111 protein-coding genes (2 of these 111 only partly in view) are annotated in these 112,021 nt (G+C 63.5%); 49 read left to right on the top strand and 62 right to left on the bottom strand.

The annotated features are described in order from the left end of the window. From B6V72_RS16040 to rplO, 8 genes are all read right to left on the bottom strand, one after another. A protein-coding gene (locus tag B6V72_RS16040) for an autoinducer binding domain-containing protein (protein WP_088725634.1) crosses the window boundary here: on the bottom strand, positions 1 to 292 show its 5' portion. The gene continues 320 nt to the left of window position 1, outside the view; 292 of the gene's 612 nt are visible here — the first part of the coding sequence; it begins with the start codon at positions 290 to 292; its stop codon lies off the left edge, out of view. A gap of 245 nt (positions 293 to 537) precedes the next feature. Then, a complete protein-coding gene (gene rplQ, locus B6V72_RS16035) occupies positions 538 to 957 on the bottom strand; it encodes a 50S ribosomal protein L17 (protein ID WP_075776021.1) in 420 nt (139 codons plus the stop codon). Positions 958 to 1,098: 141 nt separating this feature from the next. Next, positions 1,099 to 2,115: a DNA-directed RNA polymerase subunit alpha gene (locus tag B6V72_RS16030; protein WP_075775948.1), complete on the bottom strand. Its 1,017-nt coding sequence runs from the start codon at positions 2,113 to 2,115 to the stop codon at positions 1,099 to 1,101. A 120-nt stretch (positions 2,116 to 2,235) separates the two neighbouring features. Then, positions 2,236 to 2,625 carry a 30S ribosomal protein S11 gene (gene rpsK / locus B6V72_RS16025; protein ID WP_038076914.1) on the bottom strand — a complete coding sequence of 130 codons (390 nt, stop codon included), beginning with the start codon at positions 2,623 to 2,625 and terminating at the stop codon, positions 2,236 to 2,238. A gap of 15 nt (positions 2,626 to 2,640) precedes the next feature. After that, on the bottom strand, positions 2,641 to 3,009 hold the full coding sequence (gene rpsM, locus B6V72_RS16020; protein ID WP_075775947.1) for a 30S ribosomal protein S13: 369 nt from the start codon (positions 3,007 to 3,009) through the stop codon (positions 2,641 to 2,643). 185 nt (positions 3,010 to 3,194) lie between these two features. After that, positions 3,195 to 3,845 (bottom strand): adenylate kinase, encoded by a 651-nt coding sequence (locus B6V72_RS16015; protein WP_075775946.1) that lies wholly within the window; start codon positions 3,843 to 3,845, stop codon positions 3,195 to 3,197. A 30-nt stretch (positions 3,846 to 3,875) separates the two neighbouring features. Then, positions 3,876 to 5,246 (bottom strand): preprotein translocase subunit SecY, encoded by a 1,371-nt coding sequence (gene secY / locus B6V72_RS16010; protein WP_075775945.1) that lies wholly within the window; start codon positions 5,244 to 5,246, stop codon positions 3,876 to 3,878. 103 nt (positions 5,247 to 5,349) lie between these two features. Beyond that, positions 5,350 to 5,817: a 50S ribosomal protein L15 gene (rplO, locus tag B6V72_RS16005; protein WP_075775944.1), complete on the bottom strand. Its 468-nt coding sequence runs from the start codon at positions 5,815 to 5,817 to the stop codon at positions 5,350 to 5,352. 258 nt (positions 5,818 to 6,075) lie between these two features. Between rplO and B6V72_RS16000 the strand changes: the two genes are divergently transcribed. After that, positions 6,076 to 7,089 carry an NAD-dependent epimerase/dehydratase family protein gene (locus B6V72_RS16000; RefSeq protein ID WP_088735995.1) on the top strand — a complete coding sequence of 338 codons (1,014 nt, stop codon included), beginning with the start codon at positions 6,076 to 6,078 and terminating at the stop codon, positions 7,087 to 7,089. Between the two features lie 84 nt (positions 7,090 to 7,173). Continuing rightward, positions 7,174 to 8,352: an MFS transporter gene (locus B6V72_RS15995; protein WP_088722961.1), complete on the top strand. Its 1,179-nt coding sequence runs from the start codon at positions 7,174 to 7,176 to the stop codon at positions 8,350 to 8,352. Here the strand turns inward: B6V72_RS15995 and B6V72_RS15990 are convergent. From B6V72_RS15990 to ectA, 7 genes are all read right to left on the bottom strand, one after another. Then, on the bottom strand, positions 8,349 to 10,634 hold the full coding sequence (locus tag B6V72_RS15990; protein ID WP_088735994.1) for an FdhF/YdeP family oxidoreductase: 2,286 nt from the start codon (positions 10,632 to 10,634) through the stop codon (positions 8,349 to 8,351). The genes B6V72_RS15995 and B6V72_RS15990 overlap by 4 nt on opposite strands. A 192-nt stretch (positions 10,635 to 10,826) precedes the next feature. Then, positions 10,827 to 11,840, bottom strand: coding sequence for a cytochrome d ubiquinol oxidase subunit II (gene cydB / locus B6V72_RS15985; protein WP_088735993.1), 1,014 nt, complete (start codon positions 11,838 to 11,840; stop codon positions 10,827 to 10,829). Beyond that, positions 11,837 to 13,255: a cytochrome ubiquinol oxidase subunit I gene (locus B6V72_RS15980; protein WP_075775939.1), complete on the bottom strand. Its 1,419-nt coding sequence runs from the start codon at positions 13,253 to 13,255 to the stop codon at positions 11,837 to 11,839. Before B6V72_RS15980 ends, cydB begins: the two co-directional genes overlap by 4 nt. A 170-nt stretch (positions 13,256 to 13,425) precedes the next feature. Then, positions 13,426 to 14,856, bottom strand: coding sequence for an aspartate kinase (locus tag B6V72_RS15975; protein WP_075775938.1), 1,431 nt, complete (start codon positions 14,854 to 14,856; stop codon positions 13,426 to 13,428). A gap of 10 nt (positions 14,857 to 14,866) precedes the next feature. Beyond that, positions 14,867 to 15,268 carry an ectoine synthase gene (locus B6V72_RS15970; RefSeq protein WP_075775937.1) on the bottom strand — a complete coding sequence of 134 codons (402 nt, stop codon included), beginning with the start codon at positions 15,266 to 15,268 and terminating at the stop codon, positions 14,867 to 14,869. A 52-nt stretch (positions 15,269 to 15,320) separates the two neighbouring features. Beyond that, positions 15,321 to 16,607 carry a diaminobutyrate--2-oxoglutarate transaminase gene (gene ectB / locus B6V72_RS15965; protein ID WP_088735992.1) on the bottom strand — a complete coding sequence of 429 codons (1,287 nt, stop codon included), beginning with the start codon at positions 16,605 to 16,607 and terminating at the stop codon, positions 15,321 to 15,323. Between the two features lie 48 nt (positions 16,608 to 16,655). Beyond that, complete coding sequence (gene ectA, locus B6V72_RS15960) at positions 16,656 to 17,186, bottom strand: diaminobutyrate acetyltransferase (RefSeq protein ID WP_240497741.1); 531 nt, start codon at positions 17,184 to 17,186, stop codon at positions 16,656 to 16,658. A 253-nt stretch (positions 17,187 to 17,439) separates the two neighbouring features. On the opposite strand from ectA, the gene B6V72_RS15955 reads away from it, so the two are divergent. Next, positions 17,440 to 17,919, top strand: coding sequence for a MarR family transcriptional regulator (locus B6V72_RS15955; RefSeq protein WP_075775934.1), 480 nt, complete (start codon positions 17,440 to 17,442; stop codon positions 17,917 to 17,919). On the opposite strand, the gene B6V72_RS15950 is transcribed toward B6V72_RS15955, so the two are convergent. After that, positions 17,920 to 18,705 (bottom strand): metallophosphoesterase family protein, encoded by a 786-nt coding sequence (locus tag B6V72_RS15950; RefSeq protein WP_088735990.1) that lies wholly within the window; start codon positions 18,703 to 18,705, stop codon positions 17,920 to 17,922. It abuts the gene before it with no gap. Continuing rightward, the gene (locus B6V72_RS15945; RefSeq protein WP_088735989.1) at positions 18,702 to 19,799 is read right to left on the bottom strand and encodes a diacylglycerol kinase family protein; all 1,098 of its coding nucleotides are present in this window, start codon (positions 19,797 to 19,799) and stop codon (positions 18,702 to 18,704) included. Before B6V72_RS15945 ends, B6V72_RS15950 begins: the two co-directional genes overlap by 4 nt. Before the next feature lie 250 nt (positions 19,800 to 20,049). On the opposite strand from B6V72_RS15945, the gene B6V72_RS15940 reads away from it, so the two are divergent. The 3 genes from B6V72_RS15940 to B6V72_RS15930 all read left to right on the top strand — a co-directional run bounded on the left by B6V72_RS15940 (position 20,050) and on the right by B6V72_RS15930 (position 23,154). Next, on the top strand, positions 20,050 to 21,057 hold the full coding sequence (locus tag B6V72_RS15940; RefSeq protein WP_075775932.1) for an ABC transporter substrate-binding protein: 1,008 nt from the start codon (positions 20,050 to 20,052) through the stop codon (positions 21,055 to 21,057). Between the two features lie 92 nt (positions 21,058 to 21,149). Next, positions 21,150 to 22,061, top strand: a complete 912-nt coding sequence (locus tag B6V72_RS15935) for a proline/glycine betaine ABC transporter permease (RefSeq protein ID WP_075775931.1) — start codon at positions 21,150 to 21,152, stop codon at positions 22,059 to 22,061. Continuing rightward, entirely contained in the window at positions 22,054 to 23,154 is a 1,101-nt protein-coding gene (locus B6V72_RS15930) for a glycine betaine/L-proline ABC transporter ATP-binding protein (protein ID WP_088720348.1), read from the top strand. Before B6V72_RS15935 ends, B6V72_RS15930 begins: the two co-directional genes overlap by 8 nt. A gap of 50 nt (positions 23,155 to 23,204) precedes the next feature. Here B6V72_RS15930 and B6V72_RS15925 read toward each other — a convergent pair whose 3' ends face one another. Continuing rightward, entirely contained in the window at positions 23,205 to 23,507 is a 303-nt protein-coding gene (locus tag B6V72_RS15925) for a hypothetical protein (RefSeq protein WP_075775929.1), read from the bottom strand. A gap of 318 nt (positions 23,508 to 23,825) precedes the next feature. Between B6V72_RS15925 and B6V72_RS15920 the strand changes: the two genes are divergently transcribed. Both B6V72_RS15920 and B6V72_RS15915 read left to right on the top strand, forming a co-directional pair. Further along, positions 23,826 to 25,094 carry an efflux RND transporter periplasmic adaptor subunit gene (locus B6V72_RS15920; protein WP_088725626.1) on the top strand — a complete coding sequence of 423 codons (1,269 nt, stop codon included), beginning with the start codon at positions 23,826 to 23,828 and terminating at the stop codon, positions 25,092 to 25,094. A 10-nt stretch (positions 25,095 to 25,104) separates the two neighbouring features. After that, positions 25,105 to 28,173 (top strand): efflux RND transporter permease subunit, encoded by a 3,069-nt coding sequence (locus tag B6V72_RS15915; RefSeq protein ID WP_075775927.1) that lies wholly within the window; start codon positions 25,105 to 25,107, stop codon positions 28,171 to 28,173. A 170-nt stretch (positions 28,174 to 28,343) separates the two neighbouring features. Here B6V72_RS15915 and ptsP read toward each other — a convergent pair whose 3' ends face one another. The 4 genes from ptsP to B6V72_RS15895 form a co-directional block, all read right to left on the bottom strand. After that, on the bottom strand, positions 28,344 to 30,587 hold the full coding sequence (gene ptsP / locus B6V72_RS15910; protein WP_075775926.1) for a phosphoenolpyruvate--protein phosphotransferase: 2,244 nt from the start codon (positions 30,585 to 30,587) through the stop codon (positions 28,344 to 28,346). A gap of 40 nt (positions 30,588 to 30,627) precedes the next feature. Further along, positions 30,628 to 31,881: an aspartate kinase gene (locus tag B6V72_RS15905; RefSeq protein WP_075775925.1), complete on the bottom strand. Its 1,254-nt coding sequence runs from the start codon at positions 31,879 to 31,881 to the stop codon at positions 30,628 to 30,630. A 156-nt stretch (positions 31,882 to 32,037) separates the two neighbouring features. Then, positions 32,038 to 32,472, bottom strand: coding sequence for a DUF1178 family protein (locus B6V72_RS15900; RefSeq protein ID WP_088722954.1), 435 nt, complete (start codon positions 32,470 to 32,472; stop codon positions 32,038 to 32,040). A gap of 67 nt (positions 32,473 to 32,539) precedes the next feature. After that, positions 32,540 to 33,748, bottom strand: a complete 1,209-nt coding sequence (locus tag B6V72_RS15895; protein WP_088736061.1) for a glycosyltransferase N-terminal domain-containing protein — start codon at positions 33,746 to 33,748, stop codon at positions 32,540 to 32,542. A gap of 168 nt (positions 33,749 to 33,916) precedes the next feature. On the opposite strand from B6V72_RS15895, the gene B6V72_RS15890 reads away from it, so the two are divergent. Beyond that, positions 33,917 to 35,512 carry a GMC family oxidoreductase N-terminal domain-containing protein gene (locus B6V72_RS15890; RefSeq protein ID WP_088722953.1) on the top strand — a complete coding sequence of 532 codons (1,596 nt, stop codon included), beginning with the start codon at positions 33,917 to 33,919 and terminating at the stop codon, positions 35,510 to 35,512. Positions 35,513 to 35,670: 158 nt separating this feature from the next. Here the strand turns inward: B6V72_RS15890 and B6V72_RS15885 are convergent, their stop codons facing one another. Both B6V72_RS15885 and B6V72_RS15880 read right to left on the bottom strand, forming a co-directional pair. After that, positions 35,671 to 36,426 carry an EcsC family protein gene (locus B6V72_RS15885; RefSeq protein ID WP_075775922.1) on the bottom strand — a complete coding sequence of 252 codons (756 nt, stop codon included), beginning with the start codon at positions 36,424 to 36,426 and terminating at the stop codon, positions 35,671 to 35,673. A 48-nt stretch (positions 36,427 to 36,474) separates the two neighbouring features. Then, positions 36,475 to 36,957, bottom strand: coding sequence for an N-acetyltransferase (locus tag B6V72_RS15880; RefSeq protein WP_075775921.1), 483 nt, complete (start codon positions 36,955 to 36,957; stop codon positions 36,475 to 36,477). A gap of 72 nt (positions 36,958 to 37,029) precedes the next feature. Between B6V72_RS15880 and B6V72_RS15875 the strand changes: the two genes are divergently transcribed. Next, a complete protein-coding gene (locus tag B6V72_RS15875; protein ID WP_075775920.1) occupies positions 37,030 to 37,629 on the top strand; it encodes a flavin reductase family protein in 600 nt (199 codons plus the stop codon). Here the strand turns inward: B6V72_RS15875 and B6V72_RS15870 are convergent. Next, positions 37,619 to 38,497, bottom strand: a complete 879-nt coding sequence (locus B6V72_RS15870; RefSeq protein WP_088720353.1) for a DMT family transporter — start codon at positions 38,495 to 38,497, stop codon at positions 37,619 to 37,621. The genes B6V72_RS15875 and B6V72_RS15870 overlap by 11 nt on opposite strands. Before the next feature lie 143 nt (positions 38,498 to 38,640). Between B6V72_RS15870 and B6V72_RS15865 the strand changes: the two genes are divergently transcribed. From B6V72_RS15865 to B6V72_RS15855, 3 genes are read left to right on the top strand one after another with little or no spacing between them, the layout of a single operon-like run. Next, positions 38,641 to 39,513 (top strand): S-methyl-5'-thioadenosine phosphorylase, encoded by an 873-nt coding sequence (locus tag B6V72_RS15865; RefSeq protein ID WP_088735988.1) that lies wholly within the window; start codon positions 38,641 to 38,643, stop codon positions 39,511 to 39,513. 7 nt (positions 39,514 to 39,520) lie between these two features. Continuing rightward, entirely contained in the window at positions 39,521 to 40,048 is a 528-nt protein-coding gene (locus tag B6V72_RS15860) for an adenine phosphoribosyltransferase (protein WP_088720355.1), read from the top strand. Next, positions 40,045 to 40,467, top strand: a complete 423-nt coding sequence (locus B6V72_RS15855; RefSeq protein WP_088735987.1) for an NUDIX hydrolase — start codon at positions 40,045 to 40,047, stop codon at positions 40,465 to 40,467. Before B6V72_RS15860 ends, B6V72_RS15855 begins: the two co-directional genes overlap by 4 nt. A gap of 123 nt (positions 40,468 to 40,590) precedes the next feature. Here the strand turns inward: B6V72_RS15855 and B6V72_RS15850 are convergent, their stop codons facing one another. The 10 genes from B6V72_RS15850 to coxB form a co-directional block, all read right to left on the bottom strand. Then, positions 40,591 to 41,994, bottom strand: a complete 1,404-nt coding sequence (locus B6V72_RS15850; protein WP_088735986.1) for an FAD-binding oxidoreductase — start codon at positions 41,992 to 41,994, stop codon at positions 40,591 to 40,593. Positions 41,995 to 42,104: 110 nt separating this feature from the next. Further along, positions 42,105 to 42,689, bottom strand: coding sequence for a GNAT family protein (locus B6V72_RS15845; RefSeq protein ID WP_075775914.1), 585 nt, complete (start codon positions 42,687 to 42,689; stop codon positions 42,105 to 42,107). After that, on the bottom strand, positions 42,689 to 43,948 hold the full coding sequence (locus B6V72_RS15840) for a pitrilysin family protein (protein WP_075775913.1): 1,260 nt from the start codon (positions 43,946 to 43,948) through the stop codon (positions 42,689 to 42,691). Before B6V72_RS15840 ends, B6V72_RS15845 begins: the two co-directional genes overlap by 1 nt. After that, positions 43,945 to 45,342 (bottom strand): threonine synthase, encoded by a 1,398-nt coding sequence (thrC, locus tag B6V72_RS15835; RefSeq protein ID WP_088722946.1) that lies wholly within the window; start codon positions 45,340 to 45,342, stop codon positions 43,945 to 43,947. Before thrC ends, B6V72_RS15840 begins: the two co-directional genes overlap by 4 nt. 9 nt (positions 45,343 to 45,351) lie before the next feature. Continuing rightward, positions 45,352 to 46,032, bottom strand: a complete 681-nt coding sequence (locus tag B6V72_RS15830; RefSeq protein WP_168173063.1) for an SURF1 family protein — start codon at positions 46,030 to 46,032, stop codon at positions 45,352 to 45,354. A gap of 73 nt (positions 46,033 to 46,105) precedes the next feature. Next, positions 46,106 to 46,909: a cytochrome c oxidase subunit 3 gene (locus B6V72_RS15825; protein WP_088720361.1), complete on the bottom strand. Its 804-nt coding sequence runs from the start codon at positions 46,907 to 46,909 to the stop codon at positions 46,106 to 46,108. A gap of 17 nt (positions 46,910 to 46,926) precedes the next feature. Then, positions 46,927 to 47,520: a cytochrome c oxidase assembly protein gene (locus B6V72_RS15820; RefSeq protein ID WP_075775909.1), complete on the bottom strand. Its 594-nt coding sequence runs from the start codon at positions 47,518 to 47,520 to the stop codon at positions 46,927 to 46,929. Next, positions 47,517 to 47,711 carry a hypothetical protein gene (locus B6V72_RS15815; protein WP_075775908.1) on the bottom strand — a complete coding sequence of 65 codons (195 nt, stop codon included), beginning with the start codon at positions 47,709 to 47,711 and terminating at the stop codon, positions 47,517 to 47,519. Before B6V72_RS15815 ends, B6V72_RS15820 begins: the two co-directional genes overlap by 4 nt. A gap of 3 nt (positions 47,712 to 47,714) precedes the next feature. Further along, positions 47,715 to 48,650, bottom strand: coding sequence for a heme o synthase (gene cyoE, locus B6V72_RS15810; protein ID WP_088720362.1), 936 nt, complete (start codon positions 48,648 to 48,650; stop codon positions 47,715 to 47,717). A 34-nt stretch (positions 48,651 to 48,684) separates the two neighbouring features. After that, positions 48,685 to 49,470, bottom strand: coding sequence for a cytochrome c oxidase subunit II (coxB, locus tag B6V72_RS15805; protein WP_233243109.1), 786 nt, complete (start codon positions 49,468 to 49,470; stop codon positions 48,685 to 48,687). 261 nt (positions 49,471 to 49,731) lie between these two features. Between coxB and tldD the strand changes: the two genes are divergently transcribed. The 5 genes from tldD to B6V72_RS15780 all read left to right on the top strand — a co-directional run bounded on the left by tldD (position 49,732) and on the right by B6V72_RS15780 (position 56,722). Then, positions 49,732 to 51,156, top strand: coding sequence for a metalloprotease TldD (gene tldD / locus B6V72_RS15800; protein WP_075775905.1), 1,425 nt, complete (start codon positions 49,732 to 49,734; stop codon positions 51,154 to 51,156). Between the two features lie 198 nt (positions 51,157 to 51,354). Next, positions 51,355 to 52,494, top strand: coding sequence for a DNA-processing protein DprA (dprA, locus tag B6V72_RS15795; protein ID WP_088735984.1), 1,140 nt, complete (start codon positions 51,355 to 51,357; stop codon positions 52,492 to 52,494). A gap of 101 nt (positions 52,495 to 52,595) precedes the next feature. Then, positions 52,596 to 55,199, top strand: a complete 2,604-nt coding sequence (gene topA, locus B6V72_RS15790; protein WP_088735983.1) for a type I DNA topoisomerase — start codon at positions 52,596 to 52,598, stop codon at positions 55,197 to 55,199. A 185-nt stretch (positions 55,200 to 55,384) separates the two neighbouring features. Further along, positions 55,385 to 56,089 (top strand): CoA transferase subunit A, encoded by a 705-nt coding sequence (locus B6V72_RS15785; protein WP_088720366.1) that lies wholly within the window; start codon positions 55,385 to 55,387, stop codon positions 56,087 to 56,089. A gap of 3 nt (positions 56,090 to 56,092) precedes the next feature. Beyond that, the gene (locus B6V72_RS15780) at positions 56,093 to 56,722 is read left to right on the top strand and encodes a CoA transferase subunit B (protein WP_075775901.1); all 630 of its coding nucleotides are present in this window, start codon (positions 56,093 to 56,095) and stop codon (positions 56,720 to 56,722) included. A gap of 35 nt (positions 56,723 to 56,757) precedes the next feature. Here the strand turns inward: B6V72_RS15780 and B6V72_RS15775 are convergent, their stop codons facing one another. Further along, the gene (locus B6V72_RS15775) at positions 56,758 to 57,648 is read right to left on the bottom strand and encodes a lytic transglycosylase domain-containing protein (RefSeq protein ID WP_240497740.1); all 891 of its coding nucleotides are present in this window, start codon (positions 57,646 to 57,648) and stop codon (positions 56,758 to 56,760) included. A 356-nt stretch (positions 57,649 to 58,004) separates the two neighbouring features. On the opposite strand from B6V72_RS15775, the gene B6V72_RS15770 reads away from it, so the two are divergent. The 13 genes from B6V72_RS15770 (at position 58,005) to B6V72_RS15710 (ending at position 70,305) form a co-directional block, all read left to right on the top strand. Further along, positions 58,005 to 58,238: a hypothetical protein gene (locus B6V72_RS15770; protein ID WP_168173062.1), complete on the top strand. Its 234-nt coding sequence runs from the start codon at positions 58,005 to 58,007 to the stop codon at positions 58,236 to 58,238. Positions 58,239 to 58,413: 175 nt separating this feature from the next. Beyond that, entirely contained in the window at positions 58,414 to 58,626 is a 213-nt protein-coding gene (locus B6V72_RS15765) for a hypothetical protein (protein WP_088722942.1), read from the top strand. Between the two features lie 114 nt (positions 58,627 to 58,740). Then, complete coding sequence (gene cpaB / locus B6V72_RS15760; protein ID WP_088735982.1) at positions 58,741 to 59,610, top strand: Flp pilus assembly protein CpaB; 870 nt, start codon at positions 58,741 to 58,743, stop codon at positions 59,608 to 59,610. A 210-nt stretch (positions 59,611 to 59,820) separates the two neighbouring features. Then, positions 59,821 to 61,212 (top strand): type II and III secretion system protein family protein, encoded by a 1,392-nt coding sequence (locus B6V72_RS15755; RefSeq protein ID WP_088720370.1) that lies wholly within the window; start codon positions 59,821 to 59,823, stop codon positions 61,210 to 61,212. 17 nt (positions 61,213 to 61,229) lie between these two features. Beyond that, positions 61,230 to 61,877, top strand: coding sequence for an OmpA family protein (locus B6V72_RS15750; protein ID WP_088735981.1), 648 nt, complete (start codon positions 61,230 to 61,232; stop codon positions 61,875 to 61,877). A 262-nt stretch (positions 61,878 to 62,139) separates the two neighbouring features. Next, positions 62,140 to 63,408, top strand: coding sequence for an AAA family ATPase (locus tag B6V72_RS15745; protein ID WP_088735980.1), 1,269 nt, complete (start codon positions 62,140 to 62,142; stop codon positions 63,406 to 63,408). Between the two features lie 19 nt (positions 63,409 to 63,427). Beyond that, positions 63,428 to 64,885 carry a CpaF family protein gene (locus B6V72_RS15740; protein WP_088735979.1) on the top strand — a complete coding sequence of 486 codons (1,458 nt, stop codon included), beginning with the start codon at positions 63,428 to 63,430 and terminating at the stop codon, positions 64,883 to 64,885. A 12-nt stretch (positions 64,886 to 64,897) separates the two neighbouring features. Next, positions 64,898 to 65,857, top strand: coding sequence for a type II secretion system F family protein (locus B6V72_RS15735; RefSeq protein WP_075775895.1), 960 nt, complete (start codon positions 64,898 to 64,900; stop codon positions 65,855 to 65,857). A 10-nt stretch (positions 65,858 to 65,867) separates the two neighbouring features. Continuing rightward, a complete protein-coding gene (locus B6V72_RS15730; RefSeq protein ID WP_088735978.1) occupies positions 65,868 to 66,875 on the top strand; it encodes a type II secretion system F family protein in 1,008 nt (335 codons plus the stop codon). A 4-nt stretch (positions 66,876 to 66,879) separates the two neighbouring features. Next, positions 66,880 to 67,449: a tetratricopeptide repeat protein gene (locus tag B6V72_RS15725; RefSeq protein ID WP_088720374.1), complete on the top strand. Its 570-nt coding sequence runs from the start codon at positions 66,880 to 66,882 to the stop codon at positions 67,447 to 67,449. A 27-nt stretch (positions 67,450 to 67,476) separates the two neighbouring features. Beyond that, positions 67,477 to 68,349, top strand: coding sequence for a hypothetical protein (locus tag B6V72_RS15720; RefSeq protein ID WP_088735977.1), 873 nt, complete (start codon positions 67,477 to 67,479; stop codon positions 68,347 to 68,349). Positions 68,350 to 68,353: 4 nt separating this feature from the next. Then, the gene (locus tag B6V72_RS15715; protein WP_088735976.1) at positions 68,354 to 68,854 is read left to right on the top strand and encodes a prepilin peptidase; all 501 of its coding nucleotides are present in this window, start codon (positions 68,354 to 68,356) and stop codon (positions 68,852 to 68,854) included. A gap of 140 nt (positions 68,855 to 68,994) precedes the next feature. Next, complete coding sequence (locus B6V72_RS15710) at positions 68,995 to 70,305, top strand: ATPase (protein ID WP_075775890.1); 1,311 nt, start codon at positions 68,995 to 68,997, stop codon at positions 70,303 to 70,305. 5 nt (positions 70,306 to 70,310) lie between these two features. Here B6V72_RS15710 and B6V72_RS15705 read toward each other — a convergent pair whose 3' ends face one another. From B6V72_RS15705 to B6V72_RS15625, 17 genes are all read right to left on the bottom strand, one after another. Further along, positions 70,311 to 71,165: a LytTR family DNA-binding domain-containing protein gene (locus tag B6V72_RS15705; protein ID WP_088727905.1), complete on the bottom strand. Its 855-nt coding sequence runs from the start codon at positions 71,163 to 71,165 to the stop codon at positions 70,311 to 70,313. Positions 71,166 to 71,272: 107 nt separating this feature from the next. After that, positions 71,273 to 72,175, bottom strand: a complete 903-nt coding sequence (gene folD, locus B6V72_RS15700) for a bifunctional methylenetetrahydrofolate dehydrogenase/methenyltetrahydrofolate cyclohydrolase FolD (protein WP_075775887.1) — start codon at positions 72,173 to 72,175, stop codon at positions 71,273 to 71,275. A 12-nt stretch (positions 72,176 to 72,187) separates the two neighbouring features. Then, positions 72,188 to 73,066 (bottom strand): bifunctional 5,10-methylenetetrahydrofolate dehydrogenase/5,10-methenyltetrahydrofolate cyclohydrolase, encoded by an 879-nt coding sequence (locus tag B6V72_RS15695; protein ID WP_088735975.1) that lies wholly within the window; start codon positions 73,064 to 73,066, stop codon positions 72,188 to 72,190. After that, positions 73,047 to 73,367, bottom strand: a complete 321-nt coding sequence (locus tag B6V72_RS15690; protein ID WP_075775885.1) for a chorismate mutase — start codon at positions 73,365 to 73,367, stop codon at positions 73,047 to 73,049. The genes B6V72_RS15695 and B6V72_RS15690 overlap by 20 nt, the downstream gene beginning before the upstream one ends. Before the next feature lie 67 nt (positions 73,368 to 73,434). Beyond that, complete coding sequence (locus tag B6V72_RS15685; RefSeq protein ID WP_088735974.1) at positions 73,435 to 75,102, bottom strand: formate--tetrahydrofolate ligase; 1,668 nt, start codon at positions 75,100 to 75,102, stop codon at positions 73,435 to 73,437. Between the two features lie 81 nt (positions 75,103 to 75,183). Next, entirely contained in the window at positions 75,184 to 75,774 is a 591-nt protein-coding gene (locus B6V72_RS15680) for a sulfurase (protein ID WP_075775883.1), read from the bottom strand. Then, positions 75,774 to 76,583 carry a methyltransferase domain-containing protein gene (locus B6V72_RS15675; protein WP_088725610.1) on the bottom strand — a complete coding sequence of 270 codons (810 nt, stop codon included), beginning with the start codon at positions 76,581 to 76,583 and terminating at the stop codon, positions 75,774 to 75,776. The genes B6V72_RS15680 and B6V72_RS15675 overlap by 1 nt, the downstream gene beginning before the upstream one ends. Positions 76,584 to 76,601: 18 nt before the next feature. Next, the gene (gene ftsH, locus B6V72_RS15670; RefSeq protein ID WP_075775881.1) at positions 76,602 to 78,515 is read right to left on the bottom strand and encodes an ATP-dependent zinc metalloprotease FtsH; all 1,914 of its coding nucleotides are present in this window, start codon (positions 78,513 to 78,515) and stop codon (positions 76,602 to 76,604) included. A gap of 82 nt (positions 78,516 to 78,597) precedes the next feature. Beyond that, a complete protein-coding gene (tilS, locus tag B6V72_RS15665; protein WP_240497739.1) occupies positions 78,598 to 79,821 on the bottom strand; it encodes a tRNA lysidine(34) synthetase TilS in 1,224 nt (407 codons plus the stop codon). Positions 79,822 to 79,831: 10 nt separating this feature from the next. Then, positions 79,832 to 80,665: a tol-pal system protein YbgF gene (gene ybgF, locus B6V72_RS15660; RefSeq protein WP_341865723.1), complete on the bottom strand. Its 834-nt coding sequence runs from the start codon at positions 80,663 to 80,665 to the stop codon at positions 79,832 to 79,834. 5 nt (positions 80,666 to 80,670) lie between these two features. Further along, a complete protein-coding gene (gene pal, locus B6V72_RS15655) occupies positions 80,671 to 81,204 on the bottom strand; it encodes a peptidoglycan-associated lipoprotein Pal (protein ID WP_075775879.1) in 534 nt (177 codons plus the stop codon). 71 nt (positions 81,205 to 81,275) lie between these two features. Then, positions 81,276 to 82,598: a Tol-Pal system beta propeller repeat protein TolB gene (gene tolB / locus B6V72_RS15650; protein ID WP_075775878.1), complete on the bottom strand. Its 1,323-nt coding sequence runs from the start codon at positions 82,596 to 82,598 to the stop codon at positions 81,276 to 81,278. Between the two features lie 102 nt (positions 82,599 to 82,700). Beyond that, positions 82,701 to 83,960, bottom strand: coding sequence for a hypothetical protein (locus tag B6V72_RS15645; RefSeq protein ID WP_088735973.1), 1,260 nt, complete (start codon positions 83,958 to 83,960; stop codon positions 82,701 to 82,703). 16 nt (positions 83,961 to 83,976) lie between these two features. Next, positions 83,977 to 84,456 (bottom strand): protein TolR, encoded by a 480-nt coding sequence (gene tolR, locus B6V72_RS15640; RefSeq protein ID WP_075775876.1) that lies wholly within the window; start codon positions 84,454 to 84,456, stop codon positions 83,977 to 83,979. A 2-nt stretch (positions 84,457 to 84,458) separates the two neighbouring features. Next, positions 84,459 to 85,154: a protein TolQ gene (tolQ, locus tag B6V72_RS15635; protein ID WP_088720384.1), complete on the bottom strand. Its 696-nt coding sequence runs from the start codon at positions 85,152 to 85,154 to the stop codon at positions 84,459 to 84,461. Positions 85,155 to 85,269: 115 nt separating this feature from the next. Beyond that, on the bottom strand, positions 85,270 to 85,671 hold the full coding sequence (ybgC, locus tag B6V72_RS15630) for a tol-pal system-associated acyl-CoA thioesterase (RefSeq protein WP_088720385.1): 402 nt from the start codon (positions 85,669 to 85,671) through the stop codon (positions 85,270 to 85,272). Beyond that, positions 85,661 to 86,356, bottom strand: a complete 696-nt coding sequence (locus tag B6V72_RS15625; RefSeq protein ID WP_240497749.1) for a hypothetical protein — start codon at positions 86,354 to 86,356, stop codon at positions 85,661 to 85,663. The genes ybgC and B6V72_RS15625 overlap by 11 nt, the downstream gene beginning before the upstream one ends. A gap of 414 nt (positions 86,357 to 86,770) precedes the next feature. Between B6V72_RS15625 and ileS the strand changes: the two genes are divergently transcribed. Continuing rightward, the gene (gene ileS, locus B6V72_RS15620) at positions 86,771 to 89,755 is read left to right on the top strand and encodes an isoleucine--tRNA ligase (RefSeq protein WP_088735972.1); all 2,985 of its coding nucleotides are present in this window, start codon (positions 86,771 to 86,773) and stop codon (positions 89,753 to 89,755) included. A gap of 60 nt (positions 89,756 to 89,815) precedes the next feature. Here ileS and B6V72_RS15615 read toward each other — a convergent pair whose 3' ends face one another. Continuing rightward, complete coding sequence (locus B6V72_RS15615; protein WP_088735971.1) at positions 89,816 to 90,211, bottom strand: DUF805 domain-containing protein; 396 nt, start codon at positions 90,209 to 90,211, stop codon at positions 89,816 to 89,818. 163 nt (positions 90,212 to 90,374) lie between these two features. Here B6V72_RS15615 and B6V72_RS15610 point away from each other — a divergent pair, with 163 nt between their 5' ends. Continuing rightward, on the top strand, positions 90,375 to 90,848 hold the full coding sequence (locus B6V72_RS15610; RefSeq protein WP_088735970.1) for a hypothetical protein: 474 nt from the start codon (positions 90,375 to 90,377) through the stop codon (positions 90,846 to 90,848). On the opposite strand, the gene B6V72_RS15605 is transcribed toward B6V72_RS15610, so the two are convergent. Together B6V72_RS15605 and motA are read right to left on the bottom strand one after the other, a co-directional pair. Continuing rightward, positions 90,838 to 91,275 carry a flagellar FliJ family protein gene (locus B6V72_RS15605; protein WP_075775870.1) on the bottom strand — a complete coding sequence of 146 codons (438 nt, stop codon included), beginning with the start codon at positions 91,273 to 91,275 and terminating at the stop codon, positions 90,838 to 90,840. The two genes, B6V72_RS15610 and B6V72_RS15605, sit on opposite strands and share 11 nt — an antisense overlap. Before the next feature lie 7 nt (positions 91,276 to 91,282). Beyond that, positions 91,283 to 92,152, bottom strand: a complete 870-nt coding sequence (motA, locus tag B6V72_RS15600) for a flagellar motor stator protein MotA (protein WP_075775869.1) — start codon at positions 92,150 to 92,152, stop codon at positions 91,283 to 91,285. A 231-nt stretch (positions 92,153 to 92,383) separates the two neighbouring features. On the opposite strand from motA, the gene B6V72_RS15595 reads away from it, so the two are divergent. Genes B6V72_RS15595 through B6V72_RS15585 form a run of 3 tightly spaced genes read left to right on the top strand, consistent with a single transcriptional unit; the run spans position 92,384 to position 96,729 of the window. Continuing rightward, positions 92,384 to 93,526 (top strand): hypothetical protein, encoded by a 1,143-nt coding sequence (locus B6V72_RS15595; protein WP_088735969.1) that lies wholly within the window; start codon positions 92,384 to 92,386, stop codon positions 93,524 to 93,526. Between the two features lie 3 nt (positions 93,527 to 93,529). Next, on the top strand, positions 93,530 to 94,876 hold the full coding sequence (locus B6V72_RS15590; RefSeq protein ID WP_088735968.1) for an FkbM family methyltransferase: 1,347 nt from the start codon (positions 93,530 to 93,532) through the stop codon (positions 94,874 to 94,876). Beyond that, entirely contained in the window at positions 94,873 to 96,729 is a 1,857-nt protein-coding gene (locus B6V72_RS15585; RefSeq protein ID WP_088735967.1) for a hypothetical protein, read from the top strand. The genes B6V72_RS15590 and B6V72_RS15585 overlap by 4 nt, the downstream gene beginning before the upstream one ends. A gap of 21 nt (positions 96,730 to 96,750) precedes the next feature. Here B6V72_RS15585 and B6V72_RS15580 read toward each other — a convergent pair whose 3' ends face one another. Next, the gene (locus B6V72_RS15580) at positions 96,751 to 98,100 is read right to left on the bottom strand and encodes a FliI/YscN family ATPase (RefSeq protein ID WP_199224671.1); all 1,350 of its coding nucleotides are present in this window, start codon (positions 98,098 to 98,100) and stop codon (positions 96,751 to 96,753) included. A gap of 86 nt (positions 98,101 to 98,186) precedes the next feature. Between B6V72_RS15580 and B6V72_RS15575 the strand changes: the two genes are divergently transcribed. The 8 genes from B6V72_RS15575 to flhB are packed head-to-tail and all read left to right on the top strand — an operon-like array spanning position 98,187 to position 104,420. After that, positions 98,187 to 98,558: a flagellar basal body protein gene (locus B6V72_RS15575; RefSeq protein ID WP_088720394.1), complete on the top strand. Its 372-nt coding sequence runs from the start codon at positions 98,187 to 98,189 to the stop codon at positions 98,556 to 98,558. 21 nt (positions 98,559 to 98,579) lie between these two features. Further along, entirely contained in the window at positions 98,580 to 98,990 is a 411-nt protein-coding gene (flgC, locus tag B6V72_RS15570; protein ID WP_075775863.1) for a flagellar basal body rod protein FlgC, read from the top strand. A 7-nt stretch (positions 98,991 to 98,997) separates the two neighbouring features. Continuing rightward, on the top strand, positions 98,998 to 99,318 hold the full coding sequence (locus tag B6V72_RS15565) for a flagellar hook-basal body complex protein FliE (RefSeq protein ID WP_088720395.1): 321 nt from the start codon (positions 98,998 to 99,000) through the stop codon (positions 99,316 to 99,318). 16 nt (positions 99,319 to 99,334) lie between these two features. After that, positions 99,335 to 99,604, top strand: coding sequence for a flagellar biosynthesis protein FliQ (fliQ, locus tag B6V72_RS15560; protein WP_075775861.1), 270 nt, complete (start codon positions 99,335 to 99,337; stop codon positions 99,602 to 99,604). Continuing rightward, positions 99,604 to 100,413: a lytic transglycosylase domain-containing protein gene (locus tag B6V72_RS15555; RefSeq protein ID WP_088735966.1), complete on the top strand. Its 810-nt coding sequence runs from the start codon at positions 99,604 to 99,606 to the stop codon at positions 100,411 to 100,413. The genes fliQ and B6V72_RS15555 overlap by 1 nt, the downstream gene beginning before the upstream one ends. A gap of 7 nt (positions 100,414 to 100,420) precedes the next feature. Further along, complete coding sequence (gene flhA / locus B6V72_RS15550; protein ID WP_088725601.1) at positions 100,421 to 102,511, top strand: flagellar biosynthesis protein FlhA; 2,091 nt, start codon at positions 100,421 to 100,423, stop codon at positions 102,509 to 102,511. 3 nt (positions 102,512 to 102,514) lie between these two features. Then, entirely contained in the window at positions 102,515 to 103,276 is a 762-nt protein-coding gene (locus B6V72_RS15545; RefSeq protein WP_233243101.1) for a flagellar biosynthetic protein FliR, read from the top strand. A 10-nt stretch (positions 103,277 to 103,286) separates the two neighbouring features. Beyond that, the gene (flhB, locus tag B6V72_RS15540; protein ID WP_240496989.1) at positions 103,287 to 104,420 is read left to right on the top strand and encodes a flagellar biosynthesis protein FlhB; all 1,134 of its coding nucleotides are present in this window, start codon (positions 103,287 to 103,289) and stop codon (positions 104,418 to 104,420) included. A 78-nt stretch (positions 104,421 to 104,498) separates the two neighbouring features. On the opposite strand, the gene B6V72_RS15535 is transcribed toward flhB, so the two are convergent. From B6V72_RS15535 to B6V72_RS15520, 4 genes are read right to left on the bottom strand one after another with little or no spacing between them, the layout of a single operon-like run. Beyond that, positions 104,499 to 105,134: a hypothetical protein gene (locus B6V72_RS15535; RefSeq protein WP_088735965.1), complete on the bottom strand. Its 636-nt coding sequence runs from the start codon at positions 105,132 to 105,134 to the stop codon at positions 104,499 to 104,501. Next, positions 105,128 to 105,505, bottom strand: coding sequence for a flagellar motor switch protein (locus tag B6V72_RS15530; RefSeq protein WP_088736058.1), 378 nt, complete (start codon positions 105,503 to 105,505; stop codon positions 105,128 to 105,130). Before B6V72_RS15530 ends, B6V72_RS15535 begins: the two co-directional genes overlap by 7 nt. Beyond that, on the bottom strand, positions 105,489 to 106,442 hold the full coding sequence (locus B6V72_RS15525) for a FliM/FliN family flagellar motor switch protein (protein ID WP_088735964.1): 954 nt from the start codon (positions 106,440 to 106,442) through the stop codon (positions 105,489 to 105,491). The genes B6V72_RS15530 and B6V72_RS15525 overlap by 17 nt, the downstream gene beginning before the upstream one ends. Positions 106,443 to 106,444: 2 nt before the next feature. After that, entirely contained in the window at positions 106,445 to 106,990 is a 546-nt protein-coding gene (locus tag B6V72_RS15520; RefSeq protein WP_088735963.1) for a flagellar basal body-associated FliL family protein, read from the bottom strand. Between the two features lie 174 nt (positions 106,991 to 107,164). Here B6V72_RS15520 and fliF point away from each other — a divergent pair, with 174 nt between their 5' ends. From fliF to B6V72_RS15495, 5 genes are all read left to right on the top strand, one after another. Next, entirely contained in the window at positions 107,165 to 108,838 is a 1,674-nt protein-coding gene (fliF, locus tag B6V72_RS15515; RefSeq protein ID WP_346394432.1) for a flagellar basal-body MS-ring/collar protein FliF, read from the top strand. A 1-nt stretch (position 108,839) separates the two neighbouring features. Beyond that, positions 108,840 to 109,490, top strand: coding sequence for a FliH/SctL family protein (locus B6V72_RS15510; protein WP_088735962.1), 651 nt, complete (start codon positions 108,840 to 108,842; stop codon positions 109,488 to 109,490). Next, positions 109,491 to 109,892 (top strand): FliM/FliN family flagellar motor switch protein, encoded by a 402-nt coding sequence (locus B6V72_RS15505; protein ID WP_075775852.1) that lies wholly within the window; start codon positions 109,491 to 109,493, stop codon positions 109,890 to 109,892. Beyond that, positions 109,889 to 110,752, top strand: a complete 864-nt coding sequence (fliP, locus tag B6V72_RS15500) for a flagellar type III secretion system pore protein FliP (RefSeq protein WP_088735961.1) — start codon at positions 109,889 to 109,891, stop codon at positions 110,750 to 110,752. The genes B6V72_RS15505 and fliP overlap by 4 nt, the downstream gene beginning before the upstream one ends. A gap of 124 nt (positions 110,753 to 110,876) precedes the next feature. Continuing rightward, on the top strand, positions 110,877 to 111,893 hold the full coding sequence (locus tag B6V72_RS15495) for a flagellar motor switch protein FliG (protein WP_075775850.1): 1,017 nt from the start codon (positions 110,877 to 110,879) through the stop codon (positions 111,891 to 111,893). A 24-nt stretch (positions 111,894 to 111,917) separates the two neighbouring features. Here B6V72_RS15495 and B6V72_RS15490 read toward each other — a convergent pair whose 3' ends face one another. Next, positions 111,918 to 112,021: the final stretch of a DUF1217 domain-containing protein gene (locus B6V72_RS15490; protein WP_075775849.1), read on the bottom strand. 727 nt of this gene lie beyond the right edge of the window; the window shows 104 of its 831 coding nt (coding positions 728-831); its start codon lies off the right edge, out of view — the gene reads right to left on this strand; the stop codon is at positions 111,918 to 111,920.

Below are 112,021 nucleotides of genomic sequence, written 5' to 3'. Positions count from 1 at the left end.
CTGTCGCCCCGTAGATAAGACCGTATTTCTTGGCCTCATCGAAGAGACGGAAAGGATCGGGTAGCCGCGGGTCGCTCCACCGGATTGCGCCGGTCTCGCTAAACCCCCAAGCAGTCATTGGGTCGCGGAGCACATAGCCGTTTGCGGTGTAATGATCGAGCCAAGCCTTGTCGTAAGTCTGGAACGTCATCAGCGGCGCCGTAAAACGAATATGCAGTCCAACAAAATAACCACCTGGAGCTAAACGATCCAAGTCACGGAGTTTCAAATCGATTCTGCTCTGTATCGACATATCTTTTTAGACAGTTTGGAATTAACCCGGTCAACTTAAAAGTGTTCGCGCCCTGCGGAGTTCGCTCCGACAGTGGCTTTACGTCCCCACTCGCCCTCGCGTTTACACTCGCGAAAGCTTCACACCTGCGCAATAACCTTTTGCGCGAGAATTGCGTGAAAATGCAGGCGGAAATAAGAAAATCCCGCCCAAAAGGCGGGATTTCCCAGTACTCGTTGATTTCGAAGGGAAATCATCTGCGAGGATCAATCCTCTGCAGCCTCTTCGGCTTCGACGCGTGCTTTATCTGCAGCACCTTTGGCGTCCAGATCGCGGTCGACGAATTCGATGATCGCCATCGGCGCCATGTCGCCGTAACGGAAACCGGCTTTCAAAATGCGAACGTAGCCGCCCTGACGCTCCTTGTAGCGCGGGCCGAGGATGTCGAACAGCTTCGCGACATACTGGTCCTGCTTGAGCTGCGAGGCCGCCTGACGGCGAGCGTGCAGATCGCCGCGCTTGGCGAGCGTGACCAGCTTCTCGATGACCGGGCGCAGTTCTTTCGCCTTCGGCAGGGTCGTCTTGATCTGCTCGTGCTCGATCAGCGAGCCAGCCATGTTGGCGAAGAGCGCCTTGCGGTGCTCATGAGTACGGTTGAGGCGGCGGTAGCCACGTGCGTGACGCATTGTCATTCTCCAATCTTGCGTTTTGCTTTGTCAGGCCGGCGATGCGTGTCACCGACTCACCTTGGGGTCTTGTGACCCAGATAGTCCCCGGCAGTCCGGGCATTTGGAGGGGCGTTTAGCCAACGCCCCTCAATTCGTCAATCAGAACTGGTCTTCGAAACGCTTGGCCAGATCTTCGATGTTCTCCGGCGGCCAATCTTCGACTTCCATCCCGAGATGCAGACCCATGCCCGAGAGCACTTCCTTGATCTCGTTCAGCGACTTGCGGCCGAAGTTCGGGGTGCGGAGCATCTCGGCTTCGGTTTTCTGGATCAGGTCGCCGATATAGACGATGTTGTCGTTCTTCAGGCAGTTCGCCGAACGCACGGACAGTTCCAGCTCGTCCACTTTCTTCAGCAGAAGCGGGTTGAACTCGAGACCGTCGTCCTGGTCCTGCTTGCCAGCCGATTCCGGCTCTTCGAAGTTGACGAAGATCGAAAGCTGGTCCTGCAGGATGCGGGCAGCGAAGGCCACCGCGTCCTCGGCCGACAGCGAACCGTCGGTCTCGACCTTCATGGTCAGCTTGTCATAGTCCAGAACCTGACCTTCACGGGTCGGCTGCACTTCGTAGGCGACTTTCTTGACCGGCGAATAGATCGCGTCGACGGGGATCAGGCCGATGGGCGCATCCTCGGGACGGTTCTTGTCGGCGGCGACGTAGCCCTTGCCGGTGTTAACGGTCAATTCCATGAACAGGTCGGCGCCATCGTCGAGGTGGCAGATCACGTGATCCTTGTTCAGGACCTCGATGCCCGCGGTCTCGGTAATGTCGCCAGCGGTCACGACGCCCGGGCCCTTGGCCGAGATCGAGAGGCGCTTCGGACCTTCAACGTCCATACGCAGAGCCACGCCCTTGAGGTTCAGGACGATATCGGTCACGTCTTCACGAACGCCCGCGACCGACGAGAACTCGTGCAGCACGTTGTCGATCTGGACGCTGGTGATCGCGGCGCCCTGAAGCGACGAGAGCAGTACGCGGCGCAGCGCGTTGCCGAGCGTCAGGCCAAAGCCACGCTCGAGCGGTTCGGCGACGATCGTCGCCTGACGCAGCGGGTCGTTGCCGGGCTTGATTTCAAGCTGCGTCGGCTTGATGAGTTCAGCCCAATTCTTGTGGATCATGCGTTTGCCTCCATACCTGTCCCAGACCCATGCCCAAAGTCGGGGACGCCCGAGGATAAAACCGAAAAATGCGGTCGGGCCGCACGGGAATCCCGCACGGCCCGACCGTCGTAATCTAGATTAGACGCGGCGACGCTTCGGCGGGCGGCAGCCATTATGGGCGATCGGGGTCACGTCACGGATCGAGGTGACGGTCAGACCGACCGCAGCCAGCGCGCGCAGCGCCGATTCACGACCCGAACCCGGACCCTGAACTTCGACGTCCACGGTGCGCAGACCGTGTTCCTGAGCCTTCTTGGCCGCATCTTCCGCAGCCATCTGAGCGGCGTAGGGGGTCGACTTGCGCGAGCCCTTGAAGCCCATCGTGCCAGCCGACGACCACGAGATCGCGTTGCCCTGCACGTCAGAGATCAGGATTTTGGTGTTGTTGAACGAGGAGTTCACATGAACGACGCCAGCGGCGATGTTCTTGCGTTCCTTGCGCTTAGCGCGAACCTTATCACGAGCCATTTGTCCTGCCTCCCCTTACTTCTTCTTGCCAGCGATGGGTTTCGCCGGGCCTTTGCGCGTGCGCGCATTCGTATGGGTGCGCTGACCGCGCACGGGCAGGTTGCGACGATGACGCAGGCCACGGTAGCAGCCGAGATCCATCAGGCGCTTGACGTTCATCTGAACTTCACGGCGCAGGTCGCCCTCGACGGTGTAGTTGGCGTCGATATGTTCGCGGATCGCGAGCACTTCGGAGTCCGAAAGCTCGTTGACGCGACGGGTCACGTCGATACCCGTGGCTTCGCAAATCTGCTTAGCCGAATGGGGACCGATCCCGGTGATGTAGGTAAGTGCGATCGGGACGCGTTTCCCGGTCGGAATGTTGACGCCAGCAATACGAGCCAAAGCGTGTATCCTTTCGTTGCGAGCCCGTAACCCCAGGCCCTTTTTTCACAACACGAGGCCCGAAACTGGCGCTTCGGACCCCACGATTATTCCCCGAGGGAATCTCTCCCTTTTCGGAAACGATTCTCATCGGAGACGCCGTGACCTAGAGGTAAACGCCCTCCGGGTCAAGGCTTCTTTTACGATTACCCTTGCTGGTCGAGAATCCGCGCGATCGAGGTCGCTACGGTCTCGATTTCGGCCAGCCCGTCGATCGTGAACAGATCGCCCGCGTGGTAGTAGTAGCCGATCAGTGGAGAGGTCTTCTTGTAATACTCCATCAACCGGGTGCGCAGGCTTTCTTCGTTGTCATCCGCACGACGCTTCACGTCGGTGCCGCCGCATTTCTCGCATTTGCCATCCGCGGGCCAGGGCTTGGTCTGATCATGATAGACCTCGCCGCAACCACCGCAGGTCGAGCGGCCGGTGATGCGGGCGACAAGCGCCTCGTCATCGACCTGCATCTCAATCACCGCGTCGAGCTTGGTGCCCATCTTGGCGAGCAGCTTGCCCAGGGCGTCGGCCTGGCCCAGCGTCCGCGGGAAGCCGTCGAAAATGAAGCCTTCGCCACCGGCGGCGAGCTTTTCCTCGATCAGACCGATGACGATCTCGTCGGTCACCAGCTGGCCCTTGGCCATCACTTCGGCGACGACATTGCCCATCTCGGTGCCCGAGTCCTTCGCCTCTCGCAGCATGTCGCCGGTCGAGAGCTGGACCATGCCGCGCTCTTCGACGAGACGGCGGGCCTGGGTGCCCTTGCCCGCGCCAGGCGGGCCGAGAAGAATGATATTTGCCATGTCGGCTCCCCCTGAAAACGCTTGGCGGATTTAGCGGCGCGCGGGCGGCTTGCGCGGCCCCTTCTTCTTCTTGCCCGAACGGCCGCGAAGCTGCGAACGCTCGATCAGACCCTCGTATTGGTGGGCCAGAAGATGCGACTGAATTTGGTTGATGGTGTCCATCGAAACGGTGACCACGATCAGAACCGAGGTGCCGCCGAAGTAGAACGGGATGGACAGCTGCGAACGCAGGATCTCGGGCAGAAGGCAGACCGCAGCGAGATAGGCAGAGCCGATCACCAGAACGCGGCTGACGACGTAGTCGAGATATTCCTCGGTCTTCTTGCCGGGACGGATGCCGGGCACGAAGCCGCCCTGATTTTTCAGGTTATCCGCGACCTCGTCCGATTTGAACGACACGTTCGCGGTGTAGAAATAGGCGAAGAACACGATCATCGCGACGTAGAACAGCAGATACAGCGGCTGACCCGGGCCGAAATAGGCGAGGATCGTCGACATCACGGGACCGGTGTTCTGGCCCGAGAAGGTCGCGATGGTGGTCGGCAGCAGCAGGAGCGACGAGGCGAAGATCGCCGGGATGACGCCCGCCGGGTTCACCTTGATCGGCAGGTGGCTGGAGCCGCCGTCATAGACCTTCATCCCCACCTGACGGCGCGGATACTGGATATGGATCTTGCGCAGCGCGCGTTCCATGAAGACGACGAAGGTGATCACGATCGCGATCATCAGGATCACCCCGAGGATCACCGGAGTGGAGATCGCACCGGCGCGCCCCTGCTCGAGGAAGCGGGCCAGAGCCGCCGGGATTTCCGCGACGATACCGACGAAGATGATGAGCGAGATGCCGTTGCCGATGCCGCGTGCGGTGATCTGCTCACCCAGCCACATCAGGAACATCGTGCCGCCGACGAGCGTGATGACCACGGCTGCGACGAAGAACAGGCCCGGATCGTGTGCCAGATCGCCCTTCTCGAGCGAGACGGCCAGCCCCCATGCCTGGAAGGTCGCCAGGGCCACGGTCGCATAGCGCGTGATCTGGTTGATCTTCTTGCGGCCCTGCTCGCCTTCCTTCTTCATCTGCTCGAGTGCGGGCACCAGAGCGGTCAGAAGCTGGATGATGATCGAGGCCGAGATATAGGGCATGATGCCGAGTGCGAAGACACCCATCCGACCGAGTGCGCCGCCCGTGAACATCGACAACACGCCGCCAAGGCCGGAGCCCGCGCTTTGCATGAATTCGCGCAGTGCCTGCGCGTCGATGCCCGGAACCGGAATATAGGTGCCAAGGCGGTAGATGATCAGCAAACCAATGGTGAAGAAGATGCGCTGGCGCAGCTCGGTGGCTTTGCCCAGGGCGTCCCAGCTGAGGTTCGCCGCCATTTGCTCTGCAGCAGATGCCATATGCTCGTCTCTTTCATGTAAAGCGCCGCCCAACCGGTTCCCGGTCGGCGGCGCCTAGAAAACCTTCGCCTATGTAATCGGGCCGGGGCCCGCTCACAACAGCTTATTCAGCGGCCTGCGCCACCGTGACCGAGCCGCCAGCCTTCTCGACAGCCTCGATGGCCGATTTCGAAGCGCCGGTGACCTTCAGAGCCACTTTCGACTTGATGTCGCCCTTGGCGAGAACACGCACGCCATCGAGCTTGCGGCGCACGACACCGGCCGCGACCAGAGCGTCTTCGGTGATGTCCGATTTCGCGTCGAGCTTGCCGGCTTCGATGAATTTCTCGATCTGGCCGAGGTTCACGACGTTGAACTTCTTCGCGTTCGGCTTGGTGAAGCCACGCTTCGGAAGACGACGATAGAGCGGCATCTGGCCGCCTTCGTAACCGTTCAGGGCCACACCCGAACGCGACTTCTGACCTTTGATACCACGGCCAGCCATCTTGCCCTTGCCCGAGCCGGGACCGCGGGCGACGCGCTTTTTCTTCTGGGCCGCGCCTTCGTTGTCGCGCAGTTCATTGAGTTTCATATCGCTTCTCCTTGCCGGAACACCTTCCCGAAGCGAGTGCGGAAGGGACACGGCTTTTTGCGTTGATTCTGATGCGGCCGTCGGGCCACCGGGGGCGTATAGTGCGTTTGCCCCGCGCACGCAACTCCCGCGTTCGCGCTTCGGGCGGTGGCTTGGGCTGCCGTTCCCCCTCCTCTGCCCGGGGACATTTTCTGCGCCTCGCTTGACCTTCCCACCCCCCTCTCGCTACTGCAGATGCAGTATTTGCGAGGGACATTCATGACGCGCATCCTGATCACCGGCACCGCGGGCTTCATCGGTTACCATCTGGCGAAGCTGCTGCTCGACGAAGGTTACCGGGTGCATGGCTATGACGGGATGACCGACTATTACGATGTCGCCCTGAAACAGCGCCGCCATGCGATGCTGCTGCAGAACCCGAATTTCTCCGCGACCGAGGGGATGCTCGAAGACCTCGAGACCTTCGACGCGATGGCGGATGAGTTCAAACCCGAGATCATCGTCCATCTCGCAGCTCAAGCCGGCGTGCGCTACAGCCTCGAACAGCCCCGCGCCTATATCGAGGCGAATATCGTGGGCACCTTCAACGTGATGGAGGCCGCGCGCCGCCACGAGGTTGAGCACCTGCTGATGGCCTCGACCTCGTCGGTCTACGGCGCGAACGAGGACATGCCCTATGCCGAGACCGACAAGGCAGACACGCAGCTGACGATCTATGCGGCGACGAAGAAGGCGACCGAGTCGATGGGCCATTCCTATGCTCATCTGTGGAACCTGCCGACGACCATGTTCCGCTTCTTCACGGTCTACGGGCCGTGGGGCCGTCCCGACATGGCGCTGTTCAAGTTCACCGATGCGATCCTGAACGACCGCCCGATCGACATCTATAACCATGGCGAGATGTATCGCGACTTCACCTATGTCGAAGACCTCGTGCGCGGCATCCGCCTGCTGATCGACGCGGTGCCCGAGCGCCCCGCCTCGCGCGACGAGATCGCCGAGGGCGACAGCCTCTCGCCCGTGGCCCCCTACCGGATCGTCAATATCGGCAATTCCGACAAGGTGAAGCTTCTGGATTTCGTCGATGCGCTGGAGGCCGAGCTGGGCCGCCCCGCAAAGCGCAATTACTTGGAGATGCAGAAAGGCGACGTGCCCGCGACATGGGCCGATGCCTCGCTTCTGCAAAGCCTTACCGGATACCGTCCGCAGACGAATGTCCGCGAGGGGATCGCGAAATTCGTGGCGTGGTTCCGCGACTATTACGGGAAATAACCGGGGCGCCCCTTGCCGCAGCGCAGCAATCGCCTAAGTCACGGGGCTGATACTCGCGCTACACGCCTATTTTCGGAGACTACCATGACGCTCGAACCCCGCCACGCGCGGGCCGTGATCCTGTCGCTGGCCCTTGGCACTTTCGGTATCGGCGTGATCGAATTCGCGTCCATGGGGCTGCTGCCCTATTACGCGGCCGATTTCGGGATCACCGAGGCGCGGGCCGGTCATGCAATCTCGGCCTATGCGCTTGGCGTCGTGATCGGCGCGCCGCTTCTGGCGGTGATCGGCGCGAAAATCCCGCGCAAGCAGTTCCTGATCGGGCTGATGGGGTTCTATGCGGTGGCGAACCTGCTGGCCGGGTTCGCACCGAATATGGATAGCTTCATGGCGGCGCGCTTCGCCTCGGGCCTGCCGCATGGGGCCTATTTCGGGATGGCGATGCTGTTCGCCGCTGACCTGATGCCAGTAGGCAAACGCGCGCAGGGCATCGCGATGGTGATCTCCGGCCTGACGATCGCGAATATCGTGGGCGTGCCGCTGGCGGGGGCGATCGGCCAGAATTTCGGCTGGCGCTGGGGCTTTGCCATCGTGGCGGTGATCTGCGCGGCTTCGGCCCTGATGATCGCGCGCGTCGCCCCTGCGACACCGCGCGATCCGAACGCCAGCCCGATGCGCGAGCTCGGTGCTCTGGCCAATCGCTCGGTCTGGCTGACGCTTCTTGTAGGCTCGATCGGCTTCGGCGGCATCTTCGCGGTCTATTCCTACTTGTCAGCGGCGATGATCGACACGCAGGCAGGCCCCGCCTGGACGATCCCTGTGGCACTGTCCGCCTTCGGGGTGGGCGGCACGCTGGGCAACTGGATTTCGGGCAAGCTCTCTGATTGGTCGCGCTTCGGCGCGGGGGTGATCCTGCTTTGCGGGATGATGGTGATGTCGATCCTCTACACCTTCACCATTGGCAACTGGGTCGCGATGTCGGTGGCGATGGTCGCGCTCGGCTCGACCGCCGGGATGGTGATCCCGATGCAGATGCGGCTGATGGAAGTCGCGGGCGAGGCTCAGACGCTCGCCGCTGCCCTCAATCACGCGGCCTTCAATCTCGCCAACGCGATCGGGCCGTTTCTTGCCGGGATCGCGCTGGCGGAAGGCTATGGCTGGACCGCCACAGGTTATGTCGGTGCGGGGCTGGCAGCGGCGGGGCTTGTCTTCCTTGCCATCGCGTGGATCGACAGCCGTCGCCCCGCCGCCGTTCCCGCTTAGGCTTTCTCGATACGCACCGGGACGCCCTTGGAGCCGGGCGTCTTCGACAGCTCGTCATTGAGCCCCACCGGCACCAGCACGTTGCACTCGGGGTAATAGCCCCCGACCGTGCCGCGCGGCAGCTCGAACGTGACGACCTTCAGCCCGGTCTTGCTGCGTGCGACCCCATCATCCATGTCGCCATGGACAACCACAGGGTCGCCGTGCTCGAGCCCCAGATCGGCCATGTCGATCTTGTTCATCAAGAGCACGTCACGCGTCCCCTCGATCCCGCGGAAGCGGTCCGAATAGCCGTAGATCGTGGTGTTGAACTGGTCGTTGGAGCGCATCGTGATCATCCGGTAGCGGCCCAGTTTGTCGTCGAACCCCAGCGCGTTGAGCTTGGACGGCGTCGTGAACTCCAGCTTGCCACTCTCGGTCTTCCAGATGCGATCATGCGCCGGATTGCCGCGCCAGAACCCGCCCGGCTCGTTCAGCCGCTCGTTGAAGCCGCGGAAGTCGTCCGGGTAGGTCGCCTCGATCAGGTCGCGGACCTGGGAGTAGTCCTTCACCCACTCGTCCCATTTCAGCTTCGGGTTAGGCTCGCAGATCGCCTTCGCGATGCTACAGGTGATCGCCAGCTCGGATTTCAGCTTGTCCGACGCGGGCGCACCCTTGCCGAGAGAGCCATGGATCATCGAAAAGCTGTCCTCGACCGAGACGTATTGGTTACCCGTTTCCTGCTCGTCCTTTTCCGACCGGCTCAGACAGGGGAGGATATAAGCCACTTCGCCCGGATAGAGATGGGAACGGTTGAGCTTCGTCGAGATCATCACCGTGAGCTTCTGCTTCGGCCACGCTTCTTCGATCCGGTCGCTATCGGGTAGCGCGCGAACCAGGTTGCCGCCGAGCGAGAAGGTAGCCGAGACCTTGCCCTCCAGCATCGCCTGCGCGGCGTCGACGATGTGGAAACCGTCTTCCTGCGGCGGCTCGAAATCGTAGAGCTCGCGCAGCTTGTCCATCGGGATCAGCTTCGCCTTTTCGGCGATGCCCACCGTACGCTGGCCCTGAACGTTGGAGTGGCCGCGCACCGGGCAGCACCCCGCGCCCTTGCGCCCGATATTGCCGCGCAGCGCGAGGAAGTTCACCAGCATCCCGATATTGGTCGCCCCATGCGCGTGCTGAGTAAGCCCCATGCCATAGACGCCGATGACCTTCTGGGCGTGGATGTAGACATCCGCCGCCTGCCGCAGCTCGGCCTCGGACAGCCCGCATTCCTCGGTGATTTGTTCCCACGACGTCGTGCGGCAGAAGGTCAGGAACTCGTCGTAATTGATCGCGTGCTCTTTCAGGAACTCCCAGTCGACGACCGCTGGGCGACCCTGCGCCTGGGCTTTCTCGTCCTCTTCGAGCACCGCCTTGCACAGGCCGGTCAGCGCCGCGATGTCCGAGCCTGCCTTCAACTGGTGATACTGGTCGGAGATCTTCGTCTCGTGACCCCGTGCCATGTCGTAGAGGTTCTGCGGATCGACGAAGCTGACGAGCCCCTGTTCCTTCACCGGATTGAAAGTGACGATCTTCGCCCCGCGATCCTTCGCCGCCTTCAGCGGATGCAGGAAACGCGGCGAGTTGGTGCCGGGGTTCTGACCGAAGAAGAAGAAGCAGTCGGTCTCTTCGAGATCTTCCCAGAGAATGGTGCCGACCGGCGAGCCGATCACCTTCTTGAGGCCGACCGAAGTCGTCTCGTGGCACATATTGGAGCTTTGCGGCAGGTTGTTGTTGCCGTAGGCGCGCGCCATCAGAGCCCAGAGATAGCTCGCTTCCAGCCCGGCATGGCCCGAGGAATAGAATACGACCTCTTTCTTCGGCAGCCCCTTCACGATCGAACCGATCTCGGCGAAGGCCTCGTCCCAGCTGACCTCGACATAGCGGTCGGAGGCGCGATCGTAGCGCATCGGCGCGGTCAGGCGGCCGGTCTTTTCCAGCTCGTGATCGGGCCAGTCCTTGAGTTCCGCAACCGTATGATCATCCCAGAACTCGGGCGTGTGGCGCGATTTCGTCATCTCCCAGAGCGTCGCCTTCGCCCCGTTTTCGCAGAATTCGAACGGGTGGTAATTGGCAGGTTTCGGGAAGGCGCAGGAGGCGCACATGAAGCCGCCCGGCTTGTTCTGCCGCTCGAGTTCGCGCAGCACGTCAGGCGAAGAAGGCCAGGATTCACCGAAGATCCGGGCGATACCCTTCAACGAGCCCCACCCGCCCGACGGGCCGCTTTCTTCGGGAAGTTTATCTAGCTTGTCAGACATGGCGCGCAGCTCCTCCGGTTTTGGTCCGCGCAGATACGAGCACGCGCGCCCCGAGGGACGCGCGTAGGCCGGACTTACCGGCTGAAGGCGACATATGGAAAACGTCGGGCATGAAATCTGTACGCGGGATATGGATCACGCAGACCCAACCAAGCGTTTGCGCCCCCGGTTCCAGCGGTTCTCGCGCCTCACTCAGTAGTGATGTTCATGCTCGGACGTCTTGCCGCGGAACACCCAGTAGGCATAGGCCGTATAAGCAAGGATGATCGGCAGGAAAATCGCCGCGCCGACGAGGATGAAGCCCTGCGACATCGCCGGTGTGGAGGCCTCGCGGATGGTGATCGAGGCGGGCACGATATAGGGGAAGATCGACAGTCCCAGTCCCGCGAAACACAGCACGAAGATAGCGATCCCCGACAGGTAGGCGACGACGCCTCGGTCCGAGCGGATCGCCGTCCAGTAGCCGAAGCCCGCCACGAGCAGCAGAAGCGGCACCACCGCGCTCCAGATCACGCCCGGCCATTGGAACCAGCGGTGATAATATTCCGGATGCAGGAACGGGGTGGCGAGCGAAGCGAGGCCGATGAACCCCAGCGTCGCGATCAGCGCGCGCTCCCCGATCCGGCGCGCCAGATCATAGAGCCGGTGCGAAGTCTTGATGACCAGCCAGGCCGCCCCCAGCATCACGTAGCCCGCCACCAGCGCCAGCGCGGTGCCGAGCGAGAAGAAGCTCACCCAGTCGAACGGGCCGCCGGTGAAGGTCCGGTCGGTCACTTCGGGGCCGCGCAGCAGCCCGCCGAGGATCGCGCCCTGCGCCAGCGTCGCGACGAGCGAGCCGCCGAAGAACGCCCGGTCCCACAGCCGCTGCCAGCGCCGGGTCTTGCCACGAAACTCGAAGGCCACACCCCGGAACGCGAGCGCGAGCAGCATTATGACGATTGGGATATAAAGTGCGTTCAGGATGATCCCGTAGGCCAGCGGAAAGACGGCAAGCAGACCGCCGCCGCCCATCACCAGCCATGTCTCGTTGCCGTCCCATACCGGGGCGACCGAGTTCATCGCGCGGGTGCGGTTCTCCTCGGAGCCGAGGAACGGAAACAGGATGCCGATGCCGAGATCGAACCCGTCGAGCACCACGTAGGTCAGGATCGCGAAGGCGATGATCGCGGCCCAGATGTCGGGCAGGTAATGCGCAAAGCCGGTCATGCGTGGGCCCCCTCTTTCTCGGTCGTCACATCATTGGCGAGCATCGCGCCCGCCACGCCGCCTGCGCGCTGCGGCGTGTTCTCCACCGGCTCGGCACCTTCCGGTCCGCGCCGCATCAGCCGCAGCAGGTAGAAGGTGCCCGAACCGAAGAGGAAGGCATAGACCACGACGAACCCGATCAGCGCGGCCCAGGCCTGCCCCGCCGTCAGCGAGGACACGGACTCCGCCGTCGTGAAGTGACCGTAGATGGTGTAGGGCTGGCGGCCGAATTCGGTGGTAAACCAGCCCATGATGATCGCGAGGAAGCCGCCCGGCGCGAAGACCAGCGCCACCTTATGGAACAGGCCCGGCTCATGCAGGCGCTTGCGCCACATCAGCCAGCCGCCCCAGAGCCCGATCGCGGCGAAGGCGAAGCCGAGCCCCACCATGATCCGGAAGGTGAAGAAGACGATCGTCATCGGCGGGCGCTCATTCGGCGGGAAGTCCCCGAGGCCCGGCACCTCGCCATCGAGCGAGTGGGTCAGGATCAGCGAGGACGCATAGGGCACCTCGATCTTGTAATCGGTGCGCTCCTTGCTCGGGTTCGGGATGCCGAAGAGGATCAGCCCGGCACCCTTGCTGGTCTCCCAATGCCCTTCCATCGCCGCGATCTTGGCAGGCTGATGTTCGAGCGTATTGAGCCCGTGCTGGTCGCCGGCAAAGATCTGGATCGGTGCGGTCACGAGGATCATCCCGATCGCCATGCGGAACATGGTGCGCACGGCATCGTCCGCATTGCCCCGGATGTGATGCCACGCGCCGACACCCGCCACGACGAGCGCGGTCGTGAGATAGGCCGCCAGCACCATGTGCACGAAACGATAGGGCAGCGAGGGATTGAAGATCACCTCGAGCCAGCTGGTCGGAATGAATTGGCCGACATCGTTGATCTTGAAGCCCTGCGGCGTCTGCATCCAGCTGTTCACAGAGAGAATCCAGAAGGCCGAGATCAAGGTGCCGACCGCGACCATCGTGACCGCGAACATGTAGATCCACTTGTTCACCCGGTTGCGGCCAAACAGCATGATCCCGAGGAAACCGGCCTCGAGGAAGAAGGCCGTCATCACCTCGTAGCCCATCAGCGGCCCGATCACCGGGCCCGCCTTGTCGGAAAAATGCGCGAAGTTCAGACCGAACTCGTAGGACATCACGACGCCCGAGACGACACCCATCCCGAAGACCACCGCGAAGATGTGTTTCCAGAACTCGAAAATTCGCTGGTAGACCTGTTTGCCGGTGATCATCCGCAGGGCTTCCAGCACCATCAGGTAGCTCGCCGTGCCGATCGAGAAGGCCGGGAAGACGATGTGTGCCGCGACGACGAAGGCGAATTGCGCCCGCGCCAGATCGAGTGTCGGTATGTCGAATATGCTCATGGTCGTCCGCGTTTCTGCACGTTACGTGATAAGAACTAGACTTACCCGAGGGTACGGCAACCGCCGGGCCATGGTTCAAACGTCGCAGCGTGGCGGGATGTCGCAGGCTCAATGAAAAAAGCCCGCGCGGAGTTCCGCACGGGCTTAATACAAAGTTGGCGTCAGGTCTTTCACGCAACTTGCTTGAGGGCGCTTTCTTCCGGGATGAACTCCTCGTGGAGCGCCTTGATCACGGGCTTAAGATCGTCCCGTTCGAGGACGAATTGCACGTCCACATTCCGCGGGCCCTGCGTGGCGCCGAGGCTTTCCATATCCGCTTTCGCGATCGCCTGCAGTCCACGGGTCAGTACCGAGAGACCGCTCAGGTCACGCCCGATGACCGAGGCCATCGAGAGCATCCGGGCCGAAATTTCCGCCGAAGGATAAATCTCGCAAAGATCCTTCTCGACGCGCTGCAGCACACGGATCGGGGCATCGACGTAATGGGTGATCGTGTTCGCATTCGAGGCCTTGGACACGATACGAACGTCGTGGCGCGTCAGCACCTCGAGGATTTTGGCGTCGTAGCCTTTCACGCCGACCATGTCCTGTTCGAACACTTCGAGCGCGATGATATCGAGGCCGGTCACCATTTCGACCGCCGCTTCCTTGGCGGGCTTGTCGTCGATCAGCGTGCCCGGATCGCCCGGGTCGAACGCGTTGGTGACACGCAGCGGAACGTCCGCCTGGCGCAGGGTCTTGGCGGCCTTCGGGTGGATCGCCTCCATGCCCATGTTCGACATCTGGTCGGCCACGTCGTAGTTCGTGTGACCCAGCTTGCGCACCTTGCCCTCGCCCACCAGCTTCGGGTCGGCGGAAGACAGGTGGAACTCCTTGTGAATGATCGCCTCGCGCGCGCCGGTGAGGGCTGCGAGCTTGGAGAAGGTCACTTCGGAGTAGCCACGGTCGAATTCCCGCATCAAGCCTTCGGCACATTGCGCATAGCCCGTCACGATCGGAAGCTCGGATTTCGGATCGATGTCCTTCATCGCACCCATGATCCGGCCTTCTAGGTCGTGATCGGTCTCGTCGCGCCAACCGGACAGGTCGACGAGACGTGCGTTCACGCCGTTGCGCTGCAACAAGAGCGTAGTGACGAAAGCGGAGTGCGCCTCGCCCAGACCCGACAGCAATTCGCGGATCTGCAGCATATGCTGCGAGAGCCGGAAGTGCCCGTAGGAGCACAGGCGCTGCAGGTCGATCAGGCAGTTGCGCGCGCCTTCGGTGCGCTCGCGGACGAACTCGGTCGCCTGCGCGATGTCGCCGGGATGCTTGAGCACATTCTCATGGGCTTCGATCATCGCGGTGGACACGCGGCTCAGCGCCTCGTGCCAGCCATGTTCGCTGTCGGCCTTTGCGAATTGCGCATAGACGCCCGCCTCGCCCGATTTCTTGTGTTCGAGCAGCAGATCGGTGATGCCACCGAACGCCGAGACGACGAAAATGCGGTTATAGAGATCGGCGCCCTTGCGGTCTCCGATGAACAGCGTGTCGAGCAACTCGTCCACGCGGCTCATGGAGGTGCCGCCAATCTTTTCGACCGTGTGATTCTGGTGGGTCAATTTGGCCCCCTTACGAATTTTCCAGTTCTTCGGCCGGCGCGTACGACCCGTCTTCACGGTGAACCTCGTTACCGGTCACCGGAGGGTTGAAGCAGCAGGCCATGACGAGGTCTTCGTCCCCCGCGACGAGGCGGTGATGGTCATGCAGGTTAAGCGCATACATCACGCCCGGTTTGATTTCGTGGCGCGTGCCGTTGTCGAGCTCGGTGATGTGGCCGTTGCCCGAGATGCAGTACACGCTTTCGAAATGGTGCTTGTAGTGGAACGTGTGATCCGAACCGGCCTTCAGCGTGGTGATGTGAAAGCTGAAGCCCATCTTGTCGTCGGCCAGCAGCATGCGAACGCTGCTCCAGTCGGCATCGGACACGTCGCGGTCTGTGTTCTTGAGCTTGTTGAAATCACGAACGATCATGATCGTTTCTCCGTATTTGAATTCGTTGGATCGCCGGGGAGGGGGCGGCGGATTATTCCGCCGCGATGTCCGTGCGTTCGCCGGTCACCTCGGTGGCGGCTTCACGCAGGATTTCCAGCCCCTTGCGGAATTGTTCTATCGGCGTGGTCAGCGGTGCGAGAACCTTCACGACCTGGTCGTCATTGCCCGAGGTTTCGATCACGAGACCTTTCTCGAAGCAGCGACCGCAGATCGCCGACGCAAGCTCGCCAGTGCCGACATCGACACCCTGCATCAGGCCCCGGCCCTTGAGGAAGGCACCCGGCACGAGATCGGCCACGGCGGCCAGACCTTCACGCAGGACGTCCGATTTCACGGCCAGTTCCTTCTGGAACTTGTCGTCGGCCCAGAACTTCTCGATCGCCACGGTGGCGGTCACGAAGGCATGGGTGTTGCCGCGGAAGGTACCGTTATGCTCGGCCGGGCCGAACACGTCGTAGTCGGGACGCACCAGAACCAGCGCCATCGGCATGCCGAAGCCGGAGATCGACTTCGCTTGGGTCACGACGTCCGGCATCACGTCCATCTCCTCGAAGGAGAAGAAGGTGCCGGTGCGGCCGCAGCCTGCCTGAATGTCGTCGATGATGAACAGCGCACCGTGCTTGCGGGCGACTTGTTCGACGCCTTTCACGAATTCCGGGCTTGCGGCGTTGAGGCCGCCCTCGCCCTGAACCGTCTCCAGCATGATCGCCGCCGGAGCGTCGATCCCGCCCGAGGCGTCCGAAAGCATCTGGTCGAGCAGCGCGACCGAATCGACGCCATCGGCATAGGCGTCATAGGGCATGCGGGTCACGCCATGCGTGTCCATACCGGCGCCGCCACGGTGATAGCCGTTACCGGTCGCGGCCAGAGCGCCCATGGTCACGCCATGGAAGCCGTTGGTAAAGGTGATGATGTTGGTGCGGCCAGTCGCCTTGCGCGCGATCTTCATCGCGGCTTCGACGGCGTTCGCGCCGGTCGGACCGACGAACATCAGCTTGTGGTCCATGCCGCGCGGGGCGAGGATATGCTCCTCGAAGGCGCGCAGGAACTTGCCCTTGCTGTCGGTGTGCAGGTCGAGCGCGTGGCCCATCTTGTTCTCGGTCAGGTGCTCGATCAGCGCCTGCTTCATGTCCGGGTCGTTATGCCCGTAGTTCAGCGACGAGCAACCGGCGAGGAAGTCGATATAGGTGTTGCCCTCGGCGTCGGTCAGCTCCGAGCCTTGCGCGCTGGTGAAAACCGTATCGAAGCCGCGGCAGTAGGAGCGGGCTTCAGATTCGCGTTGGGTAAAGATCGTCTTATCCGTCGAATGAACGGTCATGGGGGACTCCGTAGAATTGGGGGAAAGAGGAGGGTGCGCGGCCTGAGATCAGGCGGCAGCACGCGCCTCCTCGGGGAAGGTGATGGTGACCATATGTTCGGTCGAGGCGTGGCCGTCGAAATGGTCTTCTTCGTGGAAGTGCGCCTCATCGGTCAGCTCGCCGCCCATCGAACGGGCGAAGGAACGGAAGAGCGCCCAGCTGGCTTCGTTGCTCTTAGTGATGGTCGTCTTCAACTTGGTGCAGTCTTCGGCGACGTCGCGCTGGACGAGGTGGCGCAGCATACGCTTGCCAAGACCCAGCCCCCGCGCGTCGGGGGAAACAGCCACTTGCCACACGAAGAACGTGTCCGGCTCGGACGGGGCGATGTAGCCCGAAATCCAGCCGACGACCTCGCCTTCGCGCTCCACGAGGACACAGGTGTCCCCGAAGTGATCGCACTGCAGAAGGTTGCAATACATCGAATTTTCATCAAGCGGCTTGCAACGGCGGATCAGCTTCCAGATTTCGCTGCCGTCTTCGGACTCCGGCTTACGGAAGACCAGTTCAGAACCCTTCTTGATCGACTCGACTTGCGGCACAGCTCTTTCCTCTCGTTTGCTTCGGTAGCCTAAGTAGTTCATGTAGTCGAAAATTTCAACCACCTAACTAATGGAACCCGGAAAAGTTCCGCTTACAGCCTTATATTCTTGCTTATAAGCCCTAAATACCGTTAGTATGACAAAGCAAATGAGTAGAAGCGAACGAAATAAGCTTAGCAAAGCCAAGCAATTGCAGAACACAGAACTCTCTGCGATACTGGGTCGTCTTGATAAAAAAGGGGCCCGCCGCCTGATGGAGCGTGTCGATACGAGCCTGATCGCTTTGCGTAGAATCCTGCGCGCGACCGAAATGTTCGGTCGCGACCTGGCGAAGGCTGCCGGGCTGACGCCTGCGCAGTTCCGCGTGCTTCAGGTGATTTCCGAAAAAGGCTGGTCGACCCCCAAGGCCATCGCACAGCGTATGGGCGTGAGCCAGGCGACGATGACAGCGCTGATCGACAAACTCGAGCGCAAGGGCATGGTGACCCGTCAGCGCTCCGAACGGGACCGCCGTCAGACCGACATCGTGATTACGGAGCTCGGCGCGAGCGCGATCGACGAGGCGCCCGACGCCCTGCAGCAAATCTTCGTCCGCCGATTCGAGGCACTGGAAGATTGGGAGCAGGCGCAGATCATCGCCTCGCTCGAGCGCGTCGCCTCGATGCTCGACGCGCATGAGATCGACGCCGCCCCCGTTCTGGATTGGGGCGACATTTCCGGCAAGCCGAACTGATCAGGCCCGGATCCACGTCCCGTCCGGGGCGCGGATGAACCTCTCGTTCTCGATCGGCTCGAAGCTCATGTCCCGCGCCCCGTAAAGCGTGATCGACAGAGCGTCGCGCCCCCCTTCGATCACGTTGAACGTATTCGGCTCGCCGCGCAGGCGCGAGGACAGGCCCGTCCCCGCCTGCACGAACAGTATGCCCGGCACAGCCGAGAAGGGGGCCACCAACCCGGTGTGCAGATGCCCCGACAGCACGAGATCCGCACCGCATTCCGACATGCCCTGCAGCGCGTCCCCTGCCCCCTCCATGAGAGCCTTGTCGACCTCGGGGCCGTGTTCGAGCGGATGGTGCATCACTGCGACTCGCAATCTCTCGCCCGCTTCTTCGAATTCCTGACACAGACGGGAGATCGTGCGGTCAGGCACCTTCCCGCGCTGCCACGCGAAGCGGTTGACCGTGTTCACGCCCACCACCTTGAAGCCGTCGGTCTCGTAGACAGGTTCGAGATCGTGATTGATCGCGGATTTGTAGCGCCCGAAGGGCTTGAGCACCCGAAGAACGATATTGTCGAGTGGCGTGTCGTGATTGCCGGGCACCGAGAGCGTCTCACTCTCGATCTGCTCGAGGAACATCCGAGCTTGCATGAACTGACCGCGCCGGGCGCGCTGCGTGAAATCCCCCGAGATCACCGTCAGATCGGGTTCGAGCTGGTTCAGTGCCGTAAGAAGCGGCATCTCGAGTTCGGGCAGGCTGCGCCCGAAATGCAGGTCGGAAAGGTGAACGATACGTGTCATGCAGTTGCGTCTTGGGGTTCGGTCTCGCCATGCGTCGCGGGCAGCACGATCCAGAGCGGCTCGTCGGACATCTTGAAGCGGAATGGGCTCTCAGCGCGGCATTTCTCACCGTCATAGGCCAGAAGGCCTCGCCGGCGCGCGGTTTCGATCTCGAAGGATTTCGCCCGGATCAACTCGTAATCCTCGCCCTGCTTTGTCTTGCGGCGCACAAGGCGCATGGAGAGACGGAAGAGATCCCGGCGGGTCTGCGCCTTTGCCACGAGCACCGCGAAGGCGTCGTCGCTGATCACGGTCGCCCCGTCGAGCCCGAAGAAATCGAGCTGATAGGCGGAGCGGGCGATGAAGACGAGCGCCGTGCGTCGACTCAGCTTTTTTCCGTCAGCCGTAATCTTCAGCTGCATCGGGCGCTGGAACCGAAGGAAGGTCTTGAACACCGACCAATGCGCGACGATCCGGCGGCGCCCCCAGCGCGCATAGATGTCCTCGCGCGCCTTCAAGATCGACGGGTAGATGCCGAGCGAGGCATTGTTCAGAAACACCTGCCCGTTCACTTCGCCGACGCGGATCGAGTGCGCTTTGCCTTCGCGGATCGCGCGCGCCGCCTCTTCCGGATCCTCGGAGAGACGCAGACCTCGGGCGAAAAAGTTGAAGGTGCCGAGGGGCAGTACGGCCATCGGCACATCCTGCCCCACCAGCGCACCCGCGACAGCCATCGCGGTGCCGTCACCACCCGCCGCCACGATCATCTCCGCGCCCTCGTCGAGCGCTTTACGCACGGTCGCCACGATGTCGCTTTCCGGCGACCATCGATAAAGCGACGCGCCGTCACCAAGCGCCTCCATCGCGCGGCTGATCGCTTCCTCGTCCTTGGCATTGCCCCCCGAAGAGGGGTTCGCAATCAGCGCGACCGCTTCGCGGCGCAGCGCGGCGCTCGGCTGCGGCGGGGCGCCGGAATCGGCGTCAGCATCGGAATTTCCAACGTCTTTCCCGTGATTTATACCGGACGGAAGCGCGGAGTCCGCACCGGGGCTCACTGTGGCGGAAAACCCCGCGTTATTCTCCGACGAAACGGAGTCCTTGGGCTCGGTTGTCATGCTTTCACCTCTTCGTGCGGCTGTAACGCCGCACGGAGCCGGAAAGGTCCGTGAAAAGGTTGCGCGCCTCGACTTGGTTATTTACGACATAGAAGTGTCGGAATTTGGCAAGTCCTGCGCGCGTTCTCACGTGAGCGTGACTTCATGAGGATTCCAACCCGGGAAAATCCGGGACTTATCGCGACCGGTATCACGGCGGCAGCCCGCGCGGATCGCTTCAAATCAAAGCTGCCACAACAGGAGGACCTGTATGAACAAGAAAGCGCTTGCCGCGCTACTGACGGCGCTGCCGCTGGCGACCTTCTCGGCGCCTGCCTTCGCCGCCGACGGCGAATGTGGTTCCGTCACCGAAGCGGAAATGAACTGGGCTTCGGCCGGTGTCGCCGCTTGGGTCGACAAGATCATTCTCGAAAACGGCTACGGCTGTGACGTGACGCTGGTGACCGGCGACACGATGCCCACCTTCACCTCGATGAACGAGAAGGGCGAGCCCGATATCGCGCCCGAGCTTTGGGTGAACGCGGTGAAGGTCGCGCTCGACAAGGCCGTCAGCGAGGACCGCCTCGTGATCGCCGCCGAAATCCTCAAGGATGGCGGCGAAGAAGGCTGGTGGATTCCGAAATACGTCGCCGACGAGCACCCCGAGATCAAGACGGTCGACGATGCGCTGAAGCATCCCGAGCTGTTCCCCGATCCCGAAGAGCCGTCGATCGGTGGCGTCTACAACTGCCCGTCGGGATGGAACTGCCAGATCTCGACCGCGAACCGCTTCAAGGCCCACAAGGCCGAGGAGAAGGGCTTCAAGCTGGTCGACACCGGTTCGGCTGCGGGCCTCGACGGCTCGATCGCCAATGCCTACGAGTCCAAGAAGGGCTGGCTGGGTTACTACTGGGCACCGACGGCGATCCTCGGCAAATACCCGATGGTCAAGCTCGACGCAGGTGTTCCGAACGACAAGAAAGCCTGGGACGAGTGCAACTCGCAGGCCGATTGCGTCGATCCCAAGCCCAACGCCTACCCGACCTCGGACGTGTTTACGGTCGTGACCAAGGAGTTCGCCCAGAACAACGCGGTGGCCATGGACTACCTTGGCAAGCGTGAATGGTCGAACAAGATCGTGGGCGAGTTCCTCGCTTGGCAGGCCGACAACCAAGGCACCAACGAGGACACCGCTTACTACTTCCTCGAGAACTATCCGGATGTCTGGAAAGCGTGGCTTTCCGACGACGTGATCAAGAAGGTCGAGGACGCGCTCTGAGCGGGCGAACCGAGATTTTGGCGCGCGTAAGGGGAGCCTTGCGCGCGCTTTCTTTTAACCGGCGCAAATAATCGACCGGAGGACATAACAAGATGGCATCTTCATGCTGGGGCTTGCCGGAACTGCTCTGTGAGTTCCCTTCCCTTCCCAACTCCACCCTACGCCACATGCGCATGGGCATCGACGACGGGTTCCGCGGCATCGTCCGCGCCTATTCCGATCAAATCGACGCGGCCACGCGGCCGCTTCAATGGTTTCTCAACACTCTCGAACACGCCTTCGTGGACACGCCGTGGTTCATCATCTTCGCGCTGATCCTCGTCGTGGTGTGGTTCGCCTCGCGCAATCCGAAGATCGTGATGGGCTCGGCCATGGGCCTTGCCTTCATCGGCATTTTCGGCCTGTGGGAGGACACCATGACCACCCTCGCGATGGTCACCGTGGCGACGCTGATCGCGATCATCCTCGGACTGCCGATCGGCATCCTGATGGCGCGCTCGGACCGGATGCAGCAAATCCTGACGCCGGTGCTCGACGTCATGCAGACCATGCCATCCTTCGTCTATCTGATCCCGGTCGTCGTGATCTTCGGGATCGGCAAGGTGCCCGGCGTGATCGCGGTGGTGATCTACGCGATCCCGCCGATGATCCGTCTGACCAATCTGGGCATCCGCCTCGTGGACAAGGAAGTCATCGAAGCCGCGGACGCCTTCGGCGCCAACCCGCGTCAGAAACTCTGGGGCGTCCAGCTTCCGCTGTCGCTGCCGACGATCATGGCGGGCGTCAACCAGACCATCATGATGGCGCTGGCGATGGTCGTCGTGGCCTCGATGGTCGGTGTCGGCGGCCTCGGTAAAAACGTGCTGCAGGCGATCAACAACCAGTTCTTCACCATCGGCTTCCTGAACGGCTTCGCGCTCGTCGCGATCGCGATCATCTTCGACCGCGCAAGCCAGGCGTTCGGCAAGCGGCTGCAGAAACATTCGGAGGCTGGCCATGACTGATGCGACGACAAACGCAGCGGACGAGACCCGCTCGGGCATCGAAATCCGCAACCTCTACAAGATCTTCGGGGCGCGCCCCAAAGATTACGTGGAGGTCGTGCAGGGCGGCATGGGCAAGGAAGAACTCAACGACAAGCACAACCATGTGCTCGGTCTGCAGAACATCAACCTCGACCTGCCGCCGGGCAAGATCTCGGTGATCATGGGCCTCTCGGGCTCGGGCAAGTCGACGCTCATCCGCCATATCAACGGGCTGATCATGCCCACGGCCGGGGAAATCCTCTATAATGGCCGCGATGTGGTAAAGATGAACGAAGAGGAGCTTCGTGAATTCCGCCGCCACGAGACCGCGATGGTGTTCCAGAAATTCGCGCTTCTGCCGCACCGGACCGTGCTGGAAAACACCTGCTACGGCCTCGATATCCAGGGCATCGACCGCAAGGAGTCCGAGCCGATCGCGAAGAAATGGATCGCGCGCGTTGGTCTTGCGGGCTACGAGGACAACTACCCGAACCAACTCTCGGGGGGCATGCAACAGCGGGTGGGTCTAGCCCGCGCGCTGGCCAACGATGCCGACATCCTTTTGATGGATGAGGCGTTCTCCGCGCTCGATCCGTTGATCCGGATGGACATGCAGAAGGTACTTCTTGACCTGCAGGCGGAGCTGAAGAAGACGATCGTCTTCATCACCCACGACCTCGACGAGGCGCTGCGGCTAGGAGACAAGATCGCGATCCTGCGCGACGGTGCGCTAAATCAGGTGGGCACTGGGCAGGAAATCGTGCTGCGCCCGGCGAATGAATACATCGCCGAGTTCGTCCGCGAGGTGAACCGGGGTCGCGTCATCCGGGCCGAGACCATCGCGATGCCATTGCCGGAAGGCGAGCTGCCGAAGATGAAGGTAAAAGCCAGCTCGGTGCTCGAGAAGATCGCGCGCCGGATGGCCGATGCCGAGGTGCGCATGGCGACTGTTGTCGACAAGGCGAACAAGCCGATCGGCGTGGTCGACATGCCGACGATCCTGACGGCCATGGTCACGCCCGCAAGCGTCGAAGAAGGCGATGACGCGGTCGAGGAAGACAGCGCCGCCTGAAGACTACGGGGCCGCCGCGCCAGCGTGGCGGCCCTGCCCGGCTCAACCCATCAGAACCAGCTGGGTCCGCGGCGCGACAATCGTATCATGTTGGCGCTGGTGTGGTTTCCGATCTGCGTCATCGAAGCCGAAATCGCCCGATCTGCCGTCTGTCCGCGCATCAGCGCGAAAGCTGCAGCCTCTGCCGCCGCCGCAACCGCCACTGGCTTTTCCTGCATCATCTGGAACGATTCGAGCGGGGAAACATCCCAAAGCCCCATCATCCCCGCGACCCGCATCGAGATCACCGCTTGCGCCTCGACGCCGATCCGCGCGGCCTCGAAACCGATGCGCAAAAAAGAAAGGGGGTCCATGCAAACTCCTAGAACCAGACACCGCTGCAAAGCGACGCGGGGCCGTCAGGATCGCAGGTACAAGTAGAGATAATGCACGTTTTTTGGCGGTCGAGGCGGAAAAAATCAGATTTCTGCGATCTTGACGTTACAAAACGCCAAGTATTGCTTGGCCGCACCGGTTTTCCACCTTGCCTTCACGGCACTGTGACCCATCCTTTTGGCGTCGCTCGCGTATTGACAGGGCGCAGACGTGAACCAAATGGTTCAAAAATCGCGCGCGGGTCGGTCGGCGGGGCCGAAACCATGCGCAAACAGGGATTTTGACGGGACATCCAAATGATCAAACGCCTCCTCATCGCTCTCGTCGCCCTCATCCTCGTGGTGGGTGGCGTCGTCGGCTACAATCTTTTCCGCTCCAAGATGATCGCGCAGTTCTTCGCGAATATGAAGCAGCCCCCCGTGGCGGTTTCGGTCAGCGAGGTGAAGCCCATCACCTGGGAGCCGGGCCTCGAGGCGATCGGGACCGCCGCCGCCGTGCAAGGGACCGAACTTGCCGTCGAAATGGGCGGCACGGTGCAGGCGATTCATTTCGAAGCGAACGACAAGGTCGAGAAGGGCGAGGTGCTCTTGCAGATCGACGACAGCTCCGAGCGCGCCGATCTGGCCTCGGCCAAGGCCGCTCAGGACCTCGCCGAGACCAATCTCAAGCGCGCGCGTCAGCTCGCCGACCGGGGCGTGTCCGCCACCTCCAATCTCGATCAGGCCGAAGCAAGCGCACAGGAAGCGCGCGCAAGCGTCGCGAAGCTCCAGGCCTTGCTCGAGAAGAAGCGCCTGACAGCGCCGTTTGCGGGCATCATCGGCATTCCGCGGGTGGAGGTCGGCCAATATGTCGGAACCGGCACCACTTATGCGACGCTGCAGGATCGCGATCATATGCGGGTCGACTTCACCCTGTCCGAGCAGCAGGCGCGGCTGGCCGAAGCGGGTCAGACCGTCAAGGTGCAAACCGAGGACGGCTCCGTCGACCTGAAAGGCGAGATCACCGGGATCGAGCCCAAGATCGACCCGAATTCGCGCCTCGTGACGCTGCGCGCCGAGGTTCCCAATGGCGAAGGCAAGCTGACGCCCGGCCAGTTCGTGCATGTCACTGTCGTGCTGCCCGCAGAGGATAACGTGATCGCCCTGCCGCAGACCGTGGTCAGCTCCAACCTCTACGGCGATTCCGTCTACGTGGTGCGCAAGGAGACCCCCGAAGGCGCGGATAAGCCGCAGTTGGTCGCCAAGCAGGTCTTCATCACGCTCGGACGCCGCTCCGGCCAACTCATCGAAGTCACCAAGGGTCTCAAAGCGGGCGACATGGTCGTCAACGCGGGTCAGAACAAGCTGAACTCCGGCGCGACGGTGAGCATCGACAACGCGATTTCGCCCGATCCCGATGCGCCCTCGACCGAAGAGGTGATGAAAGCCTTCGGCATGGAGGGCAACGCCGCGGCAAACTCCGAGGCGTCTTCGGACGGCAACTCGAGCGCCAGCGCGGAGGGGGACTCGGACACCACGTCGGACGCCTCATCGGACACGACCTCAGACGGCGCGAAGGCGCAGTAAGGCCAAGCCCATGAATATCTCCGAGATCTTCATCCGCCGCCCCGTCCTCTCGATGGTTCTGGGCGCGTTCATGCTCCTGCTGGGGGCGCAGGCCTATTTTAACCTGCCCGTCCGCCAATATCCGGAAGTCGAGGAAACGGTGGTCACCATCACCACCGCCTATCCCGGCGCCTCGCCCGAACTGATCCAGGGCTTCATCACCTCGCCGCTCGCTGCTGCCGTGGCGACCACTGAAAACGTCGATTACGTCACCACCCAGTCGCGACCCTCGGCCTCGGTTATCTCGGTGCATATGAAGCTCGGGTCCAATTCCGACGCGGCGATGACCGAGGTGCTCTCGAAAGTGCAGCAGGTGAAGGGCCAACTGCCGTCGGCCGCGAAGGACCCGGTGATCCAGAAGGGCACCGGCCAGACCTTCGCGCTGATGTATCTCGCGGCGCTCAACCCCAACATGACGCCCGAGCAGCTGACCGAATATCTGCGCAGGGTGATCCGTCCGCGCATGTCCACGATTCCGGGCGTCGCGCAGACCCAGATCATCGGCGCCTCCGATTACGCGATGCGGGTCTGGATCGATCCGGACAAGCTGGCTGCGCGCGGCGTCACGGCGTCGGAAGTGGTGGGCGCCATCCAGGCGTCGAACTTCCTCTCGGCCCCGGGCAAGACGAAAAACGAATACGTCGCCCAGTCGATCACGTTGCAATCCACGCTGCAGACGCCCGAAGCCTTCGGCAAGCTGCCGATCACCGGCAAGGGCGATGACGTGGTGCGCCTCCGCGATGTCGCGAAGATCGAGCTCGCCAAGGCCTCCGAGAACGAGATCGTCACCTTCGAAGGCAAAGAGGGCACGTTCCTCGGCGTCTACCCGACGCCAGCTGCCAACCCGCTCGATACGGCGGCGGCGGTGCGCAAGGCGCTGCCCGATATCAACGCAACGCTCCCCGAAGGCATGAAGATCGAACTGGTCTACGACTCGACCGAGACGATCTCGGCCTCGATCCACGAGGTGTTCAAGACCATCGGCGAGGCGGTCGCGATCGTGACCGTGGTGATCCTTCTGTTCCTCGGCTCGCTGCGCTCCGTGGCGATGCCCATCGTGACCATTCCGCTCTCGCTGATCGGGGTGCTCGCAGTGCTTCTGGCGCTGGGATACTCGATCAACCTTCTCACACTGCTGGCAATGGTGCTGGCGATCGGCCTCGTCGTCGATGACGCGATCGTGGTGGTGGAGAATATCCACCGACATATCGAAGAGGGGATGAAACCGATCCCCGCCGCCGTGCGGGGCATGAAGGAGATCACCGGGCCGGTCATCGCGATGACGATCACGCTGGCCGCAGTGCTCGCGCCTCTGGGCTTCACCGGCGGGTTGACCGGACAGCTGTTCCGTGAATTCGCCTTCGCACTCGCGGGGTCGGTGATCCTGTCAGGGATCATCGCACTGACGATCACGCCGATGATGTCGGGCCGCCTGCTGAAACATGGCGAGTCCAAGGGCTTCCAGGCGTTCGTCGACCGCAATTTCGATCGGCTCTCGGGCTGGTACGGACGGCGCGTCGACGGCTCGCTCGACCTGCGCGGGATCACGCTGCTCATCGTCGTTTCGCTGGTGGGCGTGACCGGGTTCATGCTGATGAACACCAATTCCGAGCTTGCCCCGGACGAGGATAACGGCGCGCTCTTCGCGATCCTGAACGGGCCACGCTACGCGACCAGCGACTACACGCAGAAATATATCGACCAGGTCGGACGCGACACCGCCGACATCCCCGAAGTGCGCACCGATTTCTCGATCGCGGGCTTCGGCGGCGACAGCTCTCAGGGTATCTATATCTGGGCGCTCAAGGACTGGGCGGATCGCACCCGCAGCCAGAAGGAAATCCAGCAGGAGATCCAGAGCGATCTGGGCAAATCGACCGGCCTGAAGGGCTTCGCTTTTGCGCCGCCGTCGCTGCCGGGCACCGGGGGCGGCCTGCCGATATCGGTGGTGATCCAGTCGATCCACTCCGCCAAACGCGTCGCCGAGGTGGCCGAGGAGATCAAGAACAAGGCACAGGCCACGGGCAAGTTCATCGTCGTACAGAACTCACTCAACTTCGACAGCCCGCAGGTCAATGTCACGATCGACCGCGACCGGGCGGCGGCGCTGAACGTGCCGGTCTCGGATATCGGTTCGACGCTGGGGCTGTTGGTCGGCGAAGCGTCGGTGGCGCAGTTCGACCGCGACTCCAACAGCTACGACATCATCCCGCAGGTGCCTCAGGAATTCCGCGCGAATCCCGAGGAGCTGGGCCGCTACTTCGTCCGCTCCGCCTCGGGTGCGATGATTCCGCTGTCATCGCTCGTGAAGATCGACACCGGCGTGAACGCCGCCTCGATCGAACAGTTCGACCAGTTGAACGCGGCGACGATCACGGCGCTCCCCCTGCCCGGCGGCTCCACCGGCGAGGGCGTGCAGACGATCGTGGACATCGCCAATCAGGTGATGCCCGACGGCTTCTTCGTGAACTATTCGGGCCAATCTCGGATCGAGACTCAGCAAGGCAATACCATCGTGATCGCCTTCGCGGCGGCCGTGCTGGTGATCTATCTGGTGCTCGCCGCCCAGTTCGAGAGCTTCCGCGACCCCTTCATCATCATGATGACGGTGCCGCTGACGATCTTTGGCGCGGTGCTGCCGCTGAACCTCGGCTTGGGCACGCTCAACATCTATTCCGAGGTGGGGCTGATCACGCTGGTGGGGCTGATCACGAAACACGGGATCCTGATGGTCGAGTTTGCCAACCAGCAGCGCGAGCAATCGGGCCTCACCCGCCGGCAGGCGATCGTGAAGGCCGCGCAGACCCGTCTGCGTCCGATCCTGATGACCACCGCCGCAATGGCGCTGGCGGTGGTGCCGCTGATCCTCGCGCAAGGCGCGGGCGCAGAGGCACGCAAGGCGATGGGCCTCGTGATCTTTTCGGGGATCCTGATCGGGACGATGTTCACGCTGTTCGTGGTGCCGATGTTCTACACCTTCATCGCGCCTTCGGACAAAGCCTACAAAGCGGCCGAGGAAAAACGTCTGGCTGCCGGCTGAGACGGAAGGCAAAGACTGGGGGCTTCGCGCCCCCAGGCCCCCGCGGAAAATGTGTGCCAAGGCGAAGGCTTACCTCTTTCGCCTTGGCGTAAATATCCCGGGGTGAATTTCCGAAGGACAGAGGGGGCAGCGCCCCTTTTTTATTGCGACCTCAGAGGCCCCCGCCCCTGTCAGAGATGCGCGAGGTAGCTCGTTACCGCGGGGCGCACAGTGGATTGCCCTGCATTGCGCGCCTGCTGGATCACCTGCCGCAGTTCCCCCAGATCGGCGCGGCGGATCAGATGTTTGACCGGACCGATCGAAGCGGGTCGCATCGAAAGCGTACGAATGCCGAGCGCCGCGAAGGTCAGCGCCTCGATCGGGCGCCCCGCATCCTCGCCGCAGAAGCTGAGGCTCGTGTTCGAAACCGCGCAGCGTGCGATGATCCGCTCAAGGAAGTTCAGGAAGGACCCGTCGAGCGTATCGTAGCGGCGACGCACCCGTTCGTTCTCGCGGTCGGCGGCGAAGAAGAACTGCTTCAGATCGTTGCCGCCGATCGAGATGAAATCGCAATCGCGATAGAAGCTGTCCGGCGCGAAGCCGAGGCTCGGGGTTTCCAGCATCGCGCCGATGCGCAACTCTTCGGGCACGGTGCGGCCCAACTGGGCCTCGCGATCGCGGACCCGCAGCAAGGTATCGCGCGCGGCGTAGAATTCCTCGGGGAGCGCGATGAAGGGAAACATGATCGACGTCGGGCGTCCGTCGGCTGCGCGCAAGAGCGCCTGCAGCTGCATTCGCAGGATACCCGGCTTGTCGAGCCCCACCCGCAGCGCGCGCCAGCCCATCGCCGGGTTCGGCTCGTCCTGCGGCTTCATGTAGGGAACAACCTTGTCGGAGCCGATATCGAGCGTGCGGAAATTCACCCGTCGGCCGTCGGCCGCGTCCATCACCCGTTTGTAGAGCTGAACCAACTCGTCGCGGCGTGGCACCTTTGTGCGGGTCAAGAATTGCAGTTCGGTGCGGAACAGCCCCACCCCATCAGCGCCGGAGCCCTTCAGGGAGGGCAGATCCGCCATCAGCCCAGCATTCATCATCAGCGAGACAATCTGGCCCGATCGATCGACCGCAGGTTGGTCGCGCAGCGAGGCATAGCGTTTCTGCGCCTCGGCCTGCATCGCGATCTTGTCGCGGAATGCATGCGCTACACTTTCCTCTGGCCGCAGGTGCACCACGCCCTGATCACCGTCGACGAGGATCGGGTCACCGTTCAGTGCCTCCGCCGTAATCCGGCCCGCATGGATCACCAGCGGAATCGAGAGCGCGCGGGTGACGATCGCGGCATGCGAGCCGACGGAACCCTCCTCCAGCACCACGCCCTTGAGTTTGCGATCATAGTCGAGAAGTTCCGCCGGGCCGATATTGCGCGCCACGAGCACCGGGTTTTCGGGCATCTCGGCACCGGTATCGCTGCCCTGCCCCGTCAGCTGCCGCAGCAGGCGGTTCGATAGGTCGTCGAGATCGTTGAGCCGTTCGCGCAGGTACGGATCGGGCGCCTTGCGCATCCGGTCGCGCGCGGCGTTCTGCTCCTTCTCGACCGCAGCTTCGGCAGAGAGGCCCGCTGCGATGTCTTCGAGCATCCGCCGTTTCCAGCCCTTGGAGGCGGCGAGCATCTTGAAAGTCTCCAGCACCTGCCGCTGATCCTTGTCGATCAGGGTCGGGCTGGCGAGCATCTCGTCGATCTTGCCGCGCAGTTCGGTGATGGCCTCCTCGAGGCGCGCGGCCTCGGCCTCGGGATCTTCGGCGACCGGGTTCGTCACGACGACGCGCGGCTCGTGCAGCCAGACGCGCCCCTCGGCGGCGCCTTCCTGACCGGTCGCACCGCGGAACATGACCGGGAAGCGGTGAGTCGCACCGATCTCGGAATTCTCGCCGCCGGTGAAGGCGCCAAGCTCGGTCATTTCGGCCAGCACCATCGCGACCACCTCGAGCCCATAAAGTTCGTCATCCGAGAAGCTGCGCTCGTCCTTCGACTGCACGACCAGAACGCCCAGCTTTTCGCCCACGCGCTGGATCGGCACGCCGACGAAGCTGGAGTAAATCTCTTCGCCTGTCTCCGGCATGTAGCGGAAGCCCGGCTCGGAGGGCGCATCGGCGGAGTTGATCGGGCGGCCCGACCGCGCCACGCGGCCCACGAGACCTTCGCCCAGACGCATCCGCGTGTGGTGGACAGCCTCTGCCTTCAGACCTTCGGTCGCGCAAAGCTCTAGCGTTTCGGGATCGCGGAACAGATAGATGGAGCACACTTCGGTGCCCATCGAATCCGCGATGATCTGAGTGATGTGGTTGAGCCGGTCCTGCCCGTCGCCCTCCGTGGCCAGCGTATCGCGCAGGCGTCGCAACAGCGTGCGACTATCACTTTCGCTCAGTTCCACCATCCGCGCAGGTCGTCCCTGTTGCTGCGGCCCTTCGGGTTACTCAGGCCTTGTCGAGTTCGAAGGCATCATGCAGGGCCTGAACCGCCAGTTCCAGATATTTGCGGTCGACCAGCACCGAAATCTTGATTTCCGACGTGGAGATAACCTTGATGTTGACGTTTTCGGCGGCCAGCGCCTTGAACATCTTCGCGGCGACCCCCGCGTGGGAACGCATGCCGATCCCGACGACGGAGATTTTCGCCACGTCCTCGTCGGCGACCAGCTCATCGAACTGGATTAGACCGGCGTCGCGGGCATCTTCCATCGCCTTTCGGGCGCGGGCCACCTGATTGACCGGGCAGGAGAAGGTCATGTCGGTGACCTTGACCTCATGCTCGGCCTGACGCTCGGAGATGTTCTGGACGATCATGTCGACATTCACACCGGCATCCGCGAGCGGCCCGAAGATCGCGCTGGCGATACCGGGGCGGTCCTCGACCGTCACGAGGGTCATTTTCGCTTCGTCGCGAGAAAAGGCGACGCCGGAGACAACTTTCGATTCCATGATTTTATCCTCGTCGCAGACCAGAGTGCCCGAATTCTCCGTGGTTTCCTCGAAGGAGCTTAGCACGCGCAGCGGCACCTTGTAGCGCATCGCGAGCTCGACCGAGCGGGTTTGCAGAACCTTCGCCCCGAGGCTCGCGAGTTCCAGCATCTCCTCGAAGGCGATGCGGTCGAGCTTGCGCGCCTTGGAGGAGACGCGCGGGTCGGTGGTGTAAATGCCGTCGACATCGGTGTAGATGTCGCATCGCTCCGCGCCGAACGCAGCGGCGAAAGCCACAGCGGTCGTGTCCGAGCCGCCCCGGCCGAGAGTCGTGATCCGGTTCTCCGGCGACAGCCCCTGGAAGCCCGCGATCACCGCGACCTTGAAGCCTTCGGAGAATTTCTGGTCAAGATTTTCGCGCGGGATCGACACGAAGCGCGCCGCGCCATGCGCAGAGGTCGTGTTGATCGGCACCTGCCAGCCCTGCCAGCTGCGCGCGGAGACGCCCATCTCCTGCAGGCGCAGCGACATCAGGCCGGCGGTGATATTCTCACCCGAGGAGACCACGGCGTCGTATTCGCGCGCATCGTAGAGCGGCGACGTGGTCTCGACCCAGTTGACGAGTTCGTTGGTCTTGCCCGACATCGCGGAGACGATCACGATGACATCGTAACCGCGCTCGACTTCACGCTTCACCTTTTCGGCGGCGTTTGCGATCCGGTCGAGATCGGCGACGGAAGTGCCGCCGAATTTCATCACCAGAATGGGCATGGAAATCCCCCTTGGGCAGAGTCGCGCCTCTGCTAGCTCAAGCCGTTGGGGCACGCAAGAGATTTGGCGTTTCCGGGCCTGCAGATCGGCTCGCGGGCGCTGCCCCTCTTCGCGTTCGCGAACTCACCCCGGGATATTTGGAAAGAGTGAAAAGGGTCAGTTCGTCTTGCGAGTCGACAGGAAGGGCAGCGGCAGAACCGGGAGCCCGTCCTCGAGCATCTTGCGCGCGTCGTCGAGTTTCGCTTCTCCGTGGATCGCGCGTTTCCTGGCGGTGCCCTCGTGCATCGCGCGCGCTTCGGTAGCGAAGTTCATGCCGACGTAATCGGAGTTCTTCTCGATCTCGCGACGCATCGCGGCAAGAGCCTGCTCGGCCTCGGAATGCGGCTGCGAGAGGGGGCGTTCAGGCGCGCCCTCCTGCGTTTTGCGTGTCTGCGCGACGGGCGGCGCCATCAGCGATTTCTCGACGTTTTTCGAGCCGCAAACCGCACATTCCAGCTGGCCTGCCGATTTGAGCGCCTCGAACCCGGAGGCCGAGGGAAACCAACTGTCGAAGCGGTGCTCATTCTCGCATTGCAGCGTATAACGGATCATCTCTGCATCTCCCGAATGGGTAAGCAAATAGGCTATTTAACCCGCGATGCAAGCATATTGGCGCAGGTCATAGACGTGCGATGAGCGCGGTTGCGATGCTTTCGACATCGGCTGGCGGCCCAAGCGCCGCCCGCGCGGCGCGCGCCATTTCCGCCTGTTCGTCGGCGTCGAGCGTGGCGAACGCAGCGGCGAGATCCGACTCGGTCGCGCAAAGCCGCGCGCCGCCTGCCGCGTCGAGTGCGGCATAGGCTGCGGCGAAATTCGCGACATCCGGACCATGCAGCAAAGCGCAGTCGAAGCTCGCCGGTTCATAGGGGGTATGACCGCCCTTTTCGACAAGCGAGCCGCCCACGAAGCACAGGCCCGCGCTCGCATACCAGCGGCCCATTTCGCCCAGCGTATCGGCCAGATAGACCTCCGCGGTCGGGGGTCCGTCCTTCGAGCGGGTGGTATGACGCAGCCCGGCCTTGGCGATCAGAGCTGCGATCTGGGGCGCACGGCGGGGATGGCGCGGAGCGAGGATCAGGCGCAGGCCCGGTCGGTGCGCGCGCGCCTTCGCAAAGGCGGCGAGGATCGTCGCGTCTTCCCCCTCATGGGTCGACGCGGCCAACACCGTGTCGCTGCGCGGCCAGTCGAGCGGCACGCCCGGTGCGACGGTTATCGAGGTCTTGAGGTTGGCGGGGGGCATCAGCCGCTCTTGCGGCAGGCCAAGGTCGAGGAACCGCGCCTCGGACCCCGCATCCTGCGCCGAGAGCGCGGTGATCTGCGACATCATCGGCTGCGCGATGCCAATCTTCGCCCAGCGCGCCGCCGAGCGGGCCGACATCCGCGCACCGATAACGAAGAGCGGCCGTTTCGCCTGCGCGAGCAGCGCCATGCGGTTCGGCCACAGCTCGTTCTCGATCACGACCAGCGCGCGGGGGGCTTGGCGCGACAGGAACCGCCGCAGCACCGCACGATGGTCGAGCGGCGCCATACGGATCGCGATGCGGGCATCGTTCCAGCCCTGCCCCAGCGCGCGCGCCGTCACCGTGTTCACCGTCACCAACAGCTGCAACGCAGGATCGGCGGCCAGCAGCGCTTCGATCAAAGGCTTGGCGGAGGTCAGTTCACCATTCGAGGCCGCGTGCAGCCACAATCGTCCCGGCGCGGCCTCCCCACCGCCCAACCGCTCCAACAAAGCGACCCGGCTTTCGCGTCCGCGCAGAACGCGCCAGAGCAACGCCGCCAGAACAGGCAGGCTCGCGATACTGACGAGAAGGCGGTAAAGGACCATGAAAGGCTCCGGCGAGATTTGCGCCATAGAACGGATCACCCCCCTCACAGGCAAGCCCCTCCTTGCGTTTTCGCAAAGCGACTTTGCGCGAATGAACGGTCCATGGCCTTGTTTCCCGGACGGCAGCTTGCGAAAGTCCTGCCCGGAGGCGCAGTTCGGGAGGGGCTTATGGAGCAATACGATTACATCGTGGTCGGGGGCGGCAGCGCAGGCTGCGTTCTGGCCAACCGACTGTCGGAGAACCCCAAGCACAAGGTGCTGCTGCTGGAAGCCGGCGGGCGTGACAACTACCACTGGGTCCACATCCCCGTCGGTTATCTCTATTGCATCGGCAACCCGCGCACCGACTGGGGTTTCAAGTCGAAAGCCGAAGCCGGACTGAACGGGCGCGAACTGCTCTATCCACGCGGGCGCATCCTCGGCGGCTGCTCCTCGATCAACGGCATGATCTACATGCGCGGCCAGGCCCGCGATTACGACATGTGGGCGCAGGCGGGTAATCCCGGCTGGGGCTGGGACGACGTGCTGCCGCTGTTCAAGAAGCAGGAAGATTTCTATCGCGGCGAGAGCGACCTGCATGGCGCTGGCGGCGAATTGCGGGTCGAAGAGGCCCGCGTGCGCTGGGAGATGCTCGATACTTTTCTCGAGGCCGCCGAAGAGGCCGGGTTCCCACGCACCGACGATTTCAACACCGGCACCAATGAGGGCGGCGGCTATTTCCACGTCACTCAGAAATCCGGCTGGCGCTGGAGCGCGGTGAAAGCCTTCCTGAAACCCGCGATGCAACGCCAGAACCTGCGGATCGAGACCAATGCGCAGGTCGAGAAGCTCCTGATCGAAGAGGGGCGCGTAATCGGCATCCGCTACAACCAGAACGGACAGAGCCACGATGTGAAGGCGGGCGAGACGGTACTCTCGGCGGGCTCGATCGGCTCGGTCCAGATCCTCGAGCTCTCGGGAATCGGGCGCGGCGACGTGCTGTCCCAGCACGGCATCACCCCGGTGGCCGAAGTGAACGGTGTGGGCGAGAACCTGCAGGACCACCTGCAACTGCGCGTGATCTACAAGGTCTCGGGCGTCAAGAGTCTCAACACCATGGCCTCGACGCTCTGGGGCAAGGCGAAGATCGGGATGGAATATGCGCTGTTCCGCTCGGGGCCGATGTCGATGTCGCCGTCGCAGGTGGGCATCTTCACCCGCAGCTTCCCCGAGAAGGAGACGCCCGATCTGGAGTATCACGTCCAGCCGGTCAGCCTCGACAAGTTCGGCGACGCGGTCCACGCTTTCCCCGGCATGACGGCGAGCGTGTGCAACCTGCGCCCCGAGAGCCGCGGCCATGTGCATATCACCTCGCCCGATTTCCGCGCCCATCCCGAAATCGCGCCGAATTACCTCTCGACCGAGGGCGACCGCCGCGTCGCCGCCGAAGCGATCCGGCAGGTCCGCCGTGTCGCCTCGCAACCGGCCTTCGCGAAATACAAGCCCGAGGAATATAAGCCCGGCCCGGACTATCAGACCGAAGCTGAGCTGGTGAAAGCCGCGGGCGATATCGGCACCACGATCTTCCATCCCGTCGGCACTTGCCGGATGGGGCCTGATGACGGTGCCGTGGTCGATCCGCGGCTACGGCTGAAAGCGCTGAAAGGGCTGCGCATCGCGGATGCCTCGGTGATGCCGACGATCACCTCGGGCAACACCAACGCACCGACGATGATGATCGCCGAAAAGGCGGCGCAGATGATCCTTGAGGACGCGAAGGGCTGAGAAGCTCCTCTCGCCTAGTGGTACGTAGGGGGGCGCTGCCCCCGCTCCTTCGGAGCCCCCCGGGATATTTTCGACAAGAGGAAGCGAAGCTATCTTCCTCTTGGTCTAAATATCCCCGCCGGAGGCATTCGACGAAAAACAGGGGCGCGGCGTCGCGATCACTTGGCGATGCGGGCGACAAGCTCCTCGCGCAGAACGCCCTCATCGGTGCCGGTGTCCCGGGCAAGGCGCTTCAGCCCAAAATGGACGCGGGCGATTTCCTGATAATAGCTGGTGAAGGCGTAATTCACCGCAGCGCCCGCGACTGCGCCCAGAAGCGGCGCGGCCTGGGCGGCGAGTTTCTGACCCAGCACGATCGACAGGCGAGGCGCGACCTTTGCGATCAGCGACTTCATGCTCGACCCGGTGATCGTCGCGCGCGCGGCGAGGAAGCTCAGATCCATCCCGTCATCATCCTCGAGCGGCCCGGCAGATGCGAAGACCCGCAGACATTCGAGCCGCACTTCCTCGGAGGCCGGGTCAAAGCCGTGTTCGGCGGCGATGCCCTGTATGGCGCGCAGTAGCATCGTGACCGTGAAGGGCAACTCGGCGAGCGAACTGCCCAGACCGCCGACGCCGCCTGCGGCCCCCATTGCGGTGGTCAGCGTGCGGTTCATCCAGTCGGGCCGGTCCGCGACGATTCCGCGCGAGCGCTCGGCGGCTGTCATCGCGCCCGAAAGCGCGCGCTCGGTCGCCCCATCCAGACCGTTGCGCACGGGCCCCGGCAATTTGCTCAGAAGCCCTTCGGCGGAACCTCCGACATAGCCGATCAGCTGCATCACCACGCCGCCCGCTGCGCGGTGGCGTTTCGCGAGGGTGTCGAGCTGGCCCAGAATCGCAGGGTCGCTTACGGGGGGAAGAATATCTGCCATCATCGCCTCCTTGCCTTTTCCAGATATGGGGCGGCGGGAGCGCTTCGGCAATCAGTCGTCTTTCTCGACCTGACCGTGCACGCCCTCCCAGGCACCGGGCACCAGTTCGAGCCCCAGAACGCGGTCGGGATTGGTTGGCGGCGGCATCTCGACATCTTCGAGCTTTGAAAAGCCAAAGCGCTGGTAATAGGGCGCGTCGCCCACCAGCAGCACACGCTCCCAGCCGAGATCGGCGGCGCGCGAGAGGCTTTCGTGCATCAGAATTCCGCCCAGGCCTTCGCCCTGCCGCGTCGGGTGGACCGCGATCGGCCCGAGCAACAGGACGCGCTTGCCGCCGACCCGCACCGGCCAGTAGCGGATTACGGCGGCAAGGATGCCGTCCTGACGCAGCGTGAGGCAAAGCTCCCGGACCGGATCGACGCCGTCGCGAAGGCGATAGGAGGACAGCGCCGTGCGGCCCGGCGCGAAGCAGAGGTCGTAGAGCGCCTCGACCTCCCACCAGTCCTCTGCCGTCTCTTGCGCGAGCTCGTGCATCGCTGCCCCTTTCAGGCTGCCCCTTTCCTGCGCGGTAGCATGCGCTAAGTTCGGGATCAAACAGGAGAAAGCATGTTCTATCGCACCTCGGATGGCCACCCGCTCGCGCATAACCCGTTCAACTCCATCGTCGCCCCACGCCCGATCGGCTGGATTTCGACGCGCAGCGAGATGGGCGACAATCTCGCGCCCTATTCCTTCTTCAACGCAGTCGCCTACACGCCGCCGCAGGTGATCTTCGCCTCGACCGGGGTGAAGCCCGATCGCGACGGCACGAAGGACAGCGTCTCGCAACTGCGCGAGGCGGGGGTGTTCTGCGCCAATCTCGTGACCTATGCGCTGAAGGACCAGATGAACGCCTCCTGCGCCAACTATCCCGCGGGCACCGACGAATTCGCCGAATGCGGGATCGAGAAAGCGGAATGCGAGACCATCGACTGCCCGCGCGTGGCGGCGGCACCCGCCTCGCTCGAATGTCGCGTCGTGCAGGTGATCAAGCTGCTGGGCGAGGGTAATTACCTCGTTCATGGCGAAGTGACCGGCATCCATATCGCGGATGATTGCCTCAAGGACGGGCTCTATTCGCCGCCCGACCGTCTCGTGCGGCTCGGCAACCGCGGCGATTACGCCGCCGTGTCGGAAACCTTCGAGATGTTGCGGCCTAAGCTCTGACCCGCGCGCGGATCCGGCTGCGGCGGCCTTCGACCAGCGTGTAGAGGCCGCTCGCCACGATCAGCGCCGCGCCGAAGATCATGGCGGTGTCAGGCCGCTCGCCGAACACGACCGCCCCGAGGATCAGCGCGAAGATCAGGCGGGTGTAGCGGAAGGGCGTGATGACCGAAACCTCGCCCATACGCATCGCTTTCGTCAGCGACCAATAGGCGAGGCTGCCGAAGGCCACCGCGCCGGCCACATCGCGCAGCGAAACAAGATCGGGCGTCGTGACGCCGCCGAAGATCAGAAGGATCAGTACGCCGGTCGGGATCAGCATCATGAAGCCGTAGAAGCTGAGCTGGAAATTCGACAGGACCGGCGGGCAGGCGCGCGTCGCCAGATCGCGCCCCGCAAAGCCCAGCATGCCCAGAACGGTCCAAAGGGCAGCCGGAACGAAACCGTCGAGGCCGGGGCGCAGCACGATCAGCACGCCGATGAACCCGATCCCCACCGCGACCCAGCGCCGGATGCCGACACGCTCGGAAAACACCACCGCCGCGCCCGCGACGACGACGAGCGGTGTCGCCTGCAGGATGGCGGAGGCGTTCGAGAGCGGCGTCAGCGCGATCCCCAGCGTATAGCCGAGACGCCCGATCACTTCGAGCGCGAGCTTGATCAGCAGCGGCTTCGAGGCGAGCGCCGGGTGCAGCAGCCGCTGCCCTCGCGCCATGATGAGGGTTGCGAAGACTGCCATGCCGCCAATGCCGAACAGCATCAGCACCACGCCCACCGCGAGATGGCTCGAGGCGGATTTGACGAACATGTCTTCCATCGCGAAGGCCGCCATCGCGACGACCATCAGCACCGAGCCGCGGATATTTTCCATAGATCCTCTCCCGTGAGGGCTCCCATTTCCCTCGCCCATCGGCGATAGACCGCGCGGCAAGTGGCTGCAATCCCTCTTTCCTCCCGCGCGCGCGGGCCTTAGGCTCGCTGCGACGCGGAAAAGACAGCCGGAGGATGCGCGGAATGGACAGGATGATCGGGGTGATCGGCGGCTCGGGCGTCTATCAGATCAACGGGCTGGAGGCGGCCGAGTGGGTCACCGTCGAGACACCCTTCGGCGCGCCCTCCGACCAGGTGCTGACCGGCAGCCTCGATGGCGTGAAGATGGCTTTCCTGCCCCGCCACGGGCGCGGCCATGTCGAGACGCCGACCACCGTCCCCTACCGCGCCAATATCGCCGCGATGAAGCAGCTGGGCGTGACCGATCTCGTCGCCGTCTCCGCCGTGGGTTCGCTGAAAGAGGCCTATGCGCCGGGCGATTTCCTGATCGTGGACCAGTATATGGACCGCACCTTCGCCCGCGAAAAGACCTTCTTCGGTCCCGGCATGGTCGGTCATGTCTCGGTGGCCCATCCCGTCTGTGCGGAGCTTTCGACCGCCTGCGCCGAGGCCGCGCGCAAGACCGGCGTCACCGTCCACGAGGGGGGCACCTATGTCGCGATGGAAGGCCCGCAATTCTCCACCAAAGCCGAGAGCGAGCTCTACCGCCAATGGGGCGCTGATGTGATCGGCATGACCGGCATGCCCGAGGCGAAGCTCGCCCGCGAGGCGGAGCTGCACTATGCATGTGTCGCGATGATTACCGATTACGACTGCTGGCACCCCGATCACGATGCCGTGGACGTGGCGCAGGTCGTTGCCGTGGCGATGAAGAATGCCGATAAGGCGCGCGCTCTGGTCGCGGCCCTGCCGGGTCTGCTGAAAGGGACAGCGGGCGATTGCGCCACCGGCTGCACCCGTGCCCTCGACAGCGCGATCATGACCGCCCCCGACAAGCGCGACCCCGAGATGGCGCGCAAACTGAAGACCATCGCGGGCCGCGTGCTCGAGCTCTGAGGATCCCATGAACGTCAAAGACTATATCCGCACCATCGCCGACTTCCCGCATGAAGGGATCATGTTCCGCGATGTGACCACGCTTTTCGCCGATCCGCGCGGCTTCCGCATGGCGATCGACCAGATGCTTCACCCGTGGGCGGGCCAGCAGATCGACAAGGTCGTGGGGCTGGAGGCGCGCGGCTTCATCATCGGCGGCGCGATCGCGCATCAGCTGTCGAAAGGCTTCGTGCCGATCCGCAAGAAGGGCAAGCTGCCCGGCCAGACGATTTCGCAGGCTTACCAGCTGGAATATGGCGAGGCGGTGATGGAGATGCATGAGGATGCGATCAAGCCCGGCGAGAAGGTTCTGGTCGTCGACGACCTTCTGGCCACCGGCGGCACGGCGCAAGCGGGCATCCAGCTGATCGAACGCGTGGGCGGCGAGATCGTGGGCCTCTCCTTCATCGTCGATCTGCCGGAACTGGGCGGGCGCAAACTGCTCGAAGATCGCGGCATGAATGTCAGCGTGCTCTGCGAATTCGAGGGGGCGTGAGCCCCCGTCCGGTCCCCGCCATTCTCGCCGTCGTGATCCGCGACGGACAGGCCCTGCTGGTGCAACGGGCCAACCCGCCCGAAGCCGGGCTATGGGGCTTTCCCGGCGGCAAGGTCGAGCTTGGCGAAACGCTTCTCGCGGCGGCAGAGCGCGAATTGCTGGAGGAAACCGGCGTGCAGGCGCGGGCCACCCATGCCTTCAACGCGCTCGATGTACTTGCCCATGACGATGCGGGCGCGCTGGAGCATCACTTCGTGCTGATCGCGGTCGAATGTCAGTGGCAGGCCGGAGAGCCGGTCGCCGCCGATGACGCTCTGGATGCGCGCTGGGTCGATGTCGACCGGATGGAGGACGACCTTCCCCTAAGCCGCGATGTAGCACGGATCGCGCGGCAGGCCGCCGCGCTGGGGCCGCGTTAACGTCTTTCTTACGCAAATCGACCTAACCTGACCGGGCCAGATGGTTCGGCTGCTTGCAATGACACGTGAACCAGAACGCCGCGCTCCGCCTGCTCTCCTGGCGGGGCGCGTTTCTCTTGGCCTTCAGCGCTCCGCCAGCACCGCGCCGGGGTTCAGGATGCCCTTGGGATCAAGCGCCGCCTTGATCGCGCGCATCGCGGCCAGCTTGCCCGGATCGCCGTAGCGCTCCAGATCGCCCACCTTGAGCCGCCCGATCCCATGCTCGGCCGAGATCGAGCCGCCGAAACGGTCGACCAGATCGTAGACCGTCTCGGGGATCGCACGGCGCAGGTTCTCGTATTCCTTGCGGTCGCGCCCCTCGGCGGGGAAGGCGTTGAAATGCAGATTGCCGTCGCCGACATGGCCGAAGCAGTTGATCCGGATATTGCCGAGGTCGAGAAGAGCGCCACGCGCCTCTTCGATGAAAGCGGCCAGCTTCGGCAGCGGCAGCGAGATGTCGTGGCTCGATATCGACCCGATCCGCTTGTTCGCTTCCGGCAGGCTCTCGCGCAGCGACCACATCTGGGCGCGCTGGCTCTCGGAGCTTGCGATCACCCCGTCGCTGACCAGCCCCTCGGCGGCCTCGAACAGCTCCGCAAGCGCCTCTTCCGGGGTGAGCCCCTCGGGCAGACCGATCTCGATCAGCACCGACCAGTCGGGGCGCGCCTCGAAAGGTTGATGCACCTCCGGTCCGACCTCGTCGAGGAAACGCAGCCCCTGCCCCGAGATCAACTCGAAGGCCGAGACGCAGCCCGGCATCCTGGCCTCGGCCAGTTCCAGAAGTTCCAGCGCTGCGGCGGGGCTCTCGACAACCATCATCGCCGTGCCGACCGCCGCCGGGCGCGGGAAGAGCCGCAGCGTCGCGGCCGTGATGATCCCGAGCGTGCCCTCGGACCCGATCAGCAGGTCCTTCAGATCGTAGCCGGTATTGTCCTTGCGCAGATGCTTGAGGCCGGAGATCACCGTGCCATCGGCCAGCACCGCCTCGACGCCCAGACACAGCTCGCGCGCGTTGCCATAGCGCAGTACGTTCACCCCGCCCGCATTGGTCGCCAGCACACCGCCGATCCGGGCGGAGCCCTGGCTCGCGATGGTCAGCGGGAACAGCCGCTCCACACCTTCCGCCGCCTGCTGCGCCTCAAGCAGAGTCGCGCCTGCCTCGATCTCCAGCACATGGCCGCTGACCGCGCGAACCGCGTTCATTTTCTCGAGGCTCAGGATCACCGGCGCGGGGCCGTCCTCGGTGATCTGGCCGCCGACCAGCCCGGTGCCGCCGCCATAGGGCATCACAGCGACGCCCGCCGCGTGGCAGTGCTTCAGAACCGCAGCGACCTCTTCGGTCGACGTCGGCTTCACCAGCACCCCGCCGATACCGTGATAGCGCCCGCGCGGCTCTTCGAGAAAGGACGCCCCCGGCGCGCCGAGGCTCAGGCGCGGCACCGCCTCCCGCAGCGTCTCGACGAAACTTTCATCAGCGGCGGTACGCATCTCTGACTCCTTCGGCTTGGCTTAAGTATCCCGGGGGGCTGGCTGCGCCAGCGGGGGCAGCGCCCCCTCTGCCGTTCGCCCCGCAACATGTCGCGCGAGCGCAGGCGTCCCTATCGGACATCCGTCCGTCCCCGGCGATCCGAGCGCAGGTTGGAATAGAGGACGTGATTGCGCCAGCGCCCGTTGATCTGCAGGTAGCTCTGCGCGACTCCCTCGTATTTGAAACCGGATTTCTCCAGAACCCCGCGCGAGGCCGCATTCTCGGGCAGGCAGGCCGCCTCGATCCGGCTGAGGTCGAGCTTGGTGAAGGCGTAATGCACGACGGCCTCGATCGCCTCGCGCATGTAACCCTGACGCGCGTGACGCTGGCCGATCCAATAGCCCAGCGTGCCCGCCTGCGCCGGTCCGCGCCGGATATTGTCGAGCGTGATCGCCCCGAGGAACGTCTCGTCGCGGCGCGAGAACAGGAAGACGGGGACCGCGGTGCCATTCGCGATCGCGCGCGCGGCCCAGTAGACCCGGTTGGAGAAGGCCTTGCGCCCGAGATGGTCGGAGGACCAGCTCGGCTCCCACGGGGTCAGGAAGGCGCGGCTGTCCTCACGCAGGCTGGCCCACGGGCGATAATCCCCATGCTGCGGCGGACGAAGGATCATCCGATCCGTATCGATCCGCAGCTGACGACGGCGCGCGAACATCAGGCGGCGAGCCTTTCCCGCAATGCGCCCAGTTCGGGAGCATCCTTGACCGGACCGTAAAGCGCCATCGCGGTGCGACCACCGATCGCGAGCCGTTCCCCGAAATCGCGCACCGCGTCACGGGTGACGCTGTCGATCCGGGCCGAGGCCTCGTCAATCCCGGGCACCCGGCCCCAGATATAGAGGCTGCGCGCCATGCGTTCTGCGCGCGCCGAAGCGCTTTCCAGCCCCATCAGCAGCCCCGCCTTGATCTGGGCGCGGGCGCGGGCGATCTCGACCTCGGTCATGTCTTCGGCCGCGCGCTTCAACTCGTCGATGGTCAGCTCGGCCAGACCGCGAATCTCGTCGCCCGACGTGCCCGCGTAGACGGTGAACATGCCGGTGTCCTCGTAGGCGCCGGCTTGCGAGAAGATCGTGTAACACAGGCCCCGTTCTTCGCGGATCTTCTGGAACAGGCGCGAGGACATGCCCCCGCCCATCGCGACCGAATAGACTTGCGCGGTATATAGATCGGCGTCGCGATAGCTGGGCGCTTCGATGCCAAGCGCGAAATGCGCCTGTTCGAGCTGTTTGATCTCGCGCCGCTCGTTGCCAACCCATTTCGCCGGATAAGGCGCGGGGTTCAGCGCGGGGCGCAGATCACCGAAGATATCCTCGGCGCGTTTCACGATCTCCGCGTGATCGACATTACCAGCCGCCGAGAGGATCATCTGATCCGGGCCGTAATGCTCGGACACGAAGCCGGACAGATCGTCGCGCGCGAAGCTGCGGACCTTCTCCGCCGGGCCGAGGATGGTGCGGCCCATCGGCTGATCAGGGTAAGCTGCCTCTTGCAGCCAGTCGAAAATCACGTCGTCGGGCGTGTCGAGCGATTGGCCGATCTCTTGCAGGATCACGCCGCGCTCCACCTCGATCTCACGCTGATCGAAGACCGGGTTAAGCAGGATGTCCGAAATAACGTCGAGTGCGAGCGGCACGTCTTCGGCCAGCACGCGGGCGTAATAGGCGGTCATCTCGCGCGAAGTATAGGCGTTGATATAGCCGCCCACATCCTCGATCGCTTCCGCGATCTGCAGCGCCGAGCGAGTCTTGGTGCCCTTGAACGCCATATGTTCGAGGAAATGCGCGATGCCGTTCTGCTCGGGGCGTTCGTGGCGGCCACCGGCAGTAATCCAGACGCCGATCGCGGCGGAGGCGAGGCCCGGCATCGTCTCGGTGATGATACGCAAGCCGTTCTTCAGGGTGGTCATTTCGATCATGTGCGGCGACGCTCCCGGATCAGCGCTTCAAGGTCGGCGAGGTCGTTCGGCACCCGGGTCACACGCTCCTCGCGGGTGAACAGGTCGGCCATGCGCGGCGGCAGGTCGGGGCGGATGCCCGTCGCCTCTTCTACGGCATCGGGGAACTTCGCGGGATGCGCGGTCGCGAGCGTGATCATCGGAGTGGCCGGGTCACGCGCGACGGCAGCTTTGCCCACGTTCACGCCGACCGCCGAATGCGGGCAAAGCAATTCGCCGGTTTCCTTGAGCGTATCGCCGATCTCTTCCATCGTGCGCGCCTCGCCGACCGAACCGCTGTCGTAGATATCCCGGAGCGCACCGATCGCGTTTTCGGAGACGGTGAAGGAGCCTTCGGTTTTCAGCTCGTCCATCAGCTTCTCGATCGCGGCCCCGTCCTTGCCATAGGCCCAGAACAGCGCGCGCTCGAAGTTCGAACTCACCTCGATATCCATCGACGGCGAGATCGAGGGCGTGACGCCCTGCTTGGTGTAATCGCCCTTCTCGAGGCAGCGATGCAGGATGTCGTTCTGGTTCGTCGCGATCACCAGACGCTCGACCGGCAAACCCATTTCCTTTGCGAGAAAGCCCGCGAAGATATCACCGAAATTGCCGGTGGGCACGGTGAAGGACACTTTGCGATGCGGCGCGCCGAGCGCCACGGCGGAGGAGAAGAAATACACGATCTGCGCCAGCACGCGGGCGAAGTTGATCGAGTTCACGCCCGCCAGACCGACCTCGTCGCGGAAGTCGAAATCGTTGAACATGTCCTTCAGCTTCGCCTGACAATCGTCGAAATCGCCATCGAGCGCGAGCGCGTGCACGTTGCCCTCGACGGGCGTCGTCATCTGGCGGCGCTGCACTTCGGACACCCGGCCATGCGGGAAGAGGATGAACACGTCGACATTGTCGAGCCCGCGGAACGCCTCGATCGCGGCCGAGCCGGTATCGCCCGAGGTGGCGCCGACGATGGTGATCTTCTGATTGCGCTTTTGCAGCTCAATCTGGAACAGCTGTCCGATCACCTGCATCGCGAAATCCTTGAACGCGAGCGTGGGGCCGTGGAACAGCTCCAGCAGGAAGTGGTTCGGCGCCAGCTGCACCATCGGCGCGCGGGCGACATGGCCGAAGCCGGAATAGGCGCGGGAAATGGCGCCGCGCAGTTCCTCGTCCGAGAAGGTCTCGGAGACGAAGGGCTTCATCACGCGGAAGGCGATTTCCTCGTAGGGCTGCCCTGCGAGCGCGGCGATCTCGTCGGCGGAAAACTGCGGCACGGTCTCGGGCACGTAGAGCCCGCCGTCACGGGCAAGCCCCGTCAGCATCGCATCGCCGAAATTCAGAACCGGGGCTTTGCCCCGAGTGGAAACATAACGCATCGTCAATCCTCAGGCCTGTTGCCGCCTGATACGCCAGAGAAGAAAGATTGTCATCCCGGCCCAGACGATTGCGAGCAAAAACCAGGTGATCGCGTAGCCGAGGTGATCGTTGGGGATGCCGGTGATCGTGACGGGGACCGGCGTTATGCCCTGCGCCGCGCCTTGGACGGTGCGGGCAACGATCAGGATCGGCTCGGTGCCGAGCTTCGCGGCCATCGCAGGCACGTCGCGGGCGAACCAGATGCCCGACTTCGCGTCGGGCTTGGGCGTGTAGCTGTCGGCTTCTTCGGGCCAGTGCAGGTTTCCGGTGACGGTCAGATCCGTTGCGGGGCGGTCGGTGCCTTTCTCGCCCTCAGGGATGAAGCCGCGATCGAGCAGGATCTTGCGGCCCTTATCGGTTTGGAAGGCGTCAACGACCCGATAGCCCGCGCCAACTCCCTTCTGGCCCGAAAGCACGAGGATCTCCTGCCCCGTCGTGCGCCCGCTTACCGTGACGGGTTCGTATTTCAGCGGCTTGGTGTCGGTGCCTTCCGGCGGCAGCGCCTGCGGCTTGCCTTCGATCTTGGCGGAAATCTCGGCCAGCATCGCCTCTTTCCAGCCAAGGCGCTGCACCTGCCAGATGCCGAGCGAGATCAGGATCGCGCAGCCGACGACGCCCAGCAGCAGCGGAAAGATATAGCGTTTCATCAAGCCTCCAAGAAAGCGGCGCGAGGGTCGCCCCCCGCGCCGATCTGCGCATTTTGCGTGTGATGGCCGGGGGCGCTTACGCGCTGCCCCAGATATAGATCGACGCGAACAGGAAGAGCCAGACCACATCGACGAAGTGCCAGTACCAGGCGGCGGCCTCGAAACCGACATGCTCGTTCTGGGTCATCTGGCCGCGCACGATACGCAGCAGGCAGACCAGCAGGAAGATCGTCCCGATGATCACGTGCGCGCCGTGGAAGCCGGTCGCCATGAAGAAGTTGGCGCCATAGATATTGCCCGCCAAACCGAAGGCCGCGTGGCTGTATTCGTAGGCCTGCAGCACCGTGAAGGACGCGCCGAGGATCACCGTGAGGATCAGCCCCTGCTTGACCTGGCTGCGGTCGTTCTCATGGACCAGAGCGTGGTGCGCCCAGGTTAGCGTCACGCCCGAAAGCAGCAGGATTACGGTGTTGATCAGCGGAAGGTGCCACGGATCGAAGGTAACGATGCCCTCGGGCGGCCAGACGCCATCCTTGAGCGGGCTCATCGGGCCCATCGGGTACATGGCGTGCTTGAAGAAGCTCCAGAACCAGGCCGCGAAGAACATCACTTCGGACATGATGAACAGGATGAAGCCATAGCGCAGGCCGATCCGGACGACGGGCGTGTGATCGCCGGTCTCGCCCTCGTGGACTACGTCCGACCACCAGCCATACATGGTATAAAGCACCACGAGCAGGCCGCCGAAGAAGACGTAATGGGTGATGCTCTGCATCCAGAGCACCGCCCCGAAGAGCATGATGAAGCCACCAACGGCACCGAGGAAGGGCCAGATCGAGGGCGGTAGGATGTGGTAGTCGTGGTTCTTTGCGTGGGCCATGCGTCTCCCTCCGATGGCTAGTTGACCGTCTCCGTCTCCCTTTGACGGACCGAGGCGGTGTCTTCCGGCTCGGGAAGGTCGGTTTGATAGAAAGTGTAGCTCAACGTGATCGCGTGAATCCGCTTCGCATCCGCATCATCGACGATGCCGGGATCGACGAAGAAGCTCACCGGCATCTGCACCCTCTCCCCGGGTTGCAGCACCTGTTCGGTGAAGCAGAAGCACTGGATCTTGTCGAAATAGTAGCCGGCCACATCGGGCGAGACGTTGTAGCTCGCCGTGCCCGCGATGACGTGATCGGTCGGGTTGTAGGCCTCGTAGAAGGCCAGCCCGTTCTGGCCGATCTTCAGCTTCATCTCGGTCTGGACCGGCTTGAATTTCCACGGCATGCCCGGTGCCACGTTGGCGTCGAAACGCACGAGAATCTCGCGGTCGAGAACCTTGTCGGGCAGCACCTCGGCAGTGTTGGTCGTGCCGCCATATCCGGTGGTCTTGCAGAACCAGTTGTAGAACGGCACCGCAGCCCAAGCCCCTGCCCCCATCACGACGATCACCGCGAGCAGCGAGAGCAGCACGCGCGTATTCGACCGATCTGTGGGGCGCTGGGTCATTTCGAAGCGCCCTCCGCCGGCAGCACCGAGGCGCGCGGCTGGTGGTCGTAGGCTTCCATCTTCGAGCCGTTCTCGACCTTGACCACGGTCAGGCCGAAGACGATCGCGACGAACCCGAGAAGAACCGCTCCAAGCCCCACATTGCGGGTGAACCGGCGGATATGGAGGTCACTGTCCCGGGTGATTGCCATCGCTTACCAAGCTCCCAAACCGATATAGCTCAGCCCCGCTTCGGCCAGCAAAGCCGCGAAATGCGCGAAGAGGTAGATGAGCGAGAAATAGAAGAAGCGCTTTTCGACCGCGTATTTGTCGGCCTCCGCCTGCGCTTCGGTGCGGGCGTGAATCTCGATCGCGCCCTTGATGAAGAGCGCGTTCATGATCAGCGCCGTCGCGAAATAGACCGGGCCGCCGATCGAGGTGAAACCGGTGCCGACCGCGATGGGGGCGAGGATGAAGGCGTAGAACAGGATGTTCTTGCGCGTCACCACCCGACCATGGGTCGAGGTCAGCATCGGCACTTTCGCCTCGTCGTAATCGGACTTCATGAACAGCGCGAGCGACCAGAAATGCGGCGGCGTCCAGAGGAAGACCAGCAGGAACATCGCCACGGATTCGATCGAGATGCCACCCGTCGACACGGCCCAGCCGATCATCGGAGGGAAGGCGCCCGCAGCGCCGCCGATCACGATGTTCTGCGGCGTCGCGCGCTTCAGCCACATCGTGTAGACGACGACATAGAAGAAGATGGTGAAAGCAAGGAACAGGCCCGAGAAGATATTCGTGGCCAGCGCCAGCATCACGCAGGAGATGCCCGAGAGCGCCAGCCCGAAGCCCAGCGCCTCGCGCTCAGAGATGCGGCCCGCCGGGATGGGACGACCGCGAGTGCGGCGCATGATCCGGTCGATATCCGCGTCATACCACATATTCAGTGCGCCCGAGGCGCCACCGCCCAGCGCGATGAACAGGATCGCGACGAAGCCCACGAAGGGATGCACCGGATTCGGCGCCACCACGAGACCGACGAAAGCGGTGAAGACCACCAGCGACATCACGCGCGGCTTCAGAAGCGCGATGTAGTCGCCGAACCGCGCCTCGTTGTCCTGTTGGCGAATATAGCTGATGTCACTCATGAAAGCGTTCCTCGGGTGTTATCGCACGATGTATTCAGTTCTGTGCGACCCGAACCGCCCCATCCGTCTCGACCGAGGCGAAGTCATTCTTCGCACGCTCGAGCCAGTTAGCGTAAACTTCCGGTGAGACAACTTTGACCACAATGGGCATGTAAGCGTGGTTGGTGCCGCAAAGCTCCGAACACTGGCCGAAATACACACCTTCTTGATCGGCCTTAAACCACAATTGCGCGATCCGGCCCGGCACGGCGTCCTGCTTCACCGCGAAGGCCGGCACGGTCCAGCTGTGAATCACGTCCGCGCCAGTGACTTGCACGACGATCGTCTTGCCTTTCGGCACCACCATCGCGTTGTCAGCTGCCAGCAGGTATTCGTCAGGTGCATAGCCATGCTCTTCGAGGTCTTCCTTCGCGAGCAGAAGCGAATCGAACGAAATGCCCTCATCGGGGTATTCGTAGCCCCAGTACCACTGGTAACCGGTGACCTTCACGGTGATGTCGCCCTCGGGAATTTCCTGCTGGTTCCACAGCGCGGGCAACGAGAAGGCCCCGATCGCCACGAGGATCACGATCGGCACGAAGGTCCAGGTGATCTCGAGAGGCGTGTTATGGGTGAAGCTGCGCGGCGTCGGGTTGGCGCGGCTGTTGAAGCGCAGCAGCGAATAGATGATCAGGGCGAAGACCAGAACGCAGATCGCGGCGATGATGACCAGAAGCATATGGTCGAGCCATTGCTGGTCTTCCGCGAGGTTGGACGACGCAGGCTGGAACCCCGTCCCGCCCAGATGCGGCTTACCGATTACCGGCAGCCCCTTGATCATGTCCTGAGCCGAGGCCTGCCCGGCGACGAGCGTCGACAGAACAGCCGACGTGACAGCGGCCGCGATACCGCGGCCCTTGCTTGCAAAGCGCATAAGTCCCATGTCTCCCTTTTGGCGGCGTTTCTCCCTGCCGCCCGACGGCGTCCGGCTCTCCCAAACCGTTCACCGTTGCGTGTTCTCACTTTAAAATCATATTGGGAGGATGGCGCAAGCAAAAGCTGCGACATTTTGGCAATTTTGATCGCTATCCGAGGAGAGACGATGACCCAGCCCGACCGTTTCGCGCCATTCGAGGACAAGCTCGACAAGGACCGCGCCCTGCAATTGCTGCGCGAGGCGACCGCGGGGGCCGAGGATGGCGAGTTGTTTCTCGAACAGCGTCGGTCCGAGGCGCTCGTGTTCGATGACGGGCGGGTCAAGACCGCCTCTTATGACGCCTCCGAAGGATTCGGCCTGCGGGCGGTGAAGGGCGATGTCGCGGGCTATGCCCATTCGACCGAGATTTCCGAAGCCGCGCTGAAACGGGCGACCGAAACTGCGCGGCTGGCCGTGGGCGACGGCGGCGGCACGATGGCGCCCCCGCCCAAAGGGACGAACCTGCATCTATATAGTGATACCGATCCGGTCTCCGACACGCCCTTCGCGGCGAAGATCGACATACTGCGCGAGATCGACGCCTTCGCCCGCGACCTCGACCCGCGCGTCGTGCAGGTCTCGGCCTCGATGGCGGCGAGCCTGCAGGAGGTCTTCATTCTTCGCCCCGAGGGCGGGTTGGTCTCGGATATCCGCCCGATGGCGCGGATCAACATCTCGGTGATCGTGGAAGAGAACGGGCGGCGCGAGTCCGGCGGTCATGGCGGCGGCGGACGCTTCGGACTGTCGGGCCTGATCGAACCCGCGCATTGGCAACCCGTCGCGCGTGAGGCGCTGCGCATCGCGCTGGTGAACCTGCGCGCCGAGCCCGCGCCCGCCGGGGTGATGGACGTCGTGCTTGGCCCGGGCTGGCCGGGTGTGCTGTTGCACGAAGCAGTCGGGCACGGGTTGGAAGGCGACTTCAACCGCAAGAAATCTTCGGCCTTCGCCGGGCTGATGGGCCAGCAGGTCGCCGCGAAAGGTGTCACCGTGCTTGATGACGGCACGATCCCCGATCGGCGCGGTTCGATCACGATCGACGACGAGGGCACGCCCTCGGGCAAGAACGTGCTGATCGAGGACGGCGTGCTCGTAGGCTACATGCAGGACCGCCAGAACGCGCGGCTGATGGGCGTCGAGGCCACCGGCAACGGGCGGCGCGAGAGCTTCGCCCATGCCCCGATGCCGCGGATGACCAACACTTATATGCTCGGCGGCGATGCCGATCCGGGCGAGATCCTCGCCGATCTGAAGGACGGCATCTATGCGGTCGGCTTCGGCGGCGGTCAGGTCGACATCACCAATGGCAAGTTCGTCTTCAACTGCACCGAAGCCTATCGCGTAAAGAACGGTGTCGTAGGAGCACCAGTAAGAGGCGCGACCCTGATCGGCGACGGGCCGACCGCGATGCAGCATATCCGCGCCATCGGCAACGACCTCGCCCTCGACCCCGGCATCGGCAATTGCGGCAAGGCGGGGCAATGGGTACCGGTCGGCGTCGGCCAGCCGACCCTGATGATCGGCGGCCTCACGGTGGGCGGCTCGGCAGCGTAATCGTTTCCGGCAAATACGGGCGGGACGGTCCATGAAGTCCGCTTCGCCCGCGCGATCACCAGCTGCAAATCGGCGACGCCGAAAATTTGCAGTCAAAACGCAGAAAATTCCTTCCAAACGCCGCGCACACCGAGTTTTGGTAACAACTTATTAAGAATAACACGGCAAGAAGGGTGGGCGATTGAGGCGGAGGGCCGGATGGAAACAGATTTGTTTTCTTACCCCACCCCCTTCACCCCACCCACCACGGAAGAAGACGAACTATCTGCTCTTCGCCTCATTCGCTCCCGACGTGTCGGGCCCACGACTTTCCACAGATTGATCGGCGAACATGGCTCCGCGACGGCAGCGCTCGCGGCCCTGCCAGAGGTCGCACGCGCGGCGGGCGTCACCGACTACACCCCTTTCCCCGAGAAACAGGCCCGCGCCGAGATCAAGGCGGGCAAGGCCGCAGGGGCGCTGCTCCTGATTCATGGAGGGCCTGACTATCCCCCCGCGCTTGCGCAGATCGACGATGCGCCACCCGTGCTCTGGGCGCTTGGCCAGCCGGAGCTGCTCGCCCGCCCGATGATCGCGCTAGTCGGTGCGCGCAACGCATCCTCGCTGGGGCTGCGCATGGCGAAGCGGTTGAGCGAAGGGCTGGGCGAGGCGGGCATCTGCGTGGTCTCCGGGCTGGCGCGCGGGATCGATGCCGCCGCCCATGAGGCCGCCCTGCCCACCGGGACGATCGCGGTGCAGGCGGGTGGAATCGACGTGATCTACCCGCAGGAGAACACGACGCTTGCCCGACAGATCGCGGAGACCGGGCTGCGGCTGACCGAAGCCCCGCCCGGCACGCAGCCGCAGGCGCGCCACTTCCCTGCGCGCAACCGGATTATCTCGGGGCTCAGCGCCGGCGTCGTCGTGGTCGAAGCGGCCCTGAAATCCGGCAGCCTGATCACCGCGCGCGATGCGCTCGATCAGGGGCGCGAGGTAATGGCCGTCCCGGGACACCCGATGGACGGGCGCGCGGGCGGCTGCAACGCGCTGCTCCGCGACGGCGCGACATTGGTGCGCGGGCCCGAGGACGTGCTGGCCGCGCTCAATGCGCGGAGAGCGACCGTCGCCCGGACCGCACCCGAACCCAGCCCCCGGCGTTCGTCCGGAAAGCCAGCTCCGGAACCTGCCGATCTGGGCACGAAGATCCTCGAACGGCTCGGCCCCTCCCCCACCGCCGAGGATCAGGTGATCCGCGATCTCGACGTGCCGGCGGCGGCCTTTTCACAGGCCCTCACCGCACTCGAAATCGAGGGCCGAATAGAGCGCCATCGCGGCGGGCTGATCAGCCGCCCGGTTTAAGGCCTGCGGGATTTCCTCAGCGCCAGGGTGCATTGACAATCCCCACCAAACCCCCACATGTTCCGCGCCCAGACCCTTTAGCGCTGAATAGTGAGGACCTTATGGCCGTTGTCGTCGTCGAATCCCCTGCCAAGGCCAAGACGATCAACAAGTATCTAGGGTCCGATTACACCGTTCTCGCCTCCTTCGGTCACGTCCGCGATCTGCCTCCGAAAGACGGTTCGGTCGATCCCGAGCACGATTTCGAGATGAAATGGGAAGTCGCTAGCGACTCGAAAAAGCACATCAAGGCGATCACCGACGCGCTGAAAGATGACGACACGCTGATCCTCGCAACCGACCCCGATCGCGAAGGCGAAGCCATCTCGTGGCACCTGCAGGAAGCGCTGGAGAAGAAGCTCAAGGGCAAGAACGTCTCCCGCGTCACCTTCAACGCGATCACCAAGACCGCAATCCAAGAAGCGATGAAGCATCCGCGCGATGTCGATGCGCCGCTGGTGGAGGCCTATCTCGCCCGCCGCGCACTCGATTACCTCGTGGGCTTCAACCTCTCGCCGGTTCTCTGGCGCAAGCTGCCTGGCGCGAAATCGGCGGGCCGTGTCCAGTCGGTTTGCCTGCGCCTCATCGTCGAGCGCGAGATGGAGATCGAAGCCTTCAAGCCGCGTGAATACTGGACGGTGAAGGTGACCCTGACGACGCCGCGCGGTCAGGAATACGAAGCGCGCCTGTCGGTTCTCGGCGGCAAGAAGCTCGAGAAATATGACCTCGAGAACGAGACCGCAGCCGAGATGGCGGTGCAGGCGATCACCTCGCGCGATCTCAGTGTGACCTCGGTCGAGGCGAAGCCCGCCAACCGCAACCCCTACCCGCCCTTCATGACCTCGACGCTGCAGCAGGAAGCCAGCCGCAAGTTCGGTTTCGGCGCGCGCGCCACGATGTCGGCGGCGCAGCGTCTCTACGAGGCGGGGCACATCACCTATATGCGGACCGACGGCATCGACATGGCCCCCGAGGCGGTGATGCAGGCGCGCGATGCGATCAAGGACAAGTTCGGCGACAGCTACGTCCCGAAAAGCCCGCGCATGTACAAGAACAAGGCGAAGAACGCGCAGGAAGCGCACGAATGTATCCGCCCCACGGATATGTCGAAATCGCCCGACAAGCTGAAGCTCTCCGACGATCAGTGGAAGCTGTATGATCTGATCTGGAAACGCACGATCGCGTCGCAGATGGAAGCGGCCCGGTTCGAGCGGACGACCGTTCTCGTCGGCTCCGGCGACGAACAGGTGGAATTGCGCGCGACCGGCTCCGTCGTTGTGTTCGACGGCTTCCTGAAAGTCTACGATCAGGGCCGCGACGACGATGAGGGCGAAGACAGCAACCGTCTGCCGCAGATTCACGAGGGCGAAGAGGCCAGGAAGGGCGACATCACGCCCGAGCAGCACTTCACCCAACCGCCGCCGCGCTACACTGAGGCGACCTTGGTCAAGCGGATGGAAGAGCTCGGCATCGGGCGCCCCTCCACCTATGCCTCGATTGTCACGACGATTCAGGATCGCGGCTATGTCCGCAAGGACAAGAACCGCCTGATCCCGGAAGATACCGGGCGCTTGGTGACGGCCTTCCTGTCGAACTACTTCAAGCGCTACGTGGAATACGATTTCACCGCCGATCTGGAAGATCAGCTCGACGATATCTCCGCAGGCGATCGCGACTATAAGGAAGTGCTCAAGCGCTTCTGGCGTGATTTCTCGGCAGCTCTGGAAGAGACGTCGGAGCTGCGGATCTCGGAAGTGCTCGACAAGATCGACGAGGTTCTGGCGCCGCATCTCTATCCGCCGCGCCCCGACGGGTCGGACCCGCGCATCTGCCCGCTTTGCGGCAGTGGCAAACTGCACCTGAAGACCGCGCGCTCCGGCGGGGCCTTCATCGGCTGCGGCAACTATCCCGAATGTCGTTTCACCCGGCCTCTGTCGGCGCCCGATGGCGACGATGAGGTTCAGGCGCTCGACGGCAAGGTGCTGGGCTATGACGAGGAGCAGGCGATCACGCTGCGTGTGGGTCGTTTCGGCCCTTACGTCCAGAAGGGCGAGCCGACCGAGGATGTGCCGAAACCCCCTCGCGCTTCGCTGCCCAAGGGCTGGAAACCCGAGGAAATCGACCTCGAAAAGGCGCTGCTGCTCTTGAGCCTGCCGCGCGAGATCGGCCCGCACCCCGAGGACGGCGAGTTGGTCGAAGCCGGGATCGGCCGCTACGGGCCCTACGTCAAGAAAGGCCGCATCTACGCGAACCTGCCGGAAGTTGACGAGGTCTTCACCATCGGCATGAACCGCGCCGTGGAAGTGATCGCCCAGAAAGCCGCCAAGGGCGGGCGCGGTGCCGCCGCGAAACCGCTTAAGGAGTTGGGCGAACACCCCGAGGGCGGCCCGATCGCGGTCATGCCGGGGCGCTACGGTCCCTACGTCAAATGGGGCAAGATCAACGCGACCCTGCCGAAAGAGCTTGAACCGGAAGCCGTCACGCTCGAAGACGCGCTTCCGCTGATCGAGGCGAAGGCGGCCAAGAAGGGCGGCACAAAGAAGAAAGCCGCGCCTAAAAAAACGACCGCGAAGAAGCCTGCGGCCAAGAAACCGACCGCCAAGAAGACCGCCGCGAAGAAACCCGCGGCGAAAAAGACGGCGGCCAAGAAGACCGACGAGGAGTGAGGCGCCCGCGCCCACTTCGTCTTGATGAAAAAATCCCGGGGGAGCGCGACAGAGCGGGGGCAGAGCCCCCTCCCGGCGCGCTCGCGCGCGAAGTTGACCCCAACACACCACCCTCGCCGCATCGCAGCAATTGACTCCCCTCCGCCCCGGCGTCATCTTCACGCGCATATGAGCGGAGGATATCCATGAACAAGATTTACGGTTCCGCGAAGGAGGCTCTCGACGGGCTTCTCTTCGACGGAATGCTGATCGCGGCAGGCGGCTTCGGCCTCTGCGGCATCCCTGAAATGCTGATCGACGCGCTGGTCGAGAGCAAGGTCAAGGACATCACCGTCGCGTCGAACAATTGCGGCGTGGACGGGTTCGGCCTCGGCAAGCTGCTCGACACGAAGCAGATCAAGAAGATGATGTCGTCTTACGTGGGCGAGAACGCCGAGTTCATGCGCCAGTATCTGAGCGGCGAACTCGAGCTGGAATTCAACCCGCAGGGCACTCTGGCAGAGCGCATGCGCGCCGCCGGCCACGGCATCCCCGGCTTCTACACCAAGACCGGCTATGGCACCCAGATCGCCGAAGGCAAAGAGGTGAAGGTGTTCAACGGCGAGCACTACATCCTCGAAGAGGGCATCTTCGCTGACGTCTCCATTGTGAAGGCGTGGAAAGCGGATGAGACTGGCAACGCTGTGTTCCGCAAGACGGCCCGCAACTTCAACCCACCGGCGGCGATGTGCGGCAAGGTCTGCGTGATGGAAGTCGAAGAGATCGTGCCCGTGGGCTCGCTCGACCCTGACTGCATCCACCTGCCCGGCATCTACGTGCACCGCCTGATCCAGGGCGAACATGAGAAGCGCATCGAGAAAGTCACCACCCGCGAAAAGAAGGAGGCCTGACCCATGGCATGGGATAGAAATCAGATGGCCGCCCGCGCGGCGCAGGAGCTTGAAGACGGCACCTATGTGAACCTCGGCATCGGCATCCCGACGCTGGTCCCGAACTTCATCCCCGAGGGCGTGCACGTCACGCTGCAATCGGAGAACGGCATGCTGGGCATGGGCCCCTTCCCCTATGAGGGCGAAGAGGATCCCGACCTGATCAACGCTGGCAAGCAGACGATCACCGAACTGCCCAACACGGTCTATTTCGACAGCGCGATGAGCTTTGGGATGATCCGTGGCGGCAAGATCGCGATGGCGATCCTCGGCGCGATGGAAGTGGCCGAGAATGGCGATCTGGCGAACTGGATGATCCCCGGCAAGCTGGTGAAGGGCATGGGCGGCGCGATGGACCTCGTGGCGGGCGTGAAGCGAGTCATCGTCGTAATGGATCACACCAACAAGCATGGCGACAGCAAACTGCTGAAGGAATGCACCCTGCCGCTGACCGGCACCGGCGTCGTCAACCGCATCATCACCAATCTCGGTGTCCTCGATGTGGTCGAGGGCGGACTGAAGATCGTCGAATGCGCCGAGGGCGTCACCGAGGACGAGATCCGCGAAGCGACCGAGGCGACGATCGTCAACTGATCGCCTCCATAGGTTAGATACGGAAAGAGCGGCCTTCAGGGGCCGCTCTTTGCCATTTGGGTGACCCGGAAAACGCAACCGTCGCTCACCAGCTGCGGGCGCGTCGCACAGAGCCCCCGCGCCACGTTCCACGCCGCCAGCACCTTAGGCACGTAGTCGCGCGTCTCCGCATAGGGCGGCACGCCGTCATTGCGCTTCACCGCGTTCTCGCCCGCGTTGTAGGCGGCGATGACCATCAGCGGATCGCGGTCGAATTCCTTCATCAGCCAGTCGAGATAGCTCACCCCGCCCGCGATGTTCTGCGCCGGGTCCTTGCTGTCTTCGACGTCGAACCGCTCTGCGGTCGCTGGGATCAGCTGCATCAGCCCCACGGCCCCTGCATGGCTTTGCGCGTCGAACCGTCCACCCGATTCCACCGCGATCATCGCCAGCACCAGCGCTGGCGAGACCTCGGTCCCGATGGTCGAACGCAGGATATCGGTGCCATGCGCCCGTGCGATCTTCGCCAGATCGTTGAGCCGCGGCTCGCGCACCCGCGTACCCTTCGGCCCTTGCGAAAGAGCGGAAATCGCCTGATCGAACCGCCCCGCTCGCTCGCCCAGACGCGGCGAGACCTTGTTCCAATACCACGCGTAATGCGCCGGCACGCGCGGCGTCGGCGTAGAGGCCGGAGCATCGCCCGTCGCGCTGTCGTCCGCGGGAGGCGCCGTATCCGGCTCCCAGGGCTGTTTCGCCATCGCGGCAAGCTGGCGCTTCTGTTCCTCGGGATCGATCTGGATGGTTATGAAGCGTTTGGTGCCCGGCGCGGGCGGTTTGACCGTCTTGGGCTTCACGCTCTTGAAGAGGGGGGCTGCGGGCTCGGCCCCCACGGGCGCGACCACGGCCACCATCGCACTGCAGAGAATCCCTGCGAAAACCTTGCGCATCTGCGCCACCTGCTCACTGCCTCGCGCGGCTCTCGAGGGCCGCTTTGGCCCGACTATCCCTGAAAACCTGGAAAAATTCCAGAAAATCCGCCCCTTTGAGTCCCGCGAATCGCGGTGTGATGACCGGAATCCTGACGCAAAATGCAAATGTTCCAAAAAATTTGGATTTTTATTTCCTTATTTCACAATGGGTTAGATTGCGCGTCAGCCTGAATTTCCATTTTCGCGAAATCGCCTGCGATGCGCCCAAATCGCGCCACGTTCCGGGGGCCATATGTCCCCATACCGCGAGACGGAAACCGGCACGGACGCCAACCGGGACCGCGGGGCAGAGACAAAACCTTAGGAGAGACACCATGATGAAATTCTTCAAACTCAAGAAGTTCCACGACGAAGAAGACGGCGCTGTGACCGTTGACTGGGTTGTGCTGACCGCTGCCGTCGTCGGCCTCGGCGCCGCCGCGCTGGCCCTGGTCCGCACCCAGACGGGCGTGCTTACCGGCAAAATCGCCACCTATCTGAACGGCGCAGAGGTCACGGAGACCTTTACCGATGCAGAGGTTGCTGCGGGCGCCGGCGTCACCCCGTAACCGCACCGACCAGCACCTAATGTTAGGCCGCTCTCGGGAGCGGCCTAACATCTTAAAGCAAGTACTCTTGTAGTGAATTCGCAGCAAAGAGCCAGCACGAGCGGCACGGTCGCGCAAGAACAAAACCGCGCCCTTCAACCAAGATCACCTGAGAAATGTGATGTAAGGACGTTCGATGTTTCGAGAAAAATTCGCAAATATAGTTCGAGCTGAAGATGGTGCGGTTACGGTCGACTGGGTTGTCCTTACTGCATCAATCGTGTCGCTCGGTTTCATGGCAGCGGTGTTAATCTGGGACAAAACCGGGGGAGCCTCGCGCAACATTTCCCAGTACATCAGTACGCAAGAAGTAGTAACAACATTCGGCGAAAGCGAACTCGGAAAATGAAGGCCGGTTTTCTTGCTCGCGTCCACTCCACGCCAACGTTTCGCCACCTTTGCGAGCAATAAAGCGACTCTCGGCGCGGTATTGTGGCCGATTTGAAAACAGAAGGATGCTCCAATGCGACTGATCTTTGTTCTCTTCCTCGTTGCAGGCGTCGGCCTCGCAGGCGTGGCGGTCATGATGGCTCAAGGTCAAATTGCTCAGTTCCAGGCCGAACGGGACCAGTTGGTCGCTATGCAGAAGGATGCACCCAAGCTCGCCGACGTCGTCGTTGTGCGGAAAGAGCTGAAATACGGTGAGCATTTTGGCCCCAAAGACCTCGCCACCATCAAGATGCAAGCCAACGCGGTGCCGAAAAACGCCTTTACTGTGATCACCGCGAAGCAAGGCACGCCGGAAGCGGCACGTGCTGCGTTCCTGGAGGGAGAAACCCGTGATCGGGCGTCGATGCGCGCGCTTACTCCCGGAGAAATACTGCTCGCCTCGCGTGTCACCCAACCGGGCGAGAACGCCGGCATCATGGCGAGCCTCCCGGACGGTCGTCGCGCGTTCACTATCCAAGTTTCGTCGACTTCGGCAGTTTCGGGCTTCCTGCGTCCGGGAGATTTTGTCGATGTCTACTGGTCCGGCTCAATCAACGGCGAACCCGTCACGAAGCTGATCGACAGCAACCTGAAACTGATCGCGATCGACCAGAGCACCGATCCCGACCGCACCAGCGCGACCCAGATCGCGCGCTCGGTCACGGCAGAAGTCAGCCCCGAGCAGGTCGCGGCCCTGACGCTCGCGCAGAACACCGGTCGCCTGACCCTTTCGCTCGTCGGCTTGGAGAACAGCGCGCAACTCGGCCAGATCGAAATCAACCGCGATGAGCTGCTTGGCATCAAGAGAGAAGAAGTCAAACCGGTCGAAAAAGCGCAGGTTTGCACGATCAAGACCCGCAAGGGCACGGAAGTCATCGAGACGCCGATCCCCTGCACGAATTAAATAAATGACAAATATCAGTCGCTTGCGCGGGGCTCTACGGGGCCCCGCTTTCATATGTGACACGTTTTCCACATCAAGAACGACGCTCAATCCATTGATTCTTGCAAAAAAACAGGTCTTGCCGCATTCTTTCCCGCAATAATGGACCATAACAGTCCCTAAGCAGGCAGAAGATTTGCGAGTGGCGTGATCGGAGAGGCAGGGTCACAGATGAAATTTAGAACTTTGATGCAGGCCTGCCTATGTGGCATGGCGTTGAGCATCGCGGCGATGGGCCCGGTGCAGGCAGACACGTTGCGGATCATGTCCGGCGCCACTCAAGCGCCGCTGACCGTTCCGCTCAACCGTGCGGTGGTCGTGGAAAGCGACACGCCGTTCTCGGAACTCTCGATCGCCAACCCTGGCATCGCGGACATCCAGACCCTTTCGGACCGCTCGATCTATGTGCTCGGCAAGGTTCCGGGCCGGACGACGCTGACGATCCTCGGCGCTGACGGCAAGCTGATCTCCAATGTCGACGTTCAGGTGACCCCGGACCTCGCGGAGTTCAAGGAACGCCTCAAGCAGATCCTGCCCGGCGAAAACATCCAGGTCCGCACCGCGAATGACGGTATCGTGCTGTCGGGCACTGTTTCCTCGGCACAGAAACTCAGCCGCGCGTTGGAACTGGCCAATCGCTACGCGCCCGACCGGGTGTCGAACCTGATGATGGTGGGCGGTACGCAGCAGGTGATGCTGAAAGTGCGCTTCGCAGAGATGCAGCGCTCGGTCGCGAAAAGCCTCAGCTCCTCGATCAATGCCAGCCTCGGTCCGAACGGAGGCTTGGGCGCGGGCGCTGGCTTCGGAGGCACCACAACGACTGCCTCGAACGCTGCCTCGCAGAGCTACGAGAACGGGATCGGCATCGGCCTGACCCGAGGGACCTTCCAGCTGGGCGTTCTCATCCAGGCGCTTGAGAACAAAGGCGTGGTTCGCACCCTTGCGGAACCCAATCTCACCGCGCTTTCCGGTCAGTCCGCGGATTTCCTCGCTGGTGGCGAATACCCGATTCCGGTGCTCAACAACGGTGACGTCTCGATCCAGTACAAGCCCTTCGGCGTCGAGATGTCTTTCACCCCACGCGTTGTCGATGGTGACGTGATCAACCTCGAAATCGCCGCCTCTGTCTCCTCGATCGACACGGCGAACGGTTACACGAGCGGGACCTTCAACGTCAGCGCCTTCAAGAAGCGCTCGACCTCGACCACCGTCGAGATGCGCGACGGCGAGAGTTTCGCGATCGCGGGTCTGCTGCAGGACGACTTCAACGATTCCGTGGGGCAGATCCCGTGGCTCGGCGATGTGCCGGTGCTCGGCGCGCTGTTCCGTTCGACCGAGTTCGAACGCAAGCAGTCCGAACTGGTGATCATCGTCACGCCGCATCTGGTCTCGCCCGTGAAGGGCGACACGCTGGTGCTGCCGACGGATCGCCTGAAGCCGCCAACCGAGTCCGAGCTTTTCCTCAACGGCAGAACCTCGGGCGGTCGAGCACCGCAGAAGGGTCCTGCCGCGGAAGTCGCCAAGCAGGACTTCTCCGGGTCCTATGGCTATGTGATGGAGTGAGCGAAATGGCTGGGAACATGAAACTGCGCACCCTCGCGATCACCGTCGGAACTCTGGCTCTGCTGGCGGGCTGTTCCGAAGGCACCAAGGTCTTCAACTCCGAGGTCGGCTCGACCACGGAAGGCTCCCTCGGATTCGGCTCCGCGATCGCGCAGAACCAGGCGATGATGAGCGGCAATCAAAGCTACGTCATCAACATGACGCGCAAATTCGCCGCCGACGTGCCGAACACGGTGCATTTCGCCTTCAACTCCTCGGTGCTCGATGCGCAGGCGCGCAATGCGCTGCTGATGCAGGCGAACTGGATCCGACAGAACCCGGAAGTACGCTTCCGCGTCTATGGGCATACCGACCTCGTAGGCTCCGACGCCTATAACAAGGCCTTGGGGATGCGACGCGCCCGCGCCGTGGTGAATTTCCTCGTGTCGCAAGGCATATCCCGCGCGCGGCTGGAGGCGGTCGTTTCCTTCGGCGAAACGCATCCGCTTGTCTACACGCAGGCTCCGAACGCGCAGAATCGCCGCACCGTCACCGAGGTCTCCGGCTTCGTGACCAAGGGCCGGCCTATGCTGCTCGACGGAAAATACGCGGCGGTAATCTATCGCGACTATATCGCCTCGGCGACAGCCGGCGGCGGCAACAACAATAGCGGAGGCGGCAACTAAGCCACTGAATTTGCTAACCTTGTCGCAACATCGCGGCAAATGAGACCCATAGACGGCGGGCGCTTTCAACAAAGCCCGCCGTTTTTCTTTATCGTCTCTCAATATCCCACAATTGAAACAGTCTGGCCCCAATGTCGCCCAGATTAGAAACGAGATTGAGCCTCGACGGAATAGACGCGTCCAGCGAGTCGCGTCCGGTCCGCGGCGTAGCAACAGAGTTAACCGAACCGCGCCACGGGTCACGAAAAAGAGGACAGAGGCAATGACTGCAGCAGCTATCATGACTTCGGAGCCGGCCCCGATCCAGGCGTGCACCGTGTCCCGCGATGTGTCGAATTTCGATCTGCTGATCGAGGATATGGAAACCGAGCTCGGCGAAAGCTGGGGCGATCTGACCTTCGATGAAGCGGTCATCTTCCTCGGCCAGCCAGACGCGGAACAGCTCGAGTTCATCGCGATCGCCGTCAATGGCGAAGACGAGGACGAGCTGACCAAGATTTCCGGCATCATCACCGAGGCGAAGGACCGCAACATCCGCGTCATCCTGATCGCCGATGAGGTCAGCCCAATCGCGCTGCATCAACTGTTGCGGCTCGGCGCGGATGATTTCGTCCCCTACCCGCTTCCCGAAGGCGCGCTGCACGACGCGATCGAGCGTCTTGGCCAAGCCGCCCCGCCGGTCGAAGCCGCGCCCCCCGTCCACGCGCCGACCTTTGCGGCGACCGGCAACCACGATGGTGTCGTCCTCCCGGTTCACGGCCTGTCCGGTGGCGTCGGTGCAAGCACCTTCGCGGTGAACCTCGCCTGGGAAATGGCGACGATCCACGACGGTAAAAAGAAGAAGAAAGCCCCGTCGACCTCGCCGAAAGTCTGCCTGCTCGATCTCGACCTGCAATTCGGCGCCGCCGCGACCTATCTCGACCTGCCGCGCCGCGAGGTGATCTACGAAATGCTCGCCGATACCGAGCATATGGACAAAGAGACCTTCCGACAGGCGATGCTCAGCTTCAACGACAAGCTCGACGTGCTGACCGCGCCGACCGACATGCTGCCGCTGGACCTTCTGAGCGGCGACGATCTGGAGCGCCTGATCGACATGGCGCGGGCACATTACGATTTCGTCGTGATCGACATGCCCTCGACTGTGGTCAGCTGGACCGAGACGGTGCTGAACAAGGCCCATCTCTACTTCGCGCTGATCGAGCTGGACATGCGCTCGGCCCAGAACGTGCTGCGGATGCAGCGGGCGCTGAAGTCCGAGGGGCTGCCGACCGAGAAGCTGCGTTACGTGCTCAATCGCGCGCCGAAATTCACCGATCTCAACGGCAAGGCCCGCGTGAAGCGACTGGCCGAGAGCCTCGATATCTCGCTCGAGCTGCTGATGAGCGATGGCGGCAAGCAGATCACTCAGGCCAACGATCACGGGCTGCCACTGGCGCTCTCGGCACCGAAAGTGCCGCTACGCAAGGAATTCCAGAAGCTCGCCGGCTCGCTGGTGGAGCTGAACGAATCCGTCGAAGCAGCCGCCTGACCCGAAAGGACACGTCCAGATGTTTTCGCGCTACAAGAAAGACGGGGCAAAGCCCACCAACGGCAAGGCCGCCCCCCCGCCGCCCGCGCCCGGTGCCGCCAAGCCGCCGCCGGTCGACGCTGCGCCGAAGACGCAGGTGGTCCATCGCAAGATGGGCCCCGCGAAGGTTGCTGCCGACCCGGTGGCCGTCGACAAGGAAAAGAAACGCAAACAGCGCCTTCAGGAACTCAAGGTTGAGCTGCACAAGCGGCTGCTGGAGAACCTGAACCTCGCCGCACTTGAGCACGCCTCCGAACGCGAGCTGCGCGCCGAGATCGCCGACATCACCGCCGAGGCGATGACCGAGCTTTCGGTCGCGCTTAACGCGCAGGACCGCCAGGCGCTGCAACAAGAGCTTTACGACGAGGTCATGGGGCTCGGTCCGCTCGAGCCGCTTCTGAAGGACGACACCGTCAACGATATTCTCGTGAACGGCCCGCAGCAGATCTTCATCGAGCGCAATGGCAAGCTCGAACTGAGCGACATCACTTTCAAGGACGAACGCCACCTGCTGCGCATCATCGACAAGATCGTGTCGGCCGTGGGCCGGCGCGTCGATGAATCGAACCCTTATGTGGACGCGCGTCTCGCCGATGGCTCGCGCTTCAACGCGATGGTGCCGCCGATCGCGGTGGACGGCTCGCTCGTCTCCATTCGTAAGTTCAAGAAGGACAAGCTGGGGATTGACGATCTCGTCAGTTACGGCGCCTTCACCGAGGAAATCGCGGCCTATCTGCAAGCGGCCGTCGCGACCCGTCTCAACGTGATCGTCTCGGGCGGGACGGGTTCAGGTAAAACGACGACGCTGAACGCGCTTTCCTCATTCATCGACAACTCCGAGCGCATCCTGACGATCGAGGATACGGCGGAGCTTCAGCTGCAACAGACCCATGTGGGCCGGATGGAAAGCCGCCCGCCGAACGTCGAAGGCAAGGGTGCGGTCACCCAGCGCGACTGTCTCAGGAACGCGCTGCGGATGCGTCCCGACCGGATCATCGTCGGCGAAACGCGCGGCGAGGAAGTCATCGACATGCTGCAGGCCATGAACACGGGCCACGACGGCTCGATGACCACAATTCACGCGAACTCCGCCCGCGATGGCGTGGCGCGTCTGGAGAACATGATCTCGATGTCGGGCATCGAGATGCCGATGAAGGCGATGCGCAGCCAGATCGCTTCGGCTGTGAACCTGATCGTGCAGGCCTCGCGTCTGCAGGACGGCTCGCGCCGCATGGTTTCGGTCACCGAAATCACCGGCATGGAAGGCGACGTGATCTCGATGCAGGAAGTCTTCCGCTACGAGCGTCTCGGGCTTGCCCCCGACGGCAAGATCATCGGCCGCTTCACCGCGACCGGCGTGCGCTCTCATTATTCCGATCGGTTCCGGCAATGGGGCTACGACCTGCCGGCGTCGATCTACGAACCCGTGCAGGACTAAGGACACTCCGCCATGGCGACCCCCATTATCTACCTGCTGATCTTCGTCGCGGTTCTGCTGCTCGTCGAAGGCGTCTACCTGCTGGTCTTCGGCAAATCGATCTCGCTCAACAAGCGGGTCAATCGCCGCCTCGAGATGCTCAACAAGGGCGAACGGCGCGAAGAGGTGCTGGAGCGTCTGCGCAAGGAAGCGTCGCAGCATAGCGACGCGCGCTCGATCCCGCTCTATTCGCTGCTGGCAGACAAGGCGCAGAAGGGCAACATCGCGTTCTCGCCGATGGCGCTGATCGGCATCATGGCCTTCGCCTGCTTCGCCGCTTTCATGGCACTCACGCTGAGCTCGGATGCCGGCATCTTCATCCGCATCTTCCTCGCGCTGTTCATGGGCGTGGGCGGCGTTTATTTCTGGGTCAACTCGAAGGCCAAAAAACGCATGGCCCTGATGGAGGAGCAGCTACCCGACGCGGTGGAACTGATGGTGCGCTCGCTTCGCGTCGGTCACCCCCTGCCCTCCGCGATCCAGGCGGTCGCGCGCGAGATCCCCGATCCGCTGGGCACCGAATTCGGCATCATCGCCGACGAGGCGGCCTACGGTCGCAACGTGGCCGAGGCGATCTCGGAAATGGCTGAACGGCTCGACATGCAGGATCTGCGCTTCCTCGCGGTCGCCGTGTCGATCCAGCAGACCTCGGGTGGGAACCTCGCAGAGGTTCTCGACGGTCTGTCCAAGGTGATCCGCTCACGCTTCCGGCTGTTCCGCAGGGTGAAAGCGATTACCGCGGAGCCGCGCTGGTCGGGCATCTTCCTCTCGGCCTTCCCCGTCGTGGTGATGGTGATCATTCAGGTCGTCTCGCCCGACTATTACGACGAGGTCAAAACGACCGCCGCCTTCATTCCGGCCGCGATCGTGGTGTTCCTGCTGCTCGGCGCCAACGTGATCTTCATGAAGGTCATGACAACCATCAAGGTCTGAGGAGAGCCCAATGGATTTCGCTGACATCAACCAGATGCTGATCGATGCGCTCGGGCCGATGGGTCCGATGATGGCGCTCGCAGGACTTGGCGGGCTTCTCGTGCTTGCTGCAGTCCCCGCGCTCCTGAAGAAGCGCGAAGACCCCTTTGACAAGATCCGTGGCAACGCCCCGCGCTCGCCGCGTCAGGCACCCAGCACGAACAACGACAGCCCCAGCCAGAAGCTGCGCGACACGCAGAACGACAAACTGCAGAAATATGCGGCCTTCCTCGAACCGCAAAATGCCGAGGAACTGTCGGAGTCGCGCAAATGGCTGCAATCGGCCGGCTATCGCGGTCCGAATGCAGTGCGCACCTTCCACGCGGTTCAGTTCGCGGCTGGCATCGGCCTGCTCGCGCTCGGCTCGCTCTATGTCGTGCTCTACAACTCCAGCGCGCCCGAAGGGCAGGCGATGGGGATGCTGGGCACCGTGCTCTGGGTGCTCGGGCCCGGCGGCGTGGGCTATTACGGCCCGAAATACTGGGTGAACAAGCGCGTGGCAGCGCGCACCGACGAGATGCAGAACGGCTTCCCCGATGCACTCGACATGCTCCTCGTCTGCGTCGAGGCGGGCCAGTCCCTCGATCAGGGGATCATCCGCGTCTCGAAAGAGCTGAACAAATCCTACCCGGCACTGTCGGAAGAATTCGCGATGGTCGCGCACGAGATCAAGGCCGGTCTCGACAAGGCGACCGTGCTGCGCAATTTCGGCGAACGCTCTGGTGTGCCGGATATCGCGAGTTTTGTGACCGTGATGATTCAGTCGCAGCAATTCGGCACCTCGATCGCAGAGGCCCTGCGCCTCTATGCCGCCGACATGCGCGACAAGCGGATCATGCGCGCCGAGGAAGCCGCCAACAAGATCCCGACCAAGATGACGCTGGGCACGATGATGTTCACCGTGCCGCCGCTTCTGATCATTCTTGTTGGCCCGTCGATCCATGATATGCTTGAGAACTTCAAGAATATGGGCATTTGACGGCATGATCCCAAAGCGCCGCGGCCTGATACTGGCCGCGCTGACAGTAACCGCACTGGCCGCCTGTAACCCGGGCGGCCTTTCGGCTGAGAAACGGGGCGCTTTCGCCCCCGGCACCAAACCCGGAGCGGAGGCGGTCGACGGGCTTCTGGTCGGCCACCGGCTGATGGAAGCGGGTGAATACGAGCTTGCCCTGAAAGCCTATTACCGCGCGGCAGGCCAGCATGGCGCCACGGCGGAAATCCTCTCGGGCGTGGGCTCGGCCGACCTAAAGCTCGGGCGTCTCAACCAGGCGGAACAGATGCTGCGCCGGGCGACCGAAGCCGATCGGACCTTCGTGCCGGCGTGGAACAACCTCGGCGTCGTTCTGATGGAGCGCGGCAAATACGCCGAAGCCGCCCGCGTCTTCAAACTGGCCTTCGCGCTGGACAGTGGCCAATCGGACGCGATCAAGCAAAACCTCACGCGGGCGCTCGCAAAAATCGAGGAGCCGGGTTACGCTGCGCCACAGGACAAGCAGTTCACGCTCGTCAGGAAAGGGGTCGGTGACTACCTGCTGCTGACGAAGCACTGAGGCTCGAGCAAAAAGGACGCAGGTAACATGCGCCACCCGATCTTTCTGGCAGCCTTGGCTGGCTGTGCGATGACTCTCTCTGGCTGTATGGGCAATAACAGCGACGCCGAAGTCGCGCGCGCGATGAAAAGCGTGAATGCCGTCGACGAGACCAACCTCACCGACATCATGCTGACGGTCGCCGACCCGAACGAGGCCGTAACCTATTTCACCCGGCTGTCCAACGATCACCCCGACCGGATCGACGCCAAGCGCGGCCTCGCGAAATCGCTCGTGCGCGCTCAGAAGCCGGTGCAGGCCGTGAAGGTCTGGCAGGAGGTCATCGCCATGCCGGGCGCGACCAATGACGACCGCGTGTCGATGGCCGAGGCGCAGATCCGCTCCAATGACTGGTCCGGAGCGAAGGCGACGCTGGACACCGTGCCGCCGACCCACGAGACCTACGACCGCTACCGGCTTGAGGCGATGGTCGCCGATAGCGAGAAAAAGTGGAAGAAGGCCGACAGCTTCTACGAGACCGCGGCGGGCCTGACCACGAAGCCCGCGGGCATCTACAACAACTGGGGCTTTTCCAAGCTCAGCCGCGGCGATGCGGCGGGGGCCGAGAGACTGTTCAAGGAAGCGCTCACCTACGACCCGACGCGCTTCACCACGAAGAACAACCTCGTACTCGCCCGTGCGAGCCAGGGCAAATACGACCTGCCCGTGATCGACATGACCCAGACCGAGAGGGCGCAATTGCTCTATACGGCGGGTCTCGCGGCGGTGAAGCGCGGCGACGTCAATATCGGCAAGACGCTTCTGCAAGACGCGATCGACACCAATCCGCAATATTTCGCGGAGGCCGACCGGGCGCTGAAGGCGCTCGATCAGGGATCCTCGAGCGCGCTGAAGGGCTGACGGAATGCTCGGTCTTGCTCCGCCTCTGTCGGCGCTGATCTTTCTGGTGCTGATTACCCCGGTTTGCGCCTGGGTGGTCTTTACCGACCTCAAATACATGAAGATCCGCAACAAGGCGGTACTGGCGCTGCTGTTGATCTTTGCGGTGGCGGGGCCGCTCCTGCTGCCGCTCGACGTCTATGGATGGCGTTGGACCCATGCGCTCGTCGTCTTCGCGATCGGCTATATCCTGAACCAGATCGCGCATTTCGGCGCGGGAGACGCGAAATTCGCCGCCGTCGCCGCGCCATTCTTCTCGCATGACCTGTTCGACGTGCAACTGACGATGTTCCTGCTCTGCGCCTTCCTGTTGGCCGCCTTCGCTGCGCATCGCATCTTTCGTGCAATCCCGGCAGTGGTGAACGCGACCCCCGAGTGGGTCAGCTGGAAGCGCAAGGACTTCCCGATGGGTTTGGCGCTGGTCGGCACGCTCTGGGCGTATCTGCTGCTCGCGGCCCTTGGCTGATTGTTCGGCCCGCCGACCAGGTATCGCGACGATTACCCTGTTTTTCCAACTTTTGGCCACAATCGCCAGCAAGATTGGCCCGGACCGATCTTCGCCCCGTTTTTGATCAGACGGGACGTATAGCCGAGAGGATGCGCCAGATGAACATGATGACCGCGAATGTCATCGCCCCTGTCCCGCCGCGCGCGCTGGAGGAAACGGGGCTAAATGTCGTGGTGATGCGCGACATCCTCCTGAAGACGATGTTCCGCACCAATACGGACACGGCCTCCGCGCTGTCGAAGCTGGTCTGCCTGCCGATTACCATGGTGCAGGAATTGATCGACATGTGCCGCAAGCACGGTCTGCTGGAGGCGATGGGCACGCTGCACGCCAATTCCGGCGGCGAGATGGGATTTCAGCTGTCCGATAGCGGCAAGGCGCGCGCGCTCGATGCGCTCGCACAGTCGGAATATTACGGCGCGATGCCTGTCCCGCTGACGATCTATCGCGAGCAGGTCAAGCGCCAGTCGATCCGCAACATCCAGCTGACCCGCCAGCAGCTTCTGGGCGCGATGGGCCACCTGATCCTGCCGCCCGACCTGATCGGCCAGCTTGGTCCGGCGGTCTCCTCGGGGCGCTCGATCCTGATGTACGGTCCGCCCGGCAATGGCAAATCCTCGATCTCGAACGGTATCCGCGACGCGATCGGCGACAATATCTTCATCCCCCGCGCCGTCGAATATGCCGGTCAGATCATCACCGTCTACGACCCTATCGTACATACCCCCGTCCCCGTCGAGGAGGACGATCCCACCGCCCTGCGCAAGCGCGGGATGCAGTTCGATCAGCGCTACGTCTATTGCGAGCGCCCGACCGTGATTACCGGTGGTGAACTGTCGCTCGACATGCTCGATCTGAAATACAACGCGACCGCGCGCACCTATACCGCGCCGCTGCAGTTCAAATCGGCGGGCGGCGTCTTCATCGTGGACGACCTTGGCCGTCAGGCAGAGCCGCCGCAGAAGCTGGTGAACCGCTGGATCGTGCCGCTGGAAGAGAACCGCGATATCCTCTCGCTTCAGTCGGGCGAGAAATTCGAGGTGCCCTTCGACACGCTGGTGATCTTCTCGACCAACTTCCACCCGAACGATATCTTCGACAAGGCGGCGCTGCGTCGTATCTTCTTCAAGATCAAGATCGACGGGCCGAACCAATCCGACTATCTCAAGATCTTCCAGATGGTGGCGAAGAAGCGGCAGATGCCACTGGATGAGAAAGCGTTGCTGCACTTGCTCAAGGTGAAATATCCCACCATCGACAATGTCTACGCCAATTATCAGCCGATCTTCCTGATCGACCAGATGATCTCGATCTGCGAATTCGAGGGCATCCCCTATCAGATGACACCGGAGCTGGTGGATCGCGCCTGGGACAACATGTTCGTGAAAGACGAGGTGATCGTCCACTGACGGCGCTACTGCGCGGCCATCCGCTCCGCTCCGGAAGGCGGGAAGCCCGCAGCCTCGACGCGCGGCTGGTAGGTGCGCGAGACAGGCACCTCTTCGCCGTCGGACATCTCCAGAAAGACCCGCCCCTTCTCCTTGCGCATCGCGCGCACCGCTTCGCGCGCCACCCAATGCGAGCGATGGACCTGCAGGCCTGGCGCGCCCTCGGTCTCGGCGATCGCATCGGCAAGCCGGATCAGCAGACTGGTCTGCCCGGCCTCGGTGACCACGTCGACATAGTGGTCATTCACCGCAAGCCGGATCAACGGCGCGCGCAAGTCCGGCTCGAGCCGATAGAGCAGACGTGGCGCGGGCCGTGTCAGAGCTTTCTCGGCCGACGGATCGGCCCCGCTTGGCGCTTCTGTCGTATAGGCAGCGGCATGGATCTCACGCGACCGCGTCCGGCGCCCCTGCTCGGGCGCCATCCAGTGCCGCAGGATCGACCCCGCCATCGAGAGGCCAAAGATATATGCGGCCATGTGGAATATCTCGAACCCGCCGAAATTCGGCTTCTCCGCAAGCAGCAGGACGAGCAGGTAAAGCGGCGCGGTCAGCACGAGAGCCGAGAGACCCGCGAGGGTCGGAGCCTCGTATCGGAAACAGCGTAAACCCAACTTGCGCCGCACGAAAATGCGGATTGCCGCGCCTATCAGAATGCCCACGGCGATACTGGTCGGCCAGAAAACCAAGCGTGCGCCGAAGGACATGGATTCGAGAGAGTTGAACGGACCGGCGGCGACGCCGAAAAGCGATGCGACGATCCAGATCACCGGCAGAGCCGGAATCTTCAACGCCCGCCAATATGTCTTCCAGAATCCTGCCATAGCCGCCACGCCTCAATTGACGCTTGGGTAACGCAAGCATCACAGGTCCGACAACGGCAAAGGCCGTTTTCTCCTGTCCAACCTGCGGAAATCCTTACCTACTTTCGTCAGGCAGTCAAACCCTCGGGTTCGGGCAGATTGTTCGCGCGGCAGCAGGCAGTGACCGTGTTGGCCAGCAGGCAGGCGATGGTCATCGGCCCGACGCCGCCTGGCACCGGGGTGATCGCGCCGGCGACCTCCTTGGCGCTGTCGAAATCGACATCGCCGACCAGCCGCGTCTTGCCCTCGCCCTTCTCGGGCGCGTCGATCCGGTTTATGCCGACATCGATCACGGTCGCGCCAGGCTTCACCCAGTCGCCCGGGATCATGCGTGGACGGCCCACGGCCGCGACAAGGATATCGGCGCCGCGACAGACATCCGCGAGGTTCTTGGTGCGGCTATGCGCGATGGTGACGGTGCAGCTGTCGCGCAGCAGCAGTTGCGCCATCGGCTTGCCGACGATGTTGGAGCGCCCCACCACGACGGCGTTCAGCCCCGAGAGGCTACCCAGTTGATCGCGCAGCATCATCAGGCAGCCCAGCGGCGTGCAGGGTACCATCGATTTCTGCCCAGTGCCGAGAAGGCCCACATTGAGGATATGGAAGCCGTCGACATCCTTCGCGGGGGTGATCGAATTGATCACCTTCTCCTCGTCGATGTGATCGGGCAGCGGTAGCTGCACGAGGATGCCATGCACCGCCGGATCGGCGTTGAGCTTCTCGACCAGAGCCAGCAGATCGGCCTCGGAGGTCTCGACGGGCAGCTTGTGCTCGTAGGAATTCATCCCGGCTTCAAGGGTCTGCTTGCCCTTGTTGCGCACATAGACCTGACTGGCCGGGTCTTCGCCCACCAGAACCACCGCGAGGCCCGGCGTGATGCCGTGTTCCTCCTGCAGCCGGGTGACATGCTCGGCCACCTTCTCGCGCACGCTCGCTGCGAAGGCCTTCCCGTCGATGATCGTCGCCGTCATTTCATTCCTCCGTCACTCCGCCGCCGCGAAGGTCGCGCGGTAATGGTCCATCTGCATGCGGGTCGCGCGGACCGCGTTGTTCATCAGCGTAGAGACCGTGACCGGCCCCACCCCGCCAGGCACGGGCGTGATCCAGCCCGCCACCTCTGCGCAGCTGTCGAAATCGGCGTCGCCCACGGTGCGCCCCTCGACCCGGTTGATGCCGATATCGATCAGGGCCGCGCCGGGCTTGAGCATTTCGCCGTGCACCAGCCCCGGCTTGCCCACAGCGACGAAAACGGCGTCCGCGGCGCGCGAATGCACCGAGACCTGCCGCGTCATGTGGTGGCACACCGTGACGGTGGCGCCGAGCCCCATCATCAGGAAGGCGATCGGCTTGCCCACGATCTCGGAGTGGCCGATCACGCAGACATTGAGCCCTTCGGTCTGGAGCGGCAGGGATTTCAGGATCTCAACCGCTGCGACGGCGGTGCAGGGGCCCAGTTCCAGCTCGTTATAGACGATGTTGCCGATCGAGGCGGGGTGCATCCCCTCCACATCCTTGAGCGGATGCACCGCCTTCTGCAGCGCCTTGACCGGGATATGTGCGGGCAGCGGGCGCTGGATGATGATGCCGTTGACGCGCGGATCGGCGTTCAGACCGGCCAGCACGCCCTGAAGCTGTTCGAGGCTGATCGTCTCGGGGTAGTTGCGCACCTCGAAGGCCACGCCGGCTTTCTCGGCATATTTCCTCTGGTTGCGCACATAGAGTTCGGCAGCGGCGACGTCACCTACCGAGATCGAGACGAGGCACGGCGCCCAGCCTGCCTCAGAGAGCCGCTGCGCCTCGGCATAGGTCTCGTCCAGCTTGCCCTGCGCAAACGCCTTGCCGTCAATGATCGTGGCGCTCATCGGGATCTCCCTTGCCAAGAACCTGTTCTTCCTGCCCGATGAAATGCTCGATCATCTCGCGCCAGAGGCGGTCGGCGAGATCGGGATCGAGCCCGGCAGGCTCCGCTGCGGCGCGCACCTTCGAGACCACGTCCTCGACCCGGTCGGGGATGCGTGCAGGCCAGCCATTTTCCTGTTTGAGTTCCGCCGCACGGGCGATCAGCCGGGTGCGCGCGGCGAGCATCTCGACCAGCTCCCGGTCGAGCGCATCGATCGCGACGCGTAGCTCTTCCATCGAGTGTAGTTCGGACGGGGTTTTCATCGACAAGGCTCCCGGAACACTTGCGCCCCCTATCGCAGCTTGGCCCAACAAGCTCAAGACCGCGCGCCTAGAACAAACCCGTGATGCGGCAGTCGGCATCAAGGCCGATCGTCTCCGCAGCCGGGTGCCGGGGGAGGCCCGGCATGGTCATGATTTCACCGCAGATCACCACGACGAACCCCGCCCCGGCCGAGAGCCTCACCTCGCGGATCGGCAGCGTATGGCCCGAGGGCGCCCCGCGCAGCGTCGGGTCTGCGCTGAAGGAATACTGCGTCTTGGCCACGCAGATCGGCAGGTTGCCATAGCCCGCGGCCTCCCAGTCGCGAAGCTGGTTGAGGATCTTCTGATCGGCATAGACATCGCTCGCGTGGTAGATGCGCGTGGCTATGGTTTCGATCTTCTCAAACAGAGGCATGTCATCGGGATAGAGCGGCGCGAATTGCGAAGGGCGCTCGGTAAGCGCGACGATCTTCTCGGCCAGCGCCTCGGCTCCGGCGCCGCCTTCCGACCAGTGTGTGCATAGAACCGCCTCCACGCCCTGCGCCTCGGCGGCGGCGCGCACCGCTGCGATCTCGTCCTCGGTATCGGCAGTGAAGCGGTTGATCGCGACCACGACCGGTACGCCGAATTTCTTCATATTCGCGATGTGACGGTTGAGATTAGCGCAGCCCGCCTCGACCGCGGCAACATCCTCCGCGCCAAGATCCGCTTTAGCGACACCGCCATTCATCTTCAGCGCCCTAACCGTCGCCACGACCACAGCAGCACTCGGCGTCAGTCCGGCCTTACGGCATTTGATGTCGAAGAATTTCTCAGCACCCAGATCGGCGCCGAACCCCGCTTCGGTCACGACGTAATCGGCCAGCTTCAGCGCGCTTTGCGTCGCGATCACCGAGTTGCAGCCATGCGCGATATTGGCGAAGGGCCCGCCATGGACGAAAGCGGGAGTGCCCTCCAGCGTCTGCACGAGATTGGGCTGCAGCGCCTCTTTCAACAGCACCGCCATCGCGCCGTCGGCTCCGATCTCGGCGCAGGTCACCGGCGAGCGGTCGCGCCGATAGGCCACGACGATCCGACCGAGCCTCTCCTGCAAATCTGTCAGGTCGCGGCTCAGGCAGAGGCAGGCCATGACCTCGGAGGCGACGGTAATGTCGAAGCCGGTCTGGCGTGGGAAGCCGTTCGCGACGCCGCCGAGGCTGACGACGATGTCGCGCAGCGCCCGGTCGTTCATGTCGAGCACACGCCGCCACGTGATCCGGCGCGCGTCGATCTCGAGCGCGTTGCCCCAATGGATGTGATTGTCGATCATCGCCGCGAGCAGGTTATGCGCCGCGCCGACCGCGTGGAAATCGCCAGTGAAATGGAGGTTCATCGACTCCATCGGCACGACCTGCGCGTAACCGCCCCCCGCGGCCCCACCTTTCATCCCGAAATTCGGGCCGAGCGAGGCTTCGCGCAGGCAGATCGCGGCGCGCTTTCCGATCCGGGACAGCCCGTCGCCCAAGCCCACGGTCGTCGTCGTCTTGCCCTCGCCCGCGGGGGTCGGCGAGATTGCTGTGACGAGGATCAGCTTGCCGGTTTCGCGCCCATCCAGCCCAGCGACGAACTCCGCCTCCAGCTTCGCCTTGTCGCGACCATAGGGGATCAGGGCGTCTTCAGGAATGTCCAGTTTCGCTGCGATTTCCGGCATCGGGCGCAGCGTGGCGGCACGGGCAATATCGAGATCACTGGTCATCTGGTCCTCCTGCTGACGGAGGGTAACCATTTGACGACGCGGCGAAAGGGAAAGAAGCGACCGTTGCGGGATTAAATCGCCTCAGCGGACCTCGTCCATCAGCTCCCAGGCGCGCTGATCGGGGATGTGCAGCCGCAGCGTCTCACCGACCACCAGCCGGCCCGGACGTTCGACCCATGCGGTGACGCCGCGCCGTCCGTGCGCTGCGGGTTTGTAGCGCTTGCCTTTATCTGGATAGTGCTCTTCGATCACCCGGCCCGGCAGGACGCAGGGGCGGTTTTCCATATCGACGACGAGGGTCAGCCCGGTCTCGTTCTGAAGCCGCGCCGAGGGCGGGATATGGGTCAGATCCGGCAAGCCGCGCAGCACGATCGTCGCGCCGACCCAGGACGGATCGATTTCCGGCACGCCCATCGCGAAAGCGGTCTCCGCCAGCTCCTCGGCCGACAGGATCGTCAGCTGGCGGACATTGGCGATCTCGGTGCCCTTTGGATGCTGATCTGTGACCCGCGAACAAGAGGGACGTGTGCGTCCGCCATGCAGTTCTCCCACGGGACCGTCGAAGGTGAATTCGATCTCTTCGACCGGGGTCGAGGTCAGCTGTCCCTCGGTGGTAACCAGCCCGAGCCAGACGACCTCCCCTTGATATTGCGTGGGTTTCAGCGCGGCCATCAGCCCCTCTTTGACAAGACGACAAACAGACGACGGAACGGGAAAAAGACGCTACCGTCGTCCCGCAAAGGATAAACCGTCTCCAGCGCGGTTTCATAGCGTTCGATGAGAACCTGCGCTTCAGTGTCGCCCAAGAGCCGCAGGAAAGGTCGCATCACCGTGCTTTCCGTAAAGCGGCGGACCGGATGCGCGCCCGGCGTGGGCTCCAGTTCCTGCAGATATTCGGTGTGCCAGATGTCGACCTCGCCGAGGGGGCTGAGCATTTTCGCGTAATCCACCGCCGGGGCCACGGGCGGCACCCAGCCGGCGAAGTTGAAGCGGTCGGGAAACATCTCCTGCGACAGGTCGCGCAGGATGCGATGCGACGGCGCGCCGTGCTGGGCGGGCATCTGCACCGCCAGAACGCCGCCCTCGCGCAGCTCTCCGGCCAGACGCGGGAACAGCTTCGCGTGATCGGGCAGCCAATGCAGCGCAGCGTTGGAGAAGATCATCGCGGGCGGCTTGTTGGGCGTCCATTCGGAAATATCGACCAGATCGCAGCGATGATAGGCGCCGGTCGCCGCAGCGCGCTTGAGCATCGCCTCGGAATTATCGACGCCAACGATCTTGCGCTTGGGGTACTGGTGGTTCAGCGTCTCGCCCACCGCGCCATTGCCGCAGCCCAGATCGATGATCTTGCCGCGCTCTGGCAGATGCGGAACCCGCGCCAGAAGGTCGAGTGCCGGGCGCAGCCTCAGATTGCGGAACCGCGCATAAGCGTCGGGATCCCAATCGGCTGCGCCCGGCACTGAAGCGTCACGCGTGACCATTCTCGCGAACCTGCGCGATCAGGCCGAAGGCTCGGGGGTGGTTTCCGCCCCGCCGTCGCCCTGATCCTTTTTCTTGGACGTCTTGGGCAGCGCGGTCACCGACGGCAGGCTTCCCGAGGAGCTGTCATCGTCGTCACCGCCCAGCGGCTCTCCGGAGAGGACCTTCTTGATCTCGTCGCCCGTGAGGGTCTCGTATTCCAAAAGCCCCTGCGCCAGACGTTCCCAATCCTCGATCCGCTCGGTGAGGATGCGTCGGGCCTCCTGATAGCCCTCTTCGATCAGGCCGCGCACCTCTTCCTCGATCAGCTCTTTCGTCTTGGTCGAGACCGAGAAGCCAGCGGTGTTGCCCTGATAGCCCTCATGCGCCTCGGCGTAGTCGATATTGCCGACCTTGTCGGACATGCCCCAGCGCATCACCATCGCGCGGGCGATGGCCGACGCCTGCTGAATGTCACCGGCCGGGCCGTTCGAGACATGTTCCTCGCCCCATTTGATGATCTCGGCAGCCTTACCCGCCATCGTCATGGTGATTTTCTGCTTGGCCTCGTCCTTGTGGTAGTTGAGCTTGTCCATCTCGGGCAGCGAGACGACCATACCCAAGGCCTGACCGCGCGGAATGATCGTGGCCTTGTAGACCGGATCGCATTTCGGCAGCGACAGTCCGACGATGGCGTGACCGGCCTCGTGATAGGCGGTCATTTCCTTCTGCTCGGGAGTGAGGACCATCGAGCGGCGCTCGACACCCAGCATCACCTTGTCCTTCGCGTTCTCGAAATCTTCCATCGAGACGAAACGACGCCCGACGCGCGCCGCCATCAGAGCGGCCTCATTGACGAGGTTCATCAGGTCGGCGCCCGAGAAGCCCGGTGTGCCGCGCGCGATGGTGCGCAGGTCGACATCGGGCCCCACCGGCACTTTGCGCGAGTGAACCGTCAGGATCTTCTCGCGGCCCTTGATATCGGGGTTCGGCACGTGGATCTGGCGATCGAAGCGGCCCGGACGCAGCAGCGCGGGGTCGAGCACGTCTTTCCGGTTCGTCGCCGCGATGATGATGATGCCTTCGTTTGCCTCGAACCCGTCCATCTCGACCAGCAGCTGGTTGAGGGTCTGTTCGCGCTCGTCATTGCCGCCGCCGATGCCGACGCCACGGGCACGGCCCACCGCGTCGATCTCGTCGATGAAGACGATACAGGGCGCGTTCTTCTTGGCCTGTTCGAACATGTCGCGGACACGCGATGCACCGACACCGACGAACATCTCGACGAAGTCGGAGCCCGAGATGGTGAAGAACGGCACACCCGCCTCGCCCGCAATCGCGCGGGCCAGAAGCGTCTTACCGGTGCCCGGAGGGCCCACCAGCAGCGCGCCTTTCGGAATCTTGCCGCCAAGGCGCGAGAATTTTTGCGGGTTGCGCAGAAATTCGACGATCTCTTCGAGTTCTTCCTTGGCCTCGTCGATGCCAGCCACGTCGTCGAAGGTCACGCGACCATGTTTCTCGGTCAGCAGTTTTGCCTTGGACTTGCCGAAGCCCATCGCGCCGCCTTTGCCGCCGCCCTGCATCCGGTTCATGAAGAAGATCCAGATGCCGATCAGCACGAGGAACGGGAGCCAGACGCCCAGCAGCGACATGAAGCCGGATTGCTGTTGCTTGACGACGCTCACCGCGATGCCCTTGTCGATCAGCTTCTCTGCGATCTGATCTTCCAGAGGCTTGACGGTGGTGAAGCTCGTGCCGTCGGCGAGCTGGTAGCGCACCTCTTCGCCATCGAGGCGGACGTTCTTCACCTCGCCTTTGTTGACGGCGTCCATGAACTCCGAATAGGTCGCTTGGGACGAGTTCATCGAAGATTGCCCATCACCGAAAAGGTTGAACAGGGCCAAAATCAGCAGGAACAGCACCGCCCAAAAGGCCAGATTGCGCGCATTACCCAAGGAATATCCTCCAATCGTATCGGGCGGCTGACCTGCGGTCGCCGCCTCTTCCTCAGTGAAAATAGGCATTACGCGCCCGGGTTCAACGTCGAATTAGCCAAGTGTCGAATGCGTCGCGGCAAATCCGCGCCTGCCAGCCGATCCCGAAGCCTGCGAGCGGTGCCGCGACAAGCGTTTCGCCCCGCCATATGGCCGGGCTTGCGGCAAGCGAGGCACGCGGAAGGCCCGTTTCGCGCCAATCGGGGCATTGGCGTAATCCCGCCTCCCCCAGCGCCGCGACTTCCGTGGCGTCCATGGCGGGCCCGGTGACCACCCAGCGGTCCCAGGTCGCGGCGCTATCTTCGAGGGTCACGCGCAGATCGGCCACCGCCTGCGCCTCGCGGGTGATGCGTAGCGCGCCCTTGGCGGAGGTGATACGGCAACCGTGCAGGGTGCGGTCGCCTTGCCGGGGCAACTCCGCCAGCAGGGTCTGCACCTTCGCGGCGCGCGGCGCGTAATCCGCGCCAGAGATCCAGCGCAGCGCTGCCACGATCAGGCGACGTTGCAACTCCGGATTCATCACGGAAAAGCCCGTCGCGTCGATCAGCAGATCTCCCGATTGCTCGGAGACATGGCGCTCGACCTCCGCCATCAGCAGTCGATGCAGCGCAGCGTTGGCCGACGCAAGGTTTGTCGTCACCCCGGCAATCGCCTGCGCATCGACGCCCAAAGATTTCAGCGTGCCAAGCGCCTGTCGCGCCTTCACCCGGTCGAAGCGTTCATTTTCGTTGGACGGATCGTCGACCCATGCGATGCCCTGCCTGCGCAGGTAATCGCGCAACGCCTCTCGTGTCTGGGTCAGAAACGGGCGGTGCCATGTCACCCCCTCGGCCTCGAAGCGTGGGCGCATGCCTGACAGCCCCTCCAGCCCCGCCTCGCGCGCGAGCCGCATCAGAAAGGTCTCTGCCTGATCGTCGGCAGTATGCCCAAGTGCGACATGACTGATCCCGGTCGAGCCCGCCCATGCGCCGATCAGCCCAAGGCGCGCCCGGCGCGCGGCGTCCATCAGGTTACCTTCGGCGCTGGCTCCGTCCCAGCGCAGGATCGTGTGCGAAATACCCCGATCTGCGCAGAACCGCCCGACAAATGCGGCTTCCTCGGCAGCCTCGGTGCGCAGCCCGTGATCCACCGTCACCGCGGCGACCTCGAAATGCGCAGCCAACAGCGCCAGCGTCGCCATCGAATCCGAGCCCCCGGAAACGGCAACCCCGACGCGCCGGGGCGCATCGGGGTCAAAACCGTGTCTTGCGATGTCGTCCAGCGTCACCGGAGAACGCTCACTGGCATCCCAGCGATTGCTGCGCGTTCTGCGCCTCGCCCGCCGCCGATGAACCCGGGAAGCGTGCGCTCACCTGACCCAGCGTAGTGCAGGCCTCGCTCTGCTGTCCGAGCTGCCCCAGCGCCTTGCCGAGCGACAGCAGGTTATCCGCGGCGCGCGAGCCTTTCGGGTCGGCGGAGAACCCGTCGAGCCATGCCCGCGCAGCGCCCGCCTCATCACCCTGCTTTTGCAGTGCAAGACCGCGATAATACATCGCGTCGCTGGTCAGCGGGGAACCGGGATAGGTCTGCCGGAAGGTCGTGAGAAGATCGGCCGCAGAGGCGTAATCGCCATCCTCATAGGCCTTCTTGCCCGCCTCGAAATCCGATTTCTCGTTGATCGCAAGATCGGGTCCGGGCGTGGAATCCGGAGCCGGACCCGTGACCGACGCACCGGTGTTCGGCGCTTCGCCTCCCAGCGGCTCTGTCTTGCCAAGCTTCGAAATGTCGCAATTCTCTTCCATCTCGCAGACCCGGAAGTTCAGATCGCCGATCCGCTTCGTGCCGTCGGCGACGACGCGGTTGATCTTGTTTTCCAGCTCCTCGACGCGGTCGGTCATATGCGACAGCGACAGCTCCATCGAATCCATCCGCTGCAGAGCGGAATCGCCGCCCGCCTTCTGCAGACCGGCTTGACCAGAGGATTTCAGTTCCTGGCGCAGGCTACCGATCTCGGTCTGAAGCTGTCCCAGTTCGGTCTTGATGTCAGCCAGCGTCTGGGCGCGGTTCGCGTCCTGAGCCAGCGCGGGCGCGGCTGCCAGAACAGCCGCACCGAGAAGCAAAGCTCTCAGCATCGCGATCAGCTCCCGACCGCCGATTGCGAGATCACCGTCACGGCGCGACGGTTCTTCTGGTAGCACTCTTCGGTCGAGCAGACTGCCAGCGGACGTTCTTTACCGTAGGAGACCGTGCGCAAACGGTTGCCGGCCACGCCTTGGCTGATCAGGTATTCCTGAACCGCAGAGGCACGACGCGCCCCAAGCGCGAGGTTATATTCGCGGGTGCCCTGCTCGTCGGCATGGCCTTCGATGATCGCGGTGTAGCTCGGGTGGCTCACCAGCCAACTCGCCTGCTGGCTCAGGATGCCGCGCGCGGTGTCGGTCAGCGTCGACTGGTCGACTTGGAAATGCACCATGTCGCCGATGGTCTGGCTGAAATAGGCCGGCGAGTTCGGATCGTTGATCCCGCCTTGGCTGACGCCACCCATGCCAGCGCCGCCCGGTCCGAGCGCGCCGCCGGGACCGGTCGCACCGGAGCCGTATTGATCGGGGTTCGAACAGGCCGCGAGGCCCAGCATCGAGATGGCCAACACGGCCTTCACTGCAAATTTCATTGGTTCCGCCTTTGTTGATCTGCCCATTGCGGGCGAGCCTACCAGTTTCTCTAACGCTTGTTAATCCGCCCTCACGGCAGAAGCGGCGACCAGGCCGGGTCCGACGCGGCGCCCGGCGTGGAGACTTTCTTCAGGTTGCGCCCGGAGATGTCGACCGAATAGAGCGAGGCCGAGCCTTCGGCGCCGGGGCTCTCCCGGGTGAACATGATCACCCGGCCATTGGGCGACCAGGTTGGGCCCTCGTCGAGGAAGGACGAGGTCAGCAGCCGCTCTTCCGAGCCATCGGTGCGCATCACGCCGATATGGAACCGGCCTTGGTTCTGCTTGGTAAAGGCGATCATATCGCCGCGCGGCGACCAGACCGGCGTCGAATAGCGCCCGTCGCCAAAGCTGATCCGCGTCGCCTCGCCGCCGCCGACCGGCATGATGTAGAGCTGCTGGGTACCCGAGCGATCGGACTCGAACACGATCCGCGAGCCGTCGGGCGAGAAGCTGGGCGAAGTCTCGATCGCGGGCGAGGTCGTCAACCGTTGGGTCTGGCCCGTGCTGACATTCATCATCCAGAGGTCGGTATTGCCGTTCTGCTCCATCGAGTAGACGATTTTCTGCCCATCGGGCGAGAAGCGCGGCGCGAATGTCATCGTCCCGGGCACCTCAGGCAGCAGCCTCGCCGAGGCGGTCGCCACGTCGAGCATCTTGATGCGCGGGAAACCGGTCTCGAAGGTGGTGAAGAGCACTTTCGTCCCGTCGCGCGAGAAACGCGGTGCGAGCACGATGGTCGAGGCATCGGTGAGATAGGTCACATTCGCGCCGTCGTAATCCATCACCGCGAGGCGCTTCTGGCGGTTGTCCTTCGGCCCGCTTTCCGAGACGAAAACAACGCGGCTGTCGAAATACGGCCCCTCGCCCGTGATGCGCGAATAGATCACGTCCGAGACCTTATGTGCCAGACGCCGCCAGCTTGCCGGCGAGGCCGCAAGTTGCTGCCCGTCGCCCATCTGCTGTCCGGAGAACACGTCGAACAGGCGGAACTTCACGACCACCTTGCCGCCCTGCATCCCGACCGACCCCACGACCAGCGCCTGTGCGTTGATCGCCTGCCAGTCGGAATATTTCACCGGCGTGTCGAAGCTCGACACGTTCTGGATATAGGCGGATTTCGGAATTTCGCGGAACAGCCCGGTCCCGGTCAGATCGCTCGAGATCACCTGCGTGATCTGGCTCGCCATCTGGCCGGCGTCGGGGGTCTCGGGGATGAAACCCGCGATTGCGAACGGCATCGGCTCGATCACACCATCGGTGATCTCGATATGCAGCGGCTCGGAATCCTGCGCGATTGCGGCGATGGGTGCCAGCATCACAGCGGCCAGCAAACTGAGAACGAAACGCATCATGTCACACACTCCCTTTCCGGGTCTTGCCCGGTTTGTAACGCGCTGCGGCACGATCGTGCATCACAACCCCATGACACCGCGCGGAAATTCGCCGATCAGCCATCATTTCATCCTCATTTTTTCGGGATTGAAGTCGATGGTGATCGTTTTCCAGCGGTCATATTTCTCCGGCGGCAGCGGGAACCCGTCCGAACCGCACAGAACGATGGCGCGTCGCCCGGCCTCGAAGGCCTGATCGACCGCGTTGCCGGTGCCGCCCGTCGCCCCGACCAGCTTGATCGAGGAGATGATCGGGTGGCCGTCGGGCTGCATATCGACCGACAGCGTCACTGTGGTGCGCAGCGCATCCGAGCTGAGCGCGCCGGTGTTCCAGCACTGCTTGATATCGACGATCAGCGCGTCTTTCTCGCCCGCGGTGATCGGCGGACCCGTCGGCGCAGAGCCGGTGCCACCCGTGCCTTCACCGCCCAAGGCAGCCGCAAGCGCATCGTTGACCGAGGCGCTGTCGACTTTCTTTGGCTCGCTCGGCGCGGGCGTTTTCTCAGCCTGTTTCGGCTCAGCCGGTTTCTTCTCGGCGGGCTTGGGCGCTTCAGGCTTCTTCTCTGCCGGGGACGCAGCCGTCTGCGTCTCTTTCGGCGCGGGCGGTTTCGGCTTGGCGCTCGGCCGCGGCGAGGCCAGCGGCGCGGAGCTTTCCGGCTTGTCCTTGGTCTTGTTCGCCTCGGTCACGATTTCGGTGGAGGCTTCGGGCGGCGCCGTCGCCTCCTTCGGCTTCTCGGTGGGCTGATCGGGCGTGTCGGCGGGTTTGGAGGCCTCTTGCGGCTGGGCCTGCGGGTCGACCTTCGCCTCGGGCGGCGGCTCGGGCGCAGGCGTGGGAGCAACGCGCGGCGCCTGTTTCGGCTTCGGCACGGGCGAGATATCGGGCGTGACCGTCGGCGAAGGCTCCTCGACCGGCGGCACGATCTCCGGCGGCGTGTCGCTCACTTCGGCAGGCGGCGTCGGCTCTTGCAGGGCCGACACATCGGGCTGCGCATCCGGTACGGGGTCGGGCTGCTGCATCGCCTGCGGTTCCGGCTCGGGCTTGGCCTGCGGCTCCGGCGCGGGCGGCTTGGGCGGCGGGGCCGTCTCGGTTGGCGTATCGGGCGCCGTGGGCGCGACCGGATCCGGCGTGGGCTGCGGCGCGTCCTTCGGCGCCGAGGCCATCATCGTGTTGAAGTCCTTCTCGGACATCACCGCGACCTGAGAGATCACCACCGGCTTATTCGGTTTCGGGAAGAACCACTGGCCCCCGGCAATGACCCAGAAGAGCACGCCCAGATGCAGCGCGCCCGACAGGCCGTAACCGATCTTGTCCGCACGGTTCATGCGATGCCCCCTGGGCTCAGTTCCCCGCAGGCGCCGTCAATTGCGGCCCCCCGGTATCGGTGACGAGCGTGATGTTCGAGAACCCCGCGCCGTTGAGCGCGCCCATCACCTGCACCACCTGAGAATAGGAAATCTTGCCATCCGCACGCAGGAAGACCTTGTCGCTCTTGCGCTCGGCCGCGATCGCCTTGAGGCGGTCGATCAGCTGATCCTGCGGCACTTCCGAGTTCATCAGCGAGACCTTCCCGTCCGCCTGGATCGACACCGTCAGCGGCACCTCCTGCTCGGTCGGTACGGCCTTGGCCGCCGTCTTCGGCAACTCGAGCGGCACGCCCACCGTCATCATCGGCGCGGCGACCATGAAGATCACCAGCAGCACCAGCATCACGTCGACCATCGGCGTGACGTTGATCTCGCTCATCGCGGCGTGACGCCCGCGCCCGCTCCTGCGGCGCCGCGATCCGCCCGATCCGCGTTTTGCAACACCCGCACCCATGATCAGCTATCCAACTGGCGCGACAGGATGGTCGAGAATTCGTCCGCGAAGGCCTCATAGTTGCCCGCAATGCGATCGGCATCGGACGACAGCTTGTTGTAGAAGATCACCGCCGGAATTGCCGCGAGAAGACCCAGCGCGGTCGCCACGAGCGCTTCCGAAATGCCGGGCGCCACGACGGCGAGCGAGGTATTCTGCGAGATCGCGATCTCCTCGAAGGCGACCTTGATCCCCCAGACCGTACCGAACAGGCCCACGAAGGGCGAGATCGAGCCCACGGTCGCAAGGAAGGTCAGCCCGTAATTGAGGTTTTCGGTCGCCTTCTGGATCGCGACATCCATCGAGCGTTCGATCCGCGCTTGCGCGCCGGTTATCAGCGCCCCGTCCTGACGATGCGACCGGCGCCATTCCAACATGCCGGCGGCGAAGATCTTCTGGCTCGCGCCTTCGGGCGCGGGGCCGATCTGGTCGAACAGCTCGTCGAGCGGCTCGCCAGACCAGAAGGCCCGGTCGAAGGCTTCCGCCTCGGAGCGCGCCGCGCGATAGGCGATGAATTTGCGGATGATGATCGCCCAGGACCAGAAGCTGGCCACGACGAGGATGATCATCACGAGTTTGACGGTCAGCGATGCGCGCAGAAAGAGCGCCAGCAGGGAGAAATCGATCTCCTGCGCCATCGCAAGCGAAGAATGGTCCATAGGTACTGCTCGCCGGTTGGGGCCACGTTATCGGGCCTCTGATTACCAGCGATTCTATATCAGCAGTAAGGGGAACGCCATAACAACAATGTAACCGGCGAAACCCCGCCGCTTTTCAATGCAGTTTCGGGGCCAGTTTCCGGCGAATATCGGCGGGAAGCCGCTGAGCCGCGCCCGCCTCGTTGAGACAGACGATGGTGACCTGCGCGGTGAACAGCACCTCGCCGTCGCGCTGCACGGTCTGTTCCATCACCAAGCGCGCGCCCGTTTCGGTGACGAGGTCGGTCGTCACCACCAGTTCGTCGTCGAATTTCGCGGGACGCAGGTAATCGGCCTCGACGCGGCGCACCGCGAAAACCACCCCGTAATCGGCCTTCATGGCGACCTGATCGACGCCCAGCGCGCGGACGAATTCGGACCGCCCGCGCTCGATGAACTTCAGGTAATTGGCGTAATAGACGATCCCCGCGAGGTCGGTATCCTCGTAATAGACCCGGATCGGAAACTCATGCGCCATGCTCGTTCTCCCGATCGTCCGGCTCCGCCTCGCCCACTTCGCGCGAAAATTCCCGTACCGCCTCTGCGGCCTCGCCCTGACGCAGGCCGGCGCGGGCCGCGAGACGCAGCGCGTGGCTCGGATCTTTCGCCACAGCCGGCATCGTCGGGTCATAGGCAGCTGCGATCACCGCAGCGATCTCGGGGCGCAGCACGGTCACCCCGCGCGCCACCGCAAGCGGCGAGCGTTTCACGAAGGCCTTGTCGGACCAAAGCAGGATCATCTGCACCGCCTGGCTAAGCGCGATTACCTCGGCGGGCACCTCGTCGAGCCCCGCATCCATCCGCACGAAGGCGAAACAGGCGCGGATCGCGCCCTCCTTGTCGAAGCGGAAGACGCGATACTGGTTCGCCCCCTGATCGTCGAGCCGGATCACCAGATCCTGCAACCCGTCGATCAGGTGATCGAGATTGGGCACCTCGAGCAATTCCTGCCAGTCGCGGAAGAAGAAGACCATCAGGTTCGCGCCCAGCTCGGGATCGGTCTCAGCCATCTTGTGCCCTGCCAGCGCCACCACCGCCTCGACCGCGCCCTTCACCGTCGCAAGCGTCGCCGCCTCGACCCCGAACACGACGGGAACGACGGGGCGCCCCCAGCGCGCGAATAGATATTCGTCGGAAGAGCGCCGGAAGAGCTGCTCCACCATTTCGCCCGTGATTTCTGCCTGTTCCGCCATGCTGCCTCCCTCGCTTCGCCCCGACCCTAAGAGATCGCGACCGAGGGGGGAAGGGGGCCAGCCCGATCGGCCGCGCATCCCCGGCTTTTGCCTGCAACGACGTTTTGGCTTGGCACAAATATCCCGGGGGAGCGCCCGACCGGGCGTGGGGGCAGCGCCCCCTCCTCTTCGGCGATTGCGAACCCACGGTGACGGGCGGCAGCCCTCCCTGATCTGCGCTTGCCGCGCTTGCACCTCACGCCTATAAGGGCGGCATGTTCTTGCTGGCTGCATATCCGCGAATTATTTGCCCGGCGCTCTGACGCGTCAGGGTAGCCGGGATATTGCGCCAAGCCTCGCGGCGTGCGCGCGCACGCCCTTCCCTTTCCCAAGGACGACCTATCCATGAGTTCCGACCAGACCACCGAGACGACCGCCCCCGACTATCGCGGCACCGTCTTTCTGCCGAAAACCGATTTTCCGATGCGCGCGGGCCTGCCTGCGCGTGAGCCCGACTGGCTGGCGCGCTGGGAGAAGATCGGCATCTACGATCGCCTGCGCGAGAAGGCCGCGAAGGAGACGCGCCCCGGCTTCGTGCTCCATGACGGCCCTCCCTACGCGAACGGCCATCTCCATATCGGTCACGCGCTCAACAAGATCCTGAAGGATTTCATCACTCGCTCTCAGCAGATGATGGGCCGCGACGCGCGCTACGTGCCTGGCTGGGACTGCCACGGCCTTCCGATCGAGTGGAAGATCGAAGAGCAGTACCGCGCCAAGGGGCTCGACAAGGACGCTGTCGACGTGGTGGCGTTCCGCCGCGAATGCCGCGCCTTTGCCGAGAACTGGGTCGACATCCAGCGCGAGGAATTCAAGCGTCTGGGGGTCTATGGCAACTGGGCCGATCCCTATCTGACGATGAACTACCATGCCGAGGCGGTGATCGCCGAGGAGTTCATGAAGTTCCTGATGAACGGCACGCTCTACCAAGGCTCCAAGCCCGTGATGTGGTCGCCGGTCGAGAAGACCGCGCTGGCCGAGGCAGAGGTCGAGTATCACGACCACACCAGCCACACGATCTGGGTGCGCTTCAAGGTCCGCCGGGGCGGCAATGCCGACATGCCGACCGAGGATGCGGTCGAATATGACGCCGCGGATCAGGCGCTGCTGGCCGATCAGCTGCACGCGGCGAGCGTCGTGATCTGGACCACGACCCCGTGGACGATCCCGCAAAACCGCGCCGTGTCCTTCAATCCGGGCATCGCCTACGGGCTCTACCGCGTCGACACGCTGGGCGAGAAATCGACCGCCGAGGAAGGCGAACTGCTGCTGATGGCCGATGCGCTGGCGCAATCGGTGATGGATCAGGCGAAAGTCGAGAGCTTCACCCGCGTGCGCAATGTCAGCGCGGCAGAGCTTGAGGGGCTGACGCTCTCGCATCCCTATGCCGGCGTCGAGGGCGCGAATGGCGAGTGGGATTACGACGTCCCGGTCCTGCCCGGCGACCACGTCACCGACGAGGCCGGGACGGGCTTCGTTCACACCGCACCGAGCCACGGCGACGACGACTATCAGATGGGCCTGAAATACGGGCTGCAGATGACCTATAACGTCGAGCCCGACGGCAGCTACCGCAAGGACCTGCCGCTATTCGGCGGCGAGGCGATCGTCGCGGCTGATGGCAAGGACGGGCCGGCAAATGTGTCGAACATCAAGCAACTGGCCTGGGCCGGGGCGCTTCTCGCCAAGGGCAAGATCAAGCACTCCTATCCGCATAGCTGGCGCTCCAAAGCCCCGCTGATCTATCGCAACACGCCGCAATGGTTCGCCGCGATCGACCACACGCTGGATGACGGCATGGGCGAGTATGGCGACACGATCCGCGCCCGGGCGCTGACCTCGATCGAAGAGCTGGTGACCTTCACGCCCGAGAAGGGCAAGAACCGCCTGCATTCGATGATCGAGAACCGTCCCGACTGGGTGCTGAGCCGTCAGCGCGCCTGGGGCGTGCCGCTCACCTGTTTCGTCAAGAAAGGCGCCAAGCCCACCGACGAAGACTTCCTGCTGCGCAACGCCGAGGTCAACGCACGCATCACCGCCGCCTTCGAGACCGAGGGTGCGGACGCGTGGTATGAGGACGGCTTCAAGGCGAAGGTTCTGGAAGGCGTCGTGAATCCCGACGAGTACGAACAGATCTTCGACGTGCTCGACGTCTGGTTCGATTCCGGCTCCACCCACGCCTTCGTGCTGCGCGACCGCGCCGACGGGACAGAGGACGGCATCGCCGATGTCTACCTCGAGGGGACCGACCAGCACCGCGGCTGGTTCCACTCCTCGTTGCTGCAGGCCTGCGCCACGAAGGGCCGCGCGCCCTACCGCAACGTGGTGACGCATGGCTTCACGCTCGACGAGAAGGGCATGAAGATGTCCAAATCGCTCGGCAACACCGTCGCGCCGCAGGAGGTGATCGAGCAATACGGCGCCGATATCCTGCGGCTCTGGGTTGCGCAGTCGGACTTCACCGCCGATCTGCGCATCGGCAAGGAGATCCTGAAAGGCACCGCCGACAGCTATCGTCGTCTGCGCAACACGCTGCGTTTCATGCTGGGCAATCTCGATGGGTTCTCCGACGCCGAGCGCGTCGATCCGACCGAGATGCCGGAGCTGGAGCGCTGGGTACTGCATCGTCTGGCACAGCTCGATACCGAGGTGCGCAAGGGCTATGACGCCTTCGATTTCCAGGGCGTTTTCCAGCAGCTGTTCAACTTCTGCACGGTGGACCTGTCGGCCTTCTATTTCGACGTCCGCAAGGATGCGCTCTATTGCGACCCCGAGGACAGCCTGCGCCGCCGTTCGGCGCGCACGGTGCTGGATCTGCTGTTCCATCGCCTGACGACCTGGCTCGCGCCGATCCTCGTTTTCACCATGGAAGACGTGTGGCTGTCGCGCTTCCCGGGCGACGATGCCTCGGTTCACCTGCAGGACATCCCCGAGACTCCCGAAGCCTGGGCCGACGCGAGCCTTGCGGCGAAATGGGATGGCATCCGCCGCGCACGTCGCGTGGTGACGGCAGCGCTGGAGGTGCAGCGTTCGGCCAAGGTGATCGGAGCCTCGCTAGAGGCCGCACCAGTCGTGCATGTCGAGGATGCGGACGTTCTGGCGGCGCTGAAATCGGTGCCCTTCGAGGATCTCTGCATCACCTCGGACATCGCGCTGACCGCCGATCCGGCTCCGCAGGAAGCGTACCGCCTGCCCGAAGTTTCGGGCATCTCGGTGGTCTTCGAGAAAGCCGACGGTCAGAAATGCGAGCGCTGCTGGAAGATTCTGCCCGATGTCGGCACGCATGAGCATCCCGGCACCTGCAAACGGTGCGATGCGGCGCTCGACTGAGCGGCGCGTATCCGGTGACGGAATGAAGGGCACCCGCTTGGGTGCCCTTTTTATGTCAGGTCAGGACGGCATCTGGTGCGGCGGCAGCGGCGGCGGCCCGAAACGGTTACCGCGCGGCGAGCCGCGCTGGACGGTGAAGAAGAGCAGGACCAGCGTCCCGATCAGCGGGATCAGCATGATCAAGGCCCACCAGCCGGTTCGGTCGAGGTCGTGCAGCCGCCGCACCAGCACCGCGAGCGACGGCAGGAACACGACGAGCGAGAAGATCGACCCCAGCAGCGACGCTTCGCCGCCCCGCATCATCATCGGACCGAAGAGGATGCGATCCAGCAAGCCGAAGACAATGTTCCCGAGAAAGACGAAGAGCACGAACCACCAGAATTCGGGCCGGGCCGCGCGGCCGGTGAAAGTCACGTAGTTCGAGAAACATTTGCGGATCGCTTCGCTGAACTCCATCGGGCGTCTCCCTTCGTGGATGAGCGGTCGAGAAAGCTTAGCCTCAGGACGACGCGTCACGCCAGCGTGAATCCGGCGGGGCAGGTGCGGTGGGCGCGTGATGCGTCAATGCGCGACGTGCATTCTTCTTATTTGCGTCAAGATTCGCGGCTAACCTCGCGGAATGACCCAAAGTGAAAGCCATCCGCCCGCCCCGCTTCGCCCCCTGTTTCGCAGTTGGGGCTTCTGGGCGTTGCTGGCGGGCGCGGCCGCGTTGATTCTGGTTTTCGTGCAGATCTCGGGAATTGCGAACGGGCCTCAGCCCTCTGCCGGAAGTCAGATTGGCGAGATCGCTGGCGAGATCAAACGCTCGGCTTGGCGGTCCTTTTTCGGCCTTGCGCCGAAGCCGGTGGAGCCGCAACCACTTTCGGCCTCCACTTACCTCGGCCTCGCGGCGCCGGCCCTCGGGATCCTAGCGATCGCGCTCGCGGGAATCGCAGCGGCACTCCGCGAAAACTGGCGACTGCCGAGCTATGCGGTGAGCCTCGGAATTGCGGCGATCGTCTTCCAATATGTCTGGTGGATCGCGCTGCTCGTTGCGGGCGTTGTCCTGCTCGTCACGATCATCGCCAATCTCGGCGAGATTTTCAGCTTCTGACCGCATCCCTGTCGCGCAGCCAGCGCTGCAGCGTGCGCTCCTCGACCTGCGCCTGCTCGCGCTTTGCCAACTCCGCCGCGCGTTCAGCGCGGGCCCGGTCGAGAAGCGTGTCATAGGTCTTCGCCTCTCGGAACAGCTCTCGCATCCGGTCTTCGAGCGGCACGCGGCGTTCGTTCAGCGTGCCGATCTCCTGATCGAGCCACGAGACCGTCTCGCGCACCGCCTCGCGGAATCCGGCGGCGTAAGGCGCGGTCTCAGGCGAGGTGACGTGAAGCTCGGCGCGGGCGCGCGCTGTCAGCGTATCGCGCTCGCTTTCCAGCCGCGCGACCTGCGCATTCAGCTTCGATAGCTCGCCGGCCTGCTCTTCGAGCTCACGCCGCCGCAGCCGCCCGATCACCTCCAGGGCCGCGATCCGGTTGCGGGCCATGGCGCGGTTACGCCGCCTGCGGCAGGTCTTTCTGCGCCTGCTCGACGGCGTAGAAATCCGGCTGATGCGCGGTTGGGATGCTGCCGCGCCCGATCTCGACGCAGATATTCGGCGGGTGGTCGCTCACAAGCGCAACGAAGATGTCGCGGATCACCGCATAGAACGCGGAATCCTCTTCCTCGATCTGGCGCAGACGGCCAGACATCGGCTGCACGAAGCAATAAGCAAGGAACACGCCGAGGAAGGTGCCGACAAGCGCGCCGCCGATCATACCACCCAGGATCTCCGGCGGTTGGTCGATCGCACCCATGGTTTTGATCACGCCCAGAACGGCGGCGATGATGCCGATGGCAGGCAAGGCGTCGGACACGGTCTGGAGCGCTGAGGCGGGGGCCAGAACCTCGCGGTGATGCTTCTTCAGTTTGCGGTTGATGACGTCCTCGGTCTGGTACTTGTCGTCGAAATTCATCGCCAGCATCCGGAAGCTGTCGGTAATCAGCTGGATCGCGAAATGATCCTTCAGGATACGCGGATAGCGGCTGAAGATCTCGCTCTCTTCCGGGGCTTCGACATGAGGATCGAGCGCGATGATACCCTTGTTGCGATAGAGCCGCGACAGCTCGTAGAGCAGGTTCAAGAGGTCGGTGTAATCCGCCGTCTTCCACTTGCTGCCCTTGAGCACCTTTACGAGCCCCCGGCCCGATTGCTTGATCATCCCGAACGAGTTGGCGATCAGGAACGACCCGAGCGCGGCGCCACCGATCATCATCCCTTCGAACGGCAAGGCATGAATCAGAACGTCCATGCTGCCGCCGGACAGGAGGAAGCCGCCGAACACGAGGCCCACGACGGCCAACAGGCCAAGGATGATCGTCATTATACTTTGTCCGTATGCTTCGCGCCCCCAGTCTTTCACCGGCAGGCGCAGTTTCCCCAAAATCTCGAGCAAATCTCCGGTGACGCTCTCGTTAAGTCAAGTATAAATGCCAAAATCATTAACAAGAATAAGCACAGAACACACCATGTCGTCTATAGACAAGGAAACTTGACCGATTATTCATGAATAGATAGGATAATTCCAACACTGATCTTGGATTCAGGGCATCGAATGAGCGCCAGTGCGGAAGCCATAGCCTTTCTGCTCGAAGAGCAGGATCTGCGCCATCTGTTCCAGCAATGGCCGCAGCACATGTGTCTGGCCGTCGGCCTCGACCCGGAAGGCGGCTGCGCGATGCTGGTCTTCCACGCGAGCGAGGCCGAGCGCGTACTGCCCCGACTCGCGCGGTCGATGAACTGGCGCGCGGATGAGTTCAGCGTCATTCCAAAGATCGACGGCTACCAGACACGGCGGATGCTGTTCTCCGACGAGCAGAAGATTCTGTCGCTCGTGCAGGACACCGACAACCTTCCGGAGATCGCCCGCGATTACGCGATCAATTTCGCCTATGCCGCCGACGAGGGGCTCGACCCGGAAGCGCTGACCGATGCGAAATCCGCCTCGGTGTCGCCCGCGTTGCGCGAGGTCGAGCGGCTCCTGTCGGAGTTGAACCCGACACAGTCCGCGACACCGAGCGCTCCGCCGACGAGCAGGAATGCGGCCTCTGTGCCTACCGATCGAGCGGAAACAACGGCCCCGGTGAGCGCGGATGGCGGCCCGCCCGGCTTCCGGCGGCTGAGCGATACGCACCGGGCCGAGGCGCTGATGGCGACTTGCGAATTGAGCCTCGATGCCGACACCGTGCGGATCACCATCGACGAGGCCGGCGCCGATGCGCAAAGCTTCGGGGTCCGAGACGTCTATTTCCGCGACGATCTTCGCAGCTTCGCCATCCCGGTGGCGGAACTCGCGCGTCAGGGAGCAACCGCCCTGCCCGGCCAGATCCACGCCGCGGCGGATCACTTCCCGGCCCCGCTTCTCGCGACCTTGCGGCAGGCGCCGCTGACGGCGCGACTGACCGCGCTCGACCACTACATCTTCATCGCCCCCGAAGCCGCAAAACCGCGCGCCGCTGCCCTGTCTGCCCCGGCGCGCGCGGAGTCAGGCAAGTTTCCAGCAAAGCGCGAGGGCGCGAAGCCGCAGATGCGCACGATGTTGGGCGGCGCCGCGTTGATCTTCTTCTCGGCGCTGGCGCTGCAACTTGGCCTGACGCCTGCGCTCAGCCATGGCGAGGCGCGGAAGGTCTCGCTCGATACGATCCGGGAATCCGTCTTCCAGTCGCTTGCGGATGAACGAAGCGGCAAGGAGCGCTGAGCCATGGATTGCGCAATCATCACCCCGATCGGCCCCGGCCATCGCCAGTTGTTCGAAGAAAGCTGCGCGCCCTCCGTCGAGACCGCGATCGGCTTTTCCAAGGGGCCGTTCGACCATGTCCATCACTACGCGATGGATGACACGCAAGGGCTGCACGGCCGGTCTGCACGTCGCAATACCGCGATCCGGCAAGCGCAGGAGGCGGGCGTCGCATGGATTTTCTTCCTCGATGCGGATGACATGCTGACCCCTAACGCGTTCGAGGCTTTCGGCGCGCGACTTGCCGATGAGCCCACGCTCGATGCGCTTTGGGGGCTGATCTGCGAATTCGACTCGGCGGGCGAGCCGCAACTGCGTGACGGTCAGCCGGCAGAGCTTTCCAGCTATGCAGAGTTTCTCGCCACGCCACCCTTCTTCGCGGTTCAGATCGGCGCTTTCATCCGCACCGAACTCGTGGCGCGCTTCGGCTTCGATGAGGCGATGGATACGGGCGAGGATTACAAGCTTTACCTGCAACTCTGGCAGAACGGGCACTGCGCGAAACGCCCGGAGATCTTCTTCATCAACCGCCGCGATCAGCACTCCACCGGGCCGCGCTCTGCGACCGGAGCCGATTGGGCCCGGCAGGTCGAGCGGATGTGGGCCGACGCGGTCGAGCGCGATCCGCTCTGGGCGCCGCTCGAACATCGGGGCGTGGCGGCGAAGATGCAGATCACCAATCCGCTCGACATCATCCAGAACACCCACCTTCAGGGGAGGTTCTTCGAGGATAGCTCGCTCGAGAAGCTGCGCGATCTGATCGGCGTGAAGCACCCGCATATCGTCGAGGTCGGCGCGAATATCGGCAACCACGTCGTCTGGTACGCACAGCATCTGAACCCGGCGCGGATCTATCCGGTGGAGCCGAACCCCGCCGCACTGACGCTTCTCGATGGCAATATCGCCGCGAACGGGATCGAAGACCTGATCGACCGGCGCGGCATGGGCTTCGGCGTTGGCCGCGCGGAGGGCAGCTTCCGCGCCGAAACCACGCAGGAGAACAACCTCGGGGCCACGACACTGATCGCTGACGAAGCGGGCGAGTTGAAGGTCGTGACGCTGGATGCGCTGATGGCCGATGCCCGCGCCGACTTTCTCAAGATCGACGCTGAAGGGATGGAGCTGGACGTGCTCGCCGGGGCCGAGGGGCTGATCGCGCGCGACCGCCCGCTGATCTGGGTCGAGACCCGCCGCGACAACCTCCTCGCCTTCGCGCAGGAATGGTGCCGCGCGCATGACTACGTGCTGGTCGACAGCGTGTTCTACGTCCACTCGATCGACTATTTCGCCATTCCGAGGGAACGCGCATGATCCAGACCACCCTCTCACGCAAGGACCGGCGCGCCCGGGCCGCGAAAGCCGCGAAGTATTACGGTATCGCGGACAGCGCAGCGGCGCTGACGATGCACGAAGCCTATGAGGCGCTCGCTGCGGCTGACGGCCCGCACGCGGCGCGGCTGGCGCATGAGGTCAGCCAGGCGCATCCGGCGAACCGTCACCCGTGGCTCGTGCTGGGCACCGTGGCGCTCGACCGCCGCGAGGCCGAAGCCGCGACGAAGTTCTTCGAACGCGCCCTGCTGATCGCGCCCACCGATCCGATGGGGCTTGCAGGGCTGGGTAAGGCGCGGGTTCTCAAGGCCGACATCTTCGCGGCCATCGATCTGTTTGCGCAGGCAATCGAGCGTGGCAGCGAAGACGTTCCGATGGCCCGCCTCTATGCCGATCTGATGGGGCGGCTCGACCGGTCGACCACGGCCGGACGAAATCTGCGCAAGATGGCTGAGCGCATGAAGACGGCCGAGATCTGGTTCATCACGGCCGACGCCTTCGCTACAGGCGAAAGCAATGCCGAAGCCGCGCTCGCCTACGAGGAAGCCGCGCGACTTTCGCCGGCGTCGATCGCGCACCGCATCGGCTTGCTCAAGGCGAAACTCTTCCGCCAGCACTACAGGAGCCTCATCGTCGGCGCCGATGCCTTGCTGGCCGAGGCAGATCTGCCCCCCGCGCATCGCGACGAAATCGTCACCCTTCGGATGGCGGCTCTACGTGCGTGCGGCGAGACCCAGCGCGCCCTCGAGACCCTCTCGCATCGCTTCGAAGATCCCGCGCAGTTCCAGCGGGTTTTGGGATTTTCCGGCAATTGCCACCTCGACCGGGAAGACTTTCGCGCGGCGCGGATCGCGTTTCGCGAAGCCCTTCACCTCGTTGACGGGGGCGGGCTCTGGGTGCGGCGCGCCTACGGCACCTTCCTGATGGGCGAAGGCGATTTCGCGGCGGGAGCCCCCTATTACGCAGGCCGCCAGCCCGACGCGAACCGCCGCCGCATTCCCTATGAAAATTCCGAGCCCGAGCGGCTCGCCACCCGCGATCGCCTCTTTCTCGTCGACGAGCAGGGGATCGGCGACCAGCTTGCGCTGCTGCCCATCATCGGGCGCGCTCCCCTGCCCGCCGGCGCAAAGGTCACCTTCGTCGGCGAGGCCCGGATGAAGCCCTTGATCGAGCGTTCCGGCCTTGGGATCGCCTTCGCGGAGACCACCGAGGTCGACAAGATGGGCGTCGCTCCGGAGGAAATGATCTTCGTCGGTGACCTCGTGCGCTATCTCAGCGTCGAGGCGCTCGCGGCGCGACCGCTTGGCGGGTATCTGAACGCCGATCCGGTGCAGGTCGAGATGACCCGGGCCCGCTATCGCGAGATGGCGCAGGGGCGACCGATCGTCGGCGTCGCATGGCACAGCAGCGACGCGATCACCGGAGCGCATCGCTCGCTCGCGCTCGAAACGATGCTGAGGGCCCTGCCCGAAGGTGCCTTGGTGGTAAACCTGCAATATGGCGACCGCGAGGCGGAGTTGGCGCAAGCCGCCCGCAGCCGTCCTGACCTGACGCTTTTCCACGATGCCGCAATCGACCAGTTCGCCGATCTCGACGGGTTCGCCGCACAGATCATGGCGCTCGATCGGGTGGTGAGCATCGACAACACCACCGCCCATCTCTGCGGTGCGCTGGGGCATCCCGACACCCATGTGCTGATCCCGAAAGGGGCGGCGTGCATGTGGTATTGGGGCCGTCAAGGAAGCCCGGATCGTTGGTATGGAAACCTGCAACTTCATCGCCAGGCGCAGCTCGGCGACTGGAGCGGCCCACTGTCGGAAATCGCCGCGCTTTAAGAGGCGCTCGGGACCGCGGGCTTACGCGCCCTCGCCATCTACCTCTTCGGGAAGCGGCACGTCGAAACCCGCTTCCAGTAGCAGCCTGTAGGTTTCCGCGAAGGCCCGCATCGATCCAAGCTGCTCCGATTTCCGCTGCGACAGGAAAACCGTCGCGCTTTGGTGGAAGCGGATCGCCGCATCTGTGTCGGGATCGGCGCCGGGACGGTAAGCGCCCACCCGGATCAGATCTTCCATATCGGCATATTTCCCCAGCGCGCGCCGGGCCGCCTGCATGATCCGATACTCGGCGTCGGTGTGGCAGTCGGGCAGCATCCGCGAGATGCTTTTCTGCACATTCACCGCCGGATAGCGGTCCTGTTCGGCGATGTGGCGGTCGAGCACGATATGCCCGTCCACGATCCCGCGCACGGTATCGGCAATGGGCTCGTTCATGTCGTCGCCGTCCACCAGCACCGTGTAGAGCCCGGTGATATCGCCCGTCCCTTCGACGCCGGGTCCCGCCCGTTCCAGCAGATGCGGCAGTTCCGCGAATACGGTGGGCGGGTAGCCCCGGGTCGTCGGCGGCTCGCCCCCGGAGAGGCCGATCTCCCGCTGCGCCATCGCGAAGCGGGTAACGGAATCGATCAGCAGCAGCACCTGCTTGCCCTGATCGCGGAAATGCTCGGCCACGGCGGTCGCGGTCCACGCCGCCTGACGGCGCAGCAAGGGCGGCTCGTCGCCCGTCGCCACCACGACGACCGCGCGCGCCATGCCCTCGGGGCCCAGATCGTTCTGGATGAAGTCCTGCACTTCGCGGCCACGCTCGCCCACCAGCCCGATCACGATCACATCCGTATCGGTATTGCGCGCGAGCATCGCCATCAATGTCGATTTCCCGACGCCGGAGCCCGCGAAGACACCCATGCGCTGGCCACGACAGATCGGGGTAAAGATGTCGAAGACTTTGATTTGCGTCTCGAGCTTCGCGCCGACCCGCTTTCGGTCGAAGGCGCGCGGCGGGGCGGCCTTGAGGTCGCGCGCCATCTCCCCCGGGGTCCAGCCAGTGCCGCTGCGCACGGGCCGGCCCAGCGCATCCACGACCTGACCGATCCAGCTTTCATCGGGGTGGATCAGATCGCCGTGCTGGTCGAGTTCGACCCGATCCCCCACCGATACGCCATCCCAGCTGCCGAACGGCAGAACGCGGGTTCCAGCCTCGTTCAAACCGACCGCCTCGGCGAGAACCGGACCGCGCCGCCCGTGCACGATGCAGCGCTGGCCGATTCCCATCGCGCGTTCGAGCCCGACGACAGTCAGCGACAGGCCCGTGACCGAATGGACATGACCGACAATTCTTGCCTCATCGGCCTCGTCAACCGCATAATTCAAGGAAGAAAAAATTGTATTCACAAGGATAAACCCTACCAATCCATTCTCACACCAGTATACTATCCATGAAAACGGAGCGATCCAACGTGAAACTTGATACGATATCCTTTTTTAACCTCGCCTCGGATCGGATGCAGTGGCTTGCGGCCCGCCAGAAGGTGCTGGCCGAGAACATCGCCAATGCCGACACGCCGAATTACCGCGCGCGGGACGTCACCGACTTCCAGAGCTTCCTCGAGAAGAGCGACGCGGCGCGCGCAACCGGCGGCCCGTCGCACGAAACCACCGTCGAGACGGTGAATGCCAGCGGCGCATGGGACAGCAGTCTCGACGGCAACGACGTGGCGCTGGAGCAGCAATCCGTGATCGCGAGCGAGAATGCGGACCAATATCGGTTGGCGGCGAACCTCTATCGAAAGGCCTACCAGCTTATCAACGCCGCCAGCGGCAAAGAGTAACGTGCGGAGCAGACTATGAGCATGGACCCTCTGAAATCAATCGGTGCGATCGCGGCAAGCGGGCTGCGCGCGCAGGGCGAGCGACTGAAGGTCGTCTCGGAAAACGTGGCCAACGCGGATTCGACCGGCTCGACGCCGGGCGCGGATCCCTATCGCCGCAAGACCATCTCCTTCGGCGAAATGGTCGATGACGCGACAGGCGCCTCGATGGTCGATGTCACCGAAGTCGGTCGCGACACCTCTGATTTCGTGTTGAAATACGACCCGGCTCATCCGGCGGCGAATGCCGAGGGTTTCGTGAAACTGCCGAACGTCAACCCGATCATCGAGATGAGCAACATGCGCGAAGCGGCGCGAAGCTACGAGGCCAACCTGAACATGCTCGAGACCGGTCGCCAGATGCGCCGCGAGATGATCGACCTTCTGAAATAGGTGACGCATGAGCGATCCAGTCCTCTCCAACGCAGCGATCCGGGGCGCCTATGGCGCCTCGCGCAACCTGAGCGGCGGTCCTGCCTCCGCGCAGGAGGCCAAATCCGCGGGACAAAGCTTCGGCGACATGCTCAAGAGCGCCGCCGAAGACGCGGTCCAGACCATGCGTGCGGCCGATACCACCGCGCAGGCGGGTCTGACGGGACAGGCCAGCACGCAGCAGGTCGTCGAAGCGACGATGGCGCTGGAATCCACCGTGAAGGTCACCGTGGCGATGCGCGACAAGCTGGTCGAGGCCTACCAGGAAATCATGCGGATGCCGATCTGAGGCAGGCGGGGACGTCATGGAAGAAGCTGATGTCTATGCGATCATGTCGGACACGATCTGGACGATCCTGCTCGGGGCCGGCCCGATCCTCGCGCTCGCGCTTCTTGTCGGCCTTGGCATCGCGATCTTCCAGGCACTGACGCAGGTGCAGGAGATGACGCTGACCTTCGTGCCGAAGATCGTCGCGATCTTCGTGGGCCTCGTGCTCGCCCTGCCCTTCATCTACGCGACGCTCTCGCACCTGTCGGATACCGTCTTCGATCTCATCATGAACGGGCCCACCTGATGGCGCGGGCGGGGTGGTTTCGCGCCTTGGCGGCGCTTGCAATCGCGAGCTTCGCCGCGACAGGCCCCGCGCGGGCCGAGGGCTGGGCGGGGTTCTACACCTCCAGCCGCTCCGTGCCCGAGGCAACCACAGTCGTCCCCTCCAAGTTCGGCAATGACCAGCAATGCCTGCGCCAGATTTTCGCGGCGCAGGACCGCTACGGCATCCCCGACAACCTGCTGCTCGCGATCGGGCTGCAGGAGGCGGGGTTTCGCAATGAAGGTCGCTTGACCGTCTGGCCGTGGAGCGTGAATGCCGCGGGCGAAGGGCGCGTGTTCGACAGCCGCGAAGCGGCGATGGCTTGGGTCCACCAGAAGCAAGCAGCGGGCGTCACCTCGATCGATACGGGCTGCATGCAGGTGAACCGCAAATGGCATCCGGACGCGTTTGACTCGCTGGCCCAGTCCTTCGATCCGGCGGCGAATGTGGATTACGCGGCGCGGTTTCTGGTCGATCTGCATCGGCGGACGGGGGATTGGTGGCTCGCCGCAGGCTCGTATCACTCCTTCACCCCGGAGGCGCGCCAGACCTATCTGACCGCGCTCAGGCGCAATCTCGCGGTGGCGCAGAAACGGGGCGACTATTTCGTCCGACTCGCAGGCGCCGCCTCCGTGGACGCGCCCACCATGACCGCCTCGCCACGCCCCACGCGCCGCAAACTGCCCGTCTTCTGGTCGGCCGATCTGACGGCGGATCAGGACATGCGGCTTTCGATCTATTCGACGAACGACCTGCAGCCCGTGCTTCCCAATTTCACGCGAACGAATTGAGCGCGCAATGAGCCAAAAACAAACCAGTCTCGGCCAGAACCTCGTGGGGCTCGGCATCAAGAACCGCGATATCGGCTTCGCGATCGGCGTGACGCTGATCCTCGGGATGCTGTTCGTCCCGCTGCCACCGATCATCCTGGATTTCGGCCTCGCGATCTCGCTGTCGGTCTCGGTGCTGATCCTGATGGTGGCGCTGTGGATCCCTAAGCCGCTGGAGTTCAACTCCTTCCCGACGCTGCTGCTCGTGGTGACGATGCTGCGGCTGTCGCTCAACATCTCCTCGACGCGGCTCATTCTCAGCCAGGGCCATACCGGCCCCGGCGCGGCGGGCGGGGTCATCGAGGGGTTCTCGCGCTTCATCGTGGGCGGGGATTTCGTGATCGGTATCGTGATCTTCGCGATCCTCGTGGTGATCAACTTCGTCGTCATCACCAAGGGCTCGACCCGGATCGCCGAGGTTTCCGCGCGCTTCTCGCTCGATGCGATGCCGGGCAAGCAGATGGCGATCGACGCCGATCTGGGCGCAGGGCTGATCGACGAGGTGGAGGCCAAGCGCCGCCGCAAGGAGCTGGAGGACGAGAGCGGCTTCTTCGGCGCGATGGACGGTGCGTCGAAATTCGTGCGCGGCGACGCGGTGGCCGGGATCATCATCACGCTGATCAATGTCGTCGGCGGCATCCTGATCGGCGTCGTCCAGCACGGGCTGAGCGTCTCTCAGGCGGCGGGTAACTACACCGTGCTGACGATCGGCGACGGGTTGGTGACGCAGATTCCGGCGCTGGTAGTGTCGCTGGCAGCGGGCCTGATCGTCACGAAAGGCGGCACCGAGGGCGCGGCGAACGAGGCGGTTCTCGGGCAGCTGTCGAACTTCCCGAAGGCGCTCTACATGGCGGCGGTGCTTCTTGGCGGGATCGGCCTGCTGCCCGGCTTCCCGATCGTGGTGTTTTTCGCGCTGGCCGGGCTGCTCGCCGGGCTGGGCTATGTGATGCAGGAGCAGGCCGCACTGCGCGCCAGCGACGAGGCGGCAGCAGAAGCCCGCGCGGCGCAAATGGAAGAGACCTCGGCCGAGACGACGCAGCAGCAACTCAAGCTCGACGAGCTGCGCCTCAGCCTCGGCGCGGGACTGGTGCCGCTGATCTCGAGCATGGATGCCGCCCTGCCCGGCAAGGTCAAAAGCCTGCGCAATCTTTTCATGAAGGATTACGGCTTCGTCCTGCCCTCGGTGCGCATCAAGGACGACCCGATGCTGCCGACGAACAGCTATTCGATCCTCGTGCAGGGCGTCGAAGCGGCGAAAGGCGAGCTGCGCCCCAACCTCGTGATGGTGATCGACCCGTCCGGCGATCAAGTGAAGTTGCCCGGCGAGCGGATCAAGGAGCCCACCTTCGGGCTGAGCGCGGTCTGGATCGACCCGGCGCGCGCGTCCGAGGCCGAACAGCAGGGCCATACGGTCGTGGACCCCGAGAGCGTGATTACCACCCATCTCACCGAGATCATCAAGGAGCATATGTCCGAACTGCTCACCTATGGCGCGGTGAAGAAGCTTCTGGCCGAGCTGGACCGGGACTACCAGAAACTCGCGAGCGACATCTCCAACCCCGCCCCGGAAATCCTGCTTCAGCAGGTGCTGCAATCGCTGCTGGCCGAGCGTATCTCGATCCGCAACCTGCCGCTCATCATCGAGGCGGTGGCCGAGGCCGCGCCGTCGAGCACCAACCCTGCCGTGATCACCGAGCGGGTCCGCGCCCGCCTTGCGAACCAGATCTGCCGCGCGCTGGCGGATGCTTCGGGCTTCGTGCCGGTGCTGACAATGTCGGGTGCGTGGGAGCATGAATTCGGCGAAGCGGTGAAGATCAACGGCAAGGATCGGACCTTCCTGATGTCGCCGCAGCGCGTGCAGGAATTCGTGCTGGAGGCGCGTCAGGAAATCCAGCGCCACGCCGCACGCGACGAATGGCCCGCGCTGATGGTTGCGCCGGAAGTGCGTGGCTATGTCCGCTCGATGCTCGAACGCGTAAGCCCGATGACTCAGGTGATCTCGCATAACGAGGTGCACCGAAAGGCCGCCATGAAGACGGTCGGGACGATCGGGGCCTGAGGGGTGAGCGGGCTGAGCACATTTCTCGACGCGCAGCTATTCGGCTATCTCATAGTCTTCGCCCGGCTGGGCAGCGCTATGATGTTCATGCCGGGCTTCGGCGAGATGCAGGTGCCGACCCGAAGCCGTCTGGCGATGGCAGTGGTGTTCAGCCTCGCGCTTTATCCCGCGACGCCAGTATTGCCGATGCAGCCCGACAATCTCGTTACTTTCGCGATCTATCTCGGGTTTGAGGTGACGACGGGTATCTGGATCGGGCTGACTGCACGGGTGCTGTTCAGCGCGCTACAATTTGCGGGGCATCAGGCCGGGCAGGTCTCGGGTCTCGCCAATGCTTTCGCGCCGAGCCTCGGGTCGTTCGAAGGCTCCACGATGATCGCGAGCTTCCTGCTGATCTCGGGCGTCGCGCTGATTTTCGTCACGAACACGCATCACGTCATCATCCGCGCGTTGCTCTATTCCTACGACGTCTTTCCGCCGGGCACCCTGCTGCTGGGCGACATGGCGAAGCAGATCGTGAAGGCCGCGTCGGCCAGCCTCTATATCGGGGCGGCTATCGCGGCGCCGTTCTTCGTCATGGGGCTGATCTTCAATCTCGGGATGGGGCTTGCAAACCGGATGATGCCCGCGCTGCCTGTCTTCTTCGTCGCAGCACCCGCGCTGATCGCGTCGGGCCTGCTGATCCTTGCGGCGGCGTCGCCCAGCATGCTGCATGTCTTCCTCGGCCGGTTCACCGACTGGCTCGGCACTTTCGTCATACCCTAAGGAGCGCGCCGTGGCCGAAGGCGACGAACAGGATAAATCCTCCAAGACCGAAGAGCCGACAGACAAGCGGCTGAAATCGGCGCGCGAGAAAGGCGACGTGCCCTCCTCGCGCGAGACCGGCAACATGATGTCGGTCTTCTCGCTGCTGATGATCGTGATGTTCATCCTGCCACTCGTGGCGGGCCGGGCGATGACCTCGCTTGGTCAGGTCTTCGCCGGGGCGGGCCAGGTTAAGATTGGCCAAGGGTCGGCAGGCGCGCGCGATATTGGCGACATCCTCAGCATGCTCTTCGGCGAGATCGCGGGATGGGCCGCCCCGATCTTCGGCGTGATGCTTCTGGCCGCGCTGTTCGGCGTGTTGATCCAGGGCGAAACCGTGGTCTCGTCGGAGCGGATGAAGCCGAAATTGTCGAAGCTCTCGCCGCTTGGGGGGCTGAAGAAGATGTTCTCGCCCGGCGCACTGGTCGAGTTCGCCAAGAGCATCACCAAGGTTCTCGTCATCGGCGTGCTCGCGCTGTGGGTGGCGAAACGCGCGGTCACCGGGATCTGGCAGGGCGAGAATTTCCTGCCCGAGAACATTCCGAGCTACGCCGCCCATTGGGCCGGATGGCTGCTGAGCGCAGCGATGGTGTTCCTCGTCCCGATCACCATCGGCGACATCATCTGGAAACGGTTCGAGTGGCGGCGCAAACTGCGCATGTCTCTCAAGGAAATCCGCGACGAGATGAAGGACTCCGAGGGCGATCCGCAGATCAAGGGCCGCCGTGCGGAGATCGCACGCAGGCGCGCCCGCCAGCGCATGGCGCAGGCTGTGCCGACCGCCAGCGTGATCGTGACGAACCCGACGCATTATGCCGTGGCGCTGAAATACGAACAGGGCAGCGACGCCGCACCGGTCTGCGTCGCCAAGGGGGCCGATGCCGTGGCCGCCCGCATCCGGCAGATCGCGCGCGAGAACGAGGTGCCGATCGTCGAGAATAAGCCCCTCGCGCGTACGTTGCACGCGACGATCGAAGTGGATGACACCGTGCCGGTCGAGCATTGGCAGGCGGTTGCGGAGATCATTGGCTATGTCATGGATCTGCGTCGCAACATCCGGCGCGCGCCGCCGAAAGGCTCTGTCCTGCGGGTCGACGAGGAATGAGAAAAGGGGCTGAACGCCCCTTTTCCCCAAACCGGATGCAAATTCAGGTAGCAGCGCGGGCCGGAACGCCCGCGCGTTTCAGTTGAGCTTGACGTTGACAAGCTTCTGGTCGCCCGGGAGCTTCGAACGTTCGAGAATGATCTTGGAGACGGCCCGCGCGCGCACCGGGGTCATCGCGGCCATGATCGGGGCGACGTCGCGCTCATTCATCGTGGCCAGCACCATGACCGTCACCTCTATATCGAGGTCGTTCATGATCGAAGCCGCCGCCGCCGGCTTCATGTTCTTGTAGATCGACACGAGGCGATCGACGTCGGCGGTATGCGATTTGTCGACCTGGTCGAGCAGCTTGGTCACCTTGTCCTTCAACTCGGTGAGATGCTGCGACTGGGTGTCGAGCCCCTGCTTGGCAAGCTCGATCTCGGCGCTGCGGGCGTCGAGCTTCTTCTTCTGTTCCGCAAGAAGGTCGCGCTCCTGCCGCACGGACATCAAAAGCTCCTCCGGCGTCGGGGGGCAGCTGCTCTTGGCATCGCCGGGAGCGTCCGCCGACGAAGCCTTTACCGCGGTCGGCTTTTCCGCCCCGCTTGCGAGAGCCGACTGCAAAAGTGAGTCCGGGAACGGGATCATGTCCGAGGGAAGACTGGTCGCGAGCTTCGCGCCGCCCGAAAGCAGCAGCACACCGACGAGAACCTGCAGGGGGCGGCTCTTCACCATTGCCCCTGCGCCTCCCGGCGCACGCGGGTCTGCTCGAAGAAGCTTTTAACCAGCTCGGCCTTGCCGGTCACACGGGTCAGCCCCATCGGCGCTTTCGGCGCGGCGCGGCGCGAGTTGAAGGTCAGGGCGGGCGCAGTCTCTTGCGCGGGCGCCGGTTCGGGCGCGGGCGCTTTCTGCGCCTCAGCGACCGCGTCCTTCATCTCCTCGACGGAGAGCTGCGATTTGTCCACGGCCGCGGAGAAAGCGGCGACGAGCGGCTCCATTTCCTCGAGCACGAGCATCAGCTTCTTGACCCGTCGCGTGATCACCACGCCATAGGCCATCAGCCCCACAAGAGACACGAGAATAATCGCGTTAATCAGCATGGACATCATTGCTCCACTCGTCCTTTCCCATGAGGTTCGCGGTCACTTTCAGCGCCATCGACCCGTTTTGCTTCTTGCCCATTTCGCCTTCGAGAACCGGACTCCCGGCACAGAGCAGAAGGACCGGCTGGGTGTCGTCGATCCCGAGGTCGAGCGTGTCGCCCACTTTCCAGTCCAGAATCTCGCGCATCGGTACCACAAGCTCGTGCAGCTGCGCGGTCAGCGCCACCGACGACCCTTCGATCTTCTGTTTCAGCTGCGTACGCCACGAGCTGTCCGCGCCGAGCCGATCCCCGAAGAATATCTTGGTGAGCAGCGGGCGCACCGGCTCCAGCGTCGAGTAAGGCAGGATCAGATGAACCTCGCCGTGGTAGCCTTCGAGGCTGACCTTGAGCGGTACGCGGACCGTGGGACTGTTGGGCTGAGCGATGTTCGCGAATTGCGGATTGCTCTCCATCCGGTCGACCTGGAATGAGACCTCGCAAATCTGACGGAAGCCCACCGCCATGTCGGCGAGGATGCGTTCGGCGACCTGCTCTCCCATCCGGCGCTCGATCGTCGTGAAGCCGTTCTTGGCATCCTTCGCCCGCCCCGTCGGCTGCCCGCCCAGCATCAGTTCGAGCGCGGAGAACAGGAAGACCGGATCCTGCGAAAGGATGAACTGGTCATCCCAAGGATCGGCCTGCGCGACCGCGATCAGCCCGTGCTTTGGCAGGCTTTTCATCGCGTCGGCGAAGGGCAGGTATTCGACCTCGCCCAGCGTCACGTCCAGCACCGAACCCGTCAGCGACTTGAGCGAGCTGGAGAAGGACAGAACGAAGCGCTCGAAGATCACGTCCAGCATCGGCAGACGCTCGTAATTGAGCATCGACATGCGGATGATCTCGTCCTCGACCTCCGCCGTCGTCGTCGCCGCCATCGCCATGTCCGCCTGCTCCGCCATCGTCACTGCACCACCAGATCGCTGATGAGAACCTCGCTCGGCGTATTGTCCCCGACGACCGCGCGGGCGCGCTTGAGCAGCTCCGCCTTGAGCTTGATGAGACCGATGCTGCCGCGCAGATCCTCGACCGTCATCTGCCGGAGGAACCCGGTGAAGGTATCGCGGATGAAGGGTTTCTTCTCGGCCATCGCGGCTTCGGCTTCTGGCGATTCGGGATAGACCAGCGCTAGGTGAATCTTGAGGTAGCGCGCGGCGGATGCACCGTCCGCGGTCGTCCCGGTGATGTTCACCACGATGTCGTCGAAATCCAGTAGCGCGTCCCCGCCAGCCGCGGCACCCGCGCCCGTAACGCCATGGCCTGCCGACTCTGCGGGGTTGCCCCCGGTGAGGGCAGAGACGCCACCGAAAGCGACGAATCCACCGCAGAACATGGCCACGACCGCGAGGGCGCCCGCCGCCATCACGAGACGCTTGTGGTCACGCAAGACACGCCAGCGCCCGGCAGGCGCTTCGGCAAGCTCTTCTCCATCAACGGCCGCATCTGTCATCGGCTACCGCGCCTCTCTTCGTCGAACTTAAAGATAAAACCCGATCTTCATTGGATGTCGTGAAGTATATACATCCGTACTTTACTTGCAATACAAAGATAGAATACCTTCTATTGCGTAGATGAAGAATAACTGGTGTTCGCCGTGCAGCAATTCTTGCGGAATCTTCAATCCTTGGGACGGCGCAAGCTGCTGATGCTTGGGGCCGTCGGCGTCGTCAGCGTGTTCGCGCTGGTCTTCGGCCTATCCGTCGTGACCGCCCCGAACTACAAGCTGCTCTACAGCCAGCTTTCGCCCTCCAGCGCAGCCGGAATCGTCGACGCACTCGAACAGGCAGGGTTCAAGACGCAACTGTCTGCAGACGGCAGCGCGGTGTCGGTGCCGGAGGGAGACATGGCCCGCGCCCGCATGGCGCTGGCCGAAAAGAACCTGCCAGTGGATGGCGAACCCGGTTGGGAGCTTTTCGACAACGCAAGCGGCTTTGGCATGAACACCTTCATGCAGCATGTGAACCGTCTGCGCGCGATGGAGGGCGAGCTGGCGCGCTCGATCCAGACCATCGACGGGGTGCGCAGCGCCCGCGTCCATCTGGTTCTGCCCGAACGCGAAGCCTTCTCGCGCACCAGCCCCGACCCGAGCGCGAGCGTCATCGTGCGCGCCGCCTCCACCCGCGGCATCAGCCGCAAGGAGGCGCTGGCGATTCGCAACCTGATCGCCGCGGCGGTGCCCAATCTCGACGGCAACCGGGTGACGGTGCTCTCGGCCAGCGGCGAAACGATTCTCGCAGAGAATTCGGATGCGGCCGGGCAAGCGACGCTCCAGTCGAACAAGGCCGCGACCGAGGACCGGATGGCGCGCTCGATCGAGCAGATCCTGACGGCGCGTGTCGGTGCGGGGAATGCCCGCGTGCAGGTCAATGTCGACCTGTCCAACCAGCGTGAAGTCGTGGTGCAGCAAAGCTTCAACCCCGATCAGCAGGTCGTGCGCTCCACCCAGAACAACGCCGAGCAGCAAAAGGGTGTGCAGAATGGCGATGCGGGTGTGAACACCGGAAACAACATCCCTGGCGCGCTTGGCGGCCCCGGCGCGAGCAGCACGACCGACAGCCGCAGCAAGAACGGCGAGTCGGTGCAATACGAAATCGGCAACACACGGCGCGAGACGACGACCGAAGCGGGTGCAGTCAAGCGCGTGTCGGTCGCCGTGCTGGTCAACGGCATATACAACGTGCAGGACGACGGCTCGCTGAAATACGAACAGCGCTCGCCCGAAGAAATCGCGCGTCTCACCGCACTGGTGAAATCGGCGATCGGCTACGACCAGAATCGCGGCGATACAGTCTCAGTCGATAGCCTGCGCTTCATCGATTACTCGATGGAAGTCGGCGGCCCGGTCGGCCCGACGCTGATGCAGCGGCTCTCCGACAATATCGTGTCGATCCTGCGCTGGGTCTTTGCCCTTCTGATCGTGGTCGCGGTGCTTGTCTTCGGTCTGCGCCCGTTGCTGAACCGGGCCGACCGCGAACGCGCGCGGCTGAGCGAGGCGCCCGGTGCCGGGGCGCTCGCAGCCCCCGAGGGCGAGGCGGAAGCAGCAGCACCCGCGGGCAACAACCTGCCCGCAGCGCCCGCCAGTGCCGTCGCGCCCCGAACGCAGGAGGCCGCCGAGCCCGCAGCGCACGTCCAACGTGCGGAGCGCTACGACCCCGCCAGGGACGAGGAGCTCGTCACCAACTTCGCGATCAGCGGCGCGATCCTGAAGCGCAAGGTCTCGGCAATCCAGAAGATCGCCGAAGAAGAACCGCAAGAGGCCCTCAAGGTCCTGCGCGGCTGGCTGCTCAACGAGGCATGACATGACGGTTTTCCAGCGAGACTTCGATGAAGAGATGCAGGCGGAAGACGCCCGCCGCGCCGCCGAACGGCTGAAGGTCTTCACTCAGGCCGATCTCGATGCCGCGGCGGCGGACGCGCGCGCCCAAGGGTTTGAGGCGGGCCGTGCGCAAGGCTGCAACGAGGCTACCACCGAGATCACGACCTCGCTCGAGGCACGCCAGACCGAGGCGCTGGAAAAGCTCTCGCCGGAGATCACAGCACTTCTTGGCAACCAGCTAGCTCATCAAGCAGCACTGGAGCGACACCTTTGCGGCTTCGCGCTGCGCGTTTGCGAGAAGGTTTTCCCCGAATTCATCGAGAGCTGCTCGACCGCGCGGGTCGAGACCCAGATCCGTCGGGCGATGGAAATCGCGCTGCGCAAACCAAGCCTCACGATCCGCCTCTCCCCCGCCAATGTCGCGGGGCTGACGCCGGTGATCGAGGCCAGCGCCGGGCCGAACAGCCCCGCCCTGAACATCGTCGCGGACCCGGCGCTTGCCGATGGCGACATCCATGCCGACTGGGAAGACGGCGTGATGGATTACAGCTTCGAGACGGTCTGCCGCAGTATCCTCATCGCCCTGCGGCAGACGATCTCTCCCCAAGCCACACCAATCAGGAAAGCCGTGTAAATGTCCGACAACGATACGCCCGAATCCACGCAGCCGCCTGAGACGCCGGAAACCGGAACCCAGCCGACGCAGGGCGAAGCCCGCGCCGCTGCAGCCGAGACCCTGCTGCATACGCTCGCCAGCAAACAGGCCGAGAGCGATGCCGACGGGCAGAACGTCAACGCGATGCTCAATGTCGGGCTCTCGGTGCAGATCGTGCTGGGTCAGAGCCGTATCCCGATCTCGCAGCTTCTGAACCTGAGTCGCGGCTCGGTCATCGAGCTGGAGAAAAAGATTGGCGAGCCGGTCGACGTGGTGATCAACGACCGGCTGGTGGCGCGGGGCGATCTGGTGAAAGTGGGCGACAACCGGCTCGGCGTCACGCTCACCGAGATCGTCAAAGACTACGTCCCGAAACGATGATCCACCTCACGAAGCGATTTCTGACGGCGCAACCCGGCCTGCCACTTGTCGCCCTGACGCTCGTAGCGTCGCTCGCGTTCAGCAGCGGCGCAGAGGCGCAGGAGGCGGGCGGGTTGCTGAGCGACCTAGCGCAGGGGCTGAACAATGCCGCGCCAGGCAGCGATGCATCGGCCAGCCTGAGCGGGCGGATCATTCAGCTGATCGCGCTGATGACCGTGCTCAGCATCGCGCCGGGCGTCCTTGTCGTCATGACCAGCTTCACCCGCTTCGTGATCGTCTTCTCGATGCTGCGCTCAGCGCTGGGGCTGAACCAGACGCCGCCGAACATGGTGCTGAGCGCGATGGCGCTGTTCATGACCTTCTTCGTGATGCAGCCGGTCTTCGACGATGCCTGGACCGGGGGGCTGCGGCCGCTTCTGAACAACACGGTGACCGAGGAACAGGCGCTCGTCGGGATCGGCGCGCCGTTCAAGGCCTTCATGTTCGCCAATACGCGCCCGAAGGACCTGAAGCTCTTCGCCGATCTCGTCCGCGACAACGAAGCGGGGCAAAACGCCGAACCCGCGCCCGAGATGCCCGCGCCTGCCACGGCGGAGGAGGCGAACTGGCGCACCCTCGTCCCCGCCTTCATGATCTCCGAGCTGCGGCGCGCCTTCACGATCGGCTTCCTGATCTATCTGCCTTTCATCGCGATCGACCTCATCGTCGCATCGGTGCTGATGAGTGCGGGCATGATGATGTTGCCGCCGGTGATGATCTCGTTGCCTTTCAAGGTCATCTTCTTCGTGCTGATCGACGGCTGGTACATGCTCGCAGGGAGCATGATGCAATCTTACGTCGCCTATGGCGGGGGTGGCTAAGCCTCTACGCCGCCCCTATCCTTAGAAAACACATCACTACAAAGAATAGCGGGCGATCTTGATTGAGAATACAAGGATAGCCTGCTATCCTTGCCTAGACCTCAGAACAGATCGAGCGCCGACGATGAGAACCTCCCGGGATTACAAGAAACTGCGTGGCCCAGAGAAGGCAGCGATTCTTTTCCTCTGCCTCGGGGAGAAACACGGCGCAGGGCTCATGCAGCGGCTCGACGATTACGACATCCATTCGATCACCCATGCGATCTCGTCCCTTGGTACGATCCCCGCCGATATCGTCGAAGAGGTGATGAGCGAGTTCATGGAAACCGCAGGCGATGGCGGCGGCCTCGTGGGCTCGATGGAGATGGCGGAGAGCATGCTCAAAGGGTTCCTCCCCGACGAGCGCGTCTCCGACATCATGAACGAGATTCAGGGCCCGCTGGTAGGACGCAATATCTGGGAAAACTTCTCGGCGCTGAACGAACAGATCATCGCAAATTATCTCAAGGAAGAGCACGACCAGACGGTCGCGGCGATCCTGAGCAAGGTGAAACCCGAGGTCGCCTCGAAAGTGCTGCCGCTTCTGGGCGAAGAGCGCATGATGGAAGTGCTGGAGCGGATGATCGGCATCGAGACCGTGCCGCGCTATGTCTTCCAGAACATCGAAGAAACGTTGCAGAAAGAGTTCATGAGCTCGGCGACGCGCAATACCGGCCCGGACCCGCAGCAGCGCATGGCCGATCTCTTCAACAAGCTCGATAGCAAGCTGTTCGACGACATCACCCAGCGTCTGGAAAAACGTATTCCCGAGGCGTTCGGTGCGATCAAGGCGAAGATGTTCACCTTCGACGATCTGTGCAAGCTCGACCAGCAGAGCCTCGTCAAAGTCATGCGCGGGGTCGAAGGGCAAACGCTTCCGCTCGCCTTGCGCGGGGCCAAGAAGGAGGTACGCGACTACTTCCTGAGCGCCCTGCCCGCCCGCTCGCGCGACATGCTGAACGAGGAAATGACCGCGATGGGCCCGGTGCGCGGGCGCGAGGTGCAAGAAGCGCAATCCGCGCTTGTGGACTATGCGCTCGAGTTGTCGCGCGAGGACGAAATCCGGATTCCGCTCGACGATGATGACGTGATTATCGACTGAAGCCGTCCGTGACCGGCGACCAGCTTACCGGTAGCGCGAAGCCGAGAAGGTAGCGATCGCAGTCAAATCGAAGGTCGCGGGCACGAATTGGCCCGAGCCCCCCTGCACCGCGCCTTGCATCAGCGTCA

The organism is Thioclava sp. F34-6, assembly GCF_002213235.1.
Classification (GTDB): Bacteria; Pseudomonadota; Alphaproteobacteria; order Rhodobacterales; family Rhodobacteraceae; genus Thioclava; species Thioclava nitratireducens.
Note: the sequence above shows the minus strand (reverse complement) of the source record. Positions and strands in the feature narration are given on the sequence as shown.

What these genes read in the sequence shown, in the direction of transcription:
- B6V72_RS15750 (WP_088735981.1), top strand. Translation starts at nt 61,230, where the DNA reads ATGAAACTGCGCACCCTCGCGATCACCGTCGGAACTCTGGCTCTGCTG.
- B6V72_RS15615 (WP_088735971.1), bottom strand. Translation starts at nt 90,211, where the DNA reads ATGGAGTTCAGCGAAGCGATCCGCAAATGTTTCTCGAACTACGTGACT.
- B6V72_RS15890 (WP_088722953.1), top strand. Translation starts at nt 33,917, where the DNA reads ATGGAGCAATACGATTACATCGTGGTCGGGGGCGGCAGCGCAGGCTGC.
- B6V72_RS15770 (WP_168173062.1), top strand. Translation starts at nt 58,005, where the DNA reads ATGATGAAATTCTTCAAACTCAAGAAGTTCCACGACGAAGAAGACGGC.
- ptsP (WP_075775926.1), bottom strand. Translation starts at nt 30,587, where the DNA reads ATGGTGGAACTGAGCGAAAGTGATAGTCGCACGCTGTTGCGACGCCTG.
- tldD (WP_075775905.1), top strand. Translation starts at nt 49,732, where the DNA reads ATGACCCAGCCCGACCGTTTCGCGCCATTCGAGGACAAGCTCGACAAG.
- B6V72_RS15845 (WP_075775914.1), bottom strand. Translation starts at nt 42,689, where the DNA reads ATGTTCGCGCGCCGTCGTCAGCTGCGGATCGATACGGATCGGATGATC.
- B6V72_RS15740 (WP_088735979.1), top strand. Translation starts at nt 63,428, where the DNA reads ATGTTTTCGCGCTACAAGAAAGACGGGGCAAAGCCCACCAACGGCAAG.
- B6V72_RS15870 (WP_088720353.1), bottom strand. Translation starts at nt 38,497, where the DNA reads ATGGAAAATATCCGCGGCTCGGTGCTGATGGTCGTCGCGATGGCGGCC.
- B6V72_RS15645 (WP_088735973.1), bottom strand. Translation starts at nt 83,960, where the DNA reads ATGAACCGTGCGGACAAGATCGGTTACGGCCTGTCGGGCGCGCTGCAT.
- B6V72_RS15745 (WP_088735980.1), top strand. Translation starts at nt 62,140, where the DNA reads ATGACTGCAGCAGCTATCATGACTTCGGAGCCGGCCCCGATCCAGGCG.
- B6V72_RS15970 (WP_075775937.1), bottom strand. Translation starts at nt 15,268, where the DNA reads ATGATCGTTCGTGATTTCAACAAGCTCAAGAACACAGACCGCGACGTG.
- B6V72_RS15730 (WP_088735978.1), top strand. Translation starts at nt 65,868, where the DNA reads ATGGATTTCGCTGACATCAACCAGATGCTGATCGATGCGCTCGGGCCG.
- cydB (WP_088735993.1), bottom strand. Translation starts at nt 11,840, where the DNA reads ATGACCGGCTTTGCGCATTACCTGCCCGACATCTGGGCCGCGATCATC.
- pal (WP_075775879.1), bottom strand. Translation starts at nt 81,204, where the DNA reads ATGAAATTTGCAGTGAAGGCCGTGTTGGCCATCTCGATGCTGGGCCTC.
- B6V72_RS15885 (WP_075775922.1), bottom strand. Translation starts at nt 36,426, where the DNA reads ATGATGGCAGATATTCTTCCCCCCGTAAGCGACCCTGCGATTCTGGGC.
- ybgC (WP_088720385.1), bottom strand. Translation starts at nt 85,671, where the DNA reads ATGGCGCATGAGTTTCCGATCCGGGTCTATTACGAGGATACCGACCTC.
- B6V72_RS15880 (WP_075775921.1), bottom strand. Translation starts at nt 36,957, where the DNA reads ATGCACGAGCTCGCGCAAGAGACGGCAGAGGACTGGTGGGAGGTCGAG.
- rpsK (WP_038076914.1), bottom strand. Translation starts at nt 2,625, where the DNA reads ATGGCTCGTGATAAGGTTCGCGCTAAGCGCAAGGAACGCAAGAACATC.
- fliQ (WP_075775861.1), top strand. Translation starts at nt 99,335, where the DNA reads ATGGAAGAAGCTGATGTCTATGCGATCATGTCGGACACGATCTGGACG.
- topA (WP_088735983.1), top strand. Translation starts at nt 52,596, where the DNA reads ATGGCCGTTGTCGTCGTCGAATCCCCTGCCAAGGCCAAGACGATCAAC.
- B6V72_RS15865 (WP_088735988.1), top strand. Translation starts at nt 38,641, where the DNA reads ATGGACAGGATGATCGGGGTGATCGGCGGCTCGGGCGTCTATCAGATC.
- B6V72_RS15990 (WP_088735994.1), bottom strand. Translation starts at nt 10,634, where the DNA reads ATGTCTGACAAGCTAGATAAACTTCCCGAAGAAAGCGGCCCGTCGGGC.
- B6V72_RS16030 (WP_075775948.1), bottom strand. Translation starts at nt 2,115, where the DNA reads ATGATCCACAAGAATTGGGCTGAACTCATCAAGCCGACGCAGCTTGAA.
- B6V72_RS15950 (WP_088735990.1), bottom strand. Translation starts at nt 18,705, where the DNA reads ATGACACGTATCGTTCACCTTTCCGACCTGCATTTCGGGCGCAGCCTG.
- B6V72_RS15875 (WP_075775920.1), top strand. Translation starts at nt 37,030, where the DNA reads ATGTTCTATCGCACCTCGGATGGCCACCCGCTCGCGCATAACCCGTTC.
- B6V72_RS15510 (WP_088735962.1), top strand. Translation starts at nt 108,840, where the DNA reads ATGACGGTTTTCCAGCGAGACTTCGATGAAGAGATGCAGGCGGAAGAC.
- B6V72_RS15850 (WP_088735986.1), bottom strand. Translation starts at nt 41,994, where the DNA reads ATGCGTACCGCCGCTGATGAAAGTTTCGTCGAGACGCTGCGGGAGGCG.
- B6V72_RS15695 (WP_088735975.1), bottom strand. Translation starts at nt 73,066, where the DNA reads ATGAGCGCCACGATCATTGACGGCAAGGCGTTTGCGCAGGGCAAGCTG.
- B6V72_RS15680 (WP_075775883.1), bottom strand. Translation starts at nt 75,774, where the DNA reads ATGGCCGCGCTGAAACCCACGCAATATCAAGGGGAGGTCGTCTGGCTC.
- cpaB (WP_088735982.1), top strand. Translation starts at nt 58,741, where the DNA reads ATGCGACTGATCTTTGTTCTCTTCCTCGTTGCAGGCGTCGGCCTCGCA.
- B6V72_RS15610 (WP_088735970.1), top strand. Translation starts at nt 90,375, where the DNA reads ATGACCCAAAGTGAAAGCCATCCGCCCGCCCCGCTTCGCCCCCTGTTT.
- B6V72_RS15940 (WP_075775932.1), top strand. Translation starts at nt 20,050, where the DNA reads ATGAACAAGAAAGCGCTTGCCGCGCTACTGACGGCGCTGCCGCTGGCG.
- flhA (WP_088725601.1), top strand. Translation starts at nt 100,421, where the DNA reads ATGAGCCAAAAACAAACCAGTCTCGGCCAGAACCTCGTGGGGCTCGGC.
- B6V72_RS15955 (WP_075775934.1), top strand. Translation starts at nt 17,440, where the DNA reads ATGGAGCGTGTCGATACGAGCCTGATCGCTTTGCGTAGAATCCTGCGC.
- fliP (WP_088735961.1), top strand. Translation starts at nt 109,889, where the DNA reads ATGATCCACCTCACGAAGCGATTTCTGACGGCGCAACCCGGCCTGCCA.
- motA (WP_075775869.1), bottom strand. Translation starts at nt 92,152, where the DNA reads ATGACGATCATCCTTGGCCTGTTGGCCGTCGTGGGCCTCGTGTTCGGC.
- B6V72_RS15705 (WP_088727905.1), bottom strand. Translation starts at nt 71,165, where the DNA reads ATGGCAGGATTCTGGAAGACATATTGGCGGGCGTTGAAGATTCCGGCT.
- B6V72_RS15930 (WP_088720348.1), top strand. Translation starts at nt 22,054, where the DNA reads ATGACTGATGCGACGACAAACGCAGCGGACGAGACCCGCTCGGGCATC.
- B6V72_RS15625 (WP_240497749.1), bottom strand. Translation starts at nt 86,356, where the DNA reads ATGGTGGAGCAGCTCTTCCGGCGCTCTTCCGACGAATATCTATTCGCG.
- thrC (WP_088722946.1), bottom strand. Translation starts at nt 45,342, where the DNA reads ATGCGTTATGTTTCCACTCGGGGCAAAGCCCCGGTTCTGAATTTCGGC.
- B6V72_RS15995 (WP_088722961.1), top strand. Translation starts at nt 7,174, where the DNA reads ATGACGCTCGAACCCCGCCACGCGCGGGCCGTGATCCTGTCGCTGGCC.
- flgC (WP_075775863.1), top strand. Translation starts at nt 98,580, where the DNA reads ATGGACCCTCTGAAATCAATCGGTGCGATCGCGGCAAGCGGGCTGCGC.
- B6V72_RS15675 (WP_088725610.1), bottom strand. Translation starts at nt 76,583, where the DNA reads ATGGTCACGCGTGACGCTTCAGTGCCGGGCGCAGCCGATTGGGATCCC.
- rplQ (WP_075776021.1), bottom strand. Translation starts at nt 957, where the DNA reads ATGCGTCACGCACGTGGCTACCGCCGCCTCAACCGTACTCATGAGCAC.
- B6V72_RS15715 (WP_088735976.1), top strand. Translation starts at nt 68,354, where the DNA reads ATGCTCGGTCTTGCTCCGCCTCTGTCGGCGCTGATCTTTCTGGTGCTG.
- B6V72_RS15595 (WP_088735969.1), top strand. Translation starts at nt 92,384, where the DNA reads ATGAGCGCCAGTGCGGAAGCCATAGCCTTTCTGCTCGAAGAGCAGGAT.
- B6V72_RS15825 (WP_088720361.1), bottom strand. Translation starts at nt 46,909, where the DNA reads ATGGCCCACGCAAAGAACCACGACTACCACATCCTACCGCCCTCGATC.
- B6V72_RS15815 (WP_075775908.1), bottom strand. Translation starts at nt 47,711, where the DNA reads ATGGCAATCACCCGGGACAGTGACCTCCATATCCGCCGGTTCACCCGC.
- B6V72_RS15755 (WP_088720370.1), top strand. Translation starts at nt 59,821, where the DNA reads ATGAAATTTAGAACTTTGATGCAGGCCTGCCTATGTGGCATGGCGTTG.
- B6V72_RS15820 (WP_075775909.1), bottom strand. Translation starts at nt 47,520, where the DNA reads ATGACCCAGCGCCCCACAGATCGGTCGAATACGCGCGTGCTGCTCTCG.
- tolQ (WP_088720384.1), bottom strand. Translation starts at nt 85,154, where the DNA reads ATGGACCATTCTTCGCTTGCGATGGCGCAGGAGATCGATTTCTCCCTG.
- B6V72_RS15565 (WP_088720395.1), top strand. Translation starts at nt 98,998, where the DNA reads ATGAGCGATCCAGTCCTCTCCAACGCAGCGATCCGGGGCGCCTATGGC.
- B6V72_RS15775 (WP_240497740.1), bottom strand. Translation starts at nt 57,648, where the DNA reads ATGCGCAAGGTTTTCGCAGGGATTCTCTGCAGTGCGATGGTGGCCGTG.
- folD (WP_075775887.1), bottom strand. Translation starts at nt 72,175, where the DNA reads ATGACGGCGACGATCATCGACGGGAAGGCCTTCGCAGCGAGCGTGCGC.
- B6V72_RS15980 (WP_075775939.1), bottom strand. Translation starts at nt 13,255, where the DNA reads ATGAGCATATTCGACATACCGACACTCGATCTGGCGCGGGCGCAATTC.
- B6V72_RS15895 (WP_088736061.1), bottom strand. Translation starts at nt 33,748, where the DNA reads ATGGTCCTTTACCGCCTTCTCGTCAGTATCGCGAGCCTGCCTGTTCTG.
- B6V72_RS15520 (WP_088735963.1), bottom strand. Translation starts at nt 106,990, where the DNA reads ATGACAGATGCGGCCGTTGATGGAGAAGAGCTTGCCGAAGCGCCTGCC.
- dprA (WP_088735984.1), top strand. Translation starts at nt 51,355, where the DNA reads ATGGAAACAGATTTGTTTTCTTACCCCACCCCCTTCACCCCACCCACC.
- cyoE (WP_088720362.1), bottom strand. Translation starts at nt 48,650, where the DNA reads ATGAGTGACATCAGCTATATTCGCCAACAGGACAACGAGGCGCGGTTC.
- B6V72_RS15925 (WP_075775929.1), bottom strand. Translation starts at nt 23,507, where the DNA reads ATGGACCCCCTTTCTTTTTTGCGCATCGGTTTCGAGGCCGCGCGGATC.
- B6V72_RS15725 (WP_088720374.1), top strand. Translation starts at nt 66,880, where the DNA reads ATGATCCCAAAGCGCCGCGGCCTGATACTGGCCGCGCTGACAGTAACC.
- B6V72_RS15585 (WP_088735967.1), top strand. Translation starts at nt 94,873, where the DNA reads ATGATCCAGACCACCCTCTCACGCAAGGACCGGCGCGCCCGGGCCGCG.
- B6V72_RS15905 (WP_075775925.1), bottom strand. Translation starts at nt 31,881, where the DNA reads ATGCCCATTCTGGTGATGAAATTCGGCGGCACTTCCGTCGCCGATCTC.
- B6V72_RS15710 (WP_075775890.1), top strand. Translation starts at nt 68,995, where the DNA reads ATGAACATGATGACCGCGAATGTCATCGCCCCTGTCCCGCCGCGCGCG.
- B6V72_RS15690 (WP_075775885.1), bottom strand. Translation starts at nt 73,367, where the DNA reads ATGAAAACCCCGTCCGAACTACACTCGATGGAAGAGCTACGCGTCGCG.
- B6V72_RS15605 (WP_075775870.1), bottom strand. Translation starts at nt 91,275, where the DNA reads ATGGCCCGCAACCGGATCGCGGCCCTGGAGGTGATCGGGCGGCTGCGG.
- ybgF (WP_341865723.1), bottom strand. Translation starts at nt 80,665, where the DNA reads ATGCTGAGAGCTTTGCTTCTCGGTGCGGCTGTTCTGGCAGCCGCGCCC.
- B6V72_RS15525 (WP_088735964.1), bottom strand. Translation starts at nt 106,442, where the DNA reads ATGGCGGAGCAGGCGGACATGGCGATGGCGGCGACGACGACGGCGGAG.
- B6V72_RS15530 (WP_088736058.1), bottom strand. Translation starts at nt 105,505, where the DNA reads ATGTCCATGCTGATTAACGCGATTATTCTCGTGTCTCTTGTGGGGCTG.
- B6V72_RS15735 (WP_075775895.1), top strand. Translation starts at nt 64,898, where the DNA reads ATGGCGACCCCCATTATCTACCTGCTGATCTTCGTCGCGGTTCTGCTG.
- B6V72_RS15590 (WP_088735968.1), top strand. Translation starts at nt 93,530, where the DNA reads ATGGATTGCGCAATCATCACCCCGATCGGCCCCGGCCATCGCCAGTTG.
- rplO (WP_075775944.1), bottom strand. Translation starts at nt 5,817, where the DNA reads ATGAAACTCAATGAACTGCGCGACAACGAAGGCGCGGCCCAGAAGAAA.
- ileS (WP_088735972.1), top strand. Translation starts at nt 86,771, where the DNA reads ATGAGTTCCGACCAGACCACCGAGACGACCGCCCCCGACTATCGCGGC.
- B6V72_RS15915 (WP_075775927.1), top strand. Translation starts at nt 25,105, where the DNA reads ATGAATATCTCCGAGATCTTCATCCGCCGCCCCGTCCTCTCGATGGTT.
- B6V72_RS16000 (WP_088735995.1), top strand. Translation starts at nt 6,076, where the DNA reads ATGACGCGCATCCTGATCACCGGCACCGCGGGCTTCATCGGTTACCAT.
- B6V72_RS15945 (WP_088735989.1), bottom strand. Translation starts at nt 19,799, where the DNA reads ATGACAACCGAGCCCAAGGACTCCGTTTCGTCGGAGAATAACGCGGGG.
- B6V72_RS15935 (WP_075775931.1), top strand. Translation starts at nt 21,150, where the DNA reads ATGGCATCTTCATGCTGGGGCTTGCCGGAACTGCTCTGTGAGTTCCCT.
- B6V72_RS15900 (WP_088722954.1), bottom strand. Translation starts at nt 32,472, where the DNA reads ATGATCCGTTATACGCTGCAATGCGAGAATGAGCACCGCTTCGACAGT.
- tolB (WP_075775878.1), bottom strand. Translation starts at nt 82,598, where the DNA reads ATGATGCGTTTCGTTCTCAGTTTGCTGGCCGCTGTGATGCTGGCACCC.
- B6V72_RS15720 (WP_088735977.1), top strand. Translation starts at nt 67,477, where the DNA reads ATGCGCCACCCGATCTTTCTGGCAGCCTTGGCTGGCTGTGCGATGACT.
- B6V72_RS15535 (WP_088735965.1), bottom strand. Translation starts at nt 105,134, where the DNA reads ATGGTGAAGAGCCGCCCCCTGCAGGTTCTCGTCGGTGTGCTGCTGCTT.
- B6V72_RS15505 (WP_075775852.1), top strand. Translation starts at nt 109,491, where the DNA reads ATGTCCGACAACGATACGCCCGAATCCACGCAGCCGCCTGAGACGCCG.
- B6V72_RS15765 (WP_088722942.1), top strand. Translation starts at nt 58,414, where the DNA reads ATGTTTCGAGAAAAATTCGCAAATATAGTTCGAGCTGAAGATGGTGCG.
- B6V72_RS15840 (WP_075775913.1), bottom strand. Translation starts at nt 43,948, where the DNA reads ATGATCGAAATGACCACCCTGAAGAACGGCTTGCGTATCATCACCGAG.
- B6V72_RS15495 (WP_075775850.1), top strand. Translation starts at nt 110,877, where the DNA reads ATGAGAACCTCCCGGGATTACAAGAAACTGCGTGGCCCAGAGAAGGCA.
- secY (WP_075775945.1), bottom strand. Translation starts at nt 5,246, where the DNA reads ATGGCATCTGCTGCAGAGCAAATGGCGGCGAACCTCAGCTGGGACGCC.
- B6V72_RS15860 (WP_088720355.1), top strand. Translation starts at nt 39,521, where the DNA reads ATGAACGTCAAAGACTATATCCGCACCATCGCCGACTTCCCGCATGAA.
- coxB (WP_233243109.1), bottom strand. Translation starts at nt 49,470, where the DNA reads ATGATCAAGGGGCTGCCGGTAATCGGTAAGCCGCATCTGGGCGGGACG.
- B6V72_RS15555 (WP_088735966.1), top strand. Translation starts at nt 99,604, where the DNA reads ATGGCGCGGGCGGGGTGGTTTCGCGCCTTGGCGGCGCTTGCAATCGCG.
- B6V72_RS15785 (WP_088720366.1), top strand. Translation starts at nt 55,385, where the DNA reads ATGAACAAGATTTACGGTTCCGCGAAGGAGGCTCTCGACGGGCTTCTC.
- ectB (WP_088735992.1), bottom strand. Translation starts at nt 16,607, where the DNA reads ATGACCGTTCATTCGACGGATAAGACGATCTTTACCCAACGCGAATCT.
- B6V72_RS15685 (WP_088735974.1), bottom strand. Translation starts at nt 75,102, where the DNA reads ATGACCAGTGATCTCGATATTGCCCGTGCCGCCACGCTGCGCCCGATG.
- B6V72_RS15920 (WP_088725626.1), top strand. Translation starts at nt 23,826, where the DNA reads ATGATCAAACGCCTCCTCATCGCTCTCGTCGCCCTCATCCTCGTGGTG.
- tolR (WP_075775876.1), bottom strand. Translation starts at nt 84,456, where the DNA reads ATGGGTGCGGGTGTTGCAAAACGCGGATCGGGCGGATCGCGGCGCCGC.
- B6V72_RS16015 (WP_075775946.1), bottom strand. Translation starts at nt 3,845, where the DNA reads ATGGCAAATATCATTCTTCTCGGCCCGCCTGGCGCGGGCAAGGGCACC.
- B6V72_RS15780 (WP_075775901.1), top strand. Translation starts at nt 56,093, where the DNA reads ATGGCATGGGATAGAAATCAGATGGCCGCCCGCGCGGCGCAGGAGCTT.